General features: G+C 76.0%; 110 protein-coding genes, 1 pseudogene and 1 riboswitch (2 of these 112 cut by a window edge). Of the genes and pseudogenes, 62 read left to right on the top strand and 49 right to left on the bottom strand.

Annotated elements, in window-relative coordinates; all coding sequences use genetic code 11:
• Positions 1-1,764, top strand: the 3' portion of a protein-coding gene (locus tag ACI79D_RS02140) for a lytic murein transglycosylase (RefSeq protein ID WP_456916648.1). 273 nt of this gene lie to the left of the window's left edge; the window shows 1,764 of its 2,037 coding nt (coding positions 274-2,037); its start codon lies off the left edge, out of view; it ends in the stop codon at positions 1,762-1,764.
• 6 nt (positions 1,765-1,770) lie between these two features.
• On the opposite strand, the gene ACI79D_RS02145 is transcribed toward ACI79D_RS02140, so the two are convergent.
• Both ACI79D_RS02145 and ACI79D_RS02150 read right to left on the bottom strand, forming a co-directional pair.
• Positions 1,771-3,177: an amidase gene (locus ACI79D_RS02145; RefSeq protein WP_456916649.1), complete on the bottom strand. Its 1,407-nt coding sequence runs from the start codon at positions 3,175-3,177 to the stop codon at positions 1,771-1,773.
• Between the two features lie 56 nt (positions 3,178-3,233).
• Positions 3,234-3,980, bottom strand: a complete 747-nt coding sequence (locus ACI79D_RS02150; RefSeq protein WP_456916650.1) for an SDR family oxidoreductase — start codon at positions 3,978-3,980, stop codon at positions 3,234-3,236.
• A gap of 103 nt (positions 3,981-4,083) precedes the next feature.
• Here ACI79D_RS02150 and ACI79D_RS02155 point away from each other — a divergent pair, with 103 nt between their 5' ends.
• Positions 4,084-6,789 carry a PEP/pyruvate-binding domain-containing protein gene (locus ACI79D_RS02155; RefSeq protein ID WP_456916651.1) on the top strand — a complete coding sequence of 902 codons (2,706 nt, stop codon included), beginning with the start codon at positions 4,084-4,086 and terminating at the stop codon, positions 6,787-6,789.
• A gap of 9 nt (positions 6,790-6,798) precedes the next feature.
• On the opposite strand, the gene ACI79D_RS02160 is transcribed toward ACI79D_RS02155, so the two are convergent.
• Together ACI79D_RS02160 and ACI79D_RS02165 are read right to left on the bottom strand one after the other, a co-directional pair.
• Entirely contained in the window at positions 6,799-8,031 is a 1,233-nt protein-coding gene (locus ACI79D_RS02160) for a cytochrome P450 family protein (protein ID WP_456916652.1), read from the bottom strand.
• Positions 8,024-8,491, bottom strand: a complete 468-nt coding sequence (locus ACI79D_RS02165) for a DUF5709 domain-containing protein (protein ID WP_456916653.1) — start codon at positions 8,489-8,491, stop codon at positions 8,024-8,026. Before ACI79D_RS02165 ends, ACI79D_RS02160 begins: the two co-directional genes overlap by 8 nt.
• A gap of 209 nt (positions 8,492-8,700) precedes the next feature.
• Here ACI79D_RS02165 and ACI79D_RS02170 point away from each other — a divergent pair, with 209 nt between their 5' ends.
• The 4 genes from ACI79D_RS02170 to sigE all read left to right on the top strand — a co-directional run bounded on the left by ACI79D_RS02170 (position 8,701) and on the right by sigE (position 11,293).
• Positions 8,701-9,075 carry a cupin domain-containing protein gene (locus ACI79D_RS02170; RefSeq protein WP_456916654.1) on the top strand — a complete coding sequence of 125 codons (375 nt, stop codon included), beginning with the start codon at positions 8,701-8,703 and terminating at the stop codon, positions 9,073-9,075.
• A 128-nt stretch (positions 9,076-9,203) separates the two neighbouring features.
• Positions 9,204-10,187: a hypothetical protein gene (locus ACI79D_RS02175; protein WP_456916655.1), complete on the top strand. Its 984-nt coding sequence runs from the start codon at positions 9,204-9,206 to the stop codon at positions 10,185-10,187.
• 133 nt (positions 10,188-10,320) lie between these two features.
• On the top strand, positions 10,321-10,530 hold the full coding sequence (locus ACI79D_RS02180) for a hypothetical protein (protein ID WP_456916656.1): 210 nt from the start codon (positions 10,321-10,323) through the stop codon (positions 10,528-10,530).
• Between the two features lie 184 nt (positions 10,531-10,714).
• A complete protein-coding gene (gene sigE, locus ACI79D_RS02185; protein ID WP_456916657.1) occupies positions 10,715-11,293 on the top strand; it encodes an RNA polymerase sigma factor SigE in 579 nt (192 codons plus the stop codon).
• Positions 11,294-11,299: 6 nt separating this feature from the next.
• Here the strand turns inward: sigE and ACI79D_RS02190 are convergent, their stop codons facing one another.
• Positions 11,300-12,574, bottom strand: coding sequence for an FAD-binding protein (locus ACI79D_RS02190; protein ID WP_456916658.1), 1,275 nt, complete (start codon positions 12,572-12,574; stop codon positions 11,300-11,302).
• 124 nt (positions 12,575-12,698) lie between these two features.
• Between ACI79D_RS02190 and ACI79D_RS02195 the strand changes: the two genes are divergently transcribed.
• The 3 genes from ACI79D_RS02195 (at position 12,699) to ACI79D_RS02205 (ending at position 14,222) form a co-directional block, all read left to right on the top strand.
• Positions 12,699-12,875, top strand: coding sequence for a hypothetical protein (locus ACI79D_RS02195; RefSeq protein ID WP_456916659.1), 177 nt, complete (start codon positions 12,699-12,701; stop codon positions 12,873-12,875).
• A 109-nt stretch (positions 12,876-12,984) separates the two neighbouring features.
• Entirely contained in the window at positions 12,985-13,920 is a 936-nt protein-coding gene (locus tag ACI79D_RS02200; RefSeq protein ID WP_456916660.1) for an anti-sigma factor RsbA family regulatory protein, read from the top strand.
• Between the two features lie 50 nt (positions 13,921-13,970).
• Complete coding sequence (locus ACI79D_RS02205) at positions 13,971-14,222, top strand: hypothetical protein (protein WP_456916661.1); 252 nt, start codon at positions 13,971-13,973, stop codon at positions 14,220-14,222.
• A 37-nt stretch (positions 14,223-14,259) separates the two neighbouring features.
• On the opposite strand, the gene ACI79D_RS02210 is transcribed toward ACI79D_RS02205, so the two are convergent.
• The 3 genes from ACI79D_RS02210 to ACI79D_RS02220 all read right to left on the bottom strand — a co-directional run bounded on the left by ACI79D_RS02210 (position 14,260) and on the right by ACI79D_RS02220 (position 17,200).
• Positions 14,260-15,804 carry an ATP-dependent DNA ligase gene (locus tag ACI79D_RS02210; RefSeq protein ID WP_456916662.1) on the bottom strand — a complete coding sequence of 515 codons (1,545 nt, stop codon included), beginning with the start codon at positions 15,802-15,804 and terminating at the stop codon, positions 14,260-14,262.
• A 28-nt stretch (positions 15,805-15,832) separates the two neighbouring features.
• A complete protein-coding gene (locus ACI79D_RS02215) occupies positions 15,833-16,867 on the bottom strand; it encodes an alpha/beta fold hydrolase (protein ID WP_456916663.1) in 1,035 nt (344 codons plus the stop codon).
• 132 nt (positions 16,868-16,999) lie between these two features.
• Positions 17,000-17,200, bottom strand: coding sequence for an antitoxin (locus ACI79D_RS02220; protein WP_456916664.1), 201 nt, complete (start codon positions 17,198-17,200; stop codon positions 17,000-17,002).
• A 142-nt stretch (positions 17,201-17,342) separates the two neighbouring features.
• Between ACI79D_RS02220 and ACI79D_RS02225 the strand changes: the two genes are divergently transcribed.
• Positions 17,343-17,633, top strand: a complete 291-nt coding sequence (locus ACI79D_RS02225; RefSeq protein ID WP_456916665.1) for a DUF4287 domain-containing protein — start codon at positions 17,343-17,345, stop codon at positions 17,631-17,633.
• A 14-nt stretch (positions 17,634-17,647) separates the two neighbouring features.
• On the opposite strand, the gene ACI79D_RS02230 is transcribed toward ACI79D_RS02225, so the two are convergent.
• The 5 genes and pseudogenes from ACI79D_RS02230 to ACI79D_RS02250 form a co-directional block, all read right to left on the bottom strand.
• A complete protein-coding gene (locus tag ACI79D_RS02230) occupies positions 17,648-18,523 on the bottom strand; it encodes an amidase family protein (protein ID WP_456916666.1) in 876 nt (291 codons plus the stop codon).
• 76 nt (positions 18,524-18,599) lie between these two features.
• Positions 18,600-19,328 (bottom strand): annotated as a pseudogene (locus ACI79D_RS02235) (amidase family protein); the annotation flags it as partial.
• Positions 19,211-20,077 carry a hypothetical protein gene (locus ACI79D_RS02240; protein ID WP_456916667.1) on the bottom strand — a complete coding sequence of 289 codons (867 nt, stop codon included), beginning with the start codon at positions 20,075-20,077 and terminating at the stop codon, positions 19,211-19,213. The pseudogene ACI79D_RS02235 and the gene ACI79D_RS02240, both read right to left, overlap by 118 nt.
• 10 nt (positions 20,078-20,087) lie before the next feature.
• Positions 20,088-20,807, bottom strand: a complete 720-nt coding sequence (locus ACI79D_RS02245; protein WP_456916668.1) for a DUF6597 domain-containing transcriptional factor — start codon at positions 20,805-20,807, stop codon at positions 20,088-20,090.
• Positions 20,808-20,971: 164 nt separating this feature from the next.
• On the bottom strand, positions 20,972-21,346 hold the full coding sequence (locus ACI79D_RS02250; protein ID WP_456916669.1) for a VOC family protein: 375 nt from the start codon (positions 21,344-21,346) through the stop codon (positions 20,972-20,974).
• A 105-nt stretch (positions 21,347-21,451) separates the two neighbouring features.
• Here ACI79D_RS02250 and ACI79D_RS02255 point away from each other — a divergent pair, with 105 nt between their 5' ends.
• The 4 genes from ACI79D_RS02255 (at position 21,452) to ACI79D_RS02270 (ending at position 25,958) form a co-directional block, all read left to right on the top strand.
• The gene (locus ACI79D_RS02255; RefSeq protein WP_456916670.1) at positions 21,452-22,891 is read left to right on the top strand and encodes a carotenoid oxygenase family protein; all 1,440 of its coding nucleotides are present in this window, start codon (positions 21,452-21,454) and stop codon (positions 22,889-22,891) included.
• Positions 22,892-22,940: 49 nt separating this feature from the next.
• Positions 22,941-24,602, top strand: a complete 1,662-nt coding sequence (locus ACI79D_RS02260; protein WP_456916671.1) for a bifunctional 3'-5' exonuclease/DNA polymerase — start codon at positions 22,941-22,943, stop codon at positions 24,600-24,602.
• Between the two features lie 69 nt (positions 24,603-24,671).
• The gene (locus tag ACI79D_RS02265; RefSeq protein ID WP_456916672.1) at positions 24,672-25,268 is read left to right on the top strand and encodes a TIGR03086 family metal-binding protein; all 597 of its coding nucleotides are present in this window, start codon (positions 24,672-24,674) and stop codon (positions 25,266-25,268) included.
• Positions 25,269-25,391: 123 nt separating this feature from the next.
• Complete coding sequence (locus tag ACI79D_RS02270; protein WP_456916673.1) at positions 25,392-25,958, top strand: hypothetical protein; 567 nt, start codon at positions 25,392-25,394, stop codon at positions 25,956-25,958.
• A gap of 12 nt (positions 25,959-25,970) precedes the next feature.
• Here the strand turns inward: ACI79D_RS02270 and ACI79D_RS02275 are convergent, their stop codons facing one another.
• A complete protein-coding gene (locus ACI79D_RS02275) occupies positions 25,971-26,345 on the bottom strand; it encodes an ArsC/Spx/MgsR family protein (protein WP_456916674.1) in 375 nt (124 codons plus the stop codon).
• Positions 26,346-26,635: 290 nt separating this feature from the next.
• A riboswitch (cyclic di-AMP (ydaO/yuaA leader) is annotated at positions 26,636-26,786 on the top strand.
• Positions 26,787-27,055: 269 nt separating this feature from the next.
• On the opposite strand from ACI79D_RS02275, the gene ACI79D_RS02280 reads away from it, so the two are divergent.
• The 4 genes from ACI79D_RS02280 to eda all read left to right on the top strand — a co-directional run bounded on the left by ACI79D_RS02280 (position 27,056) and on the right by eda (position 29,989).
• Positions 27,056-27,922, top strand: coding sequence for a hypothetical protein (locus ACI79D_RS02280; protein ID WP_456916675.1), 867 nt, complete (start codon positions 27,056-27,058; stop codon positions 27,920-27,922).
• A 98-nt stretch (positions 27,923-28,020) separates the two neighbouring features.
• The gene (locus ACI79D_RS02285) at positions 28,021-28,386 is read left to right on the top strand and encodes a hypothetical protein (protein WP_456916676.1); all 366 of its coding nucleotides are present in this window, start codon (positions 28,021-28,023) and stop codon (positions 28,384-28,386) included.
• A 20-nt stretch (positions 28,387-28,406) separates the two neighbouring features.
• Complete coding sequence (locus ACI79D_RS02290) at positions 28,407-29,348, top strand: phosphoglycerate dehydrogenase (protein WP_456916677.1); 942 nt, start codon at positions 28,407-28,409, stop codon at positions 29,346-29,348.
• Positions 29,345-29,989: a bifunctional 4-hydroxy-2-oxoglutarate aldolase/2-dehydro-3-deoxy-phosphogluconate aldolase gene (gene eda, locus ACI79D_RS02295; protein WP_456916678.1), complete on the top strand. Its 645-nt coding sequence runs from the start codon at positions 29,345-29,347 to the stop codon at positions 29,987-29,989. Before ACI79D_RS02290 ends, eda begins: the two co-directional genes overlap by 4 nt.
• A gap of 4 nt (positions 29,990-29,993) precedes the next feature.
• Here eda and ACI79D_RS02300 read toward each other — a convergent pair whose 3' ends face one another.
• Positions 29,994-31,796, bottom strand: a complete 1,803-nt coding sequence (locus tag ACI79D_RS02300; RefSeq protein WP_456916679.1) for an IlvD/Edd family dehydratase — start codon at positions 31,794-31,796, stop codon at positions 29,994-29,996.
• A 151-nt stretch (positions 31,797-31,947) separates the two neighbouring features.
• Between ACI79D_RS02300 and ACI79D_RS02305 the strand changes: the two genes are divergently transcribed.
• The 5 genes from ACI79D_RS02305 (at position 31,948) to ACI79D_RS02325 (ending at position 37,569) form a co-directional block, all read left to right on the top strand.
• Positions 31,948-33,231, top strand: coding sequence for an alpha-hydroxy acid oxidase (locus ACI79D_RS02305; RefSeq protein ID WP_456916680.1), 1,284 nt, complete (start codon positions 31,948-31,950; stop codon positions 33,229-33,231).
• Positions 33,232-33,324: 93 nt separating this feature from the next.
• On the top strand, positions 33,325-34,767 hold the full coding sequence (locus ACI79D_RS02310) for an Nramp family divalent metal transporter (protein WP_456916681.1): 1,443 nt from the start codon (positions 33,325-33,327) through the stop codon (positions 34,765-34,767).
• Positions 34,760-35,725: a sugar kinase gene (locus ACI79D_RS02315; RefSeq protein WP_456916682.1), complete on the top strand. Its 966-nt coding sequence runs from the start codon at positions 34,760-34,762 to the stop codon at positions 35,723-35,725. The genes ACI79D_RS02310 and ACI79D_RS02315 overlap by 8 nt, the downstream gene beginning before the upstream one ends.
• A gap of 2 nt (positions 35,726-35,727) precedes the next feature.
• Positions 35,728-36,603 (top strand): dihydrodipicolinate synthase family protein, encoded by an 876-nt coding sequence (locus tag ACI79D_RS02320; protein WP_456916683.1) that lies wholly within the window; start codon positions 35,728-35,730, stop codon positions 36,601-36,603.
• 12 nt (positions 36,604-36,615) lie between these two features.
• Complete coding sequence (locus tag ACI79D_RS02325; protein WP_456916684.1) at positions 36,616-37,569, top strand: C-terminal binding protein; 954 nt, start codon at positions 36,616-36,618, stop codon at positions 37,567-37,569.
• A 16-nt stretch (positions 37,570-37,585) separates the two neighbouring features.
• On the opposite strand, the gene ACI79D_RS02330 is transcribed toward ACI79D_RS02325, so the two are convergent.
• Positions 37,586-38,248, bottom strand: coding sequence for a cysteine hydrolase family protein (locus ACI79D_RS02330; RefSeq protein WP_456916685.1), 663 nt, complete (start codon positions 38,246-38,248; stop codon positions 37,586-37,588).
• A 255-nt stretch (positions 38,249-38,503) separates the two neighbouring features.
• On the opposite strand from ACI79D_RS02330, the gene ACI79D_RS02335 reads away from it, so the two are divergent.
• Together ACI79D_RS02335 and ACI79D_RS02340 are read left to right on the top strand one after the other, a co-directional pair.
• Positions 38,504-39,364, top strand: a complete 861-nt coding sequence (locus tag ACI79D_RS02335; RefSeq protein ID WP_456916686.1) for a fumarylacetoacetate hydrolase family protein — start codon at positions 38,504-38,506, stop codon at positions 39,362-39,364.
• A 78-nt stretch (positions 39,365-39,442) separates the two neighbouring features.
• Entirely contained in the window at positions 39,443-41,038 is a 1,596-nt protein-coding gene (locus ACI79D_RS02340) for a Na+/H+ antiporter NhaC family protein (RefSeq protein WP_456916687.1), read from the top strand.
• On the opposite strand, the gene ACI79D_RS02345 is transcribed toward ACI79D_RS02340, so the two are convergent.
• The 4 genes from ACI79D_RS02345 to ACI79D_RS02360 form a co-directional block, all read right to left on the bottom strand.
• On the bottom strand, positions 41,028-41,306 hold the full coding sequence (locus ACI79D_RS02345; protein WP_456916901.1) for a WhiB family transcriptional regulator: 279 nt from the start codon (positions 41,304-41,306) through the stop codon (positions 41,028-41,030). The two genes, ACI79D_RS02340 and ACI79D_RS02345, sit on opposite strands and share 11 nt — an antisense overlap.
• A 239-nt stretch (positions 41,307-41,545) precedes the next feature.
• Positions 41,546-41,926 carry a hypothetical protein gene (locus ACI79D_RS02350; protein WP_456916688.1) on the bottom strand — a complete coding sequence of 127 codons (381 nt, stop codon included), beginning with the start codon at positions 41,924-41,926 and terminating at the stop codon, positions 41,546-41,548.
• A gap of 38 nt (positions 41,927-41,964) precedes the next feature.
• Positions 41,965-42,780, bottom strand: coding sequence for an SRPBCC family protein (locus ACI79D_RS02355; protein ID WP_456916689.1), 816 nt, complete (start codon positions 42,778-42,780; stop codon positions 41,965-41,967).
• Positions 42,777-43,391 (bottom strand): ArsR/SmtB family transcription factor, encoded by a 615-nt coding sequence (locus ACI79D_RS02360; protein WP_456916690.1) that lies wholly within the window; start codon positions 43,389-43,391, stop codon positions 42,777-42,779. Before ACI79D_RS02360 ends, ACI79D_RS02355 begins: the two co-directional genes overlap by 4 nt.
• Positions 43,392-43,514: 123 nt before the next feature.
• Between ACI79D_RS02360 and ACI79D_RS02365 the strand changes: the two genes are divergently transcribed.
• The gene (locus ACI79D_RS02365; protein WP_456916691.1) at positions 43,515-43,979 is read left to right on the top strand and encodes a hypothetical protein; all 465 of its coding nucleotides are present in this window, start codon (positions 43,515-43,517) and stop codon (positions 43,977-43,979) included.
• Positions 43,980-43,988: 9 nt separating this feature from the next.
• Here the strand turns inward: ACI79D_RS02365 and ACI79D_RS02370 are convergent, their stop codons facing one another.
• A complete protein-coding gene (locus tag ACI79D_RS02370) occupies positions 43,989-44,756 on the bottom strand; it encodes a dihydrodipicolinate synthase family protein (protein WP_456916692.1) in 768 nt (255 codons plus the stop codon).
• A gap of 104 nt (positions 44,757-44,860) precedes the next feature.
• Between ACI79D_RS02370 and ACI79D_RS02375 the strand changes: the two genes are divergently transcribed.
• Entirely contained in the window at positions 44,861-45,556 is a 696-nt protein-coding gene (locus tag ACI79D_RS02375) for a hypothetical protein (protein ID WP_456916693.1), read from the top strand.
• 12 nt (positions 45,557-45,568) lie between these two features.
• Entirely contained in the window at positions 45,569-46,024 is a 456-nt protein-coding gene (locus ACI79D_RS02380) for a GNAT family N-acetyltransferase (protein ID WP_456916694.1), read from the top strand.
• 3 nt (positions 46,025-46,027) lie between these two features.
• On the opposite strand, the gene ACI79D_RS02385 is transcribed toward ACI79D_RS02380, so the two are convergent.
• The 5 genes from ACI79D_RS02385 to ACI79D_RS02405 form a co-directional block, all read right to left on the bottom strand.
• On the bottom strand, positions 46,028-47,059 hold the full coding sequence (locus ACI79D_RS02385; RefSeq protein WP_456916695.1) for an ion channel: 1,032 nt from the start codon (positions 47,057-47,059) through the stop codon (positions 46,028-46,030).
• A 54-nt stretch (positions 47,060-47,113) separates the two neighbouring features.
• Complete coding sequence (locus ACI79D_RS02390; RefSeq protein ID WP_456916696.1) at positions 47,114-47,455, bottom strand: GYD domain-containing protein; 342 nt, start codon at positions 47,453-47,455, stop codon at positions 47,114-47,116.
• A gap of 78 nt (positions 47,456-47,533) precedes the next feature.
• Complete coding sequence (locus ACI79D_RS02395; protein ID WP_456916697.1) at positions 47,534-48,091, bottom strand: dihydrofolate reductase family protein; 558 nt, start codon at positions 48,089-48,091, stop codon at positions 47,534-47,536.
• 101 nt (positions 48,092-48,192) lie between these two features.
• Positions 48,193-49,560, bottom strand: coding sequence for a hypothetical protein (locus ACI79D_RS02400; protein WP_456916698.1), 1,368 nt, complete (start codon positions 49,558-49,560; stop codon positions 48,193-48,195).
• Between the two features lie 234 nt (positions 49,561-49,794).
• A complete protein-coding gene (locus ACI79D_RS02405) occupies positions 49,795-50,259 on the bottom strand; it encodes a hypothetical protein (RefSeq protein WP_456916699.1) in 465 nt (154 codons plus the stop codon).
• Positions 50,260-50,637: 378 nt separating this feature from the next.
• Here ACI79D_RS02405 and ACI79D_RS02410 point away from each other — a divergent pair, with 378 nt between their 5' ends.
• The 5 genes from ACI79D_RS02410 (at position 50,638) to ACI79D_RS02430 (ending at position 52,914) form a co-directional block, all read left to right on the top strand.
• A complete protein-coding gene (locus ACI79D_RS02410; protein ID WP_456916700.1) occupies positions 50,638-51,150 on the top strand; it encodes a hypothetical protein in 513 nt (170 codons plus the stop codon).
• Between the two features lie 104 nt (positions 51,151-51,254).
• Positions 51,255-51,437 carry a hypothetical protein gene (locus tag ACI79D_RS02415; protein WP_456916701.1) on the top strand — a complete coding sequence of 61 codons (183 nt, stop codon included), beginning with the start codon at positions 51,255-51,257 and terminating at the stop codon, positions 51,435-51,437.
• Between the two features lie 76 nt (positions 51,438-51,513).
• Positions 51,514-51,822 (top strand): hypothetical protein, encoded by a 309-nt coding sequence (locus ACI79D_RS02420; RefSeq protein WP_456916702.1) that lies wholly within the window; start codon positions 51,514-51,516, stop codon positions 51,820-51,822.
• A complete protein-coding gene (locus ACI79D_RS02425; protein WP_456916902.1) occupies positions 51,819-52,253 on the top strand; it encodes an SH3-like domain-containing protein in 435 nt (144 codons plus the stop codon). Before ACI79D_RS02420 ends, ACI79D_RS02425 begins: the two co-directional genes overlap by 4 nt.
• A 73-nt stretch (positions 52,254-52,326) precedes the next feature.
• A complete protein-coding gene (locus ACI79D_RS02430) occupies positions 52,327-52,914 on the top strand; it encodes a nitrile hydratase subunit alpha (protein WP_456916703.1) in 588 nt (195 codons plus the stop codon).
• A gap of 12 nt (positions 52,915-52,926) precedes the next feature.
• On the opposite strand, the gene ACI79D_RS02435 is transcribed toward ACI79D_RS02430, so the two are convergent.
• Together ACI79D_RS02435 and ACI79D_RS02440 are read right to left on the bottom strand one after the other, a co-directional pair.
• Positions 52,927-54,114: a cytochrome P450 gene (locus ACI79D_RS02435; protein WP_456916704.1), complete on the bottom strand. Its 1,188-nt coding sequence runs from the start codon at positions 54,112-54,114 to the stop codon at positions 52,927-52,929.
• Between the two features lie 109 nt (positions 54,115-54,223).
• Complete coding sequence (locus ACI79D_RS02440; RefSeq protein WP_456916705.1) at positions 54,224-55,192, bottom strand: hypothetical protein; 969 nt, start codon at positions 55,190-55,192, stop codon at positions 54,224-54,226.
• Between the two features lie 266 nt (positions 55,193-55,458).
• Between ACI79D_RS02440 and ACI79D_RS02445 the strand changes: the two genes are divergently transcribed.
• A complete protein-coding gene (locus ACI79D_RS02445) occupies positions 55,459-55,629 on the top strand; it encodes a hypothetical protein (RefSeq protein WP_456916706.1) in 171 nt (56 codons plus the stop codon).
• Positions 55,630-55,635: 6 nt separating this feature from the next.
• Here the strand turns inward: ACI79D_RS02445 and ACI79D_RS02450 are convergent, their stop codons facing one another.
• From ACI79D_RS02450 to ACI79D_RS02480, 7 genes are all read right to left on the bottom strand, one after another.
• Positions 55,636-58,716 carry an ATP-binding protein gene (locus tag ACI79D_RS02450; RefSeq protein WP_456916707.1) on the bottom strand — a complete coding sequence of 1,027 codons (3,081 nt, stop codon included), beginning with the start codon at positions 58,714-58,716 and terminating at the stop codon, positions 55,636-55,638.
• Between the two features lie 176 nt (positions 58,717-58,892).
• Positions 58,893-60,260: a hypothetical protein gene (locus tag ACI79D_RS02455; protein ID WP_456916708.1), complete on the bottom strand. Its 1,368-nt coding sequence runs from the start codon at positions 60,258-60,260 to the stop codon at positions 58,893-58,895.
• An 89-nt stretch (positions 60,261-60,349) separates the two neighbouring features.
• Positions 60,350-61,021, bottom strand: a complete 672-nt coding sequence (locus ACI79D_RS02460; protein ID WP_456916709.1) for a response regulator transcription factor — start codon at positions 61,019-61,021, stop codon at positions 60,350-60,352.
• A complete protein-coding gene (locus ACI79D_RS02465; RefSeq protein ID WP_456916710.1) occupies positions 61,012-61,683 on the bottom strand; it encodes a sensor histidine kinase in 672 nt (223 codons plus the stop codon). Before ACI79D_RS02465 ends, ACI79D_RS02460 begins: the two co-directional genes overlap by 10 nt.
• Complete coding sequence (locus ACI79D_RS02470) at positions 61,683-63,500, bottom strand: asparagine synthase-related protein (protein WP_456916711.1); 1,818 nt, start codon at positions 63,498-63,500, stop codon at positions 61,683-61,685. The genes ACI79D_RS02465 and ACI79D_RS02470 overlap by 1 nt, the downstream gene beginning before the upstream one ends.
• A gap of 24 nt (positions 63,501-63,524) precedes the next feature.
• Positions 63,525-64,253 carry a lasso peptide biosynthesis protein gene (locus ACI79D_RS02475; RefSeq protein ID WP_456916712.1) on the bottom strand — a complete coding sequence of 243 codons (729 nt, stop codon included), beginning with the start codon at positions 64,251-64,253 and terminating at the stop codon, positions 63,525-63,527.
• A 34-nt stretch (positions 64,254-64,287) separates the two neighbouring features.
• Positions 64,288-64,485, bottom strand: coding sequence for a hypothetical protein (locus ACI79D_RS02480; RefSeq protein WP_456916713.1), 198 nt, complete (start codon positions 64,483-64,485; stop codon positions 64,288-64,290).
• A 238-nt stretch (positions 64,486-64,723) separates the two neighbouring features.
• On the opposite strand from ACI79D_RS02480, the gene ACI79D_RS02485 reads away from it, so the two are divergent.
• Positions 64,724-67,456, top strand: a complete 2,733-nt coding sequence (locus ACI79D_RS02485) for an Hsp70 family protein (RefSeq protein ID WP_456916714.1) — start codon at positions 64,724-64,726, stop codon at positions 67,454-67,456.
• Here ACI79D_RS02485 and ACI79D_RS02490 read toward each other — a convergent pair.
• On the bottom strand, positions 67,402-67,659 hold the full coding sequence (locus ACI79D_RS02490; RefSeq protein ID WP_456916715.1) for a hypothetical protein: 258 nt from the start codon (positions 67,657-67,659) through the stop codon (positions 67,402-67,404). The two genes, ACI79D_RS02485 and ACI79D_RS02490, sit on opposite strands and share 55 nt — an antisense overlap.
• Positions 67,660-67,716: 57 nt before the next feature.
• Positions 67,717-67,857: a hypothetical protein gene (locus tag ACI79D_RS02495; RefSeq protein WP_456916716.1), complete on the bottom strand. Its 141-nt coding sequence runs from the start codon at positions 67,855-67,857 to the stop codon at positions 67,717-67,719.
• A 367-nt stretch (positions 67,858-68,224) separates the two neighbouring features.
• Here ACI79D_RS02495 and serA point away from each other — a divergent pair, with 367 nt between their 5' ends.
• The 11 genes from serA (at position 68,225) to ACI79D_RS02550 (ending at position 83,136) form a co-directional block, all read left to right on the top strand.
• Positions 68,225-69,451 carry a phosphoglycerate dehydrogenase gene (gene serA, locus ACI79D_RS02500; RefSeq protein ID WP_456916717.1) on the top strand — a complete coding sequence of 409 codons (1,227 nt, stop codon included), beginning with the start codon at positions 68,225-68,227 and terminating at the stop codon, positions 69,449-69,451.
• A 273-nt stretch (positions 69,452-69,724) separates the two neighbouring features.
• Complete coding sequence (sbnA, locus tag ACI79D_RS02505) at positions 69,725-70,762, top strand: 2,3-diaminopropionate biosynthesis protein SbnA (RefSeq protein ID WP_456916718.1); 1,038 nt, start codon at positions 69,725-69,727, stop codon at positions 70,760-70,762.
• Between the two features lie 79 nt (positions 70,763-70,841).
• On the top strand, positions 70,842-73,724 hold the full coding sequence (locus tag ACI79D_RS02510) for a Pls/PosA family non-ribosomal peptide synthetase (protein ID WP_456916719.1): 2,883 nt from the start codon (positions 70,842-70,844) through the stop codon (positions 73,722-73,724).
• Positions 73,725-73,747: 23 nt separating this feature from the next.
• A complete protein-coding gene (locus ACI79D_RS02515) occupies positions 73,748-76,294 on the top strand; it encodes a non-ribosomal peptide synthetase (RefSeq protein WP_456916720.1) in 2,547 nt (848 codons plus the stop codon).
• A 50-nt stretch (positions 76,295-76,344) separates the two neighbouring features.
• Entirely contained in the window at positions 76,345-77,364 is a 1,020-nt protein-coding gene (locus tag ACI79D_RS02520; protein WP_456916721.1) for a TauD/TfdA family dioxygenase, read from the top strand.
• A 35-nt stretch (positions 77,365-77,399) separates the two neighbouring features.
• Positions 77,400-78,434, top strand: coding sequence for a 2,3-diaminopropionate biosynthesis protein SbnB (gene sbnB, locus ACI79D_RS02525; protein WP_456916722.1), 1,035 nt, complete (start codon positions 77,400-77,402; stop codon positions 78,432-78,434).
• Positions 78,435-78,486: 52 nt separating this feature from the next.
• Positions 78,487-79,359, top strand: a complete 873-nt coding sequence (locus ACI79D_RS02530; protein ID WP_456916723.1) for an NAD(P)-binding domain-containing protein — start codon at positions 78,487-78,489, stop codon at positions 79,357-79,359.
• A gap of 241 nt (positions 79,360-79,600) precedes the next feature.
• Positions 79,601-81,118: an acyl-CoA carboxylase subunit beta gene (locus ACI79D_RS02535; RefSeq protein ID WP_456916724.1), complete on the top strand. Its 1,518-nt coding sequence runs from the start codon at positions 79,601-79,603 to the stop codon at positions 81,116-81,118.
• Between the two features lie 13 nt (positions 81,119-81,131).
• The gene (locus tag ACI79D_RS02540; protein ID WP_456916725.1) at positions 81,132-81,332 is read left to right on the top strand and encodes an acyl-CoA carboxylase subunit epsilon; all 201 of its coding nucleotides are present in this window, start codon (positions 81,132-81,134) and stop codon (positions 81,330-81,332) included.
• Positions 81,333-81,504: 172 nt separating this feature from the next.
• The gene (locus ACI79D_RS02545) at positions 81,505-81,705 is read left to right on the top strand and encodes a hypothetical protein (protein WP_456916726.1); all 201 of its coding nucleotides are present in this window, start codon (positions 81,505-81,507) and stop codon (positions 81,703-81,705) included.
• A gap of 180 nt (positions 81,706-81,885) precedes the next feature.
• Positions 81,886-83,136, top strand: coding sequence for a heparan-alpha-glucosaminide N-acetyltransferase domain-containing protein (locus ACI79D_RS02550; RefSeq protein WP_456916727.1), 1,251 nt, complete (start codon positions 81,886-81,888; stop codon positions 83,134-83,136).
• An 85-nt stretch (positions 83,137-83,221) separates the two neighbouring features.
• On the opposite strand, the gene ACI79D_RS02555 is transcribed toward ACI79D_RS02550, so the two are convergent.
• Both ACI79D_RS02555 and ACI79D_RS02560 read right to left on the bottom strand, forming a co-directional pair.
• Positions 83,222-84,406 carry a dipeptidase gene (locus ACI79D_RS02555; protein WP_456916728.1) on the bottom strand — a complete coding sequence of 395 codons (1,185 nt, stop codon included), beginning with the start codon at positions 84,404-84,406 and terminating at the stop codon, positions 83,222-83,224.
• Between the two features lie 8 nt (positions 84,407-84,414).
• Positions 84,415-85,848, bottom strand: a complete 1,434-nt coding sequence (locus ACI79D_RS02560; protein ID WP_456916729.1) for a LytTR family transcriptional regulator DNA-binding domain-containing protein — start codon at positions 85,846-85,848, stop codon at positions 84,415-84,417.
• Between the two features lie 163 nt (positions 85,849-86,011).
• On the opposite strand from ACI79D_RS02560, the gene ACI79D_RS02565 reads away from it, so the two are divergent.
• From ACI79D_RS02565 to ACI79D_RS02605, 9 genes are all read left to right on the top strand, one after another.
• Positions 86,012-86,476: an MSMEG_3727 family PQQ-associated protein gene (locus ACI79D_RS02565; RefSeq protein WP_456916730.1), complete on the top strand. Its 465-nt coding sequence runs from the start codon at positions 86,012-86,014 to the stop codon at positions 86,474-86,476.
• A gap of 13 nt (positions 86,477-86,489) precedes the next feature.
• Complete coding sequence (locus ACI79D_RS02570) at positions 86,490-88,205, top strand: PQQ-dependent dehydrogenase, methanol/ethanol family (RefSeq protein ID WP_456916731.1); 1,716 nt, start codon at positions 86,490-86,492, stop codon at positions 88,203-88,205.
• A 5-nt stretch (positions 88,206-88,210) separates the two neighbouring features.
• On the top strand, positions 88,211-88,333 hold the full coding sequence (pqqA, locus tag ACI79D_RS02575) for a pyrroloquinoline quinone precursor peptide PqqA (protein WP_456916732.1): 123 nt from the start codon (positions 88,211-88,213) through the stop codon (positions 88,331-88,333).
• A gap of 86 nt (positions 88,334-88,419) precedes the next feature.
• Positions 88,420-89,313 (top strand): pyrroloquinoline quinone biosynthesis protein PqqB, encoded by an 894-nt coding sequence (gene pqqB / locus ACI79D_RS02580; protein WP_456916733.1) that lies wholly within the window; start codon positions 88,420-88,422, stop codon positions 89,311-89,313.
• A 7-nt stretch (positions 89,314-89,320) separates the two neighbouring features.
• On the top strand, positions 89,321-90,031 hold the full coding sequence (gene pqqC / locus ACI79D_RS02585; protein WP_456916734.1) for a pyrroloquinoline-quinone synthase PqqC: 711 nt from the start codon (positions 89,321-89,323) through the stop codon (positions 90,029-90,031).
• The gene (gene pqqD, locus ACI79D_RS02590) at positions 90,000-90,296 is read left to right on the top strand and encodes a pyrroloquinoline quinone biosynthesis peptide chaperone PqqD (RefSeq protein ID WP_456916735.1); all 297 of its coding nucleotides are present in this window, start codon (positions 90,000-90,002) and stop codon (positions 90,294-90,296) included. Before pqqC ends, pqqD begins: the two co-directional genes overlap by 32 nt.
• Positions 90,289-91,404 carry a pyrroloquinoline quinone biosynthesis protein PqqE gene (pqqE, locus tag ACI79D_RS02595; RefSeq protein WP_456916736.1) on the top strand — a complete coding sequence of 372 codons (1,116 nt, stop codon included), beginning with the start codon at positions 90,289-90,291 and terminating at the stop codon, positions 91,402-91,404. The genes pqqD and pqqE overlap by 8 nt, the downstream gene beginning before the upstream one ends.
• Positions 91,401-92,495, top strand: coding sequence for a sodium:calcium antiporter (locus ACI79D_RS02600; RefSeq protein WP_456916737.1), 1,095 nt, complete (start codon positions 91,401-91,403; stop codon positions 92,493-92,495). Before pqqE ends, ACI79D_RS02600 begins: the two co-directional genes overlap by 4 nt.
• Positions 92,496-92,571: 76 nt before the next feature.
• Positions 92,572-92,979, top strand: a complete 408-nt coding sequence (locus ACI79D_RS02605) for a YkvA family protein (RefSeq protein WP_456916738.1) — start codon at positions 92,572-92,574, stop codon at positions 92,977-92,979.
• Positions 92,980-93,021: 42 nt separating this feature from the next.
• Here the strand turns inward: ACI79D_RS02605 and ACI79D_RS02610 are convergent, their stop codons facing one another.
• From ACI79D_RS02610 to ACI79D_RS02625, 4 genes are all read right to left on the bottom strand, one after another.
• Positions 93,022-93,291, bottom strand: coding sequence for a DUF1876 domain-containing protein (locus ACI79D_RS02610; protein WP_456916739.1), 270 nt, complete (start codon positions 93,289-93,291; stop codon positions 93,022-93,024).
• A 139-nt stretch (positions 93,292-93,430) separates the two neighbouring features.
• On the bottom strand, positions 93,431-93,886 hold the full coding sequence (locus tag ACI79D_RS02615) for a pyridoxamine 5'-phosphate oxidase family protein (protein ID WP_456916740.1): 456 nt from the start codon (positions 93,884-93,886) through the stop codon (positions 93,431-93,433).
• A 75-nt stretch (positions 93,887-93,961) separates the two neighbouring features.
• Positions 93,962-94,543 (bottom strand): flavodoxin domain-containing protein, encoded by a 582-nt coding sequence (locus tag ACI79D_RS02620; RefSeq protein WP_456916741.1) that lies wholly within the window; start codon positions 94,541-94,543, stop codon positions 93,962-93,964.
• A gap of 11 nt (positions 94,544-94,554) precedes the next feature.
• Entirely contained in the window at positions 94,555-95,223 is a 669-nt protein-coding gene (locus ACI79D_RS02625; protein ID WP_456916742.1) for a CBS domain-containing protein, read from the bottom strand.
• A gap of 303 nt (positions 95,224-95,526) precedes the next feature.
• Between ACI79D_RS02625 and ACI79D_RS02630 the strand changes: the two genes are divergently transcribed.
• Positions 95,527-95,793 carry an SHOCT domain-containing protein gene (locus ACI79D_RS02630; protein ID WP_456916743.1) on the top strand — a complete coding sequence of 89 codons (267 nt, stop codon included), beginning with the start codon at positions 95,527-95,529 and terminating at the stop codon, positions 95,791-95,793.
• Positions 95,794-95,935: 142 nt separating this feature from the next.
• Here the strand turns inward: ACI79D_RS02630 and ACI79D_RS02635 are convergent, their stop codons facing one another.
• A complete protein-coding gene (locus ACI79D_RS02635; protein WP_456916744.1) occupies positions 95,936-98,533 on the bottom strand; it encodes a PEP/pyruvate-binding domain-containing protein in 2,598 nt (865 codons plus the stop codon).
• 434 nt (positions 98,534-98,967) lie between these two features.
• Between ACI79D_RS02635 and ACI79D_RS02640 the strand changes: the two genes are divergently transcribed.
• Entirely contained in the window at positions 98,968-100,038 is a 1,071-nt protein-coding gene (locus ACI79D_RS02640; RefSeq protein ID WP_456916745.1) for a hypothetical protein, read from the top strand.
• Between the two features lie 21 nt (positions 100,039-100,059).
• Positions 100,060-103,032 carry an FtsW/RodA/SpoVE family cell cycle protein gene (locus ACI79D_RS02645; protein WP_456916746.1) on the top strand — a complete coding sequence of 991 codons (2,973 nt, stop codon included), beginning with the start codon at positions 100,060-100,062 and terminating at the stop codon, positions 103,030-103,032.
• 4 nt (positions 103,033-103,036) lie between these two features.
• On the opposite strand, the gene ACI79D_RS02650 is transcribed toward ACI79D_RS02645, so the two are convergent.
• Positions 103,037-104,023 (bottom strand): rod shape-determining protein, encoded by a 987-nt coding sequence (locus ACI79D_RS02650; RefSeq protein WP_456916747.1) that lies wholly within the window; start codon positions 104,021-104,023, stop codon positions 103,037-103,039.
• Positions 104,024-104,318: 295 nt separating this feature from the next.
• On the opposite strand from ACI79D_RS02650, the gene ACI79D_RS02655 reads away from it, so the two are divergent.
• Positions 104,319-105,023, top strand: coding sequence for an RraA family protein (locus ACI79D_RS02655; protein WP_456916748.1), 705 nt, complete (start codon positions 104,319-104,321; stop codon positions 105,021-105,023).
• Between the two features lie 32 nt (positions 105,024-105,055).
• Here ACI79D_RS02655 and ACI79D_RS02660 read toward each other — a convergent pair whose 3' ends face one another.
• The 4 genes from ACI79D_RS02660 to ACI79D_RS02675 all read right to left on the bottom strand — a co-directional run bounded on the left by ACI79D_RS02660 (position 105,056) and on the right by ACI79D_RS02675 (position 108,986).
• Positions 105,056-105,793, bottom strand: coding sequence for a hypothetical protein (locus ACI79D_RS02660; RefSeq protein ID WP_456916749.1), 738 nt, complete (start codon positions 105,791-105,793; stop codon positions 105,056-105,058).
• Positions 105,794-106,203: 410 nt separating this feature from the next.
• Positions 106,204-106,665: a hypothetical protein gene (locus ACI79D_RS02665; protein WP_456916750.1), complete on the bottom strand. Its 462-nt coding sequence runs from the start codon at positions 106,663-106,665 to the stop codon at positions 106,204-106,206.
• 267 nt (positions 106,666-106,932) lie between these two features.
• A complete protein-coding gene (locus ACI79D_RS02670; RefSeq protein ID WP_456916751.1) occupies positions 106,933-107,892 on the bottom strand; it encodes an endonuclease/exonuclease/phosphatase family protein in 960 nt (319 codons plus the stop codon).
• Between the two features lie 8 nt (positions 107,893-107,900).
• The gene (locus tag ACI79D_RS02675; protein ID WP_456916752.1) at positions 107,901-108,986 is read right to left on the bottom strand and encodes a hypothetical protein; all 1,086 of its coding nucleotides are present in this window, start codon (positions 108,984-108,986) and stop codon (positions 107,901-107,903) included.
• Positions 108,987-109,157: 171 nt separating this feature from the next.
• Between ACI79D_RS02675 and ACI79D_RS02680 the strand changes: the two genes are divergently transcribed.
• The 3 genes from ACI79D_RS02680 to ACI79D_RS02690 all read left to right on the top strand — a co-directional run.
• Positions 109,158-110,504: a wax ester/triacylglycerol synthase domain-containing protein gene (locus ACI79D_RS02680; protein ID WP_456916753.1), complete on the top strand. Its 1,347-nt coding sequence runs from the start codon at positions 109,158-109,160 to the stop codon at positions 110,502-110,504.
• A 160-nt stretch (positions 110,505-110,664) separates the two neighbouring features.
• Positions 110,665-110,805: a hypothetical protein gene (locus ACI79D_RS02685; protein ID WP_456916754.1), complete on the top strand. Its 141-nt coding sequence runs from the start codon at positions 110,665-110,667 to the stop codon at positions 110,803-110,805.
• Positions 110,806-111,193: 388 nt separating this feature from the next.
• Positions 111,194-112,301 carry the 5' portion of a hypothetical protein gene (locus ACI79D_RS02690; protein ID WP_456916755.1) on the top strand. The gene runs 83 nt beyond the window's last position, so the window shows 1,108 of its 1,191 coding nt (coding positions 1-1,108); it begins with the start codon at positions 111,194-111,196; its stop codon lies beyond the right edge, outside the window.

Raw genomic sequence — 112,301 nt, forward strand, 5'->3', positions numbered from 1 at the left:
GCGGCCGGCGGGATCCCGGCCACGGCCCTGGACGCGTACACCGCCGCGGCCGCCGCGAGCCCGGCGGCGTGCCACCTCCACTGGTCGCTGCTCGCCGCCATCGGCCGGGTCGAGTCCAACCACGGCCGCTTCGGCGGCGCCGTGCTGCACACCGACGGGCGCTCGACGCCGCCGATCCTCGGCCTGCGGTTGGCCGGTGGCCCCGGCATCGCGGTCGTCCTGGACACCGACGCGGGGCGGCTGGACGGCGATGCCCGCTTCGACCGCGCCGTCGGGCCGATGCAGTTCATCCCGTCCACCTGGGCGCGCTACGGCAGCGACGGGGACGGCGACGGCCGACGCGACCCGTTCGACGTCCACGACGCCGCGGCCGCGGCGGCCCGGTACCTCTGCGCCGCGGGCGGCAACCTCTCCGGGCCCGCGGGCCAGGCCCGGGCGGTGTTCGCGTACAACCACTCGAACACCTACGTGGCCACGGTCCTGGCGCTGGCCGCCACCTACGCCGGGACGCCGGTGCCGAGCCTGCCCGTCCCGGTCCCGGAGCCCGCGCCGCCGATCGAGCCTGCGCACCCCGGCCCGCCGCCCGCTGTCGATCCGGCCCCCGCACCCGAGGCCCCAGCACCGCCCCCGGACGAGGCGCCGCCGCCCGAGGAGGCCCCGCCGCCGGCCGAGCCGCCCGACGTGACCGTGCTCGCGGCGCCTCCGGAGGACCCGTCGGAGGACGTCGACCCGGCTCCCGACGCGCCCCCGTCGGACGCGGTGCCGGCCCCGGACGCCGCGCCGCCGGAGGCACCGGCCCCGGACGCGGAGCCACCGGCAGAGCCGTCCACGCCGGAGTCCGGGTCGCCCGCGGACGGCGAGCCCCCGTCCTCGGCGCCGGAGACGCCGGCGGGGGAGGCGTCGGCGGACGAGCCGTCCACGCCGGCACCCGAGACGCCGGCGGACGAGGTGGACACGCCGGCCCCCGACAGCGAGCCGTCGCAGGAGACGCCGCCGGCCGAGCCCTCGGCGGACGACCCATCAGCCCCGGCTCCTGAGACACCGGCTCCTGACGACCCGTCCACGCCTGCGCCGGAGTCACCGACGCCCGACTCACCGGCGCCCGAGTCGCCGGCGGACGAGTCGCCGGCGGACGAGGCGGACACGCCGGCTCCTGACAGTGGGCCGTCGCAGGAGACGCCGCCGGCCGAGCCGCCGACGTCGGTGCCCGAGGAGCCGGCCCCGGACGAGCAGTCCGTGCCCGAGGAGGAGCCGGCCCCGGACGAGCAGTCCGTGCCCGAGGAGGCGCCCGCCCCGGACGAGCAGCCGACGCCGGATCCGCCGGCCGCTCCCGAGCCGGCCCCGGCCCCGGCCCCGGAGCCCACGCCCACGCCCACGCCCACGCCGACCCCCGACACTCCTGCACCGACCCCCGAGACGCCGGGGATCCCCGCCACCGACTGCGCCGCTCCCGTGCCGGTCGACGTCGTCGACGCCTCGGGCACCGGGGTCGCGGACGAGGTCGCCGCCGCGCTGGCCGCTGCGGGCCAGGTCGCCGGCTCCGTCGTCGAGGGCCCGGCCCTGCCGACCTCGGTCGTCCGGTACGCCGACGGTCAGGGCGACCGGGCACAGCAGGTGGCCGACGCGCTCGGCGTGCCCGCCGAGCCGGCCGCGGTCGACGGCATCACCGTCGTCCTCGGCGCCGACGACGCGGCGACCGTGCTCGCCGCCCTCCCGCAGGTGCCGCCTCCACCTCCTCCGAGCGGGTGCGAGGCGGTGGGCTGAGAGCTCTCAGCCGCCGTTGACGAAGGGGTCGACCGGTCCGAGCACACCGACCGCGGCCTGGATCGCCGCGGCGGCGTCCAGCGCGCGGTCGTCCCGGAACGGCGCGGCCATGCACTGGACACCGACCGGCATCCCGTCGGCCAGGCCGCCGGGGGTCGCCGCCGCGGGCAGGCCGAGGAGGTTGGCCGGCATCACCGGCCGCAGCAGCTCCAGGGCGGCGGGCACGTCGTCGGCGTCCCGACCGTGCGCGAACGCCGGCTGCGACCAGATCGGCGTGAGCACCACCGGGTAGCGCTCGAAGAACTCCAGCCACGCTCGGGCCACCTGCCGGCGGCGCACGAACGACGCGACGTAGCCGTCCACGTCCAGGGGCGGTGTGGTGGCCAGGGCGTCGTCGAGGAACTGCCGGGCGACCGGCCCCATCACCTGCGACAGCACCGGGTGCAGCGTGCGCAGGTCGGTGAACAGCCAGGCGTGCCACAGCTCGACGGCGGCCTCGTAGTCCGGCGGCGTCACCTCCTCGACCTCGTAGCCGGCGGCCGCCAGGTGCGCCGCGGCCTGACGCACCACGTCGGCCACGCCGGGGTCGGTGCTGCCGCCCGGCGGCTCGGGCACCACCGCCACCCGCACCGGGCCACCGGAGTCGGGGAAGGTCAGCGGCGCGGGCACCGACGCTGGGTCACGGCGGTCCGGGCCGCTCATGACCTGCAGGCCCAGCCGGACGTCCGCGACGTCGCGCGCCATCGGCCCGTTGACCGCCATCAGCTGGAACGACAGCGGCCCGTCCTCGGGCGGCAGCACGGTGGCGTGCGGGACCCGGCCGCTGGTCGGCTTGAGCGAGGAGATGCCGCAGCAGTGCGCGGGGTTGCGCAGCGACCCGCCGATGTCGTTGCCGGCGCCGAGCGGTGACATGCCGGAGGCCAGCGCCGAGGCCTCACCGCCCGACGAGCCGCCCGCGGTCCGGTCGGGGTGCCACGGGTTGCGGGTCAGCCCGCGCAGGCTGCAGTCGGTCGAGATGCGCAGCCCCATGTCGGGCAGGTTGGTGCGGCCCAGGACGATCGCCCCGGCGCCGCGCAGCCGCTCGACGAGCGGGGCGTCCGCCGGCGGGACCGCCTCGCCGAGGGCGACCACGCCGTTGGTGGTCGGCGTCCCCGCGACGTCGATGTTCTCCTTGACCGTCACCGGGACCCCGTGCAGCGGCCCCACCTCGGCGCCACTGCCGAGCCGCTCGTCGGCGAGCTTGGCCGCCGCCAGCGCCTCGTCGGCGAGCACCACGACCACGGCGTTGAGCGCCGGGTTGACCGCGTCGATGCGCGCCAGGTGCGCCTCGACGACCTCGACCGACGACACCTCGCCGGCGCGGATCAACCCCGCGAGCTCGCCCGCGCCCTTCGTCCACAGCGGATCGGCCATCGCACCTCCTCGGGAGTGCGCGGACCGTACTGCTCACCCGCCGCCCGGGGGGAGGTCTATCCCCGCCCGGCGTAGGGCATCGCGGTGGCCAGCACGGTCAGGTTCGCGACGTTGGCGTCCAACGGCAGGCCGGCCATGTAGACGACGGCCCGCGCCACGTCCTCGACCGCCATCCGCGGCTCGGGCCGGACGCTGCCGTCGGCCTGGCGGACGCCGGCCGCCATCCGCTCGGTCATCTCGGTCGCCGCGTTGCCCACGTCGATCTGGCCGCAGGCGATGCGGTACGGCCGCCCGTCCAGGGACGTCGACTTCGTCAGCCCGGTGACCGCGTGCTTCGTGGCCGTGTACGCCGCCGACATCGGCCGCGGCACCTGCGCCGAGATCGAGCCGTTGTTGACGATCCGGCCCCCCTGCGGCTGCTGGGCGCGCATCACGCGGAACGCCTCGCGGGTGCACAGGAACGTGCCGGTGAGGTTCACCGCCACGACCGCCTGCCACACGTCCAAGGGGACGGCGTCGACCTCGGCCTCCGGAGCCGACCGGCCGGCGTTGTTGATGAGCAGGTCCACCCGCCCGTGGTCGGCGACCGTCGCGTCGAACAGCGCCCGCACCGACCCCTCCTCGGTGACGTCGGTGGGCACCGGGTGCAGCCGCCCCGCCGGACCGCGGGCGGCCACCGCCGCCAGCGGCTCGGGCCGCCGCCCGGCCAGCACCACCCGCCAGCCCGCGTCGGCCAGGGCCAGGGCCGTGGCCGCCCCGATGCCGCTGCCCGCACCCGTCACGACCGCGATCCCGTCCTGCACCGGTCCTCCTCGCCTGGGCGTCGGGGGGATCCTGCCCGCCGGGCCGGATCCGGAGTAGCGTCCGCTCCTCGCTCCACCGGTGCGGACGGCGGGAGACGTCGCGATGGGTGCAGCACCGCAGCAGACCGGCTCCCCGGTGGTCGGCTCCCCGGTCGTCGTGCGGCTACGGGACCTCGACGCGTCGTCGCTGTCGCTGGCCGGCGGCAAGGCGGCCAACCTCGGCGAGCTCCTCCGCGCGGGGCTGCCGGTGCCCGACGGCTTCTGCGTGACCACGCACGCCTACGACGACGTAGCCGCCGCGGCGGGCCTCGCCGACGTCGTCCGCCGGCTGGCCGCCACCCCGGTCGACGACTCCGCCGCGGCGACCGCGCTGGCCCGCGAGGCGCGCGACCGCGTCCTGGCCATGCCGATGCCCCGCTCGGTGGCCGACGCGGTCACCGCCGCGCTGCGCGAGCTGGGGGAGTCCGAGCCGGTGGCGGTCCGGTCGTCGGCCACCGCGGAGGACCTGCCGTCGGCCAGCGCCGCCGGCCAGCAGGACACCTACCTGGGCGTGGTCGGCACCGACGCCGTCCTCGACGCCGTCCACCGCTGCTGGGCGTCGCTGTTCACCGACCGGGCGGTGGTCTACCGGCTGCGCAACCGGGTCGACCCCGCCGGCGTGCGGCTGGCGGTCGTGGTGCAGCGGATGGTCGACGCCGCGGTGGCCGGCGTGCTGTTCACCGCCGACCCGGTGACCGGCGCCCGCGGGCACACCGTGGTCGACGCCAGCCCGGGCCTGGGCGAGGCCGTGGTCAGCGGCGCGGTCGACCCCGACCACGTCGTGCTCGACAGCGCCACCGGCACCGTCCTCGAGCAGCGGCTGGGGGACAAGCGGCTGGTGGTCCGCCCCCGGCCCGGCGGCGGCACGGAGACCGTGGCGCAGCCGGCGGCGACCGCGCCGTGTCTCACCGACGAGCAGCTGCGCGCGCTGGTCCGGCTGGGCAACCGCGTGCAGGAGCACTACGGCCGGCCGCAGGACACCGAGTGGGCGATCGACGCGGCGGGCACGCTGTGGCTCACCCAGGCCCGCCCGATCACCACCCTGTTCCCGGTCCCGGACGGCGGCCCGGCCGACGGCGGCCTGCGGGTGTGGTTCTGCTTCAGCCTCGCGCAGGGGCTCACCCGGCCGCTGACCCCCATGGGGCTGTCGGCGCTGCGGGTCGTCGCCTCCTCCGTCGCCCGCCTCTCCGGCAACCCACCGGCCGACCCGGTCGCCGGCCCGCCGCGGGTCGGCGACGCCGCCGGCCGGCTGTTCCTCGACGTCGGCCTCGTCCTGCGCAGCTCCGCCGGGCGGGCGGTCTTCCCGCGCGTGCTCGACGTCATGGAATCGCGGTCGGCCGCCGTCCTCCGCGGGCTGTTCGACGACCCGCGGCTGTCGGTCGTCCACGGCTGGGGGCCGGTGGTGCGCCGGCTGGCCTGGATCGCGGCGCGGTACGGCGTCCCGCTGCAGGTCGCCCAGGCCGTCGTCCGCCCGGCGGCCGCGCGCCGGCGGCTCGACCGCCTCGGCGCCCGTCTGCGGGAGCGCCCGCTGCCGGGGGAGGGCGCCCCGGCGCGGCAGCGGCTGGACGCCGTCGTCGCCCTCCTCGGCGACTCCCTCGGCACCCTGGCCCCGCGGATGGCCCCACCGGTGGCCACCGGGTTCGCGCTGCTCGGCCTGGCCGGGAAGCTGCTCGGGCCCGACGTCCGGCCCGGCGACCTCGCGACGGTCCTGCGGGGACTGCCGCACAACGTGACCACGGAGATGGACCTGGCGCTGTGGCACCTGGCGACGGCGGTCCGCGCCGACGCCGACGCCGCGGGTGCTCTGCGGGCGACACCGCCGGCCGAGCTCGCCGCCGGCTACCGGGACGGCGTCCTGCCCGCGGCGCTCCAGGAGGGGCTGCGCGGATTCCTCAACCGCTACGGGTTCCGCGCGGTGGCCGAGATCGACCTGGGGGTGCCCCGCTGGGCCGACGACCCCACCCACGTCCTCGGGGTCCTCGCCAACTACCTGCGGCTGGAGGACCCGGCGGCCGCCCCCGACGCGGTGTTCGCCCGCAGCGCCGCGGAGGCCGAGGACACCGTCGCCACGCTCACCGCCCGGGCCCGGCACCGCGGCCCCGTCCGCGGCCGGGTCGTCGGCCTCGCCCTGGACCGCACCCGGCAGCTGGCCGGCCTGCGCGAGCTGCCCAAGTACGACATCGTGCTGGTCCTCGGCCGGGCCCGGGAGCAGCTGCGGGCGGTCGGCGCGGAGCTGGCGGCCGGCGGGGTCCTGGACCGGGCCGACGACGTCTTCCTCCTCGGCCTGCGCGAGGTCGCCGCCGCGCTCGACGGGCGGGACGTGCGCGACCTCGTCGTCGAGCGGCGCCGCGCGTACGACCGGGAGATGGCGCGGCGGCACGTGCCCCGGGTGCTGCTGGGCGACGGCAGCGAGCCGGAGGCCCGGGCGGTGCCGGTGGCCGAGGCGGACGGCGCGCTGCGCGGCACCGCGGCCTCGGCCGGGACGGCGACCGGCCCGGCGCGGGTCGTGCTCGACCCCGACGGCGCCTTCCTGGCACCCGGGGAGATCCTCGTGGCACCCTCCACCGACCCCGGCTGGACACCGCTGTTCCTCACCGCCGGCGGGCTGGTCATGGAGATGGGCGGGCCCAACTCGCACGGCGCGGTGGTCGCCCGCGAGTACGGCATCCCCGCGGTCGTCGGCGTCCCCGGTGCGACCGCCCGGATCACCACCGGGCAGCAGCTCACGGTCGACGGCGGCCGAGGCCTGGTCACCCCGGCCGCACCGTAGGACCGCCGGTCAGCCGCGCAGCCGCACCGGCAGCCGGGTCAGCCCGCGGATGAGCATGCTCGGCCGCCAGGCCGGCCCGTCGGGGTCGGCGGCCGGCGCCAGGTCCGGGAAGCGGGCGAGCAGGGTCCGGAACGCCACGTCGCCCTCGAGCCTGGCCAGCGGAGCCCCGAGGCAGTGGTGCAGGCCGAAGCCGAAGGCCAGGTGGCCGCTGGTGTCCCGGTCCAGGTCCAGCCGGTCGGGGACGGGGTAGTGGCCGGGGTCGCGGTTGGCCGACGCGAGCGCGACGAGGACGACCTGGCCCGCGGGGATCGTCGTGCCGGCGATCTCGACCGGCTCGGTGGTGTGCCGGAAGGTGGCCAGGTCGACCGGGCCGTCGAAGCGGAGGAACTCCTCGACCGCCCGGGGGGTCAGGTCGGGGTCGGCGCGCAGCCGGGCGAGGGCGTCGGGGGAGCGCAGCAGCCAGTACACCCCGTTGCCGATGAGGTTGACCGTCGTCTCGTGGCCGGCCACCAGCAGCAGGAAGGCCATCGACACCGTCTCCTCGGCCGACAGCCGGTCGGCGTCCTCGGAGGCGGCGACGATCGCCGACAGGACGTCGTCCCCGGGGTGGGCGCGCTTGTCGGCGACGAGGCCGGCGAGGTAACCGGCCATCGCGACCGCGGCGGCGGTGCGCTCGTCGGTGGCGTCGTCGGAGGAGAGCAGGGTGTTCGACCACGTCCGGAACGCCGAGCGCTCCGCGTCGGGGACGCCGAGCAGCTCGCAGATCACGCTCATCGGCAGCGGGAAGGCGAAGGCGTCGAGCAGGTCGGTCTCCGCGGGCCCGGCGGCCATCGCGTCGGCCAGCTCCGTGGCGATCTGCTCGATCCGGGGACGCAGCGCCGCGACCGCCCGCACGGTGAACGCCCGCCCGACGAGCTTGCGCAGCCGGGTGTGGTCGGGCGGGTCGGAGCTGAGCATGTGCCGGGTCAGCTCGCGGGCGAACACCGTCCGGCGCTCCGGCGGCACGGGGGAGGAGTCGAGCACCTGGGCGAACCGGGCGCCGTCCTTGGACAGCCGGGGGTCGGCGAGCGCTGCGCGGGCGTCGTCGTAGCGGGTCACCAGCCAGACCGGCAGGCCGATCGGGGTGCGGGCCCGCGCCACGGGCCGGTCCTCGCGCAGCGTCGCGAAGACCGCGTGCGGATCGGCGAAGAAGGACTCGTCGAGCTGCACGACGGTGTCCTCCGTGGTCGTCGGCTCAGGCATCGTCGCGGTCCTCCTCCGCCACCAGGTGGACGGCGGCCTCCTCCGCGGACGCCGCACCGCCGGCGCGGCCGCGGTCGGCGGCGACCAGCTCGTCCTCGGCGTCCCACGAGGTGCCCTCGCCCTCGACGAGTCGCCCGGCACGGGCGCCGCCGACCTCCTCGTCGAGCAGTTCGCCGTCGGTGTCGGAGGCGTCGCCCAGCCCGTCGCCCCAGCGGTCGCCGTCCGGGTCGGCCGGTTCCGGCACCTCGCGGGCCAGCCGGCGCTCCAGGCCCTCACCGGCCGACTCCTCCTCGCCGGTGGTGCCCCAGCCGGCGACGGCCCAGGGGCGCTCGGCCGGTGACCAGCCCTCGTCGAGGGGGTCCACGCCACGGTCGTCGAGGGAGTCCTCGGGGTCGAGCACGCCGGAGTCGTTCTCGCCGTCGAGATCGTCGGGGGAGAGGTCGGGGTCGAAGGGCTGCATCCTCGCGTCTCCTGTCGTCGCGGTCCTCCGCGGCACCGCGAGCGCCGCCTGCAGCAGCGGTCGTGGAGCGGCGGAGCCCGAGTGTCGTGCGCCTCCGGGGAGGCGCACAAGGAGCCCGCGGCCTGCGGGTCGGGACGGTTCCCGTTGACCGGCGCGGGGCCCGCGAGGACAACGGGGGTGCCCGGACAAGAGTCGACGGGAGGACAGCCATGGACACCACCACCCAGCCCCTGGAGCACGCCAGCTTCGACCGACCGGACGAGGTCCGGGAGGGCGACAACTGGCGGATGGAACTGGTCAACCTGTCCGGGGGCGCCCAGATCGGCCGGATCACCCTGCAGCCCGGCTGGCGCTGGTCCGAGCACGTCAAGCCCGTGGCGGGGACGGAGCTGTGCCAGGCGCCGCACCAGCAGTACCAGGTCGCGGGCCGGGTGCACGTGGTGATGGCCGACGGCACCGAACTCGACTGCGGCCCCGGGGACGTGGTCTCCCTGCCGCCGGGCCACGACGCGTGGGTCGTCGGCGACGAGACGGTCCAGGCCATCGACTGGCACGGCGCGTCCGTCTGGGCCCGTCGCGCCTAGCGAGCCGGCGGTGCATGGTCAGAACTGACCATGCGCCGCCCACGCCGAAGACGACGCGTCCTGGTCATGTGCCGCGCCCGGTCCGCGGCCACCCTGGGAGCACCACACCCGTTCCCGGAGGGACTCCCATGGCCGCGGTTCCCCGCGTCGCACCGGAGGCGGACCCACTGTTGCGGACCGGCGCCGACCCCTCGGCGTCCGACGTCCGCACCGGCACCCGGTGGCTGTTGAGGGCGTTCACGGGGCTGACCCTGCTCGCCGTCGTCACGCTGCTGGTCTGGCCCGAGCGGGCGCGGGAGGCCTTCGCGTGGTCGATCGCCATGGAGGTCACCGCGGCGTGGCTCGGCGCGGCCTACGCGTCGGGCACGGTGCTGTCCGTGCTGGCCCTCCGGCGCCGGCGCTGGGACGAGATCCGCGTCGCCGTCGTCACCGTCGGGGTCTTCACCGCCCTCACCCTCGTGGCCACCCTGGTCCACACGCACCGGATGCACCTGGTGCACGGCGAGGAGGCCGGGCGGTTCGCCGCGTGGGTGTGGTTCGGCGTCTACCTCGTCGTGCCGGTCGCCTGCGCGGCCGTCGTCGTGCTGCAGGAGGTCGGCCGCGGGCCGGCCCGGCACGTCGGCCGGCCCCTGCCGCGGTGGCTGGCCCGCCTGCTGGCCGCCCAGGGTGCGGTGCTGGCCGCCGCCGGCGCGGTGCTGTTCCTCGGCGGCCTGACGGTGCACCACCACTCGGAGCCGGTCACGCGGTTCTGGCCGTGGGACGTGATGCCGCTGAGCAGCCAGGTGATCGGTGCCTGGCTGGTCGCGCTGGGCGTCGGCGCGGTCCTGGTCATCCGGGAGCGCGACCTGTCCCGCCTGCTGGTCCCGGCGGTGACCTACACGCTGTTCGGTGCGCTCCAACTGGTGGTGCTGGCGCGCTACCGGGCGGATCTCGACCCGGCCGACCCGTGGCTGTGGGGCTACGTCGTGGTCTGCGCCGTCGTCACCGCGACCGGTGGCTACGGCACCTGGGCCGCCCGGCGCGGACCCCGGACCGCCCCCGCCCGCCGCACCGTCGGCGTCGACGACGACGCGCGCGACGAGGCCAGAGCCCGGGTGCTCGAGGTCTGCTGAACCGGGAGGGCACATGGCGCACGACGCGACCGGCTCCGGCGAGCTCGTGCCCTCCCCGGGGCCGGTCCTGCCCCTGCCATCCCGACCGGGAGGGACCGGGCGGCGCTCTCTCGCCGTTGTCCGCCGTGTTCCCGTGGCGCGGATCCTGACGAGCGGGCCGGTGCTCCGCGTCTCGGCGTACGCGGTCGTCTCGGCGGTCGTCGGTGGGGTCGTGCGCCGCCTGGCGACCGCGGGGCGACCGGCCCGGCCCGAGCCGGTGAGCCGGGTTCAGCCGACGTGGGCCGCCGGTGCGGAGGTCCGGGTCACCTGGACGGTGGTCGACTTCCGCTGGACCGTCCGCTGACCCCGCGGACGCGCCCGCGGCGGGCCGGGCACCCCCGCCGCCGGCGCCACGGTAGGATGGACGCCGTAGGGGAGTACCCCTCCACGCTGCGTCGTCAGTACGACCTGCCACCAGGTCCGGCGCGTCGGCCCGGGAGACCACCGGGCGGGGGAGACCTGCCGACCGTGTGGTGGAGGCCCCTACCGTGAGTACCGCTGACCTGTCGACCGTCGCCGCGCCGGCCGAGCCCGAGGGCTGGGTGACGCCGACGTGGGAGCAGGTCGTGCGCGACCACTCCGCCCGGGTGTACCGGCTGGCCTACCGGCTCTCGGGCAACCCGCACGACGCCGAGGACCTCACCCAGGAGACGTTCATCCGGGTGTTCCGCTCGCTGGCGGACTTCTCGCCGGGCACCTTCGAGGGCTGGCTGCACCGCATCACGACCAACCTGTTCCTGGACATGGTGCGCCGCCGGCAGCGGATCCGGTTCGACGCGCTGCCCGAGGACACCGAGCGGCTGCCGGGCACCGCGCCGGGCCCCGAGCAGGTCTACGCCGACACCCACCTCGACCCGCAGGTGCAGGCGGCGCTGGACGCCCTGCCGCCCGACTTCCGGGTGGCCGTGGTGCTGTGCGACATCGAGGGGCTGACCTACGAGGAGATCGCGGCCACCCTGGGCATCAAGCTCGGCACGGTCCGCAGCCGCATCCACCGCGGCCGCGTCCAACTGCGGCAGGCGCTGGCCCACCTCGACCCGCGGGCGGGCGCCGTCCCGGCGGAGTAACCGGCGTCAGCCCAGGACGTGGGTCTCCAGCCAGTCGTTGCGGAAGGCCCCGCGCGGGTCCAGCCGCTCGGCCAGGCGGACGAAGTCCGCGTGCCGCTCGTAGCGCCCGGCGATCGCCGCCGCGTCGGCCGCGAACAGCTTGCCCCAGTGCGGCCGGGCCGCGAAGGGCTCGAGCACCCGCTCCAGGTCGACCAGCAGCTCGGCGACCGGTCCGGGGGCCGGCTGCCAGGTGAAGTGGAACGCCACGCTGGGCCGGTCGTGGTTCATGCTCAGCCAGAGCCGGTCGGCGGCCACCGTGCGGACCTCGCAGACCTGCACCAGCGACCGGATCCGCGGCGCCAGCGACCGCATCGCCTCCAGCGCCGGGACGGCGCACCCGCTCGGCACCAGGTACTCCGACTGGAGCTCGTCGCCGGCGCTGGGGGTGAAGCCCATCCGGAAGTGCGGCAGGCGGTCGGACCACAGCCCGCGCCGGCCCAGCTGCGGAGTGGCCGGCGCGGGGTCCAGGCCGATGACCGGGTGCCGGTCGACCGTCGCGGGGACGGCGCCGAACAGGTCGCCCTCGGGGACGACGTCCCGGTCGACGCGGGACTTGACCCACACCATGTCGACGTCCTCGCCCCAGCCGGTGAAGACGCTGACGCTGTAGCCGCAGGACACGATGTCGTCGAAGTGCTCGGTGAGCGCCGTCCACGGCAACCGCTCGAACACCCGCTGCTCCACCTCGTAGGCCGGCTCGACGTCGAGGGTGAGCCGGGTGACCGCACCCAGCGCGCCCAGCCCGACGACCACGCCGTCGAAGTCGGGCTCACCGCGGGCGAACCCCACGAGCTCGCCGTCGGAGGTGACCAGCTCCAGCGCCGCGACCGCGGTCGCCAGGTTGCCGTTGGTGATCCCGGAGCCGTGGGTGGCCGTGGCCACCGCACCGGCGACCGAGATGTGCGGGAGGGACGCGAGGTTGTGCAGGGCCAGGCCGGCGTCGCGCAGGACGTCTGCCAGCTCCCCGTACTTCACGCCGCCGCCGAGGGAGACCGTGCGCGCCTCGGGGTCGACGTCGATGTGCGCGGGCAGCGTCGCCCCGCTGGTCATCGCCTCGAGCGAGATCAGCTCGGCGGAGTCGGCGATGCCGGTGAAGGAGTGCCGGGATCCCAGCACGTGCACGCGCGGCGCGGCGGCCACGACCTCCTGCACCTGCTCGACGGTCGCCGGCCGGTGCAGGCGCCGGGCGCCGTACGTGTAGTTGCCCGCCCAGTTCGTCCCCGCGGTCGCGTCTGCCGTCACGGTGCCCATTGTGCCGAGAAGGCGCCCCGGTGGTCCGGCGCACACCCGGATGAACCGGCCCCGCGCCGGTGTTGCACGGAGGTCCACCCACCGGCCGGGGCTCCCGGCCACCAGAGGAAGACCCATGCCCCACCGCACTCCCTGTTCCCGTCACTCCCGCTCGGTCTGGATCGCCAGCTGCGACGACTGCACCGCCTGGCACCTGGCCGACCTGCGCTCCCGCCGCGACGCCCCAGCTCCCGTCGACACCGACCGCGCCGCCGAGCCCCGGGCCCACCCCGGCGAGGCCGACGCCGCCTGACCGCCGTCCCGCCTCCCCGGGGGACGGCGGGGTAGCGTCGGTACCGACCGACCGTGGCGGCGGCCCGCGGGTCCGCGGCCGCGCCGGCTGACGCAGAGGGGGTGCCGGTGTGACCGTGCTGCGCCCCACCGGCGACTGGGACGGCACCACCTTCGCCCACGAGGGCTTCACCTTCAGCACCGACCAGGAGGTCGTGGACCGGGTCGTCCCGTTCGCGCTGGAGGGCCTCTCCCGCGGGGAGCCGGTGCTGGTCGTCGCCGGTGAACGGGTGCGCACCGTGCTCGCCGAGCACCTGGGCCCGGACCTGGACCGGCTGGCGTCCTTCACCGCCGCCGAGGACTGGTGGCAGGGCGGCCACCGCACGCTGCACGCCTACGACCGGGACCTGCGTGCCCTGCGGGCGTCGGTGCCCACCTGGCGGCTCGCCGCCGAGCCGGTCTGGCTGGCCGCGGAGGACGGCCGGGAGTGGAGCCGCTTCGAGGCGGTCGCCAACCGCTGCTACACCGCGATGCCGTACTACAGCCTGTGCCTGCACGACCGGCAGCGTCTCGCCCCCGCGGTGCTCGACGCGGTCGCCCGCACCCACCCGCTGACGTGGGGCGGCTCCACGCCGGTGGCGGCCGCGGCGTTCGAGGACCCGCGGCACTTCCTCCGGTCGGCCCAGCCGGCCTGGCGGGAGCGGCCCGCCGGGGCGCCCGCCGTCGCGGTCACCAGCCCGGCCGAGGCCCGCCGGCTGCTCGTGGCCGCCGGGGACGGGTGGTCGGCCCGGTGCGACGACGTCGTCGCGGCCGGCCACGAACTGGTGGCCAACGCGCTGGCCGTCGCGCCCTTCGCGTCGGTCGCCACCTGGACCGACGCGGACGCCCTCGTCGTCGAGGTCGCCGACGCCGGGCCGGGCCTGCGGGACGAGACGCTGGGCTACGTCCCGCCGGACGACGACCCGCGCGCCGCGCGGGGGATGTGGCTCGCGTGGAGCCTCGCCGACGACGTCGCCGTCCGCACCGGGTCCACGGGGACGACCATCCGGCTGTTCTTCCGCCGCTGAGGATCGCGCCGCGACCTCTCGCCGGCGGCTGAGGCGAGGAGGGTGACGGCATGGACATCACCACCGTCAACGACCGCCACCTGTACCAGGCGCGGGTCGTGGTCCGCGACGCCGAGGACCCCGGGGGACGGGTCGAGCTGCCCGGCCGGGTGGTCCGGTTCGGGCCGCCGGGCTGGCTGACCGTCGTGGACGAGCTGACCGACGACGCCGACGTCGAGCTGTACCCGATGACCCGGGTGCTGGCGGTGACGCACCTGCGCGAGTACGGCGGCGCCGCGCTCCGCTCCAGCGCCGCCCACTGACCCGGTCGGGCTCGGGAGACCGTGGGACGCCGGTCCGTCAGCCGCCGGCCAGCAGCGCGCGCACCGCGTCGATCGTGTCGGCCTCGGCCGGCGTCTTGTCCGGGCGGTAGCGCAGCACGCGGGCGAAGCGGAGGGCCACGCCGCCGGGGTAGCGGGGGCTGCGCTGGGCGCCGTCCAGGGCGATCTCGACGACGAGCTCGGGCCGCAGCAGCACCCCCCAGCCGGGCCGCTCCCGGGCCAGCTCCGGGAAGGTCCGCGTCTGCCAGTCCAGCAGCTCGTCGGTCATGCCCTTGAAGGTCTTGCCGACCATGACCGGCTCGCCGCCGTCGGGGTCGCGGGCGCCGAGGTGGATGTTCGACAGCTTCCCCGAGCGGCGGCCGTACCCCCACTCGGCGCCCAGCACGACCAGGTCGAGGGTGTGCACCGGCTTGACCTTCTGCCAGGCCCGGCCGCGCCGGCCGGCAGCGTACGCGGCGTCGAGGGCCTTGACGACGACGCCCTCGTGGCCGGCCGTGAGCGCGCCGTCGAGCACCTCGGCGGCCTGGCCGGGGGAGGGGCGGCGGACGCCGGGCATCCGCAGCGGCGCGTGCTCGTCGGCGGCCAGCAGCCCGGCCAGGGCGTCGAGGCGCACGCGCAGCGGCTCGTCGAGCAGGTCGCGGCCGTCGAGGTGGAGCACGTCGAAGAAGAACGGGCTGAGCAGCACCTCCGCCTCTGCCGCTTCCCCGCTCACCTCGCTGCCGAAGCGGCTCATCGTGTCCTGGAAGGCGCGCGGCCGGCCGTCGTCGTCCAGCGCGAGGGTCTCCCCGTCGAGGACGGCCGCGGTGCACGGGAGCGCGCGCACCCGCTCGACCAGCTCGGGCACGCCGGCGGTCACCTCCCGCAGGGTGCGGGTCCACACCCGGACCTCGTCGCCGTCCCGGTGCACCTGGATGCGGGCGCCGTCGAGCTTGTACTCCACGGTCACGTCCTCGCCGAGGTCGGCGAGCGCGGCGTCCAGCGAGGAGCCCGGGCTGGCCAGCATCGGCCGCACCGGACGGCCGACCTGCAGGCGCACCGCGGTGAGCGCGTCCACCCCGCCGGCCAGCGCCGCGGCGGCGGTGGTGGAGAGGCCGCCCGACAGCATGAAGGCCCGCCGGACGTCGCCGGCCGGGACGTCGGCCGCCGCGGCGACCGCGTCGAGGACGACACCCTCGAGCGCCCCCTGGCGCAGCTCGCCGGTGAGCAGCCGGACGAGGAACCGCTGCTCGTCGTCGGTGGCGGCGCCGAACAGGCCGGCCAGCGCCGCCTCGCGGCGGGCCGCCGACCCCGGGCCGGAGGTCGCGGCCAGCTCGGTGAGCGCGCCGTCGACGGCGCCGACGGTCAGCGACGCCTGCGGCGCAGGGTCGTGCACCTGCCGCGAGAGGGTCCGCCAGCCCACGCCGAGCCGGCCCTGCAGGGGCTCGCCGGCCAGCCAGGCGGTGAGGGGCGCGACGTCGTCGGCGTGGGCGCGGCGCAGCAGGTCGGCGATCGCCGCGGCCTTCGCGGTGCGGGAGCGGGTGGCCGCGACCGCGGCGGAGACGGCGACGACGTCGGCGAACAGCACCGCGCCATCGTGGCAGCGGGGACCGACGTCAGACGGGGGTGCTCAGCAGCTCGCGCAGGGTCTTGTCGACGAACTGGTTGTCCGGGCCGTACACCCCGAGCCCGCCGAAGTGGCCGTAGATCGTGTCGATCACCCGGACCTGGCCGTTCGGGATGAACTGCGACGCCCACTGCTCGTCCTCGGGCGGGAAGTACAGGTCGGTCCGCGCCGGCATCGACACCAGCGGGCAGCGGATCGAGCGCAGTGCCGCCTCGGTGTCCCCGTCGAACCCCGGGGTCTTGCCGACGTCCCCGTTCTCCCACGTCCACAGCATGGCCAGCAGGTTGTTCGGGTCCCGGCCGTCCAGCCAGAAGCCCTCCCAGAAGCCCACGAGGAAGTCCTCGAGCGTGGAGTAGCCCATCTGCCGGTACTCCTGCTGCCAGTAGAACGCCTGCGACAGCCCCCAGCCGGCGTAGATGCGGGCGAAGGCGCGCAGCCCGGCCGTGGGCAGCGCGTCCGGGGTGTAGTGACCGTCCTTGAAAGCGGGGTCGAGGGTCAGCGTGGCCCGCAGGCTCTTCAGGAACACCTGGTTGTGCTCGCTGGTCCGCGGCGAGCCCACGATCGGCGCGGCCCGCTTGACCATCTCCGGGTGGCTGACCGCCCACTGGTAGGTCTGCCCGGCGCCCATCGAGGAGCCCAGGACCAGCTCCAGGGACTCGATGCCCCACTTCTCGGTGAGCAGCCGGTACTGGGCCTCGACCTGGTCGTAGAAGGTGACCGGCGGGAAGTGCGGCCCGTCGAACGGGGGCGGGGTGTTGCTCGGGGACGACGAGAGCCCGTTGTTCAGCTGGTTCGGGACGACGATGAAGTACCGCCCGGGGTCGCAGGCCAGGCCCGGCTCGATGCTCCACTCGTTGGCGTCGTGCCAGGCGCTGAACCAGGTCGGGTGGAGGATGACGTTGGACCTGTCCTCGGCCAGCGTGCCGTAGGTCTTGTACGCGAGCTTCGCGCCGCGCAGCGTGCCTCCGGACTGGAGGGGGAGGTCTCCCAGGTCGAACAGTTCGTGGTCGCTCGGTGCCGGCATGGCGCGCCTCCGTGGCTGGGAACCGTGGGGGCAGCCTCCAACCGGCGGCACGCCGTGGCAATGGCCCGGTGCGCGGGCCCGGTGCGCGGTCCGGCGGGCGCGGACGTCGCCGCACCCGCCGGCCCGGACCGATCAGGCGCCGCCGTCGGCGTCCTGCTGGCCGATGCGCTGGTCGGCCAGGTCGCCGGCCTTGTCGGTCTGCTGGTCGAACTTGCCGCCGGTCCTGTCGTCGGCGAACTGCTCGGCCTTGTCCAGCGCCTGGTCGCTGCGCTGCTCGCCCTGCTCGCTGTTCAGGGCGTCCTTCGCCTTGTCCGCGAAGCCTCCGACGTCCATGTCGTGCTCCTCCCAGTCGGTGTGCGGGAGGTCGGGGACTACCCCACCGGAACAGATCCGACCCCCGGAACGACGCGGCGATGAGTTCTCCCGCCGGCCACCGTCCTGACCTCGACACCGCTGACCACCGGGAGGAGAGCCGATGTCGTTCCAGGCCTACCTCGACGCGATCGAGGACAAGACCGGCCGGACGCCGCAGGAACTGCTCGACCTGGCCGCCGCCCGCGGCTTCGGTCCGACCACGAAGGCCGGGGAGGTCGTGGCCTGGCTGAAGGACGACCACGGCCTGGGGCGTGGCCACGCCATGGCCTTCTACTCGGTGCTCAAGAACGGGCCGGTCATCAGCGACAGGCACGTCGGCAGCAGCGGGTCGCACCGGGACGAGTCCACCGTGCTGCGCCTCGACGGGAAGGCCGACCGCTCCCCGTCGTAGGCCCGGCTCGTGGCTCAGTGGAGGGGACGGGCGGCGCACCGCGCGTAGCTGTCGGCCCAGGGCCGGAGGCGCTCGACCGCCGCGCTCGCGGCGAGCACGTCGGCGTCGCCGTAGCGCCGCCCGATGACCTGCATGCCGACGGGCAGCCCGTCGACGTCCCCGGCGGGCACGGAGGCCGCCGGGTGCCCGGTGAAGTTCACCGGGTAGGTGAGGCACCAGCCGATCAGCGGGTCGACGTCGACGCCCTCGACGCGGCTCGGGCCGACCGTGTTGCCGTCCGTGGCGTTGTCCACCGGCAGGGCGGCCAGGGTCGGGGTCACCAGCAGGTCGTGGGTCCGCAGCACCTCCTGCACCCGGTCGTAGACGGCGGTGCGCATCCGCTGGTCGCGCAGCGCGTCCATCGCGCTGAGCCGGTAGCCCTCGTCGATCCAGCGCAGGTACTCCGCCGGGAGGTCGTGGCGGTGCTCGCCGAGCACGTCGACGCCCTGGTCCCGCAGCCCCTCCAGGCCCTCGATGTTCAGCGGCGCGATCAGCCGGCACCACAGGTCGCTCAGCTCGCGCTGGTCGGCGTCGAAGCGGAGGTCGACCTGTTCGACGACGGCGCCGGCCTGCTCGAAGACCCGCACCGCGTCGGCGACGACGGCAGCGACCCGGCGGTCCACGGGGAAGCCGCCGAAGTTGGGGCTGTAGGCGATCCGCCAGCCGCCGACCGACCGGCGGGTCGCCGCTGCGAAGCCGGAGGGTTCGTCCAGCGAGAAGGGGTCGCGGTCGTCGTAGCCGGCCAGGACGTCGAGGGCCAGGGCGGCGTCGTCCACGGTCCGGGTCAGCGCCCCCTCGAACAGGAACGGGTTGACCGCACCGAAGGCGTTCGGCCGGGAGACCTGCGGCACCCGGCCGAAGGAGCCCTTGGAACCCGTAGAGCCCGCACCAGGACGCCGGGATGCGGATGGAGCCGCCGCCGTCGGTGGCCTCGGCCAGGGGGAGCAGCCCGTCGGCGACGGCGGCCGCGCTGCCGCCCGAGCTGCCGCCGGTGTTCTTCGTCGGGTCGAACGGGTTGCGGGACGGGCCGAACAGCGGGTTGTCGCAGGTCCCGCGGAAGCCCATGACCGGGCTGTTGGTCTTGCCGACGAGGATCGCCCCGGCGGCCTCCATCCGCTCGGCGTACGTGCAGTGGGCAGGGACGCTGAAGCCCTGCAGCGCGGGGATGCCGCCGAAGGTCGCCGGCCAGCCGGGCTTGAAGTCGAACAGGTCCTTGAGCGCGGTCGGCACCCCGTGCAGGGGACCGAGGGCCTCCCCGGACACCAGCGCCCGCTCGGCCTGTCGCGCGCGTTCGCGGGCCTCGTCGAACGCGGTGAACACCAGCGCGTTCAGGCTCGGGTTGCGCGCCTCGATGCGGTCGACCACGGCGTCGAGCAGCTCGACCGGGGAGAGGTCGCGCCGCCGGATCCGGGCGGCGAGCTCGGTGGCAGGGGTGTAGGCGAGATCGTCGGACACGGTCTTCTCCGCACTCCGTCGTGGGGGGATCCCGGGCGTGCGGAGTCTGCCCAGGTCGCCGGGGCCGGGACAAGGAGAGCGGCTCAGCCCGTCGCCGGGAGCCGGCCGTGCGCGGCGAGCGTCTCCAGCGCGCGCAGCGTCACGCCACCCCGCCACTCGACCCGCTGGCCCTCGGACCAGGCCAGCCAGGAGAACCCCCACCCGCCGTCCGGGCGCTGCTCGGCCTCGAGCCGGTCGAGGTCGGCGTCGACCTGCTCGGGGGTGAACAGCGCGCGGCTGCGCAGGCCCGGCCGGGGCGACAGCTCCACCGGGAGGAGCCGCTCGTCGGCCGTCCCGCCGGGGACCGCGATGGTCCCGTCGGGCCCGATCGCCGGGCGCAGCCCCTCGACGGCGGCGCGGGCGCGGTCGTCGTCCGGGACGGCGTCGAGGAAGTCCAGCGCGAACTTCACCCAGTAGGCGCCGAGTTCCGCGGGACCCTCGACCCGCGACCAGCACCACGCGGTGGCGTCGGCCAGCCAGGCGTCGTCCCGGCCGGCGCGGGTCAGCAGCGCGACGACGGCGAAGGTGAGGAACGACGGGCCGTCGTCCGGCGCCATCCAGGGCGCGTGCGGACAGGCCGCCGCGCTCGGGAGGACGAACGGCAGCGCGCCGTCGGGGCGGGCGGTCCGCGCCGCCCACCCGGCGGCTCCGGCGACCATCGGGTCGTCCAGCGCACCCACCTCGTCGAACACCTCCAGCGCGTGCAGCAGGGCCGCCGGCTGGCTGGCGGGGTCGCGGACGTCGGGCTCCAGGGCGTGGCCGAACCCGCCGTCGGGGTTGCGGTAGGCACGCAGGGCGGTGAGGACCGGCTCGACGGGCGCCTTGTGCAGCAGCACGGCGAGACGGTGCCGGTCGAGCAGGCGGGCGGTGTCGAGGACGAACCGTTCGGCTGCTGGGACGTCGATGGCCATGGACCGCACGCTAGGGAGCGGTCGGGGCGGCGTCTTCCAGGAATCGGACGGGCGTGGTGCCGGTGAGCCGGCGGACGTCGTCGGTCATGTGCGCCTGGCTGGCGTAGCCCGCGGCGAGGGCCCGGCCGGCCAGGTCGCCGGCGGGGAGGGCCCGCAGCCGGGCCAGCCGCCCCACCCGGGCCAGCATCTTGGGGCCGTAGCCGACCGCGGCCAGCGTCCGCCGGTGCAGCCGGCGCTCGGTCACCCCCAGCTCGGCGGCCACCGTCGCGACCCGCGCCTGCGGCCGCGCGAGCAGCCGGGCGGCGGCCGCCACCAGGGGGTCCGGGCCGGCCCGCCGCGACAGCACGGCCGCCAGCAGCAGCGCGCGACGGCGGGCCGGGTCCGCCTCCGCGAGGGGAGCCGCGAGCCGCCGGGCGGCGTCCCCCCACAGGTCGGCGAGGTCGACCTCGCGGTCCCGCAGCTCCGCGGCGTACGCCCCCAGCGCCGGGCCGGCCGCCCCGGGCCGGAGACGGACGCCGGTGAGCACCGTCCCCGGAGGGAGGTCCACCAGGCGCGGGCCGGTGTCGGCCCCGGCGACGACCAGCTCCCCGCCGGCTCCGGCGATGACGTCGAGACAGCCGTCGGGGACGACGAGCTGCACGTGGCCGCCCGGCGCCCGCTGCTCCCACACGCAGGCCACCAGGGCCGCGGCGGCAGCGGCCGGCCGGACCTCGCGGTACTCCGACGCCACCCCGCGACCCTACGACCGCGCGCCCGGGCGGGGCGGACATGACGTCCTAGACATCTGTTGCGAGACCCCGGAGTCCATCGCATCCTGTGCGTGGGCGGGGCCCCGGGGTCCTCCTCGGGCGCGCCCCGCCCGCCAGCTCCCCGCCCGTGGGGCGGGTCCCCGGCTCAGCCGCCGTAGGGCCGGGTGATGATCTCCAGGACGTGCCCGTCGGGGTCGTGCCAGTAGACGCCGCGACCGCCGTCGTTGGTGTTGATCTCGCCGGGGTGCTGCTCGAACGGGTCGGCCCAGAACGGCAGCCCCCGGGCCCGGATCCGGCCGAAGATGGCGTCGAACTCCTCCTCGGTGACCAAGAACGCGTAGTGCCGCGGCTGCACCTGCGGGTCGTCCATGAAGTCGAGGGAGACGTCGTTGTCCAGCGAGACGACGGCGAACGGGCCGAAGGTGGTGGGCGGCGGGAGCCCGAGGACGTCGGCGAGGAAGGCCGCCGACCGCTGCCTGTCGCGCGCGCCGACGATGGTGTGGTTCAGGTGCACCGGCATCGCGAACTCCACTCCGCGCCGGTCAGCCAAGCACCCGGACGGGCGCCGCGGAGGTGAGCGGGCCGCGGCAGGGCGGTTGGGCCCTGTCGGCACGGGGAGCCGCCGGTGAGCATCGGCCCCGGACGCGCCGTCCCGACGACCCGCGAGGGGCAGACGATGCTCGAGCACCCGACCACCGACCGCAGCCGGTTCCTCGAGGGGCCCTACGCCCCGGTCACCGAGGAGGTCACCGCCTTCGACCTGCCGGTCACCGGCCGCCTGCCCGCGGAGCTGACGGGCCGGTACCTGCGCAACGGGCCCAACCCGCTGGGCCTCGACGAGCCCGTGCAGCACTGGTTCCTCGGCCCCGGCATGGTGCACGGCGTCCGGCTGCGCGACGGCCGCGCCGAGTGGTACCGCAACCGCTGGGTCAGGTCCCGGCAGGTGGCCGAGGCGCTGGGGGAGCAGTGGGCCGGCGGCCCGGTGCACGCCGACATGGACTTCGCCGCCAACACGCACGTGATCACCCACGCCGGCCGGACGCTGGCCACCGTCGAGGCCGGCCCGCTGCCCTACGTGCTCACCGACGAGCTGGAGACCGTGGGCCCCTGCGACTTCGACCGCACGCTGCCCGGTGGCTACGCCGCGCACACCAAGCTCGACCGGGCGACCGGGGACCTGCACGCGGTTGCCTACTTCTGGGGCTGGGACCACGTCCAGCACGTCGTCATCGGCCCCGACGGGAGGGTCAGCGGCACCACCGACGTGCCCGTCGCGGACGGGCCGATGATGCACGACTTCGCCCTCACCGAGCGGTACGTGGTGCTGCTCGACCTGCCGGTCACGTTCAGCATGGACGCCGCGATGGCCGGGGTGCGGCTGCCCTACGCCTGGAACCCCGCACACCCGCCGCGGATCGGGCTGCTGCCCCGGCAGGGCACCACCCGGGAGGTCAGGTGGGCCGAGGTCGACCCCTGCTGGGTCTTCCACACGCTCAACGCCTACGACGACGAGGACGGCCGGGTCGTCGTCGACGTGTGCCGGTACGGGGGCGACTACGACTTCTCCGCGCTGGCCGGGCAGGGTCCGCTCACCCTCGACCGCTGGGTCGTCGACCCGGTCGCCGGGCGGGTCTCCACGACCCGGCTCGACGACCGCGAGCAGGAGTTCCCGCGCGTCGACGAGCGGGTCGTGTCCCGGCCGCACCGCTACGGCTACAGCGCCGCCATGGGCGACCTGGGCCCGGCGACCGTGCACCCGACGGGGCTGTTCACCGACGGCGCGTTCGCCAACGCCCTGCTCAAGCACGACCTCGTCGCCGGGACCGTCGAGGCGCACGCGTTCGAGCGGAACGCCACCGTCGGCGAGGCCGTGTTCGCGCCGTCGTCCCCCGACGCCGCGGAGGACGACGGCTACGTGCTGGCCTTCGTGCACGACCCCGACCGCGGCGCCGCCGACCTCGCCGTCCTCGCCGCGCAGGACTTCACGGGGGAGCCCGTGGCGCGGGTCCACCTGCCGGCGCGGGTGCCCCTGGGCTTCCACGGCAGCTGGCTCGCCGACGGCTGAGGCCCCCGCCCTCCGCGGAGCCGTCGGCGGTGTCCGCGACACTGCGAGGGTGAACCGGGTCGTCCTCGTGCGCCGCGGCGCGGGGGCCGTCCAGGCGCGCGAGTGCACCGAGGACGGCCGGCCGGTGGGGGTCACCCTGCTGCCGGCCGGGGAGCTGCCCGGCTACGTCCGGGAGCGGGAGTCCGCGCCGGTCCGCTGGGTGTGGGACGACACCACCCGGTGGTACCCGGCGCTCCTGGCGGCCGGCGTCCGGGTCGAGCGATGCACCGACCTGCGGCTCGGCCACGCGCTGCTGCGGCGCTCGCCGTTCGCCGACCAGGCGCTGCTCAGCGGCGGCGACACCGCGGGGTGGGACGCGCTGCAGCCGGTGAGCGAGGCCGCCCCGGCGCTGTTCGCTCTCGACGACCCCGCCGACCGCCTCGACCCCCTCGCCGAGCACGAGCGGCAGCAGGCGGTGCTCGCCGCGTCGCCCCGGCGGGCGCGGCTGGGTCTGCTGGTGGCGGCGGAGTCCTCCGGCGCGCTCGCCGCCGCCGAGATGACCTGGGCCGGCCTGCCGTGGCGGGCCGACGTGCACGAGCGGCTGCTCACCGGTCTGCTCGGCCCGCGGCCGGTCGGCGGGGCCCGGCCCTCGGGTCTGGAGGCGCTGGCCCGGGAGGTGCGCGCCGCGCTCGGCGTGCCCGACCTCAACCCGGACTCGCCGGGCGCGCTGCTGCGGGCCCTGCAGGACGTCGGGCTGCCGGTCCGCGACACCCGGTCCTGGACCCTCGAGCAGTTCGACCACCCCGTCGTCGCGCCGTTGCTCGAGTACAAGAGGCTCGCCCGGCTGCTCGCCGCCAACGGCTGGAACTGGCTGGACAGCTGGGTGCGCGAGGGCCGGTTCCGCTCGGTCTTCGTGCCCGGGGGCGTGGTCACCGGGCGGTGGGCGTCGAACGGCGGGGGAGCGCTGTCGGTGCCGGTCCAGGTCCGCCCCGCGGCGGTGGCCGACGACGGCTGGCGGTTCGTGGTCGCCGACGTCGCCCAGCTCGAACCGCGGGTGCTCGCCGGGATGAGCGGCGACCTCGCGATGGCCGAGGCGGCCCGCTCGTCGGACCTCTACCAGGGCATGGTGGCCTCCGGTGCGGTCGCGACCCGCGCCGAGGCCAAGGTGGGCATGCTCGGGGCGATGTACGGCGGCACCCGCGGCGAGAGCGGCCGCATGATGCCGCGGCTGGCCCGCCGGTACCCGCGCGCGATCGGGCTGGTGGAGGAGGCCGCCCGCGCGGGGGAGCGCGGCGAGGTCGTGCACACCCTGCTCGGCCGGGGATCGCCGGCGCCGACCGGGGCCTGGGCGCAACGCCCGGTGGGGCTCGGCGAGCCCGCCGACGGGGACGACGGCAGCGAGCAGCGGGACCGCCACCGCCGCGCCTGGGGGCGGTTCACCCGCAACTTCGTCGTCCAGGGCACCGGCGCCGAGTGGGCGCTGTGCTGGCTGGCCGACCTGCGCAACCGGCTGTGGCGGCTCGGCGGCACCGGGCGGGTCGACGAGCGCCCGCACCTGGTGTTCTTCCTGCACGACGAGGTCGTCGTCCACACCCCCGAGGCCCTGGCCCAGGACGTGACCGCCGAGGTGCGGCGCGCGGCGGCCGAGGCGGGCCGGCTGCTGTTCGGGGGGTTCCCCGTGGACTTCCCGCTCGACGTCGCCGTGGTGCGGTCCTGGGCCGACGCCGGCTGAGGGCTCCGGGATCGTCGGTGGCAGCTGCCACGCTCGCCGCCCAGCGCAGCCCGCAGCCCCGGAGGACCCGTGACCGACGCACCCCTCGCCCCGCTGGCCACCGCGCTCGACGGCACCGGACAGCTGGTCGCCGCCGTGACGCCCGACCAGTGGGACGCCCCGACCCCGTGCACCGACTGGACCGTCCGCCGGCTGGTCAACCACCTCGTCGGCGGCAACCGGCTCGTCGTCCGCGTGCTGCGCGGTGAGCCGCTGCCGCCGCTGGACCAGCTCGGCCGGCGGGCCTCCGTCGACCAGCTGGGGGAGGACCCCGCGGCCAGTCACCGGGACTCGGCCGACCAGCTGCTGGCCGCGCTGCGGGAACCGGGGGTCCTGGAGCGGGCACACACGCTGCCCGCCGGCACGCTGCCCGGCCCCGCCCTCGTGCGCCTGCGCACCGTCGAGACGCTGGTGCACGGCTGGGACCTCGCCCGCGCGACCGGCCGGCCCGCGCCGTTCCCCGACGAGCTCGCCGAGCGCGAGCTGGCGTTCAGCCGCGACCTGCTGGGGCGCCTCCCGGAGGGCCGGCAGCCGTTCGCGCCGCCCCGGCCGGTGGCCGAGGACGCACCGGCGATCGACCGGCTCGCCGCGCTGCTCGGCCGGTCCGTGGGAGGAGCCGGACGGTAGTGGCCCGCCGGGCTGCGCCCACCACACCGGGGACACCTCCACCCGCGAGTGACGCGCGGCTCGGCAGCGCCCCGCGCCGGTCCACCTGCGCCCGGACGGCGGGCAGCGATTACGTTGAGCGGCATGTCGATCGAGTCGCCGGGGGGCGGGCCGGCGGGGACGATCCGCGACCTGGGGTTGCCCGGGCGGGCCGTGACCGCGCTGCTCCGCGCGGGCGTGACCACCACCGAGGAGCTCGCGGGCCTCAGCCGGCGGGAGCTCGCCGCGATCGACGGGCTCGGCCCGGGCCTGATCGCCGCGATCCGCACCGTCGTCCCCGAGCCGGTCGCCCGCGTGCCCCGCACGGCCCCCTCGGAGGCCGAGGTGCACACCGAGGCGGTCGCCGCCGGCATCGAGGCCGACGACGACGCGCCCACGCCGCCGCCCATCCCGTCGTTCGAGTCGCTGCGGGCGCCCCGGCGGCGGACGACGGTCGACCTGATCGTCCCGGCGACGCCGCCCCCCGACGAGGCCGCGCCCGCCGCGGGCCCACGGCCCGCTGCGGCGAACCGTCCGCGGCCCGCCGAGTACGCCGATCTGCGGCGCCTGTGCGTGCGCGGGGCCCGGGCCGCGGCCGGCGTGCCGGTGCGGCTGGCGTGGTGGTCGCTGCGCGCACCCGTGACGGGGCTGCGGCGGCTGCTGGGCCGGTAGCGCCGACCGGGCTCAGCCGTCCTGGCCGGGGCGCCGTCCGGCCGCGACCACCTCGGTGAGGGTCTGGTCGTCACGGGCGATCCACGCCCGGCCGTCGTCGGTGAGCACCAGCGGGCGCTGGATGAGCCGCGGGTGCTCGGCGAGCAGGCGGATCCACGCGTCGGCGTCCCGCGGCCGGTCCGCCAGGCCCAGCTCGCGGGCGAGCGGCTCGGACATCCGCGTGACGTCCCACGGCTCGAGGGAGAGGGCGGCCAGCGCGGCGCGCAGCTCGTCCTCGGTCGGCGGGTCGTCAAGGTAACGGCGCAGCGTGTACTCGACGCCGGCCTCCTCCAGCTGGGCCCGCGCGGCGCGGCACTTGGAGCAGGACGGGTTGAACCAGACCTCCACGGCCCCACCATAGGGCGGCGTTCCGGCCCTTCCCGCGACCCTTCCCGCGGCCCCGACGACGGGGTGTGCACCTACCGCGTCCTGCGGGCACCGACCACCGCGGTACGTGCACGCACGGCGCGGGCGGCCCCGCGCACGCGGATCGACGGCGCGTACCAGCTCCGACCGTCGGGCGGGGAAGGCGCGACACGCATCACCCGACGAATCGTCGGCGCGCGATTGTCACAAACGCATAACGCCGGTTACTGTCGGTGGGTCCGCCCGGTCGTCACGTCCCCCTCCGGGGAAGCCGGCGGACGCCGCCGAGTCGCCCTCCGGGGCGAGCCGGGGACCCACCGCAGTACTGGGGTGAATCCGCTCCGGGCCACGTGCCCGGGGCCGGTAGGGCTGCTTCCCGCCCGAACCCGTCAGCTAACTCGGTAGGCGGCTCACGGAAGAACGGAGAGCCGCCGCATGGCGTGCCCCTGCGCTGCTGGACGCCCCTCGTCGCTCCGGTACCGGGCGCGCCGGCGCACCTGACCGCACGCGGCCGTCCCGGGCCCGCACCCGCCGCACCCCCGAGCACCCTCGCTCGACCGGCGCCCCCGCCGTCCCCCGGAGTGCCGCGGACCGGCCCGCCCGGACCGCCGCCGCCCCCCGCCCGACCTCCCCGCCGCAGCCCGCGCCCCGCCGTGGTGCCGCTGCGCTCGCACACCTCGGAGCAACACCCCATGGACCCCCGCACCACCACCTCCTCCCGCGCAGACCGCCGCGGGAAGCCCCGCTCGCGCCGCCGTCCGGCGCTGCTCCTGGGCACCGCCGTCGCCGGCGCCGTCCTGGCCAACGCCCTCATCGGCGTCGAGCCGGCCGCGCAGGCGGAGGCCGGCGCGTCGGAGTCGGTCAGCGTCGCCGCGGAGCTCGGGCTCAGCGCCCAGTCCGCCCCGGCGCGGGTCGACGCGGCTCCGGACCTGCAGCCGCTCGAGGACCTCGCCGCCAGCCGCGCCTCCCGCGAGGCCGAGCAGACCGCCGCGCAGCAGGCGCAGGCCGCCGCCGACCAGGCCGCGCGGGACCGGCAGCAGGCCGAGGCCGAGGCCGCCGCCCGGGCCGCCGCCGAGGCCGAGGCCGCCGCGCGAGCAGCCGCCGAGGCCGAAGCCGCCGCTGCCGCCGAGCAGGCCGCACCCGCCGCCCCCGCACCGGCGGCCGCCGCCCCGGCGCGCGCGGCGGCCCCGGGCGCGGTCGCGCGGATCACCAACACCGCCGGGAGCATCAAGCCGGCCGCGCAGGCCGCCGCCAACGCCGTCGTCTCGAACGTGCCGGGCGCCGCCGACATCACCCTGGGCGGCACCCGCGCCAGCGCGACCGACCCGCACGGCCACCCCTCCGGCCTGGCCGTGGACTACATGGTCCTGACCGACGCGGCCCTGGGCGACGCCATCGTCCAGTACCACCGCGACCACTGGGCCGAGCTCGGCGTGGAGTACCTCATCTGGGAGCAGCGGATCCTGCAGTCGCCGAACGGGTCCTTCGAGCCGATGGCCGACCGCGGCGGCGTGACGGCCAACCACTTCGACCACGTCCACGTGAACTACCGGGGCTGACGCCCGCTCCGCGGGACGACCGGCGGCCGCCCTGCGGTGGCGGCGCCGGGTGTCCGGGTGTGCCATGTGCCTGCAGGCCTCCACCGGCAGGAGTTCCCGTGAGCACCTCCCGAGCATCGCTCGAGACCGACGACCACCCCGTCGACCAGGCCGACCTCCGGCGGGCCGCCCTCGGCGTGGGCAGCCAGGGCGCGTTCTACGCGGAGGTGTTCGGCGCCCGTTACCGCTACGCCGGCATCTCGTTGGCCCGCGAGTTCTCCTCGGTCTTCGGGCGCGGCATCGCACCGCTGGTCTCCTCCGCGCTGATCACCTGGGCGTCGGGCAGCTGGTGGCCGGTCGCGGTCTACACGATGGGGATGATCGGGATCTCCGCCGTCGCCATGCTGCTGTCGCCGGAGACCCGTGGCCGCGACCTGCGCCTCGAGGACGACGCCGTCCCGGGGCGGCGCCCGGTCGCCGCCTGACCTGCGACGAGAGGCCCCCCGTGAAGCTGCTGCTGCCCGACTCCGTCCCGCTGGCGCCGGACCTGCCCGACGGCGTCCGCGCCGTCACCTACGACGCCTCGGCCCCCGTCCCCGACGAGCACCTGGACGCCGAGGCGCTGGTCGTGTGGGGCAACGCCCCGGCCGACCTCGCCGCCGTCGCCGGCCGGATGCCGCGGCTGCGCTGGGTGCAGACGCTGGCGGCCGGACCCGACGCCGTGCTCGCCGCCGGCTTCCCCGAGGACGTCGTCGTCACCGCCGGGGTGGGGCTGCACAGCGCGACGGTGACCGAGCACGCCCTGGCGATGGTGCTCGCGCTGGTGCGCCGGCTGCCCGCGGCCGCCCGCGCGCAGGCGGAGCACCGCTGGGCCCGCGAGCTGGGCGGCCTGCAGCCGCTGCACCCCGAGGGTGCGGTCACCACCCTGATCGACGCCCGCGTGCTCATCTGGGGGTTCGGCGCCATCGGGCAGACCCTCGCGCCCCTGCTGGCCCAGCTGGGCGCCTCCGTCCGGGGCGCGGCGCGCAGCGCGGGGGAGCGCTCCGGGTTCGCCGTCGTCGCCGAGGACGACCTGGACGCCGAGCTGGGGCGGACCGACGTGCTGGTCATGGTGCTGCCCTCGACCCCCGGCACCACCCGGGCCCTCGACGCCGGCCGACTGGCCGCGCTCCCGGCGCACGCCTTCGTGGTCAACGTCGGCCGCGGCTCGACGGTCGACGAGGCCGCGCTCGTCGCCGCTCTGGGAGAGGGCCGCCTCGCCGGCGCCGCCCTCGACGTGACCGAGACCGAGCCCCTGCCCGCGGACTCCCCGCTGTGGGACGCCCCGAACCTGCTGCTCACGCCGCACGCGGCCGGCGGCCGGCCGGTCGGCGCGGACGACCTCGTCTCCGCCAACCTCGCGGCGCTGCTGGCCGGCGGCGAGCTGCGGAACGTGGTGGACCGGTGACCGACGTGCTGGCCGCCCTGGAACGGGCGCGGCTGGTCCCGGTCGTGGTGCTGGACGACGCGGGGCACGCCGGCCCCCTGGCCGACGCGCTCGTCGCCGGCGGCCTGCCCGTCGCCGAGGTCACCTTCCGCACCCCCGCCGCGGCCGACGCCATCCGGGCCGTGGCCGACCGGGGGGACGTCCTCGTCGGGGCGGGGACCGTGCTGACCCCCGCCCAGGTGGACCGGGCCGTCGCCGCCGGCGCCCGCTACGTGGTCTCGCCCGGCCTCAGCCGCGCGGTCGTCGAGCGCTGCGCCGAGCACGGCGTCCCCGCCCTGCCCGGCGTGGTCACCGCGACCGAGGTGCAGGCGGCCCTCGAGCTGGGCGTGACGGCCGTCAAGTTCTTCCCCGCCGGCACCTCCGGCGGTGCCCGCGCGGTCGCCGCGCTCGCCGCTCCGTTCGGCGAGGTGCGGTTCGTGCCCACCGGCGGCATCGGCCCCGCGGACCTGGCCGACTACCTGCGCCTCGACGCCGTCGTGGCGGTCGGCGGCTCGTGGATGGTGCCGCGCGACCGGATCGCGGCCGGCGACCTCGCCACCGTCACCCGGCTCACCGCGGAGGCGGTCGCGCTCGTGCAGGGCGGGCCGCCGCCCGGGCGGTGAGGCCTCAGTGGTTGTCGCGGGGGATGCCCGCGGTCCGCGCGACCCGCTGGTAGCCCACCGCCGGGCGCAGGACCATGCCGTCGCACAGCTGGGTGACCATCGAGCGCTGGATCTCCTGCCACGGCGTCTGCGACGGCGGCACCGGGTAGCCGCCGGCCTCCTCCAGCGCCCGGCGGCGCTCGGCCAGCTCCTCGTCGGGCAGCAGGACGTCGGCCCGGCCGGCGGGCAGGTCGATCCGGACGACGTCCCCGGTCCGCAGCAGCGCCAGCCCGCCGCCGGCCGCGGCCTCGGGTGAGGCGTTGAGGATCGAGGGGGAGCCCGACGTCCCCGACTGGCGGCCGTCGCCGATGCACGGCAGCGCGTGCACGCCCTTCCTGATCAGCGCCGCGGGCGGCTGCATGTTGACGACCTCCGCCGCGCCCGGGTAGCCCAGCGGGCCCACGCCGCGGATCACCAGCAGGCACGTCTCGTCGATCTGGAGCGCCGGGTCCTCGATGCGGGCGTGGTAGTCCTCCGGCCCGTCGAAGACCACGGCGCGGCCCTCGAACACCCCCGGGTGCGCGGGGTCGGACAGGTAGCGCTCGCGGAACTCGGGGGAGATGACGCTGGTCTTCATGATCGCGTCGTCGAACAGGTTGCCCCGCAGCACGAGGAAGCCCGCGTCGGGCAGCAGCGCCCGGTCGAAGGTGCGGATGACCTCGCGGTCGGTCGCCGCGCTGTCCCGGCAGTTCTCGCCGATCGTCGCGCCGTTGACGGTGAGGGCGTCCTCGTGCACCAGCCCGTGGGCCATCAGCTCGTGGACGACGGCGGGCACCCCTCCGGCCCGGTGGAACTCCTCGCCGAGGAACCGGCCGGCCGGCTGCACGTCGACGATCAGCGGGACGGTCAGCCCCAGGTCCTGCCAGTCGGCCAGGTCCAGCGGGACGCCGGCGTGCCGGGCGAGGGCGCCCAGGTGGATCGGCGCGTTGGTGGAGCCGCCGATGGCGGAGGTGACGACCACGGCGTTCTCGAACGCCTCGCGGGTCAGCACGTCGGACGGCTTGAGGTCCTCGTGCACCATCTCCACGATCCGCCGGCCGGTGAGGTAGGCCATCCGGGCGCGGTCGCGGTGCGGCGCGGGGATGGCGGCGCAGCCGGGCAGGCTCATGCCGAGGGCCTCGGCGATCGCGTTCATCGTCGAGGCGGTGCCCATGGTGTTGCAGTGGCCGGGGGACGGCGCCGAGGAGGCGACCAGGTCGACGAACCCGGCCTCGTCGATCTCCCCGGCGGCGAGCAGCTCGCGGGCCTTCCAGACGATCGTCCCCGACCCGGTCCGCTCCCCGTCGTGCCAGCCGTTGAGCATCGGCCCACCGGACAGCACGATCGCCGGCAGGTCGACGGTGGCCGCGGCCATCAGGCAGGCCGGGGTGGTCTTGTCGCAACCGGTGGTCAGCACGACGCCGTCGAGCGGGTAGCCGTGCAGCACCTCCACCAGGCCGAGGTAGGCCAGGTTGCGGTCGAGCGCCGCCGTCGGGCGCCGCCCGGTCTCCTGGATGGGGTGCACCGGGAACTCCATGGCCAGGCCGCCGGCGTCCCGGATGCCCTCGCGCACCCGCTCGGCGAGCACCAGGTGGTGCCGGTTGCAGGGGGCGAGGTCCGAGCCGGTCTGCGCGATGCCGATGACCGGCCGGCCCGACTGGAGCTCCTCGCGGGTGAGCCCCCAGTTGAGGTACCGCTCGACGTAGAGCGCCGTCATCCCGGGGTTCTCGGGGTTGTCGAACCAGGCCTGGCTGCGCAGCCGTCGTCCGGGCGTCGTGTCATCGTCCACCGGGGCCTCCTCTCGCCGGCCGGGGCCCGGTGCCGCGCGACCGCTCCGGGCGCGATTGTGGGACGACGCGCGGGCTCCCGGCGACCCTGCCACTCTGGACGGTGCCGCGGCCCACGCGCGCACGGACGTGCGGCACACGGGAGGAAGGGACATGGGGGACAAGCCGCCGCTGGGGCCGGTCTCGACCGCCCGGCAGGTGCCGCGGTGGTCCGAGCTCCGCGAGGTCGTCCAGTTCCGGCGGCCGCGGCTGGGCCGCACCGCCCGGCGGCTGGAGCACGCGCTCACCGTCCGCGACCTGCGGGCGGCCGCCCGGCGCACCACGCCGCGCGCGGTGTTCGACTACGTGGACGGCGCCGCCGAGGAGGAGATCACCGCGGCCCGCAACGTCGCCGCGTACCGGCGGGTGACGTTCCTGCCGGACGCGCTGCGCTCGGTGGCCGACCCCGACCCCGGCATCGAGCTGCTCGGGTCGCGCATCGCGATGCCGCTGGTGTTCGCACCGACCGGCTACACGCGGATGATGCACCACCACGGGGAGGCGGCCGTGGCGGCCGTGGCCGAGCACGTCGGCGTCCCCTACGCGCTGTCGACGGTGGGCTCGACCTCGATCGAGGACGTGCGCGCCGCGGCGCCGGGGGGCGAGCTGTGGTTCCAGCTGTTCTTCACCGCCGACCCGACGGTCAACGAGGACCTCCTGGCCCGGGCCGAGGCGGCCGGCTACACCACGATCCTGCTCACCGTCGACACCACGGTCTCCGGGATGCGCTACCGGGACGTCGTCAACGGCCTGACCATCCCGCCCACGCTGACCGCCCGCACCGTGCTGAACATGTCCCGCTTCCCGGTGTGGTGGTTCAACAAGCTGACCACCGGCGGGATGACCTTCGCCTCGCTCACCGGGGTCCCGGGCAACCCGACGCCGGGCGAGGTCGCGAGCATGATGTTCGACCCCGGCCTGGACTTCACCTCGCTGGACTGGCTGCGCGCGCGGTGGCGGGGCAACCTCGTGGTCAAGGGCGTGACGACGCCCGCGTCGGCCCGCGAGGCGGTGGAGCACGGAGCGGACGGCGTGGTCGTGTCCAACCACGGCGGCCGCCAGCTGGACCGCTCGGCCGCCACGCTGGACGTGCTGCCCGCCGTCCGCGCCGCCGTCGGCCCGGAGGCCACGGTGCTCATCGACGGCGGCGTCCTCCACGGCCAGGACGTCGTCGCGGCCCGCGCGCTCGGCGCCGACGCGGTGATGATCGGCCGCGCCTACCTCTACGGGCTCATGGCCGGCGGCCGGGACGGCGTGCTGCGCGCCTACGAGGTCCTCGCCGAGGAGTACCTGCGCTGCATGCAGCTGCTCGGGGTGCGCCGCAGCGCGGACCTCTCCGAGCGGCACGTCGCCTTCACGCCGCACGGCCCGGGGGACTACCCGAACGTCTCGGTCTGACCGCCGTCCGCGCACCCCGGGTTGCCCCCGCACCGCGGACGTGCAGCAATAGGGGCCCACGGAGATGGTGACGCAGCTCACACAGGGGGCGCGATGGTCACGACTCGTCCGGGCGGCCGGCCCTCCTCGGTGGTCGACCGGTTCCCGACCAAGTACCTGGCCGCACCGTCGGTGCGGGACATGCCGGAGCCGCCGTCGAGCTTCCGGCACGTGATCGGACCGGGGATCATCGCCGCCGGCGTCGGCATGGCCAGCGGCGAGTTCATCCTCTACCCCTACATCGCCTCGCAGGTCGGCCTCGTCTTCGTGTGGGCCGCGTTCGTGGGGCTGGCCACCCAGTACTTCCTCAACATGGAGATCGAGCGCTACACGCTCGCCACGGGGGAGACCGCGCTCACCGGCTTCAGCCGGTACTGGCGGCACTGGGGCCTGGTCTTCGCGATCATGGCGTACTTCGCCAACATCTGGCCGGGGTGGGTGACCAGCTCCGCGACCCTGGTCACCTACCTCGTCGGCGGCAGCGTCGTGCCCATCGCCATCGGCATGCTGATCGTCGTCGGCCTCGTGCTGACCCTGGCGCCGGTGGTGTACCAGGCCCTCGAGAAGATCGAGATGGTCAAGGTCGCCGCCATCCTGCTGCTCATCGTCGTCGCCTCGGTCGCCGTGATCGGCGCCTCGACGTGGGCGGACCTGCCGCACATCGTCACCCGCGCCGGGCTGCCCTACGAGGAGCTCGGGTTCGCGCTGCTGCTGGGGGCGCTGGCGTTCGCCGGCGCCGGCGGCGGGCAGAACCTGTGCCAGAGCAACTGGATCCGCGACAAGCGCTTCGGCATGGGCGCCTACGTGCCGCGGATCGTCAGCCCGGTCACCGGCCACCTGGAGGCGGCCCCCTCGACCGGCTACGCCTTCGAGCCGACCCCGGAGAACCTGGGCCGGTGGCGGCGCTGGTGGAAGTTCGCCAACACCGAGCAGCTGACCACCTTCGTGCTGATCAGCTTCCTCACCATCCTGTTCACCTCGCTGCTGGCGTACGCCACCGTCTTCGGCCAGGAGGGGCTGGCCAGCGACATCTCGTTCCTGAAGGCCGAGGGCGACGCGCTCAACGCCGGCGTCGGCGGCTGGTTCGGCACCTTCTTCTGGATCATCGGCGCGTTCTCGCTGTTCGCCGCCGCGCTGGGCATCGTCGACTACACCAGCCGGCTCGGGGCCGACGTCCTCAAGACCGCGTACCTGCGCAACGCGAACGAGAGCAAGATCTACTTCGCGCTGGTGTGGGGCCTGGTCGCGATCGGCTGCATCGTGCTGCTGTCCGGGCTGTCGCAGCCGCTGATCCTGCTGGTCATCTCCGCGGTGACCGGCGGGCTGATGATGTTCATCTACTCCGCGCTGCTGCTGCTGGTGAACCGGCGGGTGCTGCCCGAGGAGATCCGCCCGGGCGGCGTCCGGGTCGCCGCGCTGGTCTGGTCGTTCCTGCTGTTCGGCTTCCTCTCCGTGCTGACGTTCAACGAGCAACTGGCGAAGCTCTTCGGTGGGTGAGCAGGGGCCGGGCGCCGTTCCGCGGGTGGTCACCGCGGGGGAGACGATGGTGCTGGTCGTCCCCCTGGCCCCCGGCCGGCTCCGGCACGCCGGCGCGGCGACGCTGTCGATCGGCGGCGCGGAGAGCAACGTCGCCATCGGGCTGTCCCGGCTCGGCGTCCCGGCCGGCTGGGTGAGCGCCCTCGGCGAGGACGAGCTCGGCGAGCTGGTCCTACACCGGGTGCGCGCCGAGGGCGTGGACACCAGCGCCGTACGGCGGGTCCCGGACCGGCCCACCGGGCTCTACCTGCGGGAGGAGGTCGCCGGCGCGCTGCGGGTGTACTACTACCGCCGCGGGTCGGCGGCCGCGACCCTGGCGCCGGGCGCGTTCGACCCGGCGGTCCTCGAGGGTGCCGCGTTCCTGCACCTCACCGGGATCACCGGGGCGCTGTCGCCGGAGTGCGCCGAGTTCCTGCCGTGGGCGGCGCGCACCGCCCGGGAGGCGGGCGTCCGGGTGAGCTACGACGTCAACTACCGCAGCCGGCTGTGGGAGCCGGCGGCCGCGCGCGTGGCCACCGAGGCGCTGCTGCCGCACGTCGACGTCCTGCTGGTGGGCGACGAGGAGGCCCGCGCCCTGTGGGGGGAGGACGACGAGACCTGCCTGGAGCGCCTCGCCGACGCCGGACCGGCCGAGGTGGTGCTCAAGCTCGGCGGCCGCGGCTGTGCGGCGGCGGTGGACGGCGAGCGGCTGACCTCCCCGGGGTTCCCCGTCCGCCAGGTCGACCCGATCGGGGCCGGGGACGCGTTCGCGGCCGGCTACCTCGCCGCGACCCTGTGGGGCCTCCCGCCCGACGAGCGGCTGCGGACGGCGAACGCCATGGGCGCCTTCTGCGTGCAGAGCGCCGGCGACTACGAGGGCCTGCCCAGCCGCCGGGAGCTGACCGCGTTCCTCGACCGGACCGTCGACCTCGGGAGGTGACCATGACCGCCGCGGCCCTGCTCGAAGGTGTGTACGTCGCCAACGTGACGCCCTTCCGCGACGACGAGCGCGGCAGCATCGACGTCGACGCCTACCTCGCCCACGTCCGGTGGCTCGCCGGGCAGGGGGTCACCGGCGTCGTCCCGTTCGGCACCAACGGCGAGGGGCCCTCGGTCTCCGCGGGGGAGAAGCGCGCCCTGCTGAGCGCGCTGCTCCCGGAGGCGGACGCCCTGCACGTCGTCCCCACGGTCGCGGAGGGCAACCTGCCCGACACCCTCGACCTGCTGGCGTTCCTGCAGGACCTGCCGGTGCGGGCGGTCATGGTGCTGCCGCCCTACTTCTTCAAGCCGGTGCCGGCCGAGGGGCTGCGGCGGTTCTACGAGCGCGTCCTGGCCGCCACCCGCCACCCGGTGGTCGTCTACCACGTCCCGAAGTACGCCGTCCCGGTGCCGCCCGAGCTGGTGACCGGCCTGCCGGTGTGGGGCGTGAAGGACTCCGGGGGCGAGGCGGGCTACGCCGAGACCGTCGCCGCGGCGGGCAAGGGGGTGCTGCTCGGCACGGAGGACGACCTGCCCGCCCGGCTGCCGACCGCCACCGGCGCCATCTCCGCGCTGGCCAACATCGTCCCCGAGCAGGTCGTGGCGCTCTACGGGCACGTCCGCGGCGGGCGCGCCGCCGAGGCCGCGGCCCTGTCCGCGCACCTGCAGCGGGTCCGGGCGATGACCAAGCAGCACGCCAGCCCGGGGGTGCTCAAGCGCGTCGCCGAGGCGCGGCACGGGCACCCGATGGGCACCGTGCGGCCGCCGCTGGTCCCCGTTCCCGCGTCGTTCGACGCCGCGGCCGCGGCCGAGGGCGCCGCGGCGGTCCCCGTCGGCTGAGGCGGGCGCGGGATGCGGGTGCTGGTCACCGACGCGGCGTACGGCGAGCTCGACATCGAGGCCGGCGTCCTCGCCGGCGCCGGACTCGAGCTGCGCACCGCGCAGTGCACGACCGCGGACGACGTGATCGCCGCCGCCCGGGACGTGGACGCGGTGATCGTCCAGTACGCGCCGATCACGGCCGAGGTGCTCGAGGCGCTGCCCCGGCTGCGGCTGGTCAGCCGCTACGGCGTGGGCGTCGACGTCGTGGACACCGAGGCCGCCCGGGCGCGCGGGGTGTGGGTGTGCAACGTGCCCGACTACGGCACGGGGGAGGTGGCGCTGCACGCGGTCGCGATGCTGCTGGCGCTGCTGCGCAACCTGGCCGGGCACGACCGCGAGGTGCACGCCGGGCGGTGGGACCACCGGCTGGGCGGGCCGCTGCGCCGTCCCGGCGGGCTGACCCTGGGGGTGGTCGGGCTCGGCCGGATCGGCCGGACGACGGCGGAGCGGGCGGCCCCCTGGTTCGGCGCCTGCCTGGGCTACGACCCCCACCTCCCGGACGAGGCGTGGCCGCCGGGCATCGAGCGGGCGGGCCTCGCGGAGCTGTTCGCCCGGAGCAGCGCGGTCACGCTGCACCTGCCGCTGACGCCCGAGTCGCACGGCCTCGTGGGCGCCGAACTGCTCGGGCGGCTGCCGCGCGGCTCCTACCTGGTCAACACCGCCCGCGGCGGGCTGGTCGACCTCGACGCGGTGCACGCGGCGCTGGAGGAGGGCCGGCTCGCGGGCGTCGCCCTCGACGTGCTCCCCGAGGAGCCGCCGCCGGCCGGCTACCCGCTGCTGCGCCACCCGCGGGCGCTGCTCTCACCGCACGTCGCCTGGTACTCCGAGGAGTCCGAGGTGGAACTGCGGCGCAAGGCGGCGGAGAACGTCGTGGCGTGGGCCCGGACCGGGCGCCCGACCTACCCGGTCGTCGAGGGCCGCTGAGGGAGCCGCTCCCGCGTCAGGAGGCGCCGCCGGCCAGGCGGCCGAGGATGGCCGGGCTGGCTGCGTGGACCACCCCCATGAGACCGGCCTCCTCGAGGTGGTGGGCCCGCAGCCCGGACACCGCGTCGGAGGCGAGCAGCACCCGGTAGTCCCGCGCACTGGCGCCGTACACCGTGGCCCGGGGGCAGTTCGGGTAGTTGCACCCGGCCAGGACGACGGTCGTGACCCCGAGCCCGCGCAGGTGGTCGTCGAGCGGCGTGCGGTGGAAGGCGTCCCAGCGCGGCTTCCACACCGCCCACTCGCCGTCCGCCACGGCCTGCACCGCACCGGCGCGCAGCCGATCCGGGTCGAGGTTCCCGGCGCCGGGGGGCCGCAGCTCCGGGACGATCTGCGAGCCCGCCGATCCGGGCCGCACCAGCGGCGCACCGGACGCGATCAGCGTGCGCCGGACCAGGTCGACGTCCTGCCCCTCGTACAGCCGGACGACGTGCACGATCGGGCGCCCGGCGTCCCGGTAGCCCCGCAGCAGCCGGGCGATGACCGGCACGACGTCGCTGGTGCCGGGGACCGGGTTGGCGCCGCCGTCGACGAAGTCGACCTGCGTGTCGATGACCACGAGCGCGGAGCGGTCGAGCTCCGGGACGACGTGCGGGTCGAGGTCGGTCGGCCAGGTGCCCACGCGCACTCCCTCCTGGGTCCCGCGGCCGCGGTGCGGCGGCCGGTGCGGCCACTCTGGCGCAGCGGCGGCCGGACGTCACGGCCCCGCGGGCCGCGCTCCGCGCCATCGCCCGTCCGGGTGGTCCACCCGCGCCGTGCCGGGGTGTCCTTGACGCTCGACAACCCGTCCGGACACGATCCGGCGCGTGATGCAGCTCACACTCCACGGATCCGACACGACCGGCACGAGCCGCGCCCACGGCACGGCGGCCCCCCGATGAGGCTCGTCTCGTTCCACGGCGAGGGCGGGGTACGCCTCGGAGTCGAGACCGGCGCCGGCGTGGTGGACGTCCGCGCGGCCGCTCCGGACGCGCCGGCCACGGTCGCCGAGGTCATCGCGACCGGCCCCGCGGGCCTCGAGGACCTGCGGCGCGCCGTGGGATCGGCGAGCGACGCCGTCCCCGTCGCGGACCTCCGACTGGCCGCGGCCGTGCCCGACCCGGGGAAGATCATCTGCGTCGGGCTCAACTACCAGAAGCACGCCGCGGAGGGCGGCCTCCCGGTCCCCGACCACCCGATCTACTTCGCCAAGTACCGGAACAGCCTGGCCGGCTCCGGACAGGACGTGGCCATCCCCGCGGCGACCCGCCGGGCCGACTACGAGGTCGAGCTGGTCGCGGTCATCGGGCGGAGCACCCGCCGCGTGTCGCCGGAGGAGGCACTCGACCACGTCTTCGGCTACGCCACGGGCAACGACCTGTCCGCGCGTGAGTTGCAGATGCGCAGCAGCCAGTGGATGTACGGCAAGGCGATCGACGGCTTCGCGCCGCTGGGGCCCTACCTGGTCACCGCCGACGAGGTCCCCGACCCCCAGGCGCTGGACCTGCGGTGCTGGGTCAACGGGGAGCTCCGGCAGAGCTCCACCACCAGGGACATGGTCTTCTCCGTTGCCGACCTGGTCAGCGACCTGTCCCAGATCATGACGCTCGAGCCCGGAGACGTCATCTACACCGGGACGCCGGAGGGCGTGGCCATGGGCATGGCCGACCCGGTCTGGTTGCAGCCCGGTGACGAGGTCGTCTGCGAGGTCCAGGGCCTGGGACGCCTGGTGACCCCGCTGGTGGCCGACCCGACCTGACCGACAGCTCCCGCCCCGGGACCCGCACACGGGGGACACCGGGCGGCCCTCCCCACTCCCCACCGACGAGGAGTCCTCGTGGAACCGTCCCTGCTGTCCCTCCTCCCGCCGCTGGTCACGATCGTCCTGGCCATCACCACCCGGCGGATCCTGCTGTCGCTGGGCGTGGGCATCGTCCTGGGTGCCCTGCTGTTCGCCCAGTGGGACGTCGGGGGCGCCGTCGACCTCGTGCTCGACACCGCCGGCGGGCTCATCGTGGCCGACGGCGAGGTGGCGGAAGAGGTCTACATCCTCGCCGTCGTCGTGCTGCTCGGCGTCCTGACGTCGTTCATCTACGTCTCCGGCGGGCTCCTGGCGTTCGCCTCCTGGGCGGTCACCAAGGTCCGGACGCGCGTGCAGGCCGCCTTCGTGCCCGTCGTCATCGGCGTCGTGATCTTCTTCGACGACGCGTTCAGCAGCCTGGTCGGCGGCACGGTCAGCCGGTCGATCACCGACCAGCACCGGATCTCGCGCGCGAAGCTCTCCTACCTCGTCGACTCCACCGCCGCGCCGGTCATCGTGCTGGTGCCGATCTCGGGCTGGGCCGCGTTCATCGCCGCCACCATGACCGGCATCCTGGACGAGAACGGCGTCACGGACATGAACGGCTACGAGGCGTTCCTCCGGACCATCCCGGCGATGATCTACCCGATCACGGCCCTGCTGCTGGTCGTCGCCGTCGCCTGGCTGACCATCGACTTCGGGCCGATGCGGCGGCACGAGCGGGCCGCGATCGAGCGGGGCGTGCTGTTCGACGACAGCCGGGGAGCGGTGCCCGGCGAGACCGACCGCGACCTGCCGGTACGCCGCGACGGGAGGATCGGCGACCTGCTGTGGCCGGTGGCCACGCTCCTGGCCGTGACCGTCGTGTGCGCGCTGTGGTTCGGCATCGCGGGGTCGGAGGGCTCGCTGAGCCCGATGGACATCCTCACCAACACCGACGTGATCCTCGCGCTCTTCTACGGGACCATCGCCGCCACGCTCGTCTCGGCGGCCATCCTCGTCGCGCGCCGGACGCCGGGCGGCCTGCTGGGTCGCGCCGCCTGGGCGGGTGTGCGGTCGATGCTCATGGCCGCGGCGGTGCTCTTCCTGGCCTGGATGACCGCCGAGATCATCTCCGAGCTCGGCATCGGTGAGTACCTGGCCGGGGTCGTCGACGCGGCGCTGCCGCTGGCCCTGCTCCCCGTCGTCCTCTTCCTCCTGGCGAGCTTCATCTCGTTCTCGATGGGGAGCACCTTCGGCACCTTCGGCCTGCTGCTGCCGATCGCCGGTCAGATCGCCGTGGCCCTCGATCCGGGCCTGCTCATCCCGGTCTTCGGGGCGGTCCTGGCCGGCGCCATCTTCGGGGACCACACCTCACCGCTGTCGGACACGACGATCCTGTCCTCGATCGGTTCCGGCGTGCACCTCATCGACCACGTCAACACGCAGCTGCCGTACGCCCTCGTCGCGGCTGCCGCCTCGGCGGTGGGCTTCCTCGTCGCCGGGCTGACGCAGAGCACCGGACTGGCGCTCGTGGCGGCGGTGCTGGCCCTGGCGCTGGCCGTCGTCGTCCTGCACGCCCGGTCCCGCCGGGCGGCGCGGTCCGACGCGGTCGTCGAGGGCCGCGGCAGCCCCCGGGACGTCAGGCGCTGAGCGGAGCCCGCCGCTGCAGCCGCAGCCGGCGCCGCTCCCGCTCGGACAGGCCGCCCCAGATGCCGAACCGCTCGTCGTTGCCGAGCGCGAACTCCAGGCACTCCATCCGCACCGGGCAGCTGGCGCACACCCGCTTGGCCTCGCGGGTGGAGCCACCCTTCTCCGGGAAGAAGGCCTCCGGGTCGGTCTCGGCGCACAGCGCGTCCAGCCGCCACGACTCGTCGCCGGCGGGGACGGCGCTGTCGAAGAGCGGTGCCGGCGGCTGCACGGCCGGAGCGGGGGCGAGGGTCAGGTGGGGACGCGCGATGGACGACACGGGGAACTCCTCATGCAGGGGGGAAGTTGCGCTCTGGCCGTGACGGACCAGTACGCCCTGAATTCACTTCGTGACGTTACGCAGTCATCCAGCCGCGTCGCACTGGCACAACCTTGAGGAGAACTCGGAACAGGTTCGGCGGGATCTGCCCGACCCGACGCGGCGGACGGCGGGTCCCGGCCCCCGCGGGCTCACGGGGCGTCGAAGTACGTCACCCGGTCGGGCTGCGCGGGAAACGGGTTGGCCCACTCCGACGGCGCGCCGGTGATCGGCTGCGCGTCGGTGACGACGACGAACGGCGTCCCCGGGTAGACGGCGAGCACCCGCGAGGCGGAGGAGAGGTCCTCGGTGCGCTCGACGAGCTCGCCGCGCCGCAGCTGCCGGGTGGTCCGCCGCCCACGCAACTCCTCCCCGACCTCGGCGACCCACTCGGCGCCGTCGGAGGTGAAGACGATCGAGTGCACCCGCCGGTCGGCGGGGGCCGACTCGCAGCCGGCGAACTCGGCGAGGGCGTCGTAGAGCCGCTCGGCCTGCTCGTCGTCGCCGGCCCGGGGGAGGAAGAAGGCTGCCATGCCCCCGATCCTCTCCGCGGCCACCGACAGACCGGCCGTCACGTCAGGAGCGCGAACCCCGGCACGTGCTCGGTCAGCCACGCCGTCCAGCGCGGCGCCTCGCGCTCGGCCGCCTCCGCGCCGCCGTCGCCGAACAGGTGGGCGCGCACCGTGACCTTCGCGCCGCCGTAGTCGAACGCCCCCAGCTCGACGATCCCGGAGTGGGGGTGCTCGGCGTGCAGCGTGACGGTGCGCCCGGTGGTGTCGACGACCGTTCCCGCGGTCGCGGGGGCACCGCCGTCCACCTCGACCCGGTCGCCGACCCTGGCGCCGGCCAGGCCCAGCGCGGCGAGCAGGTCGCGGCCGACGTCGTCGGCGGAGCGGTCCGCGACGGAGCCGAAGACGAGCAGCGGCGCGACCGGCTGCCCCCGGAAGGAGGTCAGCACGAGGCGCAGCGCGAGCAGGGCGCCGCGCCAGCCCTCGTCGGTGCCCTCGAGCTGGTCCTCCCAGCCCGCGCCGCCGGTGAAGAAGCCACTGACCAGCCGGACCACGCACGTGCCTCCGTCGCGTGCCTCGACGAGGAGCTCGGTGGCCCACGGCGGCGCGTCGGGTGCGTCGGGGTCCCAGTCGCGCTCCTCGTAGGCGAAGCGGTGCGGCGGCTCCCAGGCGGTGACGACCCCCTCGGAGCTGCCGAAGGGCCCGTGGTGGGTGACGATCCGGCCGCCCTCGCGCTCCTCCACCTCGGCGGGCACGAACCACGTGGAGATGCCCGGCCCGGTGGCGATCGCCTGCCACACCTCCGCTGGGTCGCCGGGCACCTCGATCTCGGAGGCGGAGACGCGGGCGGTGGGCTCGTCGGGGTCGTAGCGGGTCACGGCGACTCCTCGCGGGGTGGGCCGACGGGGACGTCGGCGGGAACGGGGTGCACGCCGACGAGGACGCGCTGCCAGCGGCCGTCCGCCGCCCCCTCGTCGTGGTACCGGGCGACGAGCCGGGTGACCGCCGCGGCGAGCTCGTCGGCGAAGGCGGCGCGGTCGGCCGGGGAGGCGAAGCGGACGTCGGCGTCCAGGGCCAGGACCGGCAGCGGCGCCTCGGCGCGCCGGGCCCGCGCGGCCATCCCGCCCACCTCGCGCAGCACCCGGCCGGCGAGCGCCAGGAGGTAGGCGGCCGACAGCCGGTCGGGCGTGCGCGCGGCGTCGGCCGCGGCGTCGCCGAGGACTCCCGGCGACACCAGGTAACCGGCGGCGGTGGCGACGAGGAGCCGTTCGGTGAGGCCGCCCCACCGCCGGGTGTCGGACGCCTCGACCAGCCCGTGCTCCTCGAGCTTGCGCAGGTGGTAGTTGACCTTCTGCCGGCTCAGCCCGAGGCGCTCGGCGAGCGTGGCCGCGGACGCCGGCGCGCGGAGCTCGGCGAGCAGGCGGGCGCGCACCGGGTCGAGCGCGACGGTGGCCGCGGCCGGGTCGCTGATGACGTCGACGGCTCGCACGGCCCCAGACTCGCCTTGACAGGAATTCTTGTCAAGGGTGTCCGGTCCGGTGGCACGGCGGCCGGTCCACCACGGCGGCCGGCGCGGAGGACGATCGCAGGACCCACATCAGGGGAGGGTCTGGTGCGCCGTACCGTCAGGGGCCTGCTGGCCTTCTTCGTGGTCTTCGGCCTGGTCGTCGGTGGGTGGCAGACCCTCGCGCCGGCGTCCTTCTACCGGGACTTCCCCGGCTTCGGACGGCACTGGGTCAGTGTCGACGGCCCCTACAACGAGCACCTGCTCCGCGACGTGGGCCAGGGCAACCTCGCCGTCGGCGTGGTCGCGCTGGTCGCGCTGGTGACCGGCGGGGTCTGGCTGGCCCGGGCGACCGGGCTCGCCGCGGTCGTGGCGTACCTGCCCCACCAGCTCTACCACCAGTTGACCCTGCACCTGCTGGAGACGCCCGGCGACCAGGTGCTGCAGACCCTCACGCTCACCCTGGTGTCGGTGGCCGCCGTCGTCCTGACCGTGTGCGCGTTCCGGCTGCCGGTCCGCGTCGCCGACGGCCGGCCGTCGTCCGCGGTGGGCGAGGGGGCCGAGGGGCGGTGACCGGCGCGCTCAGCCGCCCAGCCGGGTCACCGGCGAGACGCCGAAGCGCTCGGCGGTCATCCGCTTGATCCCGGCGGGGAAGTCGGCCGACGCGGCGCGGTGGGCGGCGGCCAGCCCGGCCTGGGCGGCGCCGTCGCCGGCGAACGCCGCGACGCACGGTTCCGGGGCGGCGTTGGCCAGCGCGAGCAGTGCACCGGCGACCCCCAGCGCGCCGCACATGGTGAGCAGCGTCGGCGAGCCGGTGTAGATCTCGCCGCGGAAGACCTCGATCTCGTCGAGCAGCCGCTCGGCGTCCCCGGAGGAGTCCTTGAGGCCGGACACCGGCAGCTCGGGCAGCAGGTGCACCGGGACGCCGGGGGAGGAGGCGAGCGGGAAGTGGTAGGCCAGCAGCGGCCGCTCGGCCGCGGTCTTGGCGACCCGCTCGTAGTACGGGCGCGGGTCGGCGACCCCGGGCGGCGAGAGCGCCAGCGCGGCGTCGGCACCCGCGTCGAAGGCCTGCTCGGTCAGCGCGGCGGCCTGCGCTCCGGTCGGTGCGCCGGTACCGGCGATCACCGGCACGTCCTGCGGGACGGCGGTGCGCACGGCGCCGACCAGGGCGCGGCGCTCCTCGGGGGTGAGCGCGGCCGCCTCCCCGGTGGTGCCCGCGACGAGCACGGCGCGCACGCCGGCGTCGACCAGGCGGACGGCCAGGTCGGCGGTGGCCGGGGCGTCGAGGGCGCCCCGCTCGTCGAACAGCGTGACCAGGGCGACGCCGACACCGGTGAAGGAGGCAGGCACCGCCCCATCCTGCTCGCCCGGCCTCCCGGCGACAACGCAGCGGAACGCGAGACGGCAGGCGCGCACCGCTACCGGAGAACCCGCCGTTCCTCTTCACTTCCTGCATGCAGGAGTGGGATCCCGCTGCATCGACAGCCCTCCTCGACTGCAAGCAGGCGCTCGAGGAGCGGGACGTCGTGCGCTGGCTGCAGGAGGTCACCCGCGCCATGTGGCGGCCGAACGCCGAGCGCTACGAGCCGTCCCACCTGTTCGACACGCCCCGCGGCATGGCCGGGCTGTCCGCGGAGAACTTCCGGGAGCGGATGCTCGCCGAGTACCGCGCGGCCCACGCGTCGTGGCGGTCGCGCGGGATCCGCCTCACCCTCCCGCACGGCTCCCTGGTGATCGAGGCCGGCGGGCTGGCCGTGCACGTGGTCAAGGCCCCGGGCGTCCAGATCCGCGAACCGGACTGGACCGGTTTCGCGTGGGACACCAGCGCCGTCCGCCGGGCGGCCGCCGCCCGCAACGCCGGGACCCTCGCCCTGCCGCCCCCGCCCGTCGAGGGGCAGCTGGCGTTCGACTTCGACGTCCTCCCCGCCGGGGGCAACCCGGTCTACCGGGACCTCTTCTTCGTCTGGGCCGGGGACGCCGTCGGCCTGACGGCCGGCTGGCTGGGACTGCCCCGGCTGGGCCGGCACCGCTGGCTGGCGGTGACCCAGCTGTGGCGGGACGACGCCGGCGCGGGCGGACCGCGCGGGGACGACGACCCGCGACCGGCGACTGCTCCGGCCTCCCCGGGGCAGGCGGCGATCGACGTCTGAGGGGAGAGCGGCATGACGACTCCGCGCGTGCACCTCCGGGAGGTCACCGACGACAACCGCGAGGCGGTGCGGGCCGTCCGGGTGCGCAAGGACCAGAAGCGGTTCGTGGCCTCGGTCAAGCGCTCCCTGCGCGACGCCGCCGAGGAGCCCACCGCCCACCCCTGGTACCGGGCCGTGTACTGCGGCGACGAGCCGGTCGGCTTCGTGATGCTGTCGTGGCCGCCGTCCGGACGCCCCTACCTGTGGCGGCTGCTCGTCGGCAAGCACCACCAGCGGCGCGGGATCGGGCGGGAGGTCCTGGCGCAGGTGGTCGACCTGGTCCGCGCGGACGGCGCCACCGAGCTGCTCACCAGCTACGAGCCCGGCGAGGGGAACCCGGGACCGTTCTACGAGCGGCTGGGCTTCCGGCCCACCGGCGAGGTGGACGACGGCGAGATCGTCCTGCGGCTGCCCCTGACCGACGAGTGAGCCTCAGCGCCCGGTGGCCAGGCGGGCGGCGTCGATGCGCTCGCGGGCGACGTAGTACAGGGTGGCGCCCGCGGCGACGGGCTGGTCCCAGTGCGGGCTGACCAGCAGGCCGCTGTCCTGCCGCACGGCCAGGACCGTGGCCCCGAAGGTGCGCCCGAAGTGGCTCTGGGCCGCGCCGAACGTCGCGTGCGGGTAGCCCGCCGGCACCCGGACCGAGTAGGTGTTGCCCGAGCCGCCCGCGGTCATGAGCTCGTTGTAGACGGCGGTGATGCCCGGGTCGCTGGCCTCCTCGGTGAGCAGGAACGGCATGTGCCACTGCACCGCCTGCACGCCGGCGTTGACGTACCGGAGGCTCTCCCGCCGGGACAGGTCGCGCAGGGCGGCCACCATGTGCACCCGCGGGTTGGCGTGGTCGACGGCGACCGCGATGGCGAGCGTCTCGTTGTCGTCGCGGCCGTCGATCACCGCCGTCCGGGCCGCCGGCACGCCCGCCCGGAGCATCACGTCGTCGCGGGTGAGGTCCCCGCGCACGAAGTGCACCTCCGGCCGGTCGGGCATCGGGTTCTCGGGCACGTCGTCCCACGCGCACAGCGCGACCTGCTGCCGGCCCTCGGCGGTCAGCTCGGCGACGATCCGCTCGGTGCGCCCCGGGACGTACCCCAGCAGGACGACGTGGTCGTGCAGGTCCAGTGCCACTCCACCTCTCAATCGCTTGCCCCGGACCGACTGCAGCGCGTCGGCCAGCCGGGTGAACAGCAGCGTCAGCGTGACGATCCCGCCGACGATCACGTAGCTGCCCACGACCCGGCCGGCCGTCGACGTCGGGAAGACGTCGCCGTAGCCCACCGTCGCCGAGGTGACGACGAAGTACCACCAGTAGGTGCCCGGCCGCACGATGTCACTGCCCGGCGGCTCCGCCAGGGCCATCGCCAGCCAACTGGTCGCGAAGACCAGCAGCGCCACCGTCAGGGGTAGCCGCCAGCCGTGCAGCCGGAGCCGCAGGAACCGCGACAGGCGGATGACGAAGAACGGCACGCGTGCTCCCGGCTCGGCGACGGTCCGCGCAACCTACCGGGTGCAGCAGGTGCGCTACCGCCCGCCCGGCTGGGCGCCCGGCGGGCGATAGCGCACCTCCTGCGCCCGGCGCATCGCCTCCATCGTCTCGTCGACGGTGAGCAGCACGGTCGTCTCCAGCGGGCTCAGCGCACCCCCGGCACCGAGGGCCAGGGCCACGGCGGCCATCGAGACGTTGTCCGGCGCCTCCCAGAGCGTGTAGCCGTCGCGGGGTCCGAAGGCGTACCAGAACCCGTGCAGCGTCCCGCCGACGGACTCGATGTAGGACCGGGCGGCCTCCCGCCGGTCCTCGGGGTGGGCGATCAGCCGGGCCCACGTCTCCGGCGTGTAGCTGAACCTGGTCAGGTAGAGCGGCATCGTCGGCCCCTCTCGTCCGTCTCCCCGGGGACGCCGAGGCTAGCCCCGGGGAGACGGACGGGGGACCCGCTGCCTGCCTCAGCCGGCGGCCGGGCCGTAGGTGAGGTGCGCGACCCCGTTGCTCAGGCGGTCGGCGCCGAGCAGGGACAGCGGCGTCCGCGGTGCGCCGTCGGGGAACAGCCGGATGCCCGTCCCGACGGCGATCGGGTACACGTACAGGTGCAGCTCGTCGACCAGGCCGTCGGCGAGCATCGCCCGGACCAGCGTCGCGCTGCCGCTGACGTAGAGGTCCCCGGCCTCCTCGTTCTTGAGCGCGCGCAGCCGGTCGGCGTCGTAGCCGCCCACGACGGTCGAGTTCGACCACACGGCCTCGGCGTCGCTGAGGGTGGAGGAGACGACGTACTTGCGGGTGTCGTTGAAGAAGGGGGCGCCCGGGTCCTCCTCCTCGGTCCGCGTGGACCAGGCCGGGGCGAACATCTCGAAGGTGGTCCGCCCGAGGAGGATGCCCGACGCCGATCCCGTGAGGGCGCCGATGGAGGCGGCCAGGTCCTCGGGGAAGCCGTAGTCCATCGTCCACATCGGGGCGTCGACGACCCCGTCGACGGTGGTGAACTCGTGGACCTTGATCGCGCCCAATGCCTTCTCCTCTGCGGTGGTGGAGCAGTTGTCGTGGGGGAGACGCCGGCCGACGCCGGTTCTCATCGGTGGCCCGGGACGAACCCGCGCCGCCGGGGTGCTCAGTGAGTGTCGCCGACCAGCCCCAGCCGTTCCAGGACGCCGACCAGGTACAGCCGCCGCGGCCGGATCAGTCCCGGCACGTGGCACCACCCGGGACCGGCCACCTGCGCCATCCGACCCAGCGCGCGGTCGACGTCGGCTCGCGCGCCGTCGGGCAGCTGCGCGTACACCTCGACGAGCTGCTCGCCGGTCAGCTCCGGCAGCCGCGGTCCGTCGGGTGCCGGAGCCGGAGCCGGAGCCGGGGCCGGCGCGGCGACGGGCGGGCGCAGGACCGGTGCGGTCAGCAGCGCGGCGGGCACGGCGACCTGCGCGGCCGGTCCGGTGTCCTGCGCGACGGCGGCTGCGGCCGGTGCGGTCGGCAGCGGAACGGCCGGGCGCGGGAGCGGCGAGCCGGGCCCGCCGTGCCGCTGCGCCGCCGGGCCTCCGCCGGCCAGCAGCCGGCGCAGGTAGGCGCCGGGGTTCTTGATCTCGGAGAACCGCGCGGAGATCTCCCGCAGGGCGGCGTCGAGCACGCCCGGGTCGGCGGTCCGGACGACGGACTCGGCGTCGAACACACCCCACTGCTCGAGCAGCGACACGACCTCGGCGGCGGGCAGCCCGGCCACGGTCGTCGGCGCCGCGAGCGCGGCGGCACCGGACGCGTCGACGGGGAGCCCGGCCGACGGCGGCGTCAGCCGCGCGTCGGTGGGGGAGAGAGATGGATGGTCTTCATCCATCCCATCCTCATGACGGTGACTGCGCGCACCGGTGTCGGCGAACCGGTCACCGGTGCGACCTGCGACTCCTCGCCCGGTGTCAGGCCTGCTGACACCGGCGGACGTGGTGTCAGCTTTCCCGACACCGGCTCCCGGGACACCGGTGTCAGCTCTCGTGACACCGGTGGAGACATCACCCAGCGGCCGGTCACTGTGCGTGAGGGTCTGCCGGCGCTCGACGGCGCGGTAGAGCTCCGGGCAGAGGACGTAGCGACCGCGGCCGAACCGGTCGGCGCGGCCGCCGACGCCGCGGGCCTGCTGACGGTCGAGGAAACCGGCCTGCTCCAGCTGGGTGACCAGCTCGCCGGCCTTCTGCCGGCTGCAGCCGAGCTGCTCGGCGAGCTTCGTGGCGTTGGTGTCCACCACGAGGCGGTGGCCGTCGTCGCCGGCCATGCAGATGAGGGTGAACAGCGCCGAGAACAGCTTGACGCCGAGGGCCCGCTGCAGCTGCAGGGCGGCCTCGGGCATCACGGTCACCTTCAGCCCGCCGCCGGGCGCGATCCCGTCGGTCGTGTAGGCGGCGATGGTCTTGGTGACCTCGAAGACGAGCGCCGGGCGGGCGGCGCTCGGCGCGGGGTCCCCCGGGCGCGGGGGAGGGGAGGAAGGCGTCATCGGCGTCTTTCCGTGCGCAGGGCGCGCGACACCGCGGGAGCGGACCGACGCGTCCTGAGGGAACAGCACAGAGCACCCGACGGATCGCTGCTAGCCTGTGGTTGTCGACTCCGGAGGCTCGCAGAGGGCGTCGGGCGTGCGTGGCATCAGCTTCGAGGCTGGTGCCACGTTTCGTATCTGGAGGAAGTCAGCTCATCGCGGCGTCGCTCCGGCTCGTCGCGTCGGCGGTCGGGATCACGCGGCGTCGGAGACGACGGCCGGCACGGTGAGCGTGGTCACCAGCAGCGAGGCGACCGGCACCGGGTAGCTGTGCAGGTACTCCACCAGGCCGCTCGGGTCGTCGAGGAGCTCGACGTCGCCGTCCCGGTCGATGACGACCAGGCCGCTCCAGCCCGGCCGCAGCCGCTTGCGCTTGAGCCGCAGCGCGTCGCTGAGCCGGCGCAGCTGCTCGCCGCGGACGCCCAGCCGGTGCGCGGCCATCGCGAAGCGGCCGACGGCCAGGTCGCTGGTCGAGTAGAGGACCGGCCGGGTGTCGCCGCGCCGGCGCCGCTGCTCGGCGCCGAGCACGCCGGCGCGCTCGAAGGTGTCCAGCTCGGTCGCCGTCAGCCCGAGGTCCTCCTCGACCTGTGCCCGGGTGTAGAAGCCCGGCTCGCGGGAGGTGCGGCGAGCCCGGGTGGGGGCCGCGGTGCTGGTCGCCAAGAGGGCCTCCTCGAATCACACGTCTGTCGTTCCCGCGCATCGTGACACGGTCCGCCGGGCCGGGCCGCGACGACTCGCGGGGCGCGTCCCGGTAGTTCTGAGCCCAGCGGCGGACGGCCCGTCCACTCGGGGGGTGCGCCTCGGGAGTGGTGTCCACGCGCAGTACTGCTCGGGGGAACCCTGCCCCGAGTTGCGCAGCTGGGGTCGGTTTGCGCAAGCCCATACCGGGACGGTCTCCGGTAGTTGCGCAAAGACGCATGCGGTCCGCTTGCGCAAAACTGGCCGGGGCTGAGGTGGGGGCGTAGGCCGGCGTGCGTTGCTCCCCGTCGGTCGGAGCGGCATGCTGTTGCGCAACCGATGGACGCGAGGTTGCGCAATATGACGGATCCGCCGACCGACGACCGGGACGCCGAGGAGCGGGAGTTGCTGACGGTCGAGCAGGTGGCCCAGCTCCGCCGGGTCACGCCGGCGGCCGTCCGCGCGCAGCTGCGGGCCGGGACGCTCGCCGGGGAGCAGGTGCTCCAGGGCCAGCGGACGGTCTGGCGCATCCCGGCGAGCGCGGTCCGGCGCGACCGGCCGGGGACAGGGAGGCCAGCGGTCGGGCGCAACCCGGGGGAGGCCCCGGCCGGCCCACCTGCGGGGAACCGCCCCGCGGCGCCGGTGACGCCGTCCGAGCCGGAGCCGGCGCCGTCCGAGCCGGGGCAGGAGCCGGCTGCGCCCGTGACCGGGGAACCGGGGCCCCGGGCGCCCGACCCGCTCCAGCCGGCGAGGCTGGCGGCACTGGAGGCGGAGGTGCGCCGGCTGCGCCGCCAGCTGGCGCACCTGGCCGACGCCCACCACCGGTTGCTCGACGCCCTCACCGCCGACGGGGACGACGACCCGCTGCGCTGACCGTGCCGGCAGGCGCCGCCGGGGACATCATCGAGGGGTCGCCGACGAGCAGTGCTGGCGTCGTCCGAGGACCGTTCGCAACCCGGGGAACGGGAGGTGCGGCGATGGCGCGCAGCGACTTCCACGTGGCACTGACCAACGCGCTGGACCTGGCCATGCCGCCGGAGGTGGGGCAGGAGTACGACATCGAGGCCGTGGTCGACCAGTGCATCGCCCTGCTGGAGCGGGCGGGGTGGCGGTTCACCCGCCCGCCGCCGTCCCCCTCCGCCCCGCGCCGACCGACGTGACGCGGGACCGGGCCTCCGGGACCGACGGGACCGACGGGTCTGTGCTCCACCGTGCGCGGCGCGGTAGGAAGCAGCGGTGAGCCGCATCAACGACGTCGGCGGGATGTCGGGGTTCCCGGCCATCGTCGAGGAACCCGACGAGCCGCCGTTCCACGCCGACTGGGAGGCCCACGTCCTCGCCCTCAACGGCGCGCTGATCCGGCGGGGCGTCTACAACCTGGACGAGTTCCGGGACGCGATCGAGCGGATGCCGCCGGAGGAGTACCTCGCGGCCTCGTACTACGAGCGCTGGTTCACCGCGGTCACCACGCTGCTCGTGGAGAAGGGCGTCGTCTCCGAGGAGGAGCTGGCCTCCCCGGACGAGCTCGGAGCGCCGCATGACTGACCTCGCCCCCGGCGTGGGGGGGGGGGGGGGGGGGGGGGGGGGGGGGGGGGGGGGGGGGGGGGGGGGGGGCGGGGGGGGGGCGGGGGGGGGGTTGGTGGGGGGTCGCGTGGGCGGGCGGCCCCGCCCCCCCCCCACCCCCCCCCCCCCCCCCCCCCCCCCCCCCCCCCCCCCCCCCCCCCCCCCCCCCCCCCCCCCCCGACCCGGACGGCCACACCCGGCTGCCGCGCTACGCCCGCGGCGCGGTCGGCGTCCTCGTGGAGCAGGCGGGCGTGCACCCGCTGGCCGACGACCGGGCCCGCGGCCGCGCCGGCACCCCGCAGCCGGTGTGGCACGTGCGGTTCGCCGCCGCCGACCTGTTCGGCTCGGGGGACCACTCGGTGACGGTGGAGCTGTGGGCCGACTACCTGACCCCGGTCGAGGAGGAGACGTGAGCGAGCTTGCGAGCTCACGCAGGGATGCAGCAGCGCCGCGAACGCGGACGACGAGCGCCAGCGAGGAGGAGACGTGAGCGAGCACCCCAGTTCGGTCATCTCGGCGCGGGTGCGCCACGTCGAGGCGCTGCTGGAGAGCCGTGGCCTGCTGGACGACGGCGAGATCGACCGCCGCATCGACGAGTTCCTCGCGGGCGGCTCACCGGCCAACGGCGCCCGGATCGTCGCCCGCGCCTGGATCGACCCCGGGTTCGCCGAGCGCCTGCTGGCCGATGCCAACGCGGCGATCCGTGAGCTGGGCCTGTCGATGGCCGGTGGGCTGCAGGAGCAGCGGCTGAAGGTCGTCGCCAACACCGAGGACGAGCACAACGTCGTCGTCTGCACGCTGTGCTCCTGCTACCCGATCGCGCTGCTGGGCCCCTCGCCCGGCTGGTACAAGAGCGAGGCCTACCGCTCGCGGGTCGTGCGGGACCCCCGCGGCGTGCTGCGCGAGTTCGGGCTCGAGCTGCCCGGGGCGACCCGCATCCTGGTCTGGGACGCCAGCGCCGAGTCCCGGTACATGGTGCTGCCGCGCCGTCCGGCGGGGACCGACGGGCTCTCCGAGGAGCGGCTCGCCGGCCTCGTCACCCGCAAGGGGCTCATCGGCACCGCCGCCGTCTGACCCGCGCGCGGGTCAGGCGGGCCGGACCTCCAGCGGCAGCCGGGTGACCGCGACCATCGCCCACGGGCTGCGGTACTCGACCTGGTCGTCGCCGGGCACCGCGATCTCCCGGTAGCGAGCCAGCAGCAGCCGCAGCGCCACCCGGGCCTCCAGCCGGGCCAGCGGCGCGCCGAGGCAGAAGTGGATGCCGTGCCCGAACGTCAGGTGCGGGTTGGGGGAGCGGCGGACGTCGAAGCGGTCGGGCTGCGGGAACACCCGCTCGTCCCGGTTGGCCGCGGTCAGCCAGACCATCACGACCTGCCCGGCCGGGATGCGCACGCCGCCCACCTCGGTGTCGGTCCGGGTCAGCCGGGCCAGGCGCGGGAAGGGCGTGCGCAGCCGCAGCACCTCCTCGATCGCCGTCGGCAGCAGCGCCGGGTCGGCCCGCACCGCGGGGACGGCGTCCGGGGCGTCCCGGAAGCAGACCAGGCTGTTGCCCAGCGTCGCGGTGGTGGTGATGTGGCCGGCGATCAGCAGCAGCCCGACGAAGCCGACGATCTCCTCGTCGGCCAGCCGCCGGCCGTCCACCTCGGCCTGGACCAGCTTGCTGGTCAGGTCGTGGCCCGGAGCCGCCCGCCGGGACCGGATGAAGTCCAGGAAGTAGCCGTTCATCTCGCGCATCACCGGGGCCACGGCGGTCACCGCCTGCTCACCGACCTCGCGCAGCGACCGGTCCGGGTCGATGTCCTGGCCCAGCAGCGTGTCGGCCCACCGGCGGAACAGCGCCCGGTCGGCGACGGGGATGCCCAGCAGCTCGGCGATCACGATCACCGGCAGCGGATAGGCCAGCGCGTCGACCAGGTCGAACCGCTCACCGGCCTGGTCCAGCAGCTCGCCGGTCAGCTCGGCGATGCGCGGCTCCAGGTCGGCCACGACCCGCGGGGTGAACGCCTGGCTGACCAGGGTCCGCAGCGTGCGGTGCTGCGGCGGGTCCATGCGGACGAAGTTGCCGCGCTGGAAGAGCTCGAAGTCGTCCTGCTGCGGCTGGAGCGCGGAGAGGTCGGAGGAGAACACGACCGGGTCGGCCAACACCGCGCCGGCCTCCGGGTGCCCCAGCACCTGCCAGCACTCCTGCCGGTCGTCGAAGTGGACCTGCCCGTGCCGGCGGCTGTCGGCCAGCCAGCCGAGGAAGTCCTCGAACGTCGCTCGGGTGGTGGTCATGCTCCTCACTCCCTCCGGGCGGAGCACCCGCCCCCACGCTAGGCGCGGAGGCGGGCTCCCGGAGCCCCTCGGCGCGCGGCGCCGGAGGTCGACGGGACGAGGGTGACCGTCAGGGTGCCGGGCGGGACACGGCGCGCCCACGCAGCCGGTCCAGCGGTCCCCGCAGGCGGAGGCGGAAGCGGTCGGGGACGGCGCTGATCGGCTCGGCCGCGCCGTCCGGTCCGGGCCGCCGCTGCGCGAGTCGCTCGAGGCGCTCGACCTCCGCCAGGAGCGCGGTGCGGCGGGCGGCGGCCTCACGGTCCAGGCGCTCCCGGGTCGAGGCGGCCTCGGCGTCGGCCCGCCGCCGCTCCTCGCGGCCGGTGGCCAGGAGCGCGACGACCTCGCCGCGGGCCTGCAGCCGGGCGGCGGCCGCGTCGTCGGAGGCCCGCTGCCGGGTCCGCTCGGCCCGGTCGAGCGCGCGCTGCTCCACCGCCCGTGCGTCCTCGAGCCGCGCCTCCGCCTCCGAGTGGGCCTCGCTGCGGGTCCGCTCGGCCGCCGCGACGATCCGGTCGGCCTCGGCGGCGCGCGCCTGAGCCTCCCGGGTCGCCGCGGCGACGATCCGGTCGGCCTCGGCCCGGGCGTCGGCGAGCAGCCGTCGTCCGTAGCCGACCAGCCGCTCCGCCTCGGCGCGGGCCGCCGCCCGGTCGGCCGCGGCGTCCGCCCGCATCCCCTCGGCCTCGTCGGCCGCCGCGGCGAGCACCGTCCCGACGCGGCGCGACAGCCGGAGCACCGCACCGCCCCCGGGGGAGTGCCCGAGCAGCTCCCGGGCCTCGTCGAGGGCGGCCCGGGTGTCGAGCAGCCGCGCCTCCAGGCGGGAGCACTCGCGCGCGGCGGCGGTGAGCTCGTCCTCCGCCCACTGGACGTACGTGTCGACCTGGAAACGGTCGTAGCCGGCCACGGCCCGGCGGAACACCGGACCGGCATCGAGGACGGTGGACAGGTCCCCGGAGACGTTCGGCCGACGGCGCCCGCCCGGCGCCGTCGTGGGTGCGTGCAGCAGGGACAGCGCGGCGTCCTCGGCGTGCGGTTCGGTGCTCATCGCTCCCGCCTCCCTCCGGTCCCGGGTCGAGGGAGGGGACGCTACGGAGCCGCCGGCGGGGACTCCGGCCGCCGCCGGACGCGGACCACCCGGGCGGGCGACGGACCTCCCGCCATCCAGCGATCGGCGGCCATGCCCTCTCGCTGCGTGACGTCGCGTGACGTCGCCCGGGAGGGTGAGCCGCCGGCGCCGGGGCTGTGCCGGTCCGCGACATGCCGGACCCTCCTCCCATGACGCCCGACACGACATCGCCGGACCCGGGGAGCATGACCGTCCCCCCGCTGTTCGGCTGGGAGCACGTGCTGGTCGCGGTGGTGGTCGTCGTCGTGCTGGCCGTCGCCGCGCTCGCCGTCCTGGCGGCCGGGACCGCCGAGAGCGGGCGGTCGGAGTGGCAGGCCTGGCTGGCCGGTCGATCCGTCCGGCGCCGGGACGAGTAGCCGCCGCTACCCGCCGGTGGTGGTCAGCAGCCGCTCGCAGGTGCCCACGAGGAACCGGGCGACGGTCCGGGTGCCGGTGGAGGACGCCGGGTGCGCCGCGACCTGCTGCCAGTGCGCCAGGTGCTCCCGGGCGGCGCGCACCAGCTGACCGGGTTCGGCGTCCGGACCGCAGCCCAGGCGGGCCGCCGGATCGGTGCCCAGCAGGCCGAGCAGCCGCACCGCCGCCAGGCGCTCGGCCGGCGGCAGCGGCGCGTCAGCGGCGGTGAGCTGGTCGAGCAGGTCGAGCTCGGTGAGCTCGGGCCTCCCCAGCCGGAACCGGTCGAGCTCGTAGAGCAGCGGGTGCGCGTCGCCGGGCGGCGGCGCGCGGTGCAGCAGCGTCGTGAGCGCCGCCACGGCCGCCCGGGCGCGGAACGCCTCGAGCCGGGCCTCCAGCCGGGTCCGCACCAGGTCGGCCAGGTCCACGTAGGCCTGCCGCTCCTGCTCCTCCGAGCGCACCGCGCCGCCCACCGGCAGCACCGTCGCGCACAGCCGGCGCAGCTCCTCGGGCGCCGCCACCCGGCCGGCGTCGTCCGCGGCGGCCCCGTCCCCGACGGCTCCCTCCCCGCCGGCCTCGGCCCCGGCGTCGCCGTCGGCGACCAGGACGCCGAGGACCTGGCTGGGCTGCAGCGCCGCGGCGAGCGCCAGGAGGTCCCGGTAGCAGTCCGCCCCGCGCGCGGTCGACGGCACCAGCAGGACGACGGCGTCGGCACCGGCGGTGATCCCGAGGTCCGGCGACGGATCGGCTCCGTCGGGTGCGGTCCGGTCCAGGCAGGTCATCGGCACGAGGACCGGCGTCTCCTGGGAGGTGGGGGCGCGCCGGCCGGGGGCGTGCAGCGCGCCGTCCAGGCGCCGGCGCACGGCGTCGACGAGGGCCGGGGACGGTCCGGCCAGGCCGATCCTCGGCGGCTCGCCCAGCTGCCGGGTCAGCGTGCTCAGCGACTGCGCGTGGGCCGTCCCGTGGTAGAGGTCGCGGGCCCGCCGGACCATGATCCGGACCTGCTCGAGTGGGCGCGGGGCCGGCACGCCGCCGGGGGTCGGTGGCGGCGCGCCCGGGTCGCCCAGGGGCACCCAGCCCTCGACCCGGGTCCCCTCGCCCGGAGCGGACCGGACGTCGAGGTGCCCGCCGACGCCGGAGACGCGCGAGGTCATGTTGCGCACCCCTCGGCCGAGGGACCCCGAGGTCGCCGGGTCCCATCCCCGCCCGTCGTCCTCGACCGAGAAGAGCAGGTGGTCGCCGGCCCGTTCCAGCCGCACCCGGACCGCCGCGCCGCCCGCGTACTTGCGGGCGTTGTTCACCGACTCCAGGCAGCAGAAGTAGACGGCGGCCTCGACGTCGGGGGAGAACCGCGCGCCGTCCACGCCGGGGGTGTCGAGCCGGACGTGCGGGTCCTGCCCCAGCTCGTCGCGGAGGGCGGCGACCACACCGCGCTGGGCGAGCGCGGCGGAGGACAGGCCGGTGGCGGTCCGGGTGAGGACGGCCTCCGCGGTGTCGAGCTGCCCGAGGATCTGGTCCATCCTCGCGCGCGCCTGCTCCGCCCGCCCGGCGGCGACCTCGTGCTCGGCCAGCCCGAGGGCGAGGCTCAGCGACACCAGGTGGTGCTGGGCGCCGTCGTGGAGGTCCCGCTCGATGCGCCGCCGCTCCCGGTCGGCCTCGGCCACGACCCGGCGGCGCGCGTCGGCGATCTCGGCGGCCCGGGCGACCGAGGTCCGCAGCTGGCGCTCGAGGTCGATGTTGGTCCGCACGGCCTGGAGCACGACCCCGAGGCTGTTCGCGACCGCCCTCAGCAGGTCCTGCCGCTGGTCGTCCGCCCCGGCGACCGCGGCCCGGTCGACCGCGATCGTCCCCACCTCCTGCTCGGCGTGCCGGACGGGGACCTCCAGCGACGTCTCGGCCTCCTCCTCGCCCGGCCGGACCCACTGGTAGCTCCGGTCGCGCAGCCCGGGCCGGTGCACGGTCAGCCGGCACGTGGTCGCACCCAGGCCCCGACCGACCGCCTCCGCGACGCCGGCCAGGTCGGGGACGCCTCCGGTCGCGCCCCGGGGGAGAGCGGCCACGTCGGCCAGCACGCCGTACGGGGCCGGCCTGCTGCCGTACAGCAACCGGTCGACCGCGCGCTCGGTCAGCACGAACACAGGGAGGAAGGCGAGCGCGCACAGCCCGACGGCGACGGCCCGGGTGAGGGCCGGAGAGGCCTGCGACCACCCCAGCACGAACCTGGCCCAGCGGAGGTCGATGAACACGAACAGGCAGCCGATCGCCGCCGTCACCAGGACCACGACCAGCCCGCGGCTGAACCACCGCTGCGCACTCGCGGCGCCGGCCCGCCGGCCGGTCATCAGCACGGCCAGGGCCACGATCGGCAGGGTCAGCCGAGCCGCCCAGTACCAGAGCACGATCGACGGGCGGGACGGGGTCAACGTCAACGGGTTCAGGGCCGTCGGATCGACCAGACCCAGCCCCGGCGTCCGCACCCACACCAGCAGGCCGGTGATGACGGCCAGCGCCGCACCCACCGCGACGGTCGCGACCAGCAGGCCGAAGAGCAGCCGCGCCGGCGCCCGCAGCCGCTCGCTGGTGCTGGTCCGCAACCGCCGGCGCAGGCCGGCGACCCCGACGAGCGGCAGCACGAGCCCGGCCAGGAGCACACAGCGGACCGACGCCGGGAGGAACATGCCCAGGACGGCCGCCCCCGCGACGGCGACCACCGCCGCCACCACCCACCGGCCGGGGCGACCGGGCGGACCGCTCCGCGGTGCCCAGGCCAGCGCGAGCACGAAGGTGACGCAGGTGATCACCGGGAGCACGAGCTGAGGGACCACGTCGACCTGGTCGAACCCGGTGACGGTGGCCAGCACCTCGTCCGCCGCGGCCGACTGCAGGCTGAAGGCGGCGGCCGAGGCGGCCAGCGCGGCCCCGAGCACGCCGTGTGCCGGGTCGCGGGCGCCGTGCACCAGCAGGGCGCCCGCGAGGACGAGGGCCAGCACGCCCAGCCCGGCATCCGGGACGAGCTGGGACAGGGGCTCGCTGCGCGAGATCCCGGCGGTCACCGCCCGGGTCCACAGGCCCCCTCCCTCCGTTCCCGGGGAGCCGCCCGCGACGCCCGGGAACCGGCTCGCCACGCCGACGAGCACCCCGAGGACCAACCAGCAGGCCGACAGAAGGGCGCTGCCCACGAGGACGGCCGTGATCCAGGTACGGCTCCGGAGCCCGGCGTCCTCGCCGGTCACCGGACCGCGACCTCCGCCTCGACGGCGCGCTCCACCACCGGCTCCACCCGGTCGGGCACCCAGGCGCGGACGACGAGGTGCGGACCGCCGCGGCCGGCGGCGCCGTCCTCCGTCGGGCCGGTGATCTGCAGACCGCCGCCGAGCGCGACCAGGCGGTCGGCGTCGTCGGCGAGCACCGCCTCGAGGCGGCCGGGGGGCACCGGCGGTGCGGGATCGTCGAGGACCGCGCTGAGCTCGCCGCCGCACTCCTCCAGGTGCAGGCTCAGCTCCCGTTCGGCGGGTCGTCCGGCCAGCTCGCGCAGCGCCGAGGCGGCGGCGTAGTAGAGGCCGGACTCCAGCTCCCAGGCCGCACGCGACCCGAGCTCCGCGGAGAGCCGGACCGGCCGGGGCAGGTCGGCCACGACCTCGTCGAGCGCCGCGGCCGGCCCCTGGTCGCGGAGCACGGACGGGTACACGCCCCGCGCCACGGTGCGGAACCGGTCGAGCAGGTCGTCCAGCCGGGCCCGGGCACGGGCGAGCTCCTCCCGGACCGGCGTGAGGTCGTCCGGCGCGTCGGCCAGGCCGGCGCGGGCCGCCGCCAGCTCGGCGCGCAGCCCGGCCAGGCGGTCACCCGTGGCGTGCGAGAGCTCCGCGATCAGTCGCCGGCGGGCGGCCTCCCGGGCGGAGTCGAGGCGCCGGCGGGACGCCCCGAGCTCCTCGGCCAGCTCGGCGGCCCGCCGGACCCGCTCGCTGAGCTCGGCGTTGAGCGAGACCACGCGGAGGGGGAGCGTCGCTCCGTTGGCGACGTCGTGGAGCAGTTCCCGGTCGGCCACGGTGACCGACGCCGGCTTGGTGATCGTCAGCGCGGCCCGGAGCGCCCCCGCGTCGAGCACCGGCACGACGGAGTCGACGTCCGGCTGCACGAGCAGGTCCGCGAGCCCCGGCACGCTCCGGCCGGGGGGAGGGGTGCCCCCCGCGTCCGGAGGATGGTGGGCGGCCTCCACCAACCGGTCCCCGACGGCCAGCCAGACCGCGGCCCGGACCGCCCCGGTGCCCTCGGCCAGCACCTGCGCCAGGCCGGGGAGGACCTCCTCCAGGGATCCCGCCTGGATCCGCCGGGCCGCCTCGGCCAGCGCCGAGTACGGGCTCGCCAGGCTCCGGCCGGCCACGCGGGCGACCGCGCGCTCGAGCGGGGGCCACACCAGGAAGAGCGCGACGGTGGCGACGCCGGCGGCGAGGAACGGCAGCAGCAGGAGGAGCTGCCGGTTCATCGCCAGCGCCGTGATCAGGCCGTGGCCACCCCAGGCGAAGGCGAGGAGCACTGCCGCCACGCCGCCGGTGACCAGCAGCCAGCCGAGCAGTGCCGCGGAGCGGACACGGGTCATCGTCACCACCGACCCACGCCCGGCGCACGCCGGCCGGGCCGTGCGCTCACGCTAGGCCCAGGCGCAGGCGCGGCCAACCCCTTCCCGGCTCAGGAGCGGTCGTCGTCGCGTTGCGCCCGCAGGTAGGTGAGGACGGCCAGGACCCGGCGGTGGTGCTCGGTGGCGTCCTCGGCCAGCTGGAGCTTGCCGAAGATGCTGGCGATGTGCTTCTCCACCGCCTTGGGGGTGACGAACAGCTGCGCGGCGATCCCGTTGTTCGACCGGCCCTCGGCCATCAGCCGCAGCACGTCGAGCTCGCGCGGCGACAGCGAGTCGATCGCGCCCTTCTTCTCCCCGCGGGGGTGCTCGACCAGGCGCTTGGCCAGGACCGGCTCGATGACGATCTCACCGGCGCCGATGCGGGCGAGCGTGTCGCTCAGGACGTCGACGCTGCCGACCTTCTCCTTCAGCCGGTAGCCGATGGCCTCGGTGCCGATCTGCAGGATCCGCATCAGGTAGTGGGACTCGGCGTAGTGGGAGAGGAAGAGCAGTCCCATGTCGGCGTGCAGGGCCCGCAGCCGTTCGGCGGTCACGAGGCCGCCGTCGGGTCCCGGGGGCATCCGGATGTCCAGGATCGCCACGTCGGCCCGCTCGCTGTCCAGCAGTTGGACCAGCGCGTCCCCGTCGGCGGTGGAGCCGACGACCTCGTGGCCGGCGGCCTCCAGCAGCATCAGCAGGCCCTCACGGAAGAGGGCGCCGTCCTCGGCCAGGGCTACTCGCACGGGATCCTCACCTCGATCGTCCCCGAGCCGGGCTCCCCGGCGACGCCCACCTGGCCGCCGAGCCCCCGGACGTGGCCCAGGATGCCCCCGGCGTGCCGGGTCGGCACGCCGTCCAGGCAGATGACCAGCGCCTCCCCGTCGCGGCGCAGCACCACCTCGGCGGGTTCACCGCCGGCCTCGAGCCGGGCGAGGCAGTCGGTGACGGCGAAGTAGGCGGCCCCCTCGACGTCCGGGCAGAAGCGGTCGGCCGGTGCCACGACGCGCAGGGGGACGGCGACCCGGTCGGCGAACTCGCCCAGCGCCGCGCCCAGCCCGGCCTGGTCCAGCAGCGGCGGGTAGATCTCCCGCGAGACCTCCCGCAGCTCCTGCAGGACCGTGTGCAACTGGTCCTGCAGGTCGTCGATCGAGAGCCGGAGGGCGTCCTCGTCGTCGGGGAGCTTCTTGCGGACCACGCCGAGCTGCGGTACGAGCGCGGAGATCTGCAGGGCCGCGCCGTCGTGCAGCCGGCGCTGCAGGCCCCGCCGGCGCAGCCACCGGTCGCGCTCGGCCTGCCGGGGGCCGACCGACCCCAGGTCGGCCGCTTCCGCCGGCGGTCCGTTCGCGGCAGTGCGCTCCCGGCCCGCCGCAGTCCGGTCGTCCGGCGACTGCGCAGGCGGAATCATCACCTCGAGATCCTCCGCCGGGCCGGACCTGCCGGGAAGGGGGCGCGCCCCCTGCCCGGGGTGGGGCTGCCCCCCGGTTCCACCGGGCCCGCCTCCGCTTCCTGGAGCAGCCACCGCGCGAGGGTGAGGGCGAGGTTGAGCGGGTGCAGCTCCGGGACGGCGAGGCCGCCGACGGCGCCGCGATCCAGGGCCGCGGCGAGGGCCCCGGCGTCCAGGATGCCCAGGTCGGCGACCTCGGGGGAGCCGACGAGCTCCACCAGCCGGTCCCGGTTGCGCAGCAGCCCGCGGTAGTAGACCTCGTTGAAGTGCCCCTTGCGCCGGCGCGTGAGGATCGGCTCGGGGAGCAGGCCGTCCATCGCGGCGCGCAGCAGCGGCTTGCTCGTCGCCGGGTCCGGGCGGGTGGTCGCCAGCACCCGCAGCCCCTCCCGGAGGACCCGCCGGTCGAGGAAGGGGTGGGCGACGATCAGCCCGGCGGGGGCGGCCACCGCCCAGCGGACCGGGTCCCCGGTCCGGGCGCGGATGCCGGCCAGGGCGAACCCGACCGCGGGCACGGGGTGCGACGCGGCCTCGGACACGGCCCGCTCGGCCATCCGGTCGGCCAGGGCCGTGTCCCGGGCGAACCCCGGCCGCACCCACGCCGGGACGGCGGGGGCCCGGCGGCGCCGGCGGGCGAGCAGGGGGTCGAACCCGAAGGGCCGCAGCACCGTCCACGGGTCGGTGTCGTCCGCCGCCGCCCAGCGCCGCGCCTCCCGCCAGGCCGTGCCCAGCCGCCCCCGGCGCAGGTCCTCGGCCAGGGAGAAGGGGTGGGTGTCGAGCACCTCGTCGGCGCCGATGCCGGTGAGGACCCGCTGCGCCCCGGCCGCCACCGCCGCGAGCGTGAGCGCCCGGTCCATGCCCAGGCGCCACAGCCCGGGGTAGGGCTCCTCGTGCCGCGGCGGGTCGGCGAAGACGTCGAAGTCCAGCAGGTCGTCCCCGTCGAGTCGCACCGACGGCAGGCCCGGCACCATCCCGAGCGCCTGCTCGACGTAGGGCGTCTCCCGCGCGAGCAGGGCGAGGTCCCGGTACACGACCGAGATGCCGGCCACCAGCCGGCACCGGCCGACCGCGGCGGCGTCCGCCGCGCAGCGCAGCACGGCGGAGGAGTCCAGCCCGCCGGAGACGTGGCAGGCCACCGTGCCGACCGCGCGCTCGGCGACCGCGGCGGCGAGCACCTCGCGGTAGTCGGCCGCGGCCCGGGCCGGCGTGTCCCCCCGGCCGCGGACGGCGTCCAGCGGGGCGAACAGCGGGCGGACGACCGTCCGGCGCGACGGCAGCTCCACCTCGAGCGCCGCGCCGGCCGGGACCCGCCGGACCCCGCGGAACGGCGTGCTCGTCCCGGCCGGCTCGTTGGTGGGGGAGGGCTCGGCGAGGTAGCCGGCGAGGTGGTCGAGGTCCAGGTCGGCCGGCCGGCCGCGCACCCGGTGGAGCGTGGCGAGGTCGGTCGCGACGACGACCTGCTCGCCGCGACGCTCGGAGTAGAGCCGATGCCCGCCCGTCGGGTCCCGCACCGCGAGCACCCGCCCGGCCGCCTCGTCCTGCAGCAGGAACGCGAAGTCGCCCTCCAGCGCGGCGAGGCCGGCCCGGCCCCGCCGGCGGTACACGCGGGCGATCGCCTCGGCGTCGCCGGCCGGGCCCACGTGCAGGTCCGCGCGGTGGTGCAGCTCCCCGAGCAGCAGCACGGTGACCCCGCCGCCGCGGGAGGTCGAGGTGAGCCCGCCCGTCGCGGTCAGCGCGACGCCGGCCGGGCCGATCGTCGCGACCAGCCGGCTCTCGCTCATCGGGCGGTGCTCACCGAACGGTGCTCATCGTGCGACGGCCACCGGCTGGAAGGCGGCACACAGGTCCGGCTGGTCGCCGAGCACCGCGCCGCCGAGCACGTCCCCGTCGTCCACCGTGCCGACGACCACGTCCCCGCCGTCCACCGTGGCCCCCTCCACGACACACCAGCTGTGGGTGGCCAGCGGGTAGAAGCTCAGGCCCAGCACCACGGCCGCCGGCAGCCCCGCCCTCCGCGCCTCGGCCAGGCTGACCACGGCCCGTTCCTTGCACGTGTGCCCCAGCACGCTGCCGCTGGCCGAGCGGCGCACGCGCCGGTCGATCGCGGCCGCGGACGACCCGCCCGGACCGTCCCGGGTCGGCAGCGACGTCCACCACCGCAGCGTGCGGTACCACCCCGCCGTGGCGAAGCACAGACGGGCCGCGGCCAGCAGCGCCCAGGTCCGGAGCGGCGGGGAGCCCACCCGGCACAGCGCGGACAGCAGCGGGACGACGAGCCGGTCCAGCCACTGGCCGCGCGCAGCCGACGGGGCGCGGCCCAGGCCGGCCGGCAGGTCCGCGAGCAGGTCGTCGAGATCGGCCGCGACCTGCTGTTCGGGCACCCCGTGCCGCCGGGCGGCGCCGCGCACCGTCCCGGTGCGACCAGCGCGCGGCAGGTCGGCGAGCAGCTCGGCGGCGATCGGGTCGACCGCGTAGAAGGAGCCGGCGAGGTCGAGCAGGCGGCCGCTGCCGTCCGGCGCCCGCACCAGCAGCACGTCGGGGCGGAGCCCGATGGCCGGGCCGGCGGGCTCAGGGTTCCATGTAGTAACCGGTGTAGCCGTCCTGGTTCTTGCCGAAGAGGCCCCCGCGGACCAGGCGCGCGGCCGGGCCGACGAGGAAGGCCTGCGGCCGGCGGTACTCCGGCCGTGCGACGGCGTTCGGGACTCCGGCCTCGTCAGCGGCCGACCGGTCAGGGGCGTCCACCCTCCGGACGTCGGGATCGGACATGGGGACCTCCTGGAGGTGTGGGGACGTCCGCGGCGGGCCCTCACCGTGAGGCGACGTCACAGACCACGCTCACCATGGTCACGCCGGGTGCGCGGCGCACGGAAGAGGGCGTCCCCTACCTCGGGGTAGGGCAGACCCCACCTCCCGGGAGGGCGATGAGGCCCCCGTCCTCGTCATCGGTCACTAGGCTGCTCGCACGTCAGCGGAGGCGCAGCGGACTGCTGTCCCAGGGGGCGACGTGGACTACAGCCTCGGGGTCGACCTCGGCACGACGTGTGTCGCGGCCGCGGTCGCGCGCGCCGGACGGGTGGACATGGTCCCGCTCGGTGACCGGTCCGTGGTCATCCCCTCCACCGTCTACGTCCGGGACGACGGCTGGCTCGTCACCGGTGACGCCGCCGCGCGCCGGGCCGTGAGCAACCCGGACCGGGTCGCGTCGGAGATCAAGCGCCGGCTGGGGGACCCGACCCCGCTCATGCTCGGTGGTTCCGCCTACCCGGTGACCGACCTGCTCGGCGTGCTGCTCCGGGACGTGTTGGCGAAGGTCGACGCCGAGCACGGCGGCCCGCCCGGCGCGGTGGTGCTCACCCACCCCGCGACCTGGGGGCCCTACCGGCGGGAGCTGTTCGAGGAGGTGCCCCGCTCCGCCGGCGTGGAGCACTGGCGGATGGTGTCCGAGCCCGAGGCCGCCGCCGCCCACTACGCGGCGACCCGCGAGATGGCGGTGGGCGAGGTCATCGCCGTCTACGACTTCGGGGGCGGCACGTTCGACGCGACCGTCGTGGGCCGCACCGAGGCCGGCATCGAGGTGCTGGGCACCCCGGAGGGGATCGAGCGGCTCGGCGGCGCCGACCTGGACGAGGCGATCCTGACCTTCGTCAACCACGCCGCGGGCGGCGCCCTCGCCGAGCTGGACCTCGGCGACGCCCGGACCGTCGTCGCGCTGGCCCGGCTGCGGCAGGACTGCGTCCTGGCCAAGGAGGCGCTGTCCCTCGACACGGAGACCGTCATCCCGGTGTTCATCCCGGGCCGGCACCAGGACGTCGCGCTCACCCGCGACCAGTTCGAGGCCATGATCCGGGCCCAGGTGGAGTCCACGATCGGCACGCTCAACCGGGCGCTGCGGTCGGCGGACATCCCGCCCAGCCGGCTGTCGGCGGTGCTGCTGGTCGGCGGTTCCGCGCAGATCCCGGTCGTCGCGCGGATGGTCGGCGAGCAACTGGGCTGCCCGACCATCGTCGACGCGCACCCCAAGCACCCGGTCGCCCTCGGGGCGGCCACCGTGGGCGCGACACCGGGATCGCTGCCCGGCCCGGTCGGGGCAGCGATCCCCGCACCGGCCCGGGGAGCCCGACCGGAGCCCGCGGCGGGGGAGACCGCGCCGGTCGCCGACCGTCGGGTGGCCGGGGCCGCGCTGCCGACCCCGCGGTCCTCCGTCGGAGGGGACGCCCCCGGGGACCGACATGCCGCGCCCGAGGCCGACCGGGCCCCGGCCGGGAACGGGCGGCCGGGCATGCTCCGGGAGGCGGCCGGCCTCGCCGCCGGTGCGGCCACGGTGGCCGGCGCCTCGACCGGCCAGGCGCCACCGGCACCCGAGGTCGCCGGCGCGGTGGGTACCCCGGCCGCCGGAGGCGCGGGCGCGGCGCCGCCCGTCGCACCGGGCGCGCCGCCGGGCGACCGGCCCGCGGGCGGCGACGGCCCGGCCGGCCGTCCCCCGGGTTCCCCGGGCGCGGGGCCCCCGCCCGGCGGACTCCCTCCCGGCGACGGCGGACCCGGCGGACCGCCCCTGCCGCCGGAGCCCCCGGACACCACGCTCGGCACGGGCAGGCCCCCGCCGGGTGCGGGACCCGACCGCGGCCCGGCCTGGTGGGCGGGCCGCCGGAGAGCGCTGGTCGCGGTCCTCGGCGCGGTGGTGGTCGTCGCCCTGGTGGTCCTGCTCGCCGTCGTCCTGACCCGGCCCGACGGCGCGGCCGACGAGGGCACCGACCCGTCGGCGTCGACCTCGGCACCGTCCGACGCCGGGACGGCAGCGCCGCCACCGCCCCCGTCGGCCGCGCCGGCGGTGCCGATCCCGTCACTGGGCACGCCCGTACCGGCCGGGCCGACCCCCAACTTCGTCGCCGTCGCGCCCAACGGCGACCAGCTCTACGTGGCCAACGGCGCCGCCGGGACCATCACCGTCGTCGACACGGCGGTCGACACCGTGACCGCGACGATCGACGTGCCCGCCGGCCCGCCGCAGTACCTGGCCTTCTCTCCCGACGGGCGGCGCATCTACGTCAGCGTGTGGAACGACGAGCGCACGATCGCGGCGCTGGTCGTCGTGGACGCCACCCGCAACGCCGTCATCGAGACGATCCCGATGGCCAGCCGGCCGTTCGTCCCCGCCGTCACCCCGGACGGGCACCGGGTCTACGTGCCCAACCACGACACGGGCAACATCGCGGTCATCGACCCGCACGGGGACGCCGAGCTGTACTACATCACCGTGCCGCCCAACCCGCACTGGGTGTCGTTCTCCGGCGACGGCACGCGCGCGTACGTGGCCAACCACGAGTCGAACCTCGTGTCGGTCGTGGACGTCGCGAGCAACGAGGTGGTCGCGACCGTGCCCGTCGAGACCAGCCCGCACAGCCTGGCCGTCCACCCCACCCGGCCGCTGGTCGGCAACGTCAACTACGACGCCGCCTCGGTGACGTTCGTCGACACGACCACCAACACCCTGGTGGCGACCGTCCCGGTCGGTCAGAACCCGCAGTACTTCACCTGGTCCGCGGACGGCCGGTTCGCCTACACGGTGAACAACAGCGAGAACACCGTCTCGGTCATCGACGCCGAGACCTTCACGGTCACCGCGACCGTCCCGACCGGGGCGTCGCCGACGTCGATGGCGGTCCTGCCCGACGGGACGACCGCCTACGTCAGCGACGAGGACGCCGGGACGCTCACCGTGCTCAACGTGGGCAGCTGATCGGCGTCCCAGCACCGGGGGTCGGACAGCTCCAGGTGGAGGTCCAGCAGGGCGTCCACGCGCGTCCGGGCCTCGGCGACGGCGGCACGGGAGGCGGGGGTGTCCTTGACCTGCTGGGCGAGGCGGGCGGCGACGAGGTCCTCCCGCGCCTGCGCGAGGTCGGTGGTGAGTTCGTCCACGAGGGTGTGAGCGGGCGAGAGCATCGGGGTCTCCTGGTGCGGTGGCCGGCGGGCGGGTCGTGGTGCGGTGGGGGAGCGGGGTCAGGCGGCCATGGCCGGGCTCGGGTGCTGCGGAGCCGTGGCGCCGGTCCGGTGGTGGTGCAGGCGGGTGAGGTGCCAGGCGGTGCAGTCGGCGCAGGAGGCGATCCAACGGCTGTGGCGGAAGCACCGGGTGGTGGTCATCGCCGGCTCCTCGGGGAGTGGGTCGGGTTTCTCGGTCTGCGATGAGCGTCGCCGGGCCCCCGCGCCGGGAACATCGAGCCAACCCCCCAGACGGCGCCGCCGATCCCCCGATTCCGTCCGGGGTCGGCCCGACGCCGTCGAGGGGACCGCACGCGGGCTGTCCCTACCTGCACGAGGGGGTGGGAGCCGGCCGATCCGGGGGTCTGCTCGATGGCCCGGCGGGACCGTCGACGACAGCGTTTCTCCCTGCCATCGCGAACGAAGACGACGCCTCCCCTGGAGACCGTGCGCCGCGCGGCGTCACCTGCGCGGGAACGCTCCCTGCCCAGTCGGCCGAGTGCGTCGAGCTGATCAAGGGAGATCTCGCATGACCACTCCGGCATCCCCGACCCCGCTGCGGGCCCTGCTGGTCGAGGGCATCCACCCGGCCGCCGCCGACCTGCTGGCCGCGGCCGGCGTCGTCGTCGAGCAGGTGGACCGGGCGCTGGACGAGCACGAGCTCGTCGCGCGGCTCGACGGCGTCCACGTGCTCGGTCTGCGTTCGGGCACGTCCGTGACCGCCGACGTCCTGGCGAAGGCCCCGGACCTCCGGGCGGTCGGGGCGTTCTGCATCGGCACGAACCAGATCGACCTGCAGGCGGCCACCGAGCGCGGTGTGGCGGTGTTCAACGCGCCGTTCTCCAACACCCGCAGCGTGGTCGAGCTGGCCCTGGCCGAGATCATCGCGCTCACCCGCCGGATGACGGTGCACAACGACGCCATGCACACCGGGCTGTGGCGCAAGTCGGCCAAGGGCAGCCACGAGGTGCGCGGCCGGCGGCTGGGCATCGTCGGGTACGGCAAGATCGGCAGCCAGCTGTCGGTGCTCGCCGAGGCGCTCGGCATGCGCGTGTCGTTCTACGACACCGCCGACACCCTCGCCCTGGGCAACGCCCGCCGGTGCGCCACTCTCGACGAGGTGCTCCAGTGCTCGGACGTGGTGTCCTTGCACGTCGACGGTCGGCCCGGCAACAGCGGCATGTTCGGCGAGGAGCAGTTCGCGAAGATGCTGCCCGGCTCCCTCTTCCTCAACCTGTCCCGCGGCTTCGTCGTCGATCACCAGGCCCTGCGCCGGAACATCGACAGCGGCCACCTGGCCGGCGCAGCCGTGGACGTGTTCCCGGAGGAGCCGGCGGCCGCCGGCGATCCCTTCGAGTCCGACCTGCGCGGGCTGCCCAACGTGATCCTCACGCCGCACGTCGGTGGCTCCACCGAGGAGGCGCAGGAGGACATCGGCGAGTTCGTCGCCACCAAGCTGCTCGGCTACCTGGAGCGCGGCGCCACGGGCCTGTCGGTCAACCTGCCCGAGGTGCAGGTGCCCCGCTCGGCCGACACCACCCGGCTGGTGCTGCTGCACCGCAACCAGCCGGGCGCGCTGGCGCACATCGACAGCGTGCTGGCCGAGGGCGGTCTCAACGTGGAGCAGCAGGCGCTGGCCACCTCCGGGTCGGTGGGCTACGTGGTCACCGACGTGGGCGGCCCGATCGGTCCGGCCGTCGTCGACCGGTTGCGCGCGCTGCCCGAGACCATCCGGCTCGACGTGCTGCCCGCCTGAGCCGGGCTCGGCGCACCGGCGCCCCGCTCCCCGTCGGGAGCGGGGCGCCGGCGTGCGCTCGTCCCCGTCCGGGCCGGCGTCCCCGCCCTCGACGGTGGGGTTGCGGGGTGGGGTCCACCCCCGGTGAGGACTCGGGACCGGGCCGCCGGTTCTGGGGGAAGCCCGATCGATCCCCGGTCGGTCCCGCAGCAGTCTTCCTGTGAGCGAAACGCACCGTCTGCGAGAACCCGCACTCCGCGCCAATGCCGGCGCCATCCCGACAGGGGGACCGACGTGCCCATCATCTCCGCTCCGCACGAGTTCAACGAGGACGACCTGTACGTCGACCTCCACCCGGTCTTCGGCCGGTCCCTCTTCCTCAAGTGCGAGGGCTTCAACTTCGCCGGCTCGGTCAAGCTGAAGGCCGCCACCCGGATGGTCGAGACCGCCGAGCGCCGCGGGCGGCTGCGGCCCGGGTCCATCCTGGTGGAGTCCTCCTCGGGCAACCTGGGCGTGGCCCTGAGCATGATCGCCGCCAGCAAGGGCTACGGGTTCCGGTGCGTGACCGACGCCCGGTGCAACCTGCAGACCCGGCAGCTGATGGAAGCGCTGGGCGCCGAGGTGCACGTCATCACCGAGCCGGACCCGGTCCACGGCCTGCTCGGGGCGCGGATCAACTACGTGAAGGCGCTGTGCGCCGCCGACGACCGGTACGTCTGGCTCGACCAGTACGGCAACCCGGACAACTGGGGAGCGCACTACCGGACGACGGCACCGGCGATCGCCCGCCAGTTCCCCGACCTGGACGTGCTGTTCGTCGGCGCGGGCACGACCGGCACGCTGATGGGCTGCGCCCGCTGGTTCCGCGAGTGGCACCGCCCCGTCCGGATCGTGGCCGTGGACGCCGTGGGCTCGGTGTCCTTCGGTGCCGAGCCGGGCCGCCGGATGATCCCCGGCCTGGGCATGGGCATGCGTCCTCCGATGCTCGACGACTCCTACGTCGACGAGGTCACCTGGGTCGAGGAGACCGACACCATCCGCACCTGCCACCGGCTGGCCCGGCGCGGCTACCTGTTCGGCGGCTCCACCGGGACCGTGGTCAGCGGCGCGATCGACTGGCTGGCCCGCCACGACGCGGAGGGCCTCACGGCGGTCACCATCTCGCCCGACCTCGGTGAGCGCTACCTCGACACCGTCTACCAGCCCAACTGGGTCCAGGACCTCTACGGCGAGGACGCGCTGCAGGTCGACGAGCCGGCCCGGCCGGCGCCGGTCGTGCCGCAGCCGCGGTCCCCGCAGTCCCCGTCGTCCGTCCTGTCCGCCCTGCGATGAGGCGCAGCACCACCTCCGACAGCACACCCCCGGGCACGTGCCCGGACCACTCCCTCCACCGGCGCAAGGAGTTCTGAACGTGGGAAACCCGATCGCGGTCCTGACGGCCGCCCCGGCAGCGGCCCCGGCCCCGTCCGACGCAGCCCCGCCCGGGGACCTGCAGACCGCCCTGGGCGCCGTGCTGGCCGACGTGCTGGGCGTCGGGCAGGTGCCCGCGGACAGCGACTTCTTCCAGGACCTGGGTGCCGACTCGATGGTGATGGCCCGGTTCTGCGCGCGGGTGCGCAAGCGGGCGGACCTGCCGTCGATCTCGATGAAGGACGTCTACCGGCACCCGACTGTCGCCGGCCTGGCGGCGGCGCTGGCCCCTGACGAGACCCCCGCGGCGGCGTCCGCGCCCGCCCCGGCCGAGGCCGCCCTCGCGGAGGTGCTCGCCGGGGTCCTGCAGGTCGACCACGTCCCGGTCGACAGCTCCTTCTTCGACGACCTGGGCGCCGACTCGATGGTCATGGCGCAGTTCTGCGCCCGGGTGCGGAAGCGGCCGGACCTGCCGTCGGTGTCGATGAAGGACGTCTACCGGCACCCGACGGTGCGCAGCCTGGCCGAGGCGTTCCGCGCCGTCCCGTCCGCCCCCGCCTCGCCGTCCGCCACCGCCGCGCCGGACGTGCCCGCCCCGGTGGCGCCGGCACCTGCCGAGGCGCCGCGGCCGGCTCCGGCGGGGGCCGCGCTGCACGTCCTCTGCGGGGTCCTGCAGGCGCTGTTCTTCTGTGGCTACTGCCTGCTGGTCGCGATCATCGGTGTGGCCGGCTACGACTGGATCGCCGCGGGCGGGGGCATCGTCGACGACTACCTGCGGTCGGTGGTCGTCGGCGGCGGCACCTTCCTCGGCCTCGCGACCCTGCCGATCGCGGCGAAGTGGCTGCTGGTGGGCCGGTGGAAGGCCGGGGAGTTCCCGGTCTGGGGCCTGCGCTACGTGCGCTTCTGGATCGTCAAGACGCTGGTGCAGAAGAACCCGCTGGTCCTGGTGCTCAACGGCACCCCGCTCTACCCGCTCTACCTGCGGGCGCTGGGCGCGAAGGTCGGCCCCGGCGTGGCGGTCTTCGCCAAGATCGTGCCGGTGGCGACCGACCTGCTCACCATCGGCAGCGGCACCGTCGTCCGGAAGGACGCGGTGGTCCCCGGCTACCGGGCGCACGACGGACGGATCCAGCTCGGCCCGGTCACCTTCGGCGCCGACGTCGTCGTCGGTGAGTCGTCGGTCATCGACATCGGGACGTCGATGGGCGACGGCGCCCAGCTCGGCCACCGCTCGTCGCTGCAGGCCGGTCAGGCCGTGCCGGCGGGCCAGAGCTGGCACGGGACGCCGGCCCGCCGCGCGGACGTCGACTACTCGCTCATCCCGCCGGCCCGCTGCAGCACCCGCCGCCGGGTGACCTACTCCGTGCTGAAGCTGCTCGGCCTGCTGTTCGTGGACCTGCCGCTGGCCATCGGCGCGGTCGCCCTCCTGGTGCTCGTCGTCCCCGGGCTGGGACGGCTGCTGGAGGCCGGCCCGATGGTGATGACCAGCGCCTCGTTCTACCTCGACGCAATGGTCGTCTCGCTGGTCCTGTACCTCGGCGGCATCCTCGTCGGCCTCGCGGTCATGACCACCGTCCCCCGGGTGCTGGGCAGGTTCGTCACGCCCGGCCGGGTCTACCCGCTCTACGGGGTCCACTACTCCCTGCAGCGCACGGTCACGCGGATGACGTCGGCCAAGTACCTGCTCAAGCTCACCGGCAACAGCTTCGCCGTCGTCCACCTCCTGCGGAGCCTGGGCTACGACCTGGGCCGGTACGTGCAGACCGGGTCGAACTTCGGCGAGGGGGTCAAGCACGACAACCCGTACCTGACCTCGGTCGGCGCCGAGACGATGGTCGCCGACGGGCTGTCGGCCATGAACGTCGAGTTCTCGAGCACGTCGTTCACGGCGTCCCAGGTGCGGATCGGCGCGCGCAGCTTCCTCGGCAACGCGATCGCCTACCCGCCCGAGGCCCGGACCGGGGACGACGTCCTGCTGGCGACCAAGGTGATGGTGCCCATCGACGGGCCGGTCCGGGAGGGCGTCGGGCTGCTCGGCTCGCCGGCCTTCGAGATCCCGCGCACCGTCCTGCGGGACGCGACGATCGACGACCACCTCCAGGCACCGGGCGAGCTGGCCCGCCGCCTGGCCGCGAAGCGGCGGCACAACCTCGGCAGCATGGGCCTGTTCCTGCTGCTCCGGTGGGCGAACTTCTTCGGCACGACCCTGATCACCCTGGCCGGCTTCGAGCTGCACGACCGGTTCGGCGCCGTGTCCGTCGCGGGCGCGATGGTGCTCAGCGTCCTGTTCGTCACCGCCTTCGGCATCGTCGTGGAGCGCGCGTCGACGGGCTTCCGGCCGCTGCAGCCCCGGCAGTGCTCGATCTACGACCCGTACTTCTGGTGGCACGAGCGGTTCTGGAAGCTGGCCTGGCAGCCGGCCTTCTACAACGGCACGCCGCTCAAGCCGGTCGTGCTGCGGCTGCTGGGAGCCCGGGTCGGGCGCCGGGTGTTCGACGACGGCCTGGGCATGCCGGAGCGGACGCTGGTCACCATCGGCGACGGCTGCACCTTCAACGCCGGCAGCACCGTGCAGTGCCACTCCCAGGAGGACGGCGGCTTCAAGCTCGACCGGATCACCATCGGCTCCGGCGTCACCGTCGGCGTGGCCGCCTGGGTCCACTACGGCGTGACGATCGGCGACGGCGCCGAGATCGGCCCGGACGCCTTCCTCATGAAGGGCTCCGAGGTCCCGGCGCGCACCCGGTGGGCGGGCAACCCGGCCGAGGAGGTCGGGGAGGTCCCCGCGCCCCTGCCCGCTCCGCCCGCTCCCCTCGAGGTGGCCGACCTGGTGCCACCGCAGCACACGTCCGCACCCATCCCCGTGTCCGCGTTCCAGCGGTGAGTGAGGAGACCCCCCTGATGGTCATGGCAACGACGCGTTCCGGCCGCGAGTTCTGGCGCGAGGTGCTCCTCGCCGGCGGGTCGACGGCGATCCCGCGGTGGACCCTCGACCCGCGGCCCGGCACCGCCGGACACGAGGCGCCGCTGCCCGGCGGGCTGACCAGGGCAGTGCGCCGGCTGGCCGGCGAGCTGGGGGTGCCGGCGTCGGCGGTGTTCCTGGCCGCGCACGCCCGGGTGGTCGCGGCGCTGTCCGGGGAGACCGAGGTGGTCACCGGCCACCTGGCCGGGGGCGGCGCGGGACCGCTGCCGTGCCGACTGCCGGTGGACGCCGGCTCGTGGCGGGACCTGGTGGGCGCCGCGGCCGCGGCCGAGGCGGGGCTGCGGGCGCACCGGGAGGTGCCCCTGGCCGCGCTGCGCGCCGAGCTGGGTGTGGCCGGCCCGACGTCGGAGGTGGCCTTCGACCCGGCCGGCGACGGGGAGCTGCCCGAGGGCGCGGTGCTGCGGATCGGGGTGGCCGGGGACGGGGCGCGGCTGGTGCTGCGCCACCGTGAGGACGCCCTGGACGCGGGCGCGGCGGCGCGGATCTGCGGCTACCACCGCACGGCCCTGGCCCAGCTGGTCGCCGACCCCGACGCCGACCCGCTGGCGGGCAGCCTGCTGTCGGCGGAGGAGGCACGGCTGCAGCTGGACGGGATGGCCGGCCCGCACCGGGAGCTGCCCGACCGGCGGGCGCACGAGCTGTTCGAGGAGCAGGCCCGGATCCGGCCGGACGACGTCGCCGCCGTCCACGAGGACCGGCAGGTCACCTACGGGGAGCTCAACGCCCGCGCCAACCGGCTGGCCCGGGCGCTGCGGGCCCGCGGGCTGGCCGCCGAGGACGTCGTCGCGGTGGTCACCGAGCGGGACCTGGACTGGCTGACCGCGGTGCTGGCGGTGTTCAAGGCCGGCGGCGCCTACCTGCCGATCGAGCCGCACTTCCCGGCCGACCGCATCGCGCGGACACTCTCGCGGTCCGGCGGGCGGCTGGCACTCACCACGCCCGGCGCCCGCGCCGGCCTGGACACCGCCCTGGCGCAACTGCCCGGCGTGGTCGTGCTGGACGTCGCCGCCGGCATCGGCGAGGGCCACGACGACACCGACCTGGGCATCGAGGTCGCCCCCGACCAGCTGGCCTACATCTACTTCACCTCCGGTTCCACCGGGGAGCCCAAGGGTGCGATGTGCGAGCACGCCGGCATGCTCAACCACCTGTTCGCCAAGATCGACGACCTGGGCGTCGTCGAGGGTTCGGCCGTGGCCCAGGTGGCGCCGCAGTGCTTCGACATCTCGCTGTGGCAGCTGGTCTCCGCGCTGCTGGTCGGCGGCCGCACCCTGCTGGTGCCCCAGGACGTGGTCCTCGACGCCGAGCGGTTCGTCGACCTGCTGGCCACCGAGCGGGTGGCGGTGGTGCAGGTGGTGCCCTCCTACCTGGAGGTGGTGCTCTCCTACCTGGAGGCCCACCCGCGGCCGCTGCCGCACCTGCGGTGCGTGTCGGTCACCGGGGAGGCGCTGAAGAAGGAGCTCGCCGCCCGCTGGTTCGCGACGGCGCCGGGCATCGCGCTGGTCAACGCCTACGGGCTGACCGAGACCAGCGACGACACCAACCACGAGGTCATGCACGCCCCGCCGGCCGGTGACCGCATGCCGCTCGGGCCGCCGGTGGCCAACGTGGAGATCCGCGTCGTCGACGCCCACCTGGCCCCGGTGCCGCTCGGCGCGCCCGGGGAGATCGTCTTCGCCGGCGTGTGCGTCGGCCGCGGCTACGTCAACGACCCTGAGCGGACCCGGGCGGCGTTCGTGCCCGACCCGCACCGGCCCGGTCGGCGGCTGTACCGCAGCGGCGACCACGGCCGCTGGCGGCCCGACGGCAAGCTGGAGTTCCTCGGCCGCCGCGACAGCCAGGTCAAGATCGCCGGCTTCCGGATCGAGATCGGCGAGATCGAGAACACCCTGCTGCGCACGCCGGGGGTGCGCGACGGCGCGGTGGTCGTCGCCGAGGCGGCCGACCGCAGCCGGCACCTGGTGGCCTTCTACTCCGGCCCACGGCCGCTGGAGGTCGACGAGCTGCGGGCCCGGCTGGCCACGTCGCTGCCGGTCTACATGGTCCCGAAGGCCGTCCACTGGCAGGAGTCCCTGCCGCTGACCGCCAACGGCAAGATCGACAAGAAGGCGCTCACCGCCCTCGCCGCGGACCTCGCCGCCGCCGACGGCGACGCACCCGCCCCGGCCACGCCGACCGAGCAGCGGGTGGCCGCCGCCTGGGCCCAGGTGCTCGGCATCGGCGAGGACCAGATCGGACGCGAGGACTCGTTCTTCGAGCGCGGGGGCACGTCGCTCACGGCGGTGAAGCTGGCGATCGCCCTCTCCCGGGCGGTCTCGATCAAGGACGTCGTCGCCCACCCCGTCCTGGCCGACCTCGCCGCCCTCGTCGACGCCAGGTCCTCGGGCGGTCCCGGCCTCCCCGCGACGCCGCCGGAACCGGCCGCCACTGGAGCCGCGACGTGCCGGCCCGCATCGGTGGGACCCCGGTGACCGCCGCCCCCCACCGGCCCGCCCCCGCACCCCGACCGGAGGACACCGACGTGTCGTCGTACCCCGCAGCAGCACTGCCCGCCGTGGACCTGCAGCCCGGCCGCCCTCCGCTCGTGGAGGTCGGGGCCGCCGGCGACGCGGCGGCCTGGGCGACCGCGCACCGGGACGCCGTGCGCGCGGCGGTCACCGAGCACGGCGCGCTGCTCGTCCGCGGCCTCGGCCTGGCGGACGCCGGCACCGTGGCCGCCGTCTGCGACCGGCTGGCCGACCGGCTGGTGCCGGAGCGGGAGGCGTTCGCGCCCCGGGAGCCGGTGGTCGGCGGCGTGTACTCGGCCACGCCCTGGCCGGCGAACCAGCAGATGTGCGTGCACCACGAGCAGAGCTACGCCCTGGAGTTCCCCGGGCTGCTGCTGTTCGCCTGCCTCGTCGCGCCGACGGCGGGCGGAGCCACCCCGCTGGCCGACGCGGCGGCCGTCCTCGGCGCGCTGCCGCCCGCGCTCGTCGAGCGGTTCGAGCGGCACGGGTGGCTGCTGACCCGCACCTACAACGACGAGATCGGCGCCTCGTGGGCCGAGGCCTTCGGCACCGACGACCCCGCCGCCGTCGAGCGGTACTGCCGGGCGGCCGCGATCGAGTTCGCGTGGCAGCCCGACGGCGGCCTGCGCACCCGCCAGCGGCGCAGCGCCGTGGTCCGGCACCCGGTCACCGGGGCGCGCTGCTGGTTCAACCAGGTCGCCTTCCTCAACGAGTGGACCCTCGCCCCGGAGATCCGCGAGTACCTCGTCGAGGTCTACGGCGAGGACGGCCTGCCGTTCACCACCCGCTTCGGCAACGGCGACCCGATCGGCGCGGACGTCGTCGCGACGATCAACGAGGCGTACGAGGCCGCCACCGTGGCCGAGCCCTGGCAGGCCGGCGACCTGCTGCTCGTCGACAACACCCGCACCGCCCACGGCAGGCAGCCGTTCGAGGGCCCCCGCGAGGTGCTCGTCGGCCTGGCCGACCCGGTGCACCTGACCGACCCGGTGCACCTGACCGACCCCGCTCCGACCGTCGAGGTGGCCCGGTGACGGCCACCCGCGGACCCGACCCCAGGGAGACCCCCGTGCCCCAGCCGACCGCCGTGCCGTCGTTCGCCGTCATCTCCGGAGGGCAGGTGCAACAGGCCCTCGCCGGCCGCGAGAAGGAGGTCGTCGACCTGGTCGAGGCCACCTACCGGCTGCACGGCGCCGGGGACTCGGTCAACCCGCCGTCGTACTTCCTGCGCTTCCCGGACCGGCCGTCGTCCCGGATCATCGCCCTGCCCGCCTCGATCGGCGGGGACGTGCGGGTGGACGGCCTGAAGTGGGTCTCCAGCTTCCCGGACAACGTCGCGGCCGGGATCCCGCGGGCGTCGGCGGTGCTCATCCTCAACGACCACGACACCGGCTACCCGTTCGCCTGCCTCGAGGCCTCCGTCATCAACGCCACGCGCACGGCCGCCTCGGCCGCGCTCGCCGCCGACCGGCTCTCGCGGGGCCGGTCGCGGCCCACCCGCGTCGGCTTCTTCGGCGTCGGGCTGATCGCCCGCTACATCCACACCTTCCTGGCCGGCACCGGCTGGACCTTCGACGAGATCGGCGTCCACGACACCGCGCCCGACAGCGCGGCCGGCTTCCGCGGCTACCTCGAGCGGACCGGGACGGCGGCGACGATCACCGTGCACGACACCGCCGAGGACCTGATCCGCTCCAGCGACCTGGTCGTCTTCGCCACCGTGGCCGGCACCCCGCACGTGTCCGACCGGTCCTGGTTCGACCACGACCCGCTGGTCCTGCACGTGTCCCTGCGCGACCTCGACCCCGACATCCTGCTCACCTGCGCCAACGTGGTCGACGACGTCGAGCACTGCCTCAAGGCCGACACCTCGCCGCACCTGGTCGAGCAGCGCACCGGCAGCCGCGACTTCCTCACCGGCACCCTCGACGACGTCCTCACCGGCCGGGTGACCGTGCCGGCCGACCGGCCGGTCGTCTTCTCCCCGTTCGGCCTCGGGGTGCTCGACCTCGCCGTCGGCAAGTACGTCTACGACGAGGTGACCCGCGCCGGCGACCTGCGGGTCGTCGACGACTTCTTCACCGACCTGCGCCGCCATGGCTGAGCGCAGCAGCGTGTCCATCCACCGCACGTCCACACCCGAACGAGGAGACGTCATGTGCCGTACGACCAGTGTCGGTGTGATCGGCCTGGGGGCCACCGGGCGGACGGTCGCGCGCCGGCTGCTCGACCACGGGTTCGAGGTCACCGTGCACGACCGCGACGCCTGGACGGTGACGACGATGGTGGAGACGGGGGCGAAGCCCGCGCGCATCCCGGCGGACGCGGCCGAGCCGGCCGACCTCGTCTTCGTCTCCGTGCCCGACGAGGCCGCCGCCGACGAGGTGCTGTTCGACCTCGGGGGAGTGGGGGAGACGCTGCGGGACGGCGGGATCGTCGTCGTGCCCTCCTCCACGGGCCCGGTCTTCGTGCTCTCGGCTGCCGCGCGCCTGGCCGCGTTCGGGGTGCACACCGTGGAGGCGTGGTTCGTCGGGGACGCCGGCGGCACGGCGACCACCGTGTTCGCCGGTGGCAGCTGCGAGGGGTTCACGGCGGCTGCGCCGGCGCTCGAGGCGGCGGCGGAGCGCGTCGTGCACGTCGGTCCGCTGGGCTCGGTCTGCGCGCTGAGGGCCGCCGTGGACTCGCTGGGACGTCCTCCTGCGGCGATCCCCGTCGGCGGCGACGCGCTGCCCCGCCCGAGGCGCGGCGAGGGGACGGACGGTGCACCTCCGGGCGTCCTGACCCTCGACGAGTTGTCGGGCGTGGTGGACACCGTGCGCCGGCGGGAGCAGCGACCGGAATCGCGCGGAGCGGCAGTCGAGCCCCGGTCCGGGGCCAACTGCCTGGGGCTCGGGTCGTCGCAGTTCCAGGACGTCATCGCCGAGCTGGAGCGCAGCTGCGGCATCCCCCTGCTCCGGGAGGCCGCGCAGTGCAGCACCCCCGCGGAGCTCGTGGCACTGGTCAACCGGCAGGTGACGTCGGGCGTGTGACCGGCCCGCTACCGACGGTCACCTGGAGAACTGAGGAGAGCGCGTGCTGACGAACGGGTGGAACGGGTCGGCCTGGCCGGTGGAGGACGCCGGCCATCCGCACCCCCACACGAGGAACCGGGGCGAGGGGACGCACCCGGCGTCGGTCACGCCCCTGCGCCCCCGCCGTGGGGGAGCGGCGCACCCGTCCCCACCGGCCCGGCCGGAGCCACCCGGGTCCCTGCGGGAGGCCACCGCCCGGGTGGCGCGCCGCCGGCGCGAGGCGGTGGAGGGACCGGCCACGTCGACGCGGCCGCGCACCCCCGGGAAGCTGACCGCGCGGGAGCGGATCGACCTGCTGCTCGACGAGGGCTCGTTCGTCGAGGTGGGCCCCTTCGCCCGGCACCGGGCGACCGGGTTCGGCATGGAGCGCCGCCGTCCGGACACCGACGGGGTGGTGACCGGCTGGGGCACGGTCGACGGCCGGCGGGTGTGCGTCTTCGCGCACGACCCCCGGGTCTTCGGCGGGGCGCTCGGGGAGGTCTTCGCCAGCAAGATCCACACGGTGATGGACCTGGCCGAGTCCATGGGCGTGCCGATCGTCGGGCTCAACGAGGGCGGCGGCGCGCGCATCCAGGAGGGCGTCGACGCCCTGGCCGGGTTCGGCGGCATCTTCCGGCGCAACGTGCGCGCCTCGGGGGTCATCCCGCAGATCTCGGTCGTGTTCGGCGCGTGCGCGGGCGGGGCCGTGTACTCACCGGCGCTCACCGACTTCGTCTTCACCGTCCGCGACGCGGCGAAGATGTTCATCACCGGCCCGGACGTCGTCGCGGCGGTGACCGGGGAGCGGATCAGCCCGGAGGACCTCGGCGGATCGGCCGTCCACGCGACCCGCACCGGCGTCTCGACCTTCGTCTCCGACGACGAGGAGAGCTGCCTGGAGGACGTCCGCCACCTGCTGTCCTTCCTGCCCGCCAACAACCAGGAGGAGCCCCCGGAGGCGGCGTCGTCGGACCCGGCGGACCGGTCCTGCGAGGCGCTGCTCGACGTCGTCCCCGTCCAGCCCCACCGGGCCTACGACGTCCGTGACGTGATCGCCGAGGTCGTGGACGACGGCGACTACCTCGAACTGCACCCGCAGTGGGCCCGCAACATCGTCTGCGCGCTGTCGCGGCTCGGCGGTTCCGTGGTCGGCATCGTGGCCAACCAGCCGTCGGTGCTCGCCGGGGTGCTCGACATCGACGCCGCGGAGAAGGCCGCCCGGTTCGTCCGGACCTGCGACGCGTTCAACATCCCGCTGGTGACCCTGGTCGACGTCCCCGGGTTCCTCCCCGGGGCCGAGCAGGAGCACGCCGGGATCATCCGGCGCGGCGCGAAGCTGCTCTACGCCTACTGCGACGCCACCGTGCCCCGGATCCAGCTGATCCTCCGCAAGGCCTACGGCGGCGCCTACATCGTCATGGACTCCAAGGCCGTCGGCGCGGACCTCTCCTTCGCCTGGCCGTCCAACGAGGTCGCCGTCATGGGGGCCGACGCCGCGGCCAGCATCATCTTCCGCAAGGAGATCGCGGCCGCCGAGGACCCCGAGGCGACGCGAGCGGAGCTGGTGTCGGAGTACGCCGACCGGCTGATGACCCCCTTCGCCGCGGCCGAGCGCGGCCTGGTGGACGACGTCGTCGACCCGCGGGACACCCGCGCGGTCCTCATCCGGTCCCTGGCGCTGCTGCGCTCCAAGCGGCAGGTGCTGCCGCACCGCAAGCACGGCAACGTGCCGCTCTGACGGGGGCGCGCGCGTGGACCCGGCACTGGTCTCGATCAGCAAGGGCGAGCCCACGGCGGAGGAGCTCGCCGCGCTCCTCGCCGTGCTGCAGGTGTGCACGGGGGCGCCCCGGCCGCCGGCCGACCCGGGGACGGTCCGGCGCATCCCGCCGGCTCCGCGACGCTCGTGGCAGGGCCCGGCGTCGTGGTCGCCGGGGCTGCACGCCTGGCGGTGACCCCCGCCCCGCCGGGGGGTCTGCCCCCGGCGGGGAACGGGGGCTCGCGGGGGCGGCAGGGGGGTCAGCGCGATGTCCCGCGGGTCCGGGTCCGACGAGTCTTCTCCCCAGGAGAACTCGACAGACCACCGCTCCCGGAGAGCACTCCGGGAACGCCACCGGGGAGATCGCGATGAACACCTACGACCCAGCCGACGGCATCGTCCACGTCCACATGGCCGCACAGCCGGACCCGTGGAGCCAGCCGGTCATCGAGGCGCGGCGCTGCAACACGCTGCCGGCCGGCTACGCCAACCAGTCCCCGCGGACCCGGTTGCGGTCGGAGACCCGGTCGGCCCGCGTGCCGTCCTCCCTCACCCGCCGCACCGCGTGAGCACGGCCCCGTCGGCGCCGCACCTCCCGCAGATCCCGGACACCACCACCCATCGCCGTTACGGCACCTGCCGTACCGGCACCAGCCTTTCCAGCACTCGAACCGAGGAGCCGTGTATGTCGAGGAAGCCGTGCACACCGTCCGCCGAGATCGTGGCGACCGCGGGGCGGGAGGTGGGTCGTGGCTGAGGCGTGCGCGCTCGCCCCGCGCCCGACCGTCGCCCCGCCGGCCCGCATCCCCGTGAAGTCGCGGTTCCAGGGCGTCGACGTCGCCCGCGGGGTCGCGCTGATCTCGATGCTCGCGGCGAACGTGTTCGTCGACGTGGTCACCGACGACGGCACGCCGACGCTGTCCGGGATGACCGTGATCGGCCGGTCGGCGACCATGTTCGTGCTGGTGGCCGGCATCAGCCTGGCCTTCATCTCCGGCGGCCTACGCCCCGTGCAGGGCGTCGCCCGGCGCGCGGCCCGGGCGAACATCGCCGTCCGCGCGCTGTGCATCGGCGCCATCGGCCTCGCGCTCGGCTACACCGCCCCCGACAACCTCGGGGTCATCCTCGGCTACTACGGCCTGTTCTTCCTGCTGGCCATCCCGCTGATCGGGCTGCGGTCGCGCACCCTGGTCGCCGTCGCCGGCGTCCTGGTGGCGGTCGGCCCGCTGGTCCTGCTGGGAGCGGAGTACCTGGGCTGGGAGTCCGGCTTCGACTCCGACCCCACGCTGGCCGCGCCCGTCACCGACCCCCTGGGCCTGCTCTCCCTGTTGACGGTCACCGGCGACTACCCCGCCGTGGTCTACATGGCCTACATCTGCGTGGGCCTGGCCATCGGCCGGCTGGACCTGTCCTCGACGAGGGTGGCCCTCCGGCTGCTGGTCGGCGGGCTGGCCCTGGCGGTCGTCACCTGGGTCGCCTCGTGGCTGCTCGTCGAACGCCTCGGTGGCCTGCAGGCCCTGCTCGCCGCGGAGGCCGGAGAGACCCCGGGCGAGGTCGTCTGGGACACCAGCCCGACCGAGTCGTGGTGGTGGCTGGCGACCCGGGCGCACCACTCCGGCACGCCGCTGGACATGCTGCACACGATCGGCTCGGCGATCGCCGTGCTCGGCCTGGTGCTCCTGGTGTGCCGGCTGCGCTCCGCCCAGCGCCTGCTGCGGCCGGTCGCCCTGGCCGGGGCCATGACCCTGACCGTCTACTCCGCCCACGCCTTCGTCCTGCTCTCGCCGTGGACGGAGACCCGCCCCCTCGCCGTGTACCTGCTGCTCGTGGTCGGGGCCCTGGTCTTCGCCGTCCTCTGGCACCGCTGGAGGGGGCAGGGCCCGCTGGAGCGGCTGGTGGCGATGGTGGCCAACCGGGCCCGCCGCGCCGTCCTGGCCGCGCCGGCCGAGTCGGGGTCCGGGTCCGGCCGGGAGCCCGAGCCGTCCGGAGCGGGGAGGTGACCGCCGGCGCCCCCTGACCGGGGGAGGACCGGTCGACGTCCCGGCCACCGTGCGACGGTGGCCGGGACGTCGCGGCGGGTGGCGGTCAGGTGCGGTCGAGGTCCTCGAGCCGCGCCGTCGACGCGGGCCGCCGGGCGGACAGGCACCGCGCGACCGCCTCGGCCTGCCGCAGCACGCGCAGCACGTTGCCGCCGACCAGCCGGACGCAGTCCTCCCGGCGCCAGCCCCGGTCGAGCAGCTCGGCGACCAGCGCGGGGTAGCAGGCGACGTCCTCGAGGCCGTCGGGGACGTCGTCGGACCCGTCGAAGTCCCCGCCGATGCCGACGTGGTCGATCCCGGCCACCGACGTGACGTGCTCGACGTGGTCGGCCACCTCGGCGAGCACCGCGCGCGGGCGGGGGTGGGCGGCTTCGTACTCGGCGCCCACCGCGGCACGGACCCCGGCGTCCCGCGGGTCGAGCCCGCGGCGTTCGACCTCGGCCCGCAGCCCCAGCGCCCACGCGCGGCACCGCGGCGAGACGAAGTCCGGCACGAACGTCACCATGCACACGCCACCGTTGGCGGCCAGCCCGCGCAGCAGGTCGTCGGGGACGTTGCGAGGGGTGTCGCACAGCGCCCGGGCCGCCGAGTGCGAGAACACGACCGGGGCCTCCGCGACCGTCAGGGCGTCGCGGGCCGTGGTCGCCGCCACGTGGGAGAGGTCGACCAGCACCCCCAGCCGGTTCATCTCCCGCACGACCTCCCGCCCGAACGGGCTGAGCCCCCCGACCGCCGGGACGTCGGTCGCCGCGTCGGCCCACGGGACGTTGACGTTGTGCGTGAGGGTCAGGTACCGGACGCCGAGCGCGTGCAGCGGGCGCAGCACGCCCAGGGAGTTGGCGATGGAGTGGCCGCCCTCGGCGCCCAGCAGCGAGGCGACCCGGCCGCGGGCGAACGCGGCCTCGACGTCGTCGGCACCGAGCGCGAGCTCCAGGTGGTCGGGGTGGCGGCGGACCATCCGGTGGACGAGGTCGACCTGTTCCAGGGTGGCGGTCACCGCCGCGTCGCCCTGCAGGGCGCCGGGGACGTAGACCGACCAGAACTGGCCGCCGACCCCGCCCCGGCGCAGCCGCGGCAGGTCGGTGTGCGTCCCGGCGACCGGGGCCGCGAGGTCCACCCGGTCCAGGTCGGCGCCGAACCGGGTGCGCAGCGCCCACGGCAGGTCGTTGTGGCCGTCGACGAGCGGGGAGTGGCGCAGCAGCTCGCGGGCGCGGTCGAGGGAGGCGCTCATCCCGGCGCCTACAGACCGAGCGCCTGGCGGACCCGCGGCACGTGCCTGCGGGCGACCGGCACGGTCTCGTGGCGGCGGGTGTCGGTGGAGAGGTACAGCGCGCCCTTGAAGCCCGGCTCGATCTCCCGCACCCGGCCGAGGTTGACCAGGAAGCGGCGGTGGACACGCAGGAACCCGCGGCCGCCGAGCTGCTGCTCGAGGCGGTCCAGGCCCCGGACCGCGGCCAGCAGCCGACCCTGGTCGCTCACCAGCCAGACGTTGTCGTGGTCGGTCTCGGCGTACCGGATCTCCCGGGGGTCGAGCAGGACCCACCGGGCGTCCCGCAGGGCGACGACCCGGTCGGGGAACGCGTGCGGACCGGGGAACCCGGGGTCCGCGTCGCCCTGCAGCTCCGGGGAGCCGGCGCCGTCGGTCGCCCGGAAGGCCAGCAGCGCGCCGATCACCTGCGACCCGTCGAACACCGGCCGGACGTTGACCGGCAGCGGCTGGTCGAGGAAGGGGACGTAGAGCTGCGTCGCCCCGCACCACCCGGCGTCCTGCCGGGCCCGCGCGGTCGCCCGCCGGGTCAGCTCCAGCACGGCGGGGACCTGCGGCATCCACCGGTCCGACGGTGCGTAGGCCGGGGCGTCCGCGGGCGTGCCGAGCAGGACGGCGGCCTCGGTGTTGGCCAGCACGACCTTGCCGACCGTGTCCACCGCGGCCAGCGGCGTCCCCGGTGCCTCCCGGGCGCCGGCCAGGGCCGCGGCGAGCAGGGTGCCGGTGTGCCGGGCCCGCCGGCGCAGCGTGGCCTCGGTGGCCGCGGCGGCGGCGCGCAGCCACGGCAGGACGGCGTCGGGCAGCGGCGTCCGCCAGCGGGAGACGTTGAGGGCGGCCAGCGGGTCGTGGGTGACGACGTCGCGCACCGCGACGCCGGCACACATCCACGGGTGGAACCCCTGGCACCAGTGCTCCGGCCCCCGGACCAGGACGGGGTGCTGGCTCTCCAGGGCGGTGCCCATGCCGTTGGTGCCGCTGGCCCGCTCCGACCACGCCGACCAGGTGGCCAGGTTGCTGTCCGCGGCCAGGGTCAGCAGCCGCCGGCTGCCCCACGCCGCCAGGACGTGCCCGTCGCAGTCGGCCACGCTGACCAGGGCGTCGTCGCCGGCCTCCCGGGCCGCCGCGGCGGCCAGGCCGCCGAGCTCGGCGAACACCACGTCGTGCTCGATCGAGTGCGGGGTCCCCTCGGCGGCGGCCGGCGCCCGTTCCAGCTCCGGGCTGACCTCGTACTCCTCACGGCAGCGGTACCAGGACACGAGGATCTCGGGGCGGACGCCGTGGACGCCGTCCGCGCCGGCCGCGAACTCCTCCCGCGCCGCGGCGATCCGCCGGAGGCTCTCGTCGGAGAGCGCCGCCCCGTTCGTCGCGGGGGACGCGCCGGTCGTCGGCTCTTTCGCGCCGTTCATCCAGATCCCCTAGGGCTGGGGGGAAGACCGATCCCAGGATCGTGCCGCGGTCGCCTGATCCGAGGCTAGCCACCGGCGGACGGTGTTCCAACGGCCTCCGGCGCGGCGGCAGGGAGACCGCGTCGGCCTCGGCCGACACGTCCACCACGAGGAGGTGGGGTCCTTGGCGACCCTCACACCGGACCGCAACGAGTTGTTGCGCAAGTTCGGGCTGGACAGGCAGAACGACGGGACGCTGGGCCGGCTGCTGGCGAACGGGAACGTCGCCCAGGCCGAGGAGGGGACCGACGGCCGGATGAGCGCCACGATCCGGATCCCACCGGACCAGCTGGTCTGGGACCCCTCGGTCCTGGTCATGTCGCACGGCGGCGAGCTCGAGATCGAGTTCGTCAACGACGACCAGAACACCCACTGCGCGCTCGTGCCGAGCAACGGGGACAGCCAGTGGATCTGGCTGCCCAACTACACGCGGGGCAAGGTCCACGTCACCCTCGACGGCCCGGGCTACTACTGGTTCAGCTCCAACGTCGGCAACGACGAGGGCCGGGGACTGATCGGCGCGATCGTCGTGATGGGCGACGTCCCCGCGTCGGCCCGACTCGACCGCCCGCCGCAGCCCCGACCGTAGACAGGAGCAGTCGATGACCACGATCGAATACCGAGAAGCTCCGCCGGCCGTCAACTTCGGCTCCCTGACGACCGCGACGGGGACGGCGCCCCCGGTGGCCCAGGGGGTCACCTACGAGCGCCTCCTCGACGCCCGCTCCGAGTCGCAGAACTGGCTCACCTACTACGGCGCCTACGACGGGCAGCGGTACAGCCTGCTCGACCAGGTGAACACCGAGAACGTCACGCAGCTGAAGGTGGCCTGGGTCTTCAGTTTCGCCCCGCAGAGCCTGCACGCGGGCCAGTCGACCTACGCCTTCGAGAACTCCCCGATCGTCGTCGACGGCGTCATGTACGTGACGGGGTGGGACGGCTGGGTGTGGGCCCTCGACGCGAAGACCGGCCAGCTGTTGTGGCAGTACAAGCACGCCATCCCGTTCGACACCTCGCTGTGCTGCGGCAACGTCAACCGCGGGGTCGCCGTGGCGCAGGGCAAGGTGTTCGTCTGCACCCTGAACGCGCACGTGCTGGCGCTCGACGCCACCACGGGCGCGTGCCTGTGGGACGTGACCAGCGGCGACGTCCGCGCCGGCGAGAGCCTCACGATCGCCCCGCTGGCGGTGAAGGACCGGGTCGTCGTCGGCAGCTCCGGCGGGGAGTTCGGCGTCCGCGGCCACCTCGACGCCTACGACATGGAGACCGGTGAGCGGGTCTGGCGCTGCTACACGGTCCCCAAGCCCGGCGAGCCGGGGTCGGAGACCTGGCCGGCCGAGGGCGAGGCCTGGGCGCGGGGCGGGGGCAACTGCTGGATCACCGGCACCTTCGACCCGGAGACCAACCTCCTGTACTGGGGCACCGGCAACCCGGCACCGGACTTCGACGGGGAGGTCCGGGAAGGCGACAACCTGCACACCGACAGCGTGATCGCGGTGGACGTCGACACCGGGGAGATCCGCTGGCACTACCAGTGCACCCCGCACGACCTGTGGGACTACGACTCGAACATGGAGTGCATTCTGTTCGAGCAGGACGGGCGCAAGCTCCTGGCCCACTTCGACAAGAACGGCTACGCCTTCGTCCTGGACCGCACCAACGGCGAGCGGGTGCGGATCTTCCCCTTCGTCGACCGGATCACGTGGGGGAACATCACCCCGAACGGGCTGGTGACGGCGAGCATCTACCCCGAGGCGGAGGGAGAGGAGGTCCACTTCTACCCCGGGCCGGCCGGCGCCAAGGAGTGGACGCACGCGGCGTACAGCCAGAAGACCGGGTTGTTCTACGTCCCGGTGCAGGACACCGGCGCGACGGTCGCCCGCCGGCGCCGCGAGTTCAAGGAGAGCATCCCGTACTGGGGCGCCGCGGTCGTCGTGGACGCCGAGGACATGACGGGGTCGATCACGGCCTTCGACCCGGCCACCGGCCAGGAGGCATGGCGCTGGCGCAACGACCTGCCGATGTGCGCGTCGGTGCTGGCCACCGCGGGCGACCTGGTGTTCGCCGGCACGCCGTCGGGGCAGTTCGTCGCGCTCGACGCCCGCAGCGGCGAGCAGCTGTGGGCGTTCAACTGCGGCAGCGGGCACCACAGCAGCCCGTGCACCTACAGCGTCGACGGCAAGCAGTACATCGCCGTGCCGGTCGGCTGGGGGGCCTGGGTCGAGGGGTTCCTGCCCGGGATGATGGGCGGCCCCCACGGCCAGGCGCTGTTCGTCTTCTCCCTGCCCGAGGGCATCGAGTCCAGCGGGGGGAGGTGACAGCCGTGGACCGCGATGACCGCGTCTCCCTGCCCGCAGCGCAGGAGTGGGAGCCACCCACGTTCGAGGAGATCCGGGTCTCCGCCGAGGTGACCGCCTACATGGGCGCCCTGGAGGAGCGCGACTGACTCCGACAGCAACCGGGGAGGGCGCCGGGCCGCGGGCCCGGCGCCCTCCCTCCACTCCGGAGCGCGACGAGGGGACGCCGATCGGCATGTGGGTGCGGGTACTGGGCTCGGCGGCGGGCGGTGGGTTCCCGCAGTGGAACTGCGCCTGCCCGTCGTGCCGGGCGGTGCGCGACGGGTCCCGGCCCGCTCGCCCCCGCACCCAGTCGTCGGTCGCGGTCAGCCCCGACCGCCGGCGCTGGACGCTGGTCGGCGCCTCACCCGACGTGCCCGCCCAGTTCGCCGCCTTCCCCGCCCTGCACCCCACCGACGGGAGCCGGGCGGTGCCGCTGGAGGCGGTGCTGCTCCCCGACGCCGAGCTCGACTCCACCCTCGGCCTGCTGCTGCTGCGCGAGGGCCGGGACCTGGTCGTCCACGCGACCGAGGCGACGCGGGACACGCTCCACGAGGGCACCGGGCTGCTGCGCGTGCTGGAGGCCTACTGCCCGGTGACGTGGCGGCCGGTGGTCCCGGGGGTGGACGTGCCGCTCGGCGGCGGGCTGTCCTACCGGGCCTTCGACGTCCCCACGACCAAGCGGGCGCGGTTCGGCGGCGGGACCGACAAGGGCCGGGTCGTCGGCTACCGGCTGACCGACGAGCACAGCGGCGGGGCGCTGGTCTGCCTGCCGGTCGTGCAGGACCTGGCGACGGTGCGCGAGGAGCTCGACGACTGCGCGTGCCTGCTGGTCGACGGGACCTGCTGGGCCGACGACGAGCTGGCCCGGCTCGGACTCGGCAGCCGGACCGCCCGCGAGATGGGGCACCAGCCGATCAGCGGACCGGGCGGCAGCCTCGAGCTGCTCGCGCCGCTGCCGATCGCGCGCAAGGTCTACACGCACGTCAACAACACCAACCCGATCCTGCTCGAGGACGCGCCCGAGCGCCGCGTCGTCGAGCAGCACGGCATGGAGGTGGCGGTGGACGGCATGGAACTGGAGGTGTGAGGCCACGGTGACCCTCACGGACACGACCCTCACGGACACGGCGACCGACGACTTCGTGGCCGCGCTGCGCGCCCAGTCCCGGCGCTACCACGACCAGCACTCCTTCTCCCGGCGGATGAACGAGGGACGGCTGGACCCCGGGCAGATCCGCGGCTGGGTGGCCAACCGGTTCGCCTATCAGGCGGCCATCCCGCGCAAGGACGCCGCGATCCTGGCCAACTGCCCCGACCGCGCGGTGCGCCGGCGCTGGATCCGGCGCATCCACGACCACGACGGCACCGTCGACGGCGAGGGCGGCATCGAGGCCTGGCTGCGGCTGGCCGAGGCCGTGGGGCTGGCCCGGGAGGAGGTGGAGGACGAGCGGCACGTCGTCCCCGGCGTGCGGTTCGCCGTCGACGCCTACGTGACCTTCGCGCGCACCCGGCCGTGGGTGGAGGCGGTGGCCTCCTCGCTGACCGAGCTGTTCGCGCCGGACCTCATGGCCGACCGCCTGGCCGCGTTCGAGCGCCACTACACCTGGATCGACCCCGCCGGGCTGACCTACTTCCGGGCCCGGCTGACCCAGGCCCCGCGCGACTCCGAGCACGCCCTGGAGATCGTGACCCGGCACTGCCGGACCCCCGACCAGCAGGCGGCCGCGGTGGCCGCGCTGTCGTTCAAGTGCGACGTCCTGTGGAGCATGCTCGATGCCATCGACCGGGCCTTCCCCGACCGCTGAGGCCACCGACCGGCCGCGGCTGGCGCCGCACGTCCGGCTGACGTTCGACGCGGCCCGGCGGCGGGACGTGCTGCTGACGCCGGAGGCGGTGTCGGTCCTCAACGCCACGGCGGCGGCGGTGCTGCGGCTGTGCGACGGCACCCGGACCGTCGCCGAGGTCGTCGCGGAGCTGCGCGACCGGTACGACCGGGTGGACGACGACGAGGTGCGCGGCTTCCTCGACCGCCTCGCCGCCCGGCGCTGCGTGGAGCTCCACCGTGGCTAGCGACGTCGAGCCGCCGTTCGGACTGCTGGCCGAGCTGACCTACGGCTGCCCGCTGCACTGCCCGTACTGCTCCAACCCGCTCGAGCTGGCCGCCTACCGCGACGAGCTGTCGACGGCGGAGTGGCAGCGGGTGCTCACCGAGGCCCGGGAGCTGGGGGTGCTCCAGCTGCACCTCTCCGGCGGTGAGCCGCTGCTGCGCCGCGACCTGGCCGAGATCGTGCGCACCGCGGCGGGCCTGGGCCTGTACACGAACCTGATCACCAGCGCGCTCGGCCTCACCCCGGGCCGCGCGGGGCAGCTGCGCGCCGCCGGGCTCGACCACGTGCAGATCAGCCTGCAGGCCGACGAGGCGGTGCTGTCGGACCGCCTCGCCGGGGTGCCCTCGTTCGGGCGGAAGCTGGCGGCGGCCCGGCTGGTGAAGTCGCTGGGCTGGCCGCTCACCCTCAACGTCGTCCTCCACCGGCACAACCTCGACCGGGTCGACCGGGTCCTCGCCCTGGCCGAGGAGCTGGGCGCCGACCGGCTGGAGCTGGCCAACACGCAGTACTACGGCTGGGCCCTGCGCAACCGCCGCGCGCTCCTGCCCGGCCGGGCCCAGGTCGAGCGCGCCGAGGCCGTGGTGCGGGCGGCCCGCGAGAGGCTGGCCGGGCGCATGGAGGTCGTCTACGTGCTGCCCGACTACTTCGGCCGGTACCCGAAGCCGTGCATGGGCGGCTGGGGACGCCGGCAGCTCACCGTGGTGCCCACCGGCGACGTGTTGCCGTGCCCGACGGCGCACGACCTGCCGCTGCCGCGGGCGAGCGTGCGGGAGCACCCGCTGGCCTGGATCTGGGCGGAGTCGCCGCTGTTCCGGCGCTTCCGCGGCACCGACTGGATGCCCGAGCCGTGCCGCGGCTGCGACCGCCGCGAGGTCGACTTCGGCGGCTGCCGGTGCCAGGCGTTCGCGCTCACCGGCGACGCCGCCCGGACCGACCCGGTCTGCGTCCTGTCGCCCGACCACGCGCTCGTGGCCGACGCCGTGGCCGCGGCCGAGGAGGCGGGCCCGGACGCCGCGGCGGTCCCGCGGCGGCCCGAGGCGCCCATGCGGCTGACCGGGTCCCGGCCATGACGTCGGTCTTCGTCTTCGTCTCCGGCGTGACGCTGCTCATCGTGAGCGCCGAGAAGCTCATCGCCCACCTCGTCGGAGCCGCGCGGGGTCTGCGGGTCCCGCTGTTCCTGCTCGCGATCGTCTTCACCGGGATCGAGTTCGACGACATCACCCTCGGCGTCGCGCTGAACCTGGAGGACCTCAGCGGCGTCGCGCTCGGCGTGGTGTTCGGGACGGCGCTGTCGTTCACCGGCGTGGTCCTGGCGCTCGCGGCGATCCTGCGGCCCAGCCGCATCGACGTCCCGCGGGACTACCTGGTCCTGCTCGCCGTCGCCCCCGTGGTGATGGTCGGGTTCACGCTGAGCGCGCCGATGTCCGTCGCCGACGGCGTGGTGCTCCTGGGCCTGTTCGCGCTCTTCGTCGGCTACGTCGTCGCCCGGGAGTGTCGCCGGAGCGTGCCGGTCTTCCGGGACGAGGAGGTGCTCGAGGCCGCCGGCGTCGGCGGCCCGGGCGGGGCCGCGCCGCCCGTGCCGTCGGGGCCGCCGGGGACCGGCCGGCCCGACGGGGGAGGGGCCTGGGCCGGCCCCGACCTCGAGCGGCAGGTCGTCGACGACCTGCCCTTCGCCACGGCGCGCCCGATGCCCGGGTGGGCCCACCTCGGGGTGGCGGTGCTCGCCCTCGCCGGGCTGGTCGTGGGCGCGGCGACCACCAGCCTCGGGACCGAGGGGATCCTCTCGACCTACGGGCTCGAGGGCACGGTGTTCGGCGCGACGATCGTCACCGCCGTGCTGACCCTGGAGGACCTCTTCCTGACGGTGGAGCCCTTCCGCAAGGGTGTGCCGGAGATCGGGGTCGGCAACGTCATCGGCAGCGTCGTCTTCTCGGTCACCGGGAAGCTCGGCACGACACTGCTGGCCGGGGGCATCATCGTCGGCCCGGACGTGCTCGCGTGGCACCTGCCCGCGCTGGTGGTCCTCACCGGGCTCGCCGCGTACTTCCTGTCCACCGGCCGGCTCCGGCGGTGGCACGGCGTCGTCCTGCTGGCGCTCTACGCGGCGTACTGGGTCGTCAGCGTGCTGGCCTTCGGCGGGGCGCCGGTCGAGCTCGACTGAACCGGGGCGCCGGGCTGCCCGTGCCGCTCCGGTGTCATGCTCGGGGTCGGGCGGGGGACGAGGAGAGGGCGGCGGCATGCCGGGCTGGGCGTGGACGCTGGTGGGGGTGGGCGCCGGTCTGCTGCTGTGCTGGCTGGTGCTGATGGTGGTCCTGTGGACCCACCGCCCCGACGACATGAGCGCACGGGAACTGCTGCGGCTGCTGCCCGACGTGCTGCGGCTGGTGCGCCGGCTGGCCGCCGACGGCACCCTGCCGCGCGGGGTCCGGGTGCGGTTGTGGCTGCTGCTGGCCTACCTGCTGGTGCCGATCGACCTGGTGCCGGACTTCGTGCCGGTGCTCGGCCACGCCGACGACGCGATCGTGGTGGCCCTCGTGCTGCGCTCGGTGGTCCGCCACGCGGGCCCGGACGCGGTCGAGCGGCACTGGCCGGGCACCCCCGACGGGCTGGCCGCGCTGCGCGGGGCCTGCCGGCTGCCGGCGTAGCGCCGCGCGCGGGCGGTCCCGGCTCCCGCCCGCCGCCGGCCGTCACATCACGAGGTGGGCCGGCGTCCCGGTGGACTGCTCGACGTCCTCGGTCGCGGTCTGCAGCAACCGGTGGCTGAGGTCCGACAGCGCCCGCGCGACGGCGATCTCGTCGCCGATCACGGGGACGTCACGATCGGCGGGGTCCAGCCGGGCGAGGCCGACGCCGGTCAGCCGGTCGGTGTCCCCCGTCTGCAGCCGGGCCACCGCGCGGGTGTGCCCGTCGTGCTCGTCGATCTCGATCGAGACCGTCCAGGTCTTGGCCTCGTCCACGTCGTCCTCCTCGGTGGTGTGCCGGCGGCCGACGGCCGGCGGACCGGGTCGGTGGCCAGCCTCCGCCGGGGCTCCGGAGCGGGCGAGTGGCCGAGGTCCCGGGACGCCGGGCCCCTCGTCCCGCGGGCTGCTCAGCTGCTCAGAGGTAGGCCCGGGGGTCCACCGCCGGGGGCAGCTCGCCCGGCACGACGCGCCGCCCGGTGACGTGGTGGGGGATCAACCGCAGCCAGTGACCGTGCTCGCCGGGAGCCCAGGGAGTGACGCCGACGTCGTGGGTGCGCCGCACGAGGTCGGGTCCGTGGGCGTCGGTCACCTCCTCGGCGAGCCCGCGGACCAGCACGCTCCACCCGCTGCGGTGGATCGGGTCGATCTCGTCCACCTCGAAGGTCACGTTGGCGTGGTCGGCGTTGCTGAGCTTCGTGCCCGGCGAGGTCCGGATCACGATCGTGGTGCCGTCCATGCCGTAGTTGACCGGGACGATCAGCGGGTAGTGCTCGGCGTTCACGCCCAGCCGGCCCACCTGCTGGGTCCGGAGCAGCCGGTAGCACTCCTCGACGGAGATCTCGGTGGACGACGTGTCCCGGGTGTCGGTCATCGCTGCTGCGCCTCCTCCGTCCGGTCCCGGACCTCGGGCCGGCCGCGGGTCAGGGGATCGTCCCGGCCCGGGCTCTCAGCCCGCGGCCCCGGCCGGCGACACCGGGCTGGACCGACCGCTGAGCGCCGAGCCGATCTCGTCGGCCCAGGCACGGACGGCTGCCCAGTCGCGGAAGTCGCCGACCGGCGCCCGCATGGCCGTCACCACGGCCCGCTCCCCGAAGGAGAGCAGGGACGGGTCGAGGCGGCCGGGGAACACCCGGTGCCCGCGGGGGCCGAGCATCGCGGTGAGCGTGCCGGCGTCGTGCGGCGCGTCCGGCGGGAACGGCGGAGGGCCGATCGGGCCGCTGGAGAACAGCCACACCGGCCGGCCGCGCAGCACGGTGAGGTGCGCGGTGGCCAGGTCCCGGGCCGCTTCCTGCCAGCGCCCCGCGTAGACGGCGCTGCCGAGGACCACCGCGTCGAACGCCGAGGGGTCGGGGCGGTGCTCGGCCGGGACGGCGGAGGCGACGACGTCCCGGTTCCTCCCGGCAGACCGGCCGGTGAGGACGCGGGCCAGTTCCTCGGCGATCTCGTGGGTGGAGCCGTGGCGGCTCGCCGCGGTCACCAGGACCCGGAGCGCGGGCTGCGCGGCCCCGGTCGTCGAGGCCTCCGTCATCGGGTGCCTCCTCAGGCGTGGGTGGACGTCGGCTGCGCGGCGGCGGGTGCCTGCCGGTCCGGCGCGGGGAGGACGCGGACGCCGACGACGCCGCCGACGGTCCGGGCGAGCGCGGTCACCGCCTGCTCCTCGACGGCCGCCGACGGCTGGGGGGTGCCCCGCGCGCGCCGGATCGTGGCCACGCCGTCGGCGACGGAGACCGACCACGCGTCGAGCTCTCCGGTGTAGCCCTCCACCAGGCGGAGCAGGTCGTGCCGGACCTCCTCGTCCGGGCGGACCAGGGCGCGGAGCAGGTCGCGCCGGCTGACGATCCCCACCAGCCGCCCCCCGTCGACCACGGGGACGCTGCGCAGCCGCTCGTCGACGAACAGCCGTGCGATGTCCGCGACGTCCGCCGTGGTGTCCACCGTCCGGACGTGTCCGGTCATCACCCCGTGCACCAGCAGGGCCGGCGTGGCCTCCCGGGGCGTCCCGTCGCGGCGCAGGTGCAGCCGGGGGTCCTGCGGCACCCGGTCCCGCAGGACGTCGGCCTCGGCGACGATGCCGACGAGCCGGTCGTCGTCATCGACGACGGGCAGCGCCGCGAAGCCGCGCTCGGCCATGACCTCCGCCGCGTACTTCGCGGACGTCTCCGGTCCCACGGTGACGACCGGCCGGGTCATGACGTCTCTGGCCTGCACGGCTCCTCCTCGGGGAACGGGGTGCTGGGTCGGACGCTAGGGAGCGGGCCGGAGCGGCCCCAGGGTCGCCGGGCGCAGCGGGCCGGGACCTCGGTCCCTGCCCGGCCGGCGCAGGGCCCCGGGTGTCCCTGCCGTGCGGGACGGCTGCGCCGGGCACCGCGCGGCGCGCGACCGGGGCCGAAGGGGCTCCCCGGAACGGGACCTCCGTCCGGCGCGCGGCGAGGGCCGGGCGCGGAGCATCGGCAGCCGACCGCAGCCGCGCAGACGACCGCGGTCCGGCTGGTCGAGGAGATGGTCCCGGTGATGAGCTGGTACGGCTGGAGTCCGATGAGCGGCTGGGGCTGGGTGGTCACCACGCTCAGCGGCCTGGTCCTGCTCGGCCTGCTCGCCCTGGTCGCCGCGCTGGTCGCCCGTGCGGTGCGGCCGCCCGGCGGGACCTCCTCGCCCCCGCCGCAGACGGCCGAGCACCTGCTCGCCGACCGGTTCGCCCGCGGCGAGATCGACGAGACCGAGTACCGCAGGCGGCTGACGACGCTGCGCAGCGCGAGGACCGGCCCCGAGCCGGGCTGACCTCCGCTCGTCCCGCAGCCGCTCAGCGGGGCGTCTCCCGGTCGAGCTCGGCCTGCCCACGGTCGGGCTCCGCCGCGGCCCGGTCGGCCGCCCGCGGCTGCGGTGGTTCTCGGCCCGTCGTCGACAGGTCGCCCAGGGCGGCTCAGGGGCCGTCCAGCACCGTGACCGATCCCGCGCCGCCGTCCACCCGGACCCGCTGGCCGGTGCGCAACCGCCGGGTCGCGTCGGGCACCGTGGCCACGGCGGGGATGCCGTACTCGCGCGCCACGATCGCGCCGTGGGAGACGACCCCGCCGACCTCCATCACCAGGGCGCCGGCGAGCTGGAACAGCGGCGTCCAGCCCGGGTCGGTGCTGGCGGCGACGAGCACCTCGCCGGCGGCCAGCGCAGCGCCGACGGGGGAGTCCAGGACCCGGACGACGCCCTCGTGCACGCCCGGGGACACCCCGGTGCCGCGCAGCGTCCCGGGGGTGCTCTCGGGGAGGGCGGCCGGGCCGTAGACGGTCTCGCCCTCGCTGGTGAGCAGCAGCGGGACCACCCGCCGGCCGAGCTCGCGCTCGTACTCGTCCCGCCGGCGGGCCGCGCGCTCGCGCAGGTCCGGCGCCGTCCCCTCCACCCCGGCACGCAGGTCGGCCGGGTCGAGGAAGAAGACGTCGTCGGCCTCGTCGAGCCGGCCCGCCGCGACCAGCCCCGCGCCGACCTGCTGCAGCACGCCCCGGGCCACGGCGAGCACCCGCACCAGGTCGAACTTCGGCCGCTCCCGCAGCCCGCCCAGGGCCCGGTACCGGTCGAGCACCGCGCCGAGCAGCCGCGCGCGGACCGGCCCGCGGTCGCGGCGGACGGCGGCGACCAGGTCGCGCACGGCGGCCTCGGCCTGCTCGGTGCCGCGCAGCCGCCGGTCGACCAGCGCGGCCGGGTCGCCCGCGGCGAGGTAGCCGCGGACCAGGTCCACCACGTAGGCCGGGTCGTCGGTGAAGCGCGGCAGCCCCAGGTCGATCTCCCGGTCCGGCGCCCGGTGCCCGTAGGCGGCGAGGAACTCCGCCATGCCCGGCATGGTCGCCGACGGCTCGGTCCCGGCCCGGGCGCTGGTCCGCGCCAGCCGGGCCAGCGCGGTGCCCATCGCCAGCGTGGGGTCGTGGGGGAGCCAGCGGCGCACCGGCTCGAGCCCTGCGGACGTGCCCAGCCACCGCTCGCACAGCTGCGCGGCGAGCGCGCCGGCCAGCAGTCCGACGTACACCGGCGGCAGCTGGGCCCAGGCCACGTCGAGCGTCCGCCGCGGCAGGGTCGCGAGGACGTACTCCGCCTGCTCGCGCGGTCCGGTCAGGGTCGCGGCCTCGTCCCGGACCCGGCGCACGTGGTCCTCCGCGCGGGCGAGCAGCCGCCGGCGTGCCCGCGCCGGGGCGGCGGCCGCGGCGAGGAGCCCGGGGACCTCCCGGGCCACCCACCAGGTCACCCCGGCCGGCAGGGCCACGCCGCGGGGCCGCACGAGCCGGTGTCCCTCCCGGTCGAGCCACTCGCGCAGGACCGCGGCGGTGGCGGGGTCCTTCAGCGCCATCCGGTCGGCCAGGTCGCGGCCCAGCCGGGGGGAGGCCAGCACCGGGGTGATGTCGTAGAAGAGGCGGCCGGCCACCTGGGACACCCAGGGCGGTGCCTCCCGGCGCGGCCGGCGGCGCAGCGACCACAGGGACGACACCGCGGTGACCAGTCCGGTGAAGGCGGCGTTCCCGGCGGGGGTCATGGGCTCGGCCACGCCCTGCGCCGCGAGGGTCAGCGGGATGTACACCCGCAGCCCCGGTCCGGCCGGCGGCCCGGGCGGCAGCGGGAACAGGGTGGTGACCGGCCGCGACTGGAGCAGCCAGCAGCGCCCGCCGGCGACGGCCCACTCGACGTCCTGCGGCGTGCCGGCCGGCGCGGCCGCGCGCAGCCCGAGGGCGACCAGCTCGCGCAGGCGCGCGTCGTCGAGCAGCGGGCGGTCGCCGTCCGGCCCGCTGAGCACGGCGCCCGTGCCGGCGTCCACCACCCACCGCTGCGGGGTCACCCGCCCGCTGACCAGGGCCTCGCCCAGCCCGCGCACGGCCTCCACGACGACGTGGTCGCGGCGTCCGGTGAGCGGGTCGGCGGTGAACAGCACCCCGGCCACGTCGGCGGCCACCATCCGCTGGACGACGACGGCGACAGCGGCCGCCGCGTCGGGCGTGCCCTGCCGTGCCCGGTAGGCCAGCGCGCGGGCCGTCCACACCGACGACCAGCAGCGCCGGACGGCGGCCACCACCGCGTCGGCGCCGGCGACGTCGAGCACCGTGTCCTGCTGGCCGGCCGAACTGGCTCCGGGCTGGTCCTCCGTGGTGGCCGAGGAGCGCACCGCCACCGCGTCGGCGCCCAGCCGGCGCCAGGCCGCGACGATCGGCCCGGCGAGCTCCTCGGGCACCGGCGCGGCCGCGAAGGCCTCGCGCAGGCGGGCCGACGCAGCGGCCAGCGCGTCGGGGTCCTCCCCGTCGAGGCCGGTGGTCGCCGAGTCGACGAGCGGGGCCAGGCCGGACACCGCGACGAACCGCCGGTAGGCCTCCGCGTCGACGACGAAGCCGTCGGGCACCGGCAGCCCGGCCTGCCGCAGGCGGGCCAGGCCCGCCGCCTTGCCGCCGGCCCGGGCCGGGTCGGCGGCGCCCGGGTCGTCGAGCCAGGTGACGGTCCCGGGCAGCCCGGCCTCGAGCGCGGTGGCGACGGAGTGCGGCTCGCTCACGGGTCCCGACCTCCTGCCCCGACGTCCGGTGACCGTCCAGCGTGGGCCGCCCCGGTGCCGCGGCCACAGGGGCCAAGGTCCGTCGGGGCCCTTGGTCGGTGGGAACTGCGGACGTTGTCCGGCCCGGACAGGGCACACCGGCCCTGGTGCCGGGCCGGTTCCCCCGGCGCGGGATCGGTGGTGGGCCGTCTTCTGGCGGACCACGCGGGAACGTCGTGACATCGGCGTTCCCGCAGCCCAGCATCTGCACAGACGAGTCACGGGGAAGTGCCCAGACAGCGGCGGTCGGGCGGGGGTGGCGGTCGGTGACGGACCTGACGGACCGGGTGACCGGGCGCTCCGAGTCCGGGCCCACGTCCGAGCCCCCCGACCTCTCCGCCCTCCCGAGGCCCCGCGAGCCGCGGCCGGCCGGTCCGCCGGCCCCCCGGGACGGCGTGCCGCTGACCCGCCTGACCAGCCTGGCCCGGCTCACGCCGTCGCAGGCCCTCGAGCTCGCGGCCGGGGTGCTGGCCGAGGCGGCGGAGGGAGGGGAGCCCGATCCCGGCGGCGACCCGGTCCTGGCCGGCGAGGTCGTCGTCGGCACCGACGGGCGGGTGGCGCTGCGCACCGCCGCGGACGGCGGACCGCCGACGGGCGGCCCCGCGGTCGCGGTGGTCCTCGCGGACCTCGTGGGTGCCGCGCGGGTCCGCGGCCGCCCGGTGGACCCGGCGGCCGAGCAGCTGCTGACCCGGCTGGAGCGGGCGGGAGCCGACCTGCCGGTCGCCGGCGTCCCCGCCGTCGCGCGGACGCTCGGGGAGGCGGCCGCGGCGCTCGACCGCGGGGCCGTCCGCGCCGAGCTGGCCGCGCTGGTGCGGGCGGTCGGCGGGACGGCGGCCGGCAGAGGAGCGGGACCGGCGCGGGCCGCCGGGGACCCGTCTCCCGAGGGCCGCGCGGCCCCCGCGGGGGAGGCTGCATCCGGGGGGTCCCGGACCACGCGGCGGCGGATCGGCGCGTGGCTGCTGTCGGTCCTCGTCCTCGGCGCGGTGGTCGCGGTCGAGGTCGCCGTCCTGCGCGACGACATCGCCACCGACGTCGCCCTGCTCCTGGACGCCGGGCGCAGCGAGGCTCCGCCGTCCACCGAGCCGGAGCCCGACGGCCCGCCGGTCGTGCCGCCGGCACCACCCGCGGCCGGCGCGGTGACCGGGGTCGACCTGCGGCCCCTCGACGCCTGCACGCCGGGCGCGCCCTGCAGCGTGCGCCTGCTGGTCCGGCTCGCCCCGGCACCCGGTCCGCAGGTGGTGACCTGGTCCTACCGGGTGGTCGACCGCTGCACGGGCGCCGCGCAGACCGCGCCGGGCGGGACCGTGACGGTGCCGGCCGGCGCGGAGCGGGCCGAGGCCGTCGGCACGGTCCCGCTCCCCGCGGTCGCGGCCGCGGCGGTGGTCGCCGTCACCGAGCAGCCCGCGGTGGCGGCCTCGCCGCCGGTGTTCGCCGGTTCGTGCCTCCCCGACCCGCGGGCCGGGTGACCTCACCGCACGGAGGACGCCATGCCGATCAGGCGGAACGCACTGCCGATCGCCGAGCCGGCCGGGCCGCCGCCGGAGGCGTCCGGCCGCCGCCGCAGCACCCGTGAACGGCGCAGGGACCTCCGCAGTGGCGCGTTCGACCTGCTCGCCGTCGTGGCCGCGCTCGTGCTGGTCGGGCTCGGGCTGGTCAACCTGTACCTGGTGGGGGCTCCCGGGCTCGCGGCGCGGCAGGCGCTGATCGCCGCCGGCGGGGTGCTCGCCCTCGCGGTGTTCTGGCGGATCCGGGTCCGGTACCTCGGCGTCCTGGGCTGGGCCGCCTACGCCGCGGCCGTCCTCCTGCTGGTCGGCGTCCTCACCGTGGGCCTGTCCGCGAACGGCGCCACCCGGTGGATCGCGATCGGCTCGCTGACCTTCCAGCCCTCCGAGCTGGCCAAGCTCGGGCTGCTGCTCGTCCTCGCCGCCGTCCTCGGCTCGGGCCGGCCCGCGTGGCAGCGCTTCGCCGCCGCGGTGCTGCTCGCCGTGGTGCCGATCGGCCTCACCCTGCTCCAGCCCGACCTCAGCACCACGACGCTGCTCGTCGTCCTGGCCGCGTCGATGCTGGTCATCGGGCGCGTGCCGGCGCGGTTCCTGCTGCCGCTGGTCGCCGCGGGGGCGATCGCGGCACCGCTGATGATCAGCCTGCTGCGGCCCTACCAGCTCCAGCGCCTCGGGTCCTTCCTGGTGGGCGCGCACGAGTCGCCGACCGGGTCGGGCTGGGCGCTGCGGCAGGCGCACATCGCGGTCGGGTCCGGCGGGCTGTTCGGGCGGACCGACGACCCGCTGCGCCTCCTGCGCGCCCAGTACCTGCCCGAACGGGACACCGACCTGGCGCTGGCCAGCCTGGTCGGGCAGTGGGGACTGGTGGCCGGCGCCGGGGCGGTGCTCGCCGGGATCGTCCTGGTGTGGCGGCTCGCCCTGGCCAGCCGGGCGTCGCGCACGCCGCACGGCGCGCTCGTCGGCGGCGGCCTGGCGATCCTCATGGGCATCGAGATCGTCGTCTCGGTGGGGGCCAACCTCGGCCTGCTGCCGCTGGCCGGCGTCCCTTTCCCGCTGCTGAGCTACGGCGGCACCGCGCTGGTCGTGCACCTGGCCGCGATCGGGGTCGTGCTCGCCGTCCGGCGGGACGGCGCGCGGCGGCGGCTGTGGGCGCTGCCCGGCCGGTACAACCCGCGCCCGCGGCTGGTCCGGCTGACCGCGGCCGGCCTGTCGCTGCTGCTGCTCTCCTTCGGGTTCTACGGGTGGCAGCTGCAGACCACCCAGGGCCGGGACCTCCAGCTCGTCGGGGACGAGCAGATGACCCGCTGCATCCGGCTGCCCGCTCCCCGCGGCGCGATCACCGACCGGCACGACGCGCCCCTGGCCGTGGACGCCGCCGACGTCGGCCGCGGCGTGGACCGGGTGCTCGTGGTGCCCGGCCTGCTGCGCGGCCGGCCCGCCGACGTCGACCGCCTCGCCGACCTGACCGGCCGGCCGCGCGACGAGCTCGCCGCGCAGATCGGTTCCGCGGAGGGCACCACGCTGTCGCTCCCGGTGGCCGACGTCCCGCGCGCGACCGGCGACGCGGTCACCGCGGCCGGGATCACCGGCGTGCTCGTCGTCCCCGAGCCGCGTCGCGCCTACCCCCAGGGCGCGCTGCTCGGCCCGGTGCTCGGCTTCGTGGGGGTGGCCACGCCCGAGGACGAGCAGCGCTGGCCCGGCCTGCCGTCGGGGGAGTTCGTCGGCCGCGCCGGCCTCGAGCAGCAGTACGACGCGGTGCTGCGCGGCGTCGACGGGCGGCAGTGCCTGTACGTCGACCCGACCGGCGTGCCGGTCGCCCTCGGCGAGCGGCAGGACCCCGTCCCCGGCGCCGACCTGCGGCTCTCGCTCGACCTGGGCCTGCAGCAGGTGCTCGACGCCCGCCTCGCCGAGGCCGTGCGCGCGCAGCCGCACCCGCGGGGCCGGATCGGCGCCGCCGTCGCGATGGACCCCCGGTCGGGGCAGGTCCTCGCGATCGCCAGCACCCCGTCGTTCGACAACAACGTCTACGGGCCGCCGGTGGACGCCGGTGCGCTGCAGGCGCTGGCCGACGCTCCGGGGTCGCCGATGCTCGAGCACGTCACGCAGGCGGTCGCGCCCCCCGGGTCGACGTTCAAGCTGGTCGTGGCCGCGGCCAACCAGGCCCACCCGGTCTTCGCGCCGTACCGGGCCATCCCCACCGGGGGCAGCTTCACCTACGGCGGCCACACCTTCGGCAACTGGAAGCCGATGGGGCCGATGGACCTGGTCGACTCGATCGCCATGTCCAACGACGTCTACTTCTACAAGCTCGCCGTGGCGCTGGGCCCCGAGGCGATCATCGACACCGCCCGGGCGCTCGGGGTGGGGCAGCCCACCGGCATCGACCTCCCCGGCGAGTCCGCCGGCTACCTCGGGACGCCGGAGTCGATCGAGGCCGACGGGGGCACCTGGTACGGCGGGTCCACCGTCATCCTCGGCATCGGCCAGGGCCCGCTGCAGGTCACCCCGCTGCAGAACGCCCGGTGGACCGGCGCCGTCGCCACCGGGAACCTGGTCACCCCGCGGCTGGGCCTGGCGGTCGGCACCGAGGGCGCTCCGTACACCGCGCTGCCCGCACCGGCCCCGACGCCGGTGCCCTTCGCCGCCGAGCTGGGTCCGGTGCGGGAGGGGATGCGCGCGGCCGTGACCAGCGGCACCGCCGTCCGGCTCGCCGACCAGCCCGCGCCGGTGAGCGCGAAGACCGGCACGGCGCAGGACGGCGGCCTGCCCGAGGGCGAGTACGACAACTGGCTGAGCGCGGCGGCCCCGGCCGACGCCCCGGAGATCGTGGTGACCGCCCTGGTGCAGGGCCCCGGGACGGGCGGGAACACCGCGAAGACCGTGGTGGCCGACGGCCTGCGGCACTACCTCGAGCACCGGGCCGACGTCGCCGCCACCGGCCCGGTGCAGGCGCCCTGAGGCGTCAGCTCCGGCCGTAGGCGGCCAGCAGCGGGCGGTTGCGCAGCGCCCGAGCGGCGCCCTCGGCCACGCAGGTCAGGGGGTCCTCGGCGAGCTTGACCGGGAGGCCGAGCGCCCGTTCCAGCTCCGGCGCGAAACCCGGGACCAGCGACGACCCGCCGAACACCAGCACACCCTCGGCCAGCACGTCGGCGATCGCCTGCGGTGGGAGGTCGTCGAGGCAGGCGCTCAGCGTCCGGACGATCTCGTCGGTGATCGGCCGCACCGCGTCGGCCACCTCGGCCCCCTGCACCGTCGCCAGCCGCGGCCGGCCGGTGGCGGCGTCGCGGCCCTGCACGACCAGCGGGCCGTTGTCCTCCGTCCCGGAGCCGATCTTGAGCTGCTCGGCCTCCAGCTCGCCGACGTGCAGCTGGTGCTGCTCGCGCAGGTACCGGGAGACCGCCGTCGTCATCTCGTCGCCGCCCAGCTTGCTGGTCCGGTGCGCGAGCACCCCGCCGAAGCAGAACGCCACCGCCTCGGCGGTGCCGCCCCCGACGTCCACGACCATGTGCACCCGCCGCTCCAGCGGGTCGACGCCGCAGCCGACCGCGCCCGCGATCGACTCGTCCAGCGCCGTCACCGGGCGGATGCCGGCCTCCTCGGCGGCCTCGAGCAGGGCGCGGTGCTCCAGCGCGGTCGACCCGACGGGGACGCCGATCACGGCGCGGACCGGGGCCCACGCCCGCCGTCCCGCCTTCTGCAGGACCAGGCGCAGGTACAGCCGGGCGGTCTCCAGGTCGGTGACCACCCCGTCGTTGAGCGGCCGGACGGCGGCGAACCGGGCCGGGGCGCGACCGAGCAGGTCGGCCGCCTCCCGGCCGATGGCGAGCACCCGTTCGCGGCGGGCGCCGCCGCGGCGCAGCAGCATCACGGTCGGTTGGTCGTAGACGATGCCGCGGCGGAGGTCGCTGACGACCGTGTTGGCGGTGCCCAGATCGATGCCGAGATCCACCCCGTGCCTCCTGACCGCCGGCTGCCGTCCCAGTCTGGGACCGCTCCCGGACACGGTCCAGGACCCTCGCTCCCGGCTGTGCAGCACGAAGGTCCCTGGTCGGCGCGTCCGCGGCGCGGCGCGTCTTGCGGTGCGGGCGGCATCGACGGTCTCCTGGGCACCCGGCCGGGCGGCCGGGGGCCGTCCCGCGTCCGGGCCGGCGGGCGCGACGGGAGGACGGATCGACGATGACCAGCTCCGCCGAGGGGCCGCTCGCCCCGCAGACCCGCACCGCGGCGCGGCCGGAGGCCGCGGCGTGAGCAAGACGCACGCCCGGCAGTGGACGGTCGAGGAGACGGTCGAGCGCCCGCCGGCTGCGGCGGTCGCCGCCCTGGCCGGGTTCCCCACGACCCAGATCGCCGACTGCGGCGGGCCGGTCGGCGTGGTCGGCCCGGGGCTGGGCCGGCTCGCCGGGGGAGCGGAGTTCTGCGGCCCCGCGGTCACGGTGTGGACCCGGCCCGGGGACATCCTGTTCATGCTCACGGTGCCCGAGGTGACCCGGCCCGGGGACGTGCTCGCCGTAGACGGCGGAGGCCGGGCCGACGCCGCGATCCTCGGCGACATCCTCACCGGGGCGCTGGCGCAGCGGGGCGTCGTGGGCATCGTCGTCGACGGCGCGGTGCGCGACATCGACGGCATCGACGCGATCGGCGTGCCGACCTTCGCCCGCAACGCGCACCCCGCCACGGGCTCCAACGAGGGCCCCGGCGCGATCAACGTCCCGGTGCAGGTGGGCGGGGTCGCCGTGCACCCCGGCGACGTGGTCCGCGGGGACGCCAGCGGGATCGTCGTCGTCCCGCGGGAGCACCTCGACGCCGTGATCGAGCTGACCCGCGCGGTCGACCGGCGGGAGACGGCGTGGCGGCAGGCCATCGCCGGCGGCGCCACCGTGGCCGCGGCGACGGGGGCGGACGCCGTGCTGGAGGAACGCCGCCGTGCGACGGCGGTGCCCCTGCCCTGAGGCGGCGCCGGTGCGGCGCAGGACGCCGGGGCTCACCTCCCGACGGCAGCTCCCGCGGCGGCGCTGCGTGCCCGGCGGCGGTGCTCGGCCTCGGCGCGGTCCCGGATGTTGAGCAGCATCCGCCGCATCATCGGGTAGTCCCCGACCTCCATCAGCAGCACCGTGACCAGGACCCACGGCCGGCGCCACTCGTAGACGGTGTGCAGGCGGGTGACCAGCCGCGTCCGCCCGCCCGGCAGCGGCCGCAGCCGCCACGCCCACGTGCGGTTCGGCGTCCGCCACAGCAGCCACTCCGGGACGACGAAGCCGTCGACGCGGAACGCCGTCCGCTCCGACGGTCTCGGGACGAACGCCAGCCACTGCCCGACGTGCAGGTCCTGCAGCTCGGGGACGATCTCCCGGGCGCTGGGACGGGCGAAGTCGTCGAGCAGGTCGTCGGCGTACCAGCCGCCGCGTCGGTAGCCGACCTGGACCAGCCACGGCCACACCTCGTCGGGGGGCGCAGCGATCGTGACGGCGCGGGTGCAGCGGTACTGGGCGGAGGGGAACAGGTCGTCGCCGGGCATCGCGGCGGCGACCTCCTCCTCCGTGGCACCCCAGGTGCGGTGCCGGCGTCGCCGCAGCGGCGCGGCGAGGAACCGCGGCACGTCGCCGAGGACGTCCGCCACCTGGCGGGCGAGGGCCGCGGCGGTGATCGGGGGTGCCCGGTTCCCTGCGGGTGCGGCCGGCTCGGTCCGGTCCACCGGCCGGGAGCGCGACGTCGTCCTCACGGCTGCCTCCTCCGCTGCGCGACGGGGACGGGGAGATCGTCGACCCGCCGGCGGGCGTCCGGGAACGAGGACGCGCGAGTTCCGCAGGGGGCCCGGCCCGGGTGGGCGACCGCGCTCCGGCTGGTCCCGGCCGTCCTCCCGGCGGTGCTGCTCGCCGGCCTCCCGGCGGCCCTGCGTGCGGGCATCGGGCGGACGTTCACCGCCTGGCAGCTGGTCCTGTCCGCGCCCGGGGTCGCCGTCCTGCTGGTCGTCGCCGCGCTCGGCGGCCTGGCGGTGGCGACCGTCCGGGCGTGGGCGCTGGTCCGCGGCGGTGGTGCACGTCGGGGTCCGGGGGGACGACCCGGGCCCTCACCCCTCCGGCCCGGCCGTGAGCACCGGCCGGTGCCAGTTCCCGGCCGGTGCGCGCGCGGTCAGGCCATGGCGCCGGCCGAGGCCTCCTGCCGCGGGATCGAGGGCAGGCCGGCCCCCGTCCACGCCCACATGGTCCAGTGGTAGCTGCCGTCCTCGGCAACCTCGTACTCGAGGACGTCGGCGACCTCGGCCAGCCGCGCGAGCCGCCCGGTGGCCGTCGGGCAGGAGCCCCAGACCCCGAAGCTGGCCTGGTAACCCGGCCCGGTCTGGCGGCCCACGCCGCCGCCGACCCAGTCGGCGACGTCACCGTTCGTGCCGATCATGAGCACGTGGCCCTCACCGGCCAGGACGCCCCCGGGACGGAACGTCTGCCGGTAGGTGCCGGTGTCGGTGATCTCCTGCCCGAGGAGGGTGCCCCGCCCCTGGAAGGACACCTCCAGCCAGACCTGCTGCCCCTCGGAGGGCAGGACCCGGACGACGGTGAACCTCCCCGAGGACTCGCCCAGTCGATCGCCCAGCATGGCGTCCACCTCCTCCGCGCCGGTTCCGGCCGCGCGACGGCGGTGGAGCGGGCGCAGTCGACGTCTCCTACGTGGCCGGGACGCGCGGGGGACGCGAGCCGGGTCGTCCGGACCTGCCGACGACACGGCGGGTGTCCCGGCGGCTGCCCCGGGCGTCCACCGGTGCCGGGGAGCGCCGCTGGACGCCGCGGCCAGCCTGGTCCCCGCCGGAGGGGCGGGCCAGGGCCGGAAGGCACCGCCGGGGGGACGGGGCGGTGACCCGGGCCCTCACCCCTCCGGCCCGGTCGTGCCCGGAGGGCACGCGGTCCCGTCGCACGGGGGCCCGTCGTGCGCGGTCATGACCCCCCGCAGCGGGTCGTGGTCGGAGACCGCGGAGCCGGTGGCGTCGCCGTCCTGGCGCTGGTCCACGTGCCGCCGGTCCCCGAAGACGTAGTCGAGCTTCGCCGTGGCGTAGGTGGCCTCGTCGTGGACGCCGTCCCCGCCCGGCCGGTAGCGGTCCACCTCGGACATCGACCCGGTGCCGCGGTAGCAGCGGGCCGCGCCCGCGCCGAAGCGGCCGGAGTACCAGGGGCGCAGCCCGATCCCGACGGCGGCGTCGCCGCACCGCCGGACGTCGAGGTTCAAGTCGCCGCCGACGACGACCGTGCGGCCGGCGGCGACCCACCCGTCGACCAGTCGGGCCGCCGCGGTGGCCTGGGCCGCCGCCGTCGCCTGCGAGGTGGCGGTCAGGTGGGTCGTGCAGGTGCGCAGCGGGACGCCCACCCGGCCGTCGACGCACAGCAGCGTCCGGCGCTCGCCGCTCGCCTCCACCCCGAGCACGGAGGCCGAGGAGCCGTCCAGGACGTCGCTCCGGACCAGCACGGCCAGCCCCCAGGTGCGGTCCACCGACTGGCAGCGCGTGTCGGTCGTGGTGAACGTGGCGGAGAAGGACCAGACCCACGTCGGCGGCAGCGCGGCGACGACCATGTCGACGGTCGACCGGCACACTTCCTGCAGGGTGACCACGTTCGGGGACCCCGGCGCGGCGGTGATGCTCCGCGCGATGGCGCTCGCCCGCTGGGTGGGGGTCACGTCGCACGCGGCGTTGCCCCGCCCGAACTGGTCGCACGCGTTGAAGTCCCACACCAGCAGCCGGACGGACGCCGCCGCTGCCGGGGCCGGGGTCAGCAGGCCGAGACCCACGGTGAGGGCCAGTGCGACGGCCAGGGCGCGTGCTCGGGCTGTCATCGGCGTCCTCACCGGTAGCTGCACGAGGCGACGGAGATGCCCGCACCGACGGCGGGGAGCGACTCGACCCGGCTCGGCTGCCGCGCGCGGTCCCAGGCGATCAGCGCGGAGGCGCCCGGGTCCGCCTCGGTGTCCGGAGCCGCGATGCCCAGCAGGCGGCTGCCGTCGGCGGTGAGCGGCGCGACGTCCGGGGTGAAGCCCTCCTCGAGCGTCGTGCGCCCGGTGGCGACGTCGACCCGGAGGACCTGGAACCGGGCCGGGTCCTCCGCGGTGTCGGTCGGCCGCTGGTGCCGGATCGCCGCGAGCACCGTCGTCCCGTCGGCGGACCAGTCGACGTCGGACACGAAGTCGGTCCCGGGCGCCGTGTGGACGACGGTGTCCGCGCCGGTGCGCCGGTCGCGGATGCGCAGCGTGTACACGACGGTGCCGGGCCGCACCTCGACGGCCAGGGCGTAGGCCACCCGGCCGCCGTCCGGGCTGAGCGCCACCTCGGGAACGGCGCTGAACAGGTGCGGGTCGACGTCGGCGGCGGGCGGCAGCGGGGCGTCGGCCCGGAGCGAGGTCAGGTCCACCACCGTCACGCTGTTGACGTCGAGCCCGGTGTCGGGGTGCGGCTCGACGGTGTGCGCCGCCGCCAGGTGGCGGCCGTCGCCGGAGATCCCGATGTCGACGGTGCCGGGCAGCCGGGCCACCTCGGTGACCTCGCCGGTGAGGAGGTCCAGTCGTTCGACGACGCCCGGCGTCTCGGGGGCGTCAGCCTGCACCCGGCCGCTGCTGCGCAGGGAGTACACCGACCGCCCGTCGGGGCTGATGACGGCGCCGAGGTGGACCCCGTCGTCGGTCAGCGGCCGGGTGCTGCCGTCGACGTGCAGGGCCCAGGTGTCGTGGCCCACGACCGCGGGGCTGTCCGCCGGCGACGGGCTCGGGGCCTGCCCGGTGAACACCCCGACGACCGGGCCGGCCCCGGGGCAGCCGTGCAGGCCGGTCAGCGGTGCAGCGGGGGCGGCCACGGGCGGGGCGCACCCGGGCAGCACGGCGACCAGCAGGGCGAGTGGTGCCGCGGCGCTGCGCGGCGGTGTGGGCCTGCGGATCACCGACCGTGCTCCCCACCGGGCCGTCCCGTGGACCGGACGGACCCACGGTAGGGACGTCCGGCGCGCGGAGGGGAGGGGTTCGGACACGCCCGGTCCCGGACCCGGCCGGCCGTCCTGCCGGGACCGCGGAGGCGGTTGTCCGGGCCGTCGTCGACCGGGCACGCTGCCTGGGTGCAGGTCCCACTGACCGCCGAGGACCGGGCGATCCTGGCCCTCGAGGGTCCGGAACTGGTCGGGCACACGTGCAAGGTGGTCCGCCTGCCGGCGGGTGCGCCGACCCTGGGCGAGCTGCGCGACGCGGTGACCCGCAGGCTGCCGGACGCGCCGCGGCTGACCTGGCGGCTGGCCGGTCCGGCCGAGGATCCGGTGTGGGCTCCGGACGAGGCGATGGACGTCGCCGCGCACGTCGGAGCCGTCGTCGCGGCCGCCCCGCTCGACCCGGCAGGGGTGCGCACCGAGGTGGCGCGGTTGTTCGTCGAGCACCTCGACCGGCGCCGGCCGCTGTGGCGGATGGACCTGGTCGGGCCGCTGGAGGGCGGGGGAGCGGTCCTGGTGTGGCGGGTGCACCACGCCCTGGCCGACGGCACGACGCTGATGCGCCTGGCCCACGACGTCCTGTGGGACCCGGCGCCGCGGACGGTGGCCGATCGGCCCGCCGCCGTCCCCGGCCCGAGGCCGGCAGTCCCCGGCCCGAGGCCGGCAGTCCCCGGCCCGAGGCCGGCGGGGGCCGCCGCCGTGCCGGGGTCGCCCGGGCAGGTGCCGGGGCGCCGTGCCCTCGCCGGCGTCCTGACCGGCGAGCTCCTGCCCGGCGTGCGCCGCTCCCCGTTCGACGCGCGGGTGGGACACGGCCGCGCGGTGGCGTTCGCGGGGACCTCGCTGTCCGCCCTGCGCGACGCCGCCCGCGGGCTGGCCGGCGCGACGGTGAACGACGCGGTGCTCGCCGTCGTCGCGGGCGCCCTGCGCCGGTGGCTGGAGCACGGTTCCGGGCCGCTCCACGGGCTGCGCGTCAAGGTGCCGGTGACCCTCCACCACGACGGCGACTCGGCCGGCAACCGCGACTCGTACTTCCGGGTGGACCTCCCCGTGGACGAGCCCGACCTCGTGGCGCGGCTGACCGCCGTCCGGGCGGAGACGGCGCTGCGCAAGGCGCGTCACGACGCCCAGGAGCTGGACGAGCTGATGCAGCGGATGGCCCGCCTCTCGCCGCGCCTGGCCGGCTGGTCGCAGCGACTGCAGCGCTGCGGCCGCGCGTTCGCGCTCAACGTGTCCAACGTCCGGGGCCCCGAGCAGGAGGTCACCGTCCTCGGCGCGCGGGTCGGCGCCGTCCACTCACTCGCCGAGGTCGCCCAGCACCACGCCCTCCGGGTCGCCGTGGTCTCGGTCGCCGACCGGCTGGGGTTCGGGCTGGTCGCCGATCCCGCGGTGGTCGAGGACCTGGACGTGCTCGCCGGCGCCCTCGAGCGGGAGGCGGCCGAGCTCGTGCGCGCCGGTACGGGGACGTCACCAGGTCGCCGGTGACCCCCGCCGACGGGGAGGGTGGACCCCACGCGGAAATGGGGTGACCGCCTCCGGAATTGCGGGGGTCTGCTCGGTGTCGACCATTCCGCGCGCTCGCCATCCTCTTTTCCAGGCACCACACGGGAAACGGGTTCCCGGGCCTGGAACGAGGGAGTGCACCATGTTCGACGAGGACGAGTACGGCGACGACTGGGGCAGTGACTGGGAGGACAGCGAGGACAGCCTCTACGACGAGTCCGACGACTGTTCCGACCACGACGAGTACGACGACTACGACGACGAGTTCTCCGGCGACTACTGACCGCCCGCGGCGTGGCCCGGCCCCGTCCGGGCCACGCCGCACCCCGCGAGTGCCGAGCGAGCCGGTCCGTCCCGCCCGGCAGCGCCGGTGCCGTGTCGCCGGAGCGGCGGCCGCCGCCGATCGAGAGCTGCGACGACCCCCCCGAGCCCTGGTGGCGTGGCCCTGTCCACCCGGCCACCGCCTTCACCTCACGACCGACCGCCCGGCCCTGCAGGAGCAGCGTGCACGAGGCCGCGGTCCGTCCCGTGGGCGTCGCGCCCGACCCGGCCGCCCCCCCGGTGCGAGCCCCTGAGGCAGGCCTGCCCCGCCCCGCCGGGAGACCCCTCGGCCTCCTGCCCGGGACGTGCGGCACGCCGGCTCTCCCGACACGACGAGGACGACGCGTGAGATGACCGCCCATCGATCCGAACCCATCGGCGCCCGCCGGGCGACGGCCGAGGTCCGGGAGCTGCTCGACCGGTGCAGCGAGGGTGCCGCCGTCCACGACCGGCAGGACCTGGTCGAGCGACTCGCCGCAGCCCGCTGGGCGCTGGAGTCGCCGGTCCCGACCGGTGGCGCCGTCCGTGACGCCGCGGCTGCCGTCCTGCGCGCGAGCGACTCGCTGGAGGTCGACCTCCGCGCCCGACGTGCGCACCTGACCGACCCCGGCCGCGCCCGCCGGCTGCAGGCCGAGCTCGCCGACGCCCGCACCCGCCGGGAGGCGTTCGAGTCACGCGCCCAGGCGTGGTCGGCCGTGCTGGGGGAGGGCTTCGCCGCCCTCGGCTCCGACCTGGAGTTCGAGGTGCGGATGTCCACCCGCGCGGTGCAGGCCGAGGCCGACACCACGATCGTGTCGAGCGATCCCGGCCGGCACGGCACGGAGCTGGAGAGCTGGCTGCGGGGGCGCCTGGTGTACGAGGCCGACCGGATCCTCGCCCGGCTGTACGACGACGCCCGCGCCGTCGCCACGCGGCTATCCGAACAGCTGGGACTGGCTGCCCCGGAGGTCCCGACGCCGCCGGTGCTGCCGGGTGCGCAGCTGGTCGCCGACCTCCGTCCGCACACGCCGCCGGTCCTGGGCGCGCAGTCCCTCGCCTTCCGCCTGCTCAGGGTCGTGATGCCCAGCTACGGCGGCATCATGATGACCTTCGTCCTCTCCCGGCTGATGGGCGTGGAGCTCCCGGGCTGGGTGATCGCCGCGGCCGCCGTGCTCGGTGCGCTGGCGACCGGTGGCGCCGCGCTCCTCGGGGACCGCCGGCGTCAGCTCGAGCGGCGCCGCAGCGAAGCCCGCGCCATGGTCCGGGCGCTCCTCGACGACCACCAGCTCGTGCTGGGCAAGCAGGTGCGCGACACCCAGCGGGTGCTGCAGAGCCGGCTGAAGACAGCCACCTCCACCGTGGTCAGCACCCACCTCCGCTCCCTGTCCGACCGGCTCGACGCGGCGAGCACGGCCGCGAAGGGAGCCCGTCGCGCGGCGGACGAGATCGCCGGCGTCGATGCCGACCTCGGGTCGATCG

The organism is Geodermatophilus sp. SYSU D00708 (assembly GCF_054050115.1).

Coding starts and splice junctions, on each gene's coding strand:
- ACI79D_RS02145 (WP_456916649.1), bottom strand. CDS start 3,177: ATGGCCGATCCGCTGTGGACGAAGGGCGCGGGCGAGCTCGCGGGGTTG.
- ACI79D_RS02155 (WP_456916651.1), top strand. CDS start 4,084: ATGGGTGCAGCACCGCAGCAGACCGGCTCCCCGGTGGTCGGCTCCCCG.
- ACI79D_RS02160 (WP_456916652.1), bottom strand. CDS start 8,031: ATGCCTGAGCCGACGACCACGGAGGACACCGTCGTGCAGCTCGACGAG.
- ACI79D_RS02165 (WP_456916653.1), bottom strand. CDS start 8,491: ATGCAGCCCTTCGACCCCGACCTCTCCCCCGACGATCTCGACGGCGAG.
- ACI79D_RS02170 (WP_456916654.1), top strand. CDS start 8,701: ATGGACACCACCACCCAGCCCCTGGAGCACGCCAGCTTCGACCGACCG.
- ACI79D_RS02175 (WP_456916655.1), top strand. CDS start 9,204: ATGGCCGCGGTTCCCCGCGTCGCACCGGAGGCGGACCCACTGTTGCGG.
- ACI79D_RS02195 (WP_456916659.1), top strand. CDS start 12,699: ATGCCCCACCGCACTCCCTGTTCCCGTCACTCCCGCTCGGTCTGGATC.
- ACI79D_RS02205 (WP_456916661.1), top strand. CDS start 13,971: ATGGACATCACCACCGTCAACGACCGCCACCTGTACCAGGCGCGGGTC.
- ACI79D_RS02215 (WP_456916663.1), bottom strand. CDS start 16,867: ATGCCGGCACCGAGCGACCACGAACTGTTCGACCTGGGAGACCTCCCC.
- ACI79D_RS02220 (WP_456916664.1), bottom strand. CDS start 17,200: ATGGACGTCGGAGGCTTCGCGGACAAGGCGAAGGACGCCCTGAACAGC.
- ACI79D_RS02225 (WP_456916665.1), top strand. CDS start 17,343: ATGTCGTTCCAGGCCTACCTCGACGCGATCGAGGACAAGACCGGCCGG.
- ACI79D_RS02240 (WP_456916667.1), bottom strand. CDS start 20,077: ATGGCCATCGACGTCCCAGCAGCCGAACGGTTCGTCCTCGACACCGCC.
- ACI79D_RS02250 (WP_456916669.1), bottom strand. CDS start 21,346: ATGCCGGTGCACCTGAACCACACCATCGTCGGCGCGCGCGACAGGCAG.
- ACI79D_RS02270 (WP_456916673.1), top strand. CDS start 25,392: ATGTCGATCGAGTCGCCGGGGGGCGGGCCGGCGGGGACGATCCGCGAC.
- ACI79D_RS02280 (WP_456916675.1), top strand. CDS start 27,056: ATGGACCCCCGCACCACCACCTCCTCCCGCGCAGACCGCCGCGGGAAG.
- ACI79D_RS02305 (WP_456916680.1), top strand. CDS start 31,948: ATGGGGGACAAGCCGCCGCTGGGGCCGGTCTCGACCGCCCGGCAGGTG.
- ACI79D_RS02310 (WP_456916681.1), top strand. CDS start 33,325: ATGGTCACGACTCGTCCGGGCGGCCGGCCCTCCTCGGTGGTCGACCGG.
- ACI79D_RS02320 (WP_456916683.1), top strand. CDS start 35,728: ATGACCGCCGCGGCCCTGCTCGAAGGTGTGTACGTCGCCAACGTGACG.
- ACI79D_RS02325 (WP_456916684.1), top strand. CDS start 36,616: ATGCGGGTGCTGGTCACCGACGCGGCGTACGGCGAGCTCGACATCGAG.
- ACI79D_RS02335 (WP_456916686.1), top strand. CDS start 38,504: ATGAGGCTCGTCTCGTTCCACGGCGAGGGCGGGGTACGCCTCGGAGTC.
- ACI79D_RS02350 (WP_456916688.1), bottom strand. CDS start 41,926: ATGGCAGCCTTCTTCCTCCCCCGGGCCGGCGACGACGAGCAGGCCGAG.
- ACI79D_RS02375 (WP_456916693.1), top strand. CDS start 44,861: ATGCAGGAGTGGGATCCCGCTGCATCGACAGCCCTCCTCGACTGCAAG.
- ACI79D_RS02380 (WP_456916694.1), top strand. CDS start 45,569: ATGACGACTCCGCGCGTGCACCTCCGGGAGGTCACCGACGACAACCGC.
- ACI79D_RS02390 (WP_456916696.1), bottom strand. CDS start 47,455: ATGCCGCTCTACCTGACCAGGTTCAGCTACACGCCGGAGACGTGGGCC.
- ACI79D_RS02400 (WP_456916698.1), bottom strand. CDS start 49,560: ATGACGCCTTCCTCCCCTCCCCCGCGCCCGGGGGACCCCGCGCCGAGC.
- ACI79D_RS02410 (WP_456916700.1), top strand. CDS start 50,638: ATGACGGATCCGCCGACCGACGACCGGGACGCCGAGGAGCGGGAGTTG.
- ACI79D_RS02415 (WP_456916701.1), top strand. CDS start 51,255: ATGGCGCGCAGCGACTTCCACGTGGCACTGACCAACGCGCTGGACCTG.
- ACI79D_RS02435 (WP_456916704.1), bottom strand. CDS start 54,114: ATGACCACCACCCGAGCGACGTTCGAGGACTTCCTCGGCTGGCTGGCC.
- ACI79D_RS02440 (WP_456916705.1), bottom strand. CDS start 55,192: ATGAGCACCGAACCGCACGCCGAGGACGCCGCGCTGTCCCTGCTGCAC.
- ACI79D_RS02445 (WP_456916706.1), top strand. CDS start 55,459: ATGACCGTCCCCCCGCTGTTCGGCTGGGAGCACGTGCTGGTCGCGGTG.
- ACI79D_RS02455 (WP_456916708.1), bottom strand. CDS start 60,260: ATGACCCGTGTCCGCTCCGCGGCACTGCTCGGCTGGCTGCTGGTCACC.
- ACI79D_RS02465 (WP_456916710.1), bottom strand. CDS start 61,683: ATGATTCCGCCTGCGCAGTCGCCGGACGACCGGACTGCGGCGGGCCGG.
- ACI79D_RS02470 (WP_456916711.1), bottom strand. CDS start 63,500: ATGAGCGAGAGCCGGCTGGTCGCGACGATCGGCCCGGCCGGCGTCGCG.
- ACI79D_RS02480 (WP_456916713.1), bottom strand. CDS start 64,485: ATGTCCGATCCCGACGTCCGGAGGGTGGACGCCCCTGACCGGTCGGCC.
- ACI79D_RS02490 (WP_456916715.1), bottom strand. CDS start 67,659: ATGCTCTCGCCCGCTCACACCCTCGTGGACGAACTCACCACCGACCTC.
- ACI79D_RS02495 (WP_456916716.1), bottom strand. CDS start 67,857: ATGACCACCACCCGGTGCTTCCGCCACAGCCGTTGGATCGCCTCCTGC.
- serA (WP_456916717.1), top strand. CDS start 68,225: ATGACCACTCCGGCATCCCCGACCCCGCTGCGGGCCCTGCTGGTCGAG.
- ACI79D_RS02515 (WP_456916720.1), top strand. CDS start 73,748: ATGGCAACGACGCGTTCCGGCCGCGAGTTCTGGCGCGAGGTGCTCCTC.
- ACI79D_RS02530 (WP_456916723.1), top strand. CDS start 78,487: ATGTGCCGTACGACCAGTGTCGGTGTGATCGGCCTGGGGGCCACCGGG.
- ACI79D_RS02545 (WP_456916726.1), top strand. CDS start 81,505: ATGAACACCTACGACCCAGCCGACGGCATCGTCCACGTCCACATGGCC.
- ACI79D_RS02555 (WP_456916728.1), bottom strand. CDS start 84,406: ATGAGCGCCTCCCTCGACCGCGCCCGCGAGCTGCTGCGCCACTCCCCG.
- ACI79D_RS02560 (WP_456916729.1), bottom strand. CDS start 85,848: ATGAACGGCGCGAAAGAGCCGACGACCGGCGCGTCCCCCGCGACGAAC.
- ACI79D_RS02570 (WP_456916731.1), top strand. CDS start 86,490: ATGACCACGATCGAATACCGAGAAGCTCCGCCGGCCGTCAACTTCGGC.
- pqqB (WP_456916733.1), top strand. CDS start 88,420: ATGTGGGTGCGGGTACTGGGCTCGGCGGCGGGCGGTGGGTTCCCGCAG.
- pqqD (WP_456916735.1), top strand. CDS start 90,000: ATGCCATCGACCGGGCCTTCCCCGACCGCTGAGGCCACCGACCGGCCG.
- ACI79D_RS02600 (WP_456916737.1), top strand. CDS start 91,401: ATGACGTCGGTCTTCGTCTTCGTCTCCGGCGTGACGCTGCTCATCGTG.
- ACI79D_RS02605 (WP_456916738.1), top strand. CDS start 92,572: ATGCCGGGCTGGGCGTGGACGCTGGTGGGGGTGGGCGCCGGTCTGCTG.
- ACI79D_RS02615 (WP_456916740.1), bottom strand. CDS start 93,886: ATGACCGACACCCGGGACACGTCGTCCACCGAGATCTCCGTCGAGGAG.
- ACI79D_RS02620 (WP_456916741.1), bottom strand. CDS start 94,543: ATGACGGAGGCCTCGACGACCGGGGCCGCGCAGCCCGCGCTCCGGGTC.
- ACI79D_RS02630 (WP_456916743.1), top strand. CDS start 95,527: ATGAGCTGGTACGGCTGGAGTCCGATGAGCGGCTGGGGCTGGGTGGTC.
- ACI79D_RS02645 (WP_456916746.1), top strand. CDS start 100,060: ATGCCGATCAGGCGGAACGCACTGCCGATCGCCGAGCCGGCCGGGCCG.
- ACI79D_RS02665 (WP_456916750.1), bottom strand. CDS start 106,665: ATGCTGGGCGATCGACTGGGCGAGTCCTCGGGGAGGTTCACCGTCGTC.
- ACI79D_RS02670 (WP_456916751.1), bottom strand. CDS start 107,892: ATGACAGCCCGAGCACGCGCCCTGGCCGTCGCACTGGCCCTCACCGTG.
- ACI79D_RS02685 (WP_456916754.1), top strand. CDS start 110,665: ATGTTCGACGAGGACGAGTACGGCGACGACTGGGGCAGTGACTGGGAG.